The sequence below is a fragment of the Flavobacterium aquariorum genome, from assembly GCF_003254745.1.
GTDB lineage: Bacteria > Bacteroidota > Bacteroidia > Flavobacteriales > Flavobacteriaceae > Flavobacterium > Flavobacterium aquariorum.
Window position 1 is genome coordinate 173,015 of sequence record NZ_QKXH01000003.1, and the last position, 115,343, is coordinate 288,357.

The following is a 115,343-nucleotide window of genomic DNA, read 5'->3' on the forward strand; positions in this document are numbered from 1 at the left end:
AAATAGAAAAATCTTCAGTTTCTCTGAAAAGTGGCATTTTTTTTGATTTTCTATAAAAGTCGATTATTAAATTGTGTGCAATTCTCATTATCCAAGGTAAAAACTTACCTTCTTCGTTATATGACTGGGTTTTCAAGGTTTTAATAACTTTGATGAAAGTATCTTGAAAGATGTCATTTGAAATCTCTCTATCGGCTACTTTAGAATAGATAAATCCATAAATTTTAGATTCATGTCTTTTGATTAGTATAGCCAAAGCACTTTCGTCGCCAGCCATATAATCCTTTACTAATAAAGCATCTGATTTTTGTAAATTTGCCATAGCAATTCCTTTTTAGATTAGTTAGTTTTTGGGGAATCTTCTAAAAAGTAGTTCTTTACTATAGGCTTACAGAGGGTATTTAGGTTAATTATTTGTCAAATTTAACAAATAATTATCAGAAGTAGCAAGAAAAAAAACGATAAATGTTATTTTTTTCATCTTAAATCAATTCTTACAATACAATTGTAATCTAGATAACAAAAGAATAAACCCCTGTAATACATCGATATAACCAGCATATCTAACTTACATACTATAGTAAATGGCAACAATAGATCATTCGATTAATACCAATTAGCAGAAGATTATACCTACAATGTCAAACTCACCGCGTAGAATAGAATAATTATTTAAGCTAAAACATTAAAATTTATAACTCCTGTTTTTATGTTTTTATTGATAAACATCAATATAATCAACATAAAATTCTTGCGGAAATACTTTCTCATATACATTTAATTGGAAAGTATAAGCTAAATTTTCATCTATAAAAAACGAATTTTTGATTATAATTCTTTAAGCATTCTCACATCAAAATTGAGTACTTTTGTGGAAATTCATTTTTAGTATGTCAATTGATATTTCCAAACTCGACCCAAAGAAAAACATTATTATAAAAGGCGCACAGGTACATAATTTGAAAAATGTAGATGTGGCTATTCCTAGAAACAAACTTGTGGTTATCACGGGACTTTCGGGTTCGGGCAAATCTAGTTTAGCTTTCGATACTTTATATGCCGAAGGACAACGCCGCTATGTAGAAAGTCTATCTTCCTATGCCCGACAATTCTTGGGACGATTAGACAAACCAAAAGTAGAATACATCAAAGGAATTGCGCCAGCTATTGCCATTGAACAAAAGGTAAATACCACCAATGCCCGTTCAACCGTAGGAACTTCAACTGAAATATATGATTACATTAAGCTGTTGTATGCTCGAATTGGAAGGACTTATTCCCCAATTTCAGGACAAGAAGTCAAAAAAAACACTGTTACCGATGTTGTCAGTGAAGTCAAAAAATTTGAACTGGACAGCAAATGGTTACTCCTCGCCCCTATCCATCTTGAAGAAGGAAGACAATTGGAAGACAAACTAAAAGTCTTATTGCAACAAGGATTTGCCAGGATTTTAGTGAACAATGAAATGATTCGTTTGGATGATTTCACTCTGGCAGAGCAACATACCTTAGACCATAAAGACATTTTACTCATCATTGACAGAATTGTGGTCAAAGATGAAGAAGAATTTTATAATCGATTATCTGATGCAGTGCAAACAGCCTTTTTTGAAGGAAAAGGTATTTACTATCTACAGGAATTAAATTCAGATAAAAGATTTACTTTTTCCAATAATTTCGAATTAGATGGTATTACTTTTCTAGAACCCAATGTACATTTGTTCAGTTTCAACAATCCTTATGGTGCTTGTCCCGTTTGTGAAGGATATGGAAACATTATAGGAATTGATGCAGAATTAGTCGTTCCAAACACTTCTCTTTCGATATTTGAAAATGCAATATTTCCTTGGAGAGGCGAAAGTATGGGCTGGTTTCGGGACGAATTGGTAAACAATGCCTATAAATTCGATTTTCCTATTCATAAACCTTTCTTTCAACTTACAGAAGATCAAAAAGACTTGATTTGGACAGGAAACAAATATTTTCAAGGACTAAATGACTTTTTCAAGGAACTCGAAGAGAAAAATTATAAGATTCAAAACAGGGTAATGCTTTCCCGCTACAGAGGTAAAACCAAGTGTCATGTTTGTAAAGGGAAACGTTTGAGAATCGAAGCTTCGTATGTTAAAATCAATGGAAAAACCGTGTCCGATTTAGTAGATCTACCAATCAAACACCTCGTTGAATTTTTCAAGAGCATTGATTTGGATGCATATGAAAAACAAATTGCCAAACGATTATTAATTGAAATCAATAATCGACTGTCTTTTTTAACCGAAGTTGGTTTGAATTATTTGACTTTAAACCGAAATTCATCAACACTTTCCGGAGGGGAATCCCAACGCATCAATTTGGCGACTTCATTAGGCAGTAGCCTTGTAGGATCCATGTACATTCTGGATGAGCCAAGTATAGGTTTACACCCAAAAGACACTGAACGCTTAATTAAAGTTTTACTATCGTTACGTGACCTTGGCAACACAGTAATTGTAGTGGAGCATGATGAAGATATTATGAAAGCCGCGGATATGATTATCGACATAGGCCCTGAAGCTGGAACCTTGGGGGGAAATCTAGTGGCACAAGGAACTTATAACGAAATTCTGAAATCAAGTTCTTTAACAGCTAAATATCTGAATGGAGATCTTGAAATAACAGTGCCAAAAAAGCGACGTCCTTTTAAAAATTTCATTGAAATAAAAGGGGCAAGAGAAAACAATCTACAGAATATAGATGTCATTTTTCCACTTGATGTCCTAACAGTAATTACAGGAGTTTCGGGTAGTGGAAAAAGTACACTTGTCAAAAAAATTCTTTTTCCTGCCATGCAGAAAAAATTAGATAATGCTGGAGAAAAAGCGGGGCAATTTAGCGAGCTTTCTGGTTCTTTTTCACAAATAAAACACATTGAATACGTTGATCAAAATCCTATTGGTAGAAGTTCTCGTTCCAATCCGGTAACCTATATCAAAGCCTATGATGATATTAGGGAATTGTATGCCAAAGAAAAACTTTCCAAAGTAAGAGGCTATCAAGCCAAGCATTTCTCTTTTAATGTCGATGGTGGAAGATGTGAAACCTGCAAAGGCGAAGGATCGATAAATGTTGAAATGGTTTTCATGGCTGATGTGCAATTGCCTTGTGAAACCTGTAACGGAAAACGTTTCAAAAAAGAAGTTTTAGAAGTCACTTATGATGGCAAAAATATTCATGACATCTTGACGATGACCATTGATGATTCCATTAATTTCTTTGAAAAAAATAAACAAACAAAAATCACACAAAAACTGCAACCTCTGCAAGATGTGGGCTTAGGATATGTTCAATTAGGACAGTCCTCATCTACACTTTCTGGCGGAGAAGCTCAACGTATAAAACTCGCTTCCTTTTTAGTTAAAGGGACTATCAAGGAAAAAGCGCTGTTTGTTTTTGATGAACCCACAACAGGATTACATTTTCATGACATTAAAAAGCTAATGGATTCCTTTGATGCTCTAATCGAAAAAGGACATTCCATACTCGTGATAGAGCATAATCTCGACTTAATAAAATGTGCTGATTGGGTTATAGACCTTGGCCCTGAAGGAGGCGAAAATGGAGGTTTATTACTCGCAGTAGGTACTCCTGAAGAAATCGTAAAAAACAAAAAATCAATTACTGCAAAATATTTAAAAGAAAAACTATAAAAAGTATGTAATTACTTTTAGCCCATCAAAAAAGCCACACACAATTAATAATTTGTGGTGGCTTTTTATGCATTATCCCTTTATATATTTATTCCAGAAGAATTGTTCGCTATTTTTAATCAACTCTAAATCTACAAGCAACTTAATATATTGCCACAGATTTACAGATTTTTTACTAATCCAATCCTATATTTTTTAAAAACGAAGTACGTCCCAGTTAATCTGCGGCAATCAAATAGTAAATCTAAGTCAAAAAAGGGATCAACCTAAATAGCATTTTTCTTCAAAAATCTTACCGTCCTCATCAATTGCTATCAATACTTTCTTGTCTTTGGAAGTAACTTGTGTCATATACAACCAAGGCAAAGACCACATCCCAAGCGTCACACAACAAAATAAAAAATTCAGACTATGATTTATTTTTTTTCCTTCTTTATATAAAATTGTAAAAGGTAATTTATCATTACGCTCCACAACTACAAATCCATTTTGAATTTTTCCAGAAATAATTTTTGTAAAGAGATTTAATCTATCTTGATTAATAAAATGCTTTTTCATATTTTTCGTATTAATTTAACACGTCTGTACAAATATTTGTGAACAGCACAAATTTAGGTCACATATAAGAAGCATACAATACCCACTTTTGGTGATATTGAAAAAATAATATCATAAAACACTGCATAACAACTAATTACAAAATATAAAAAATTAAACAGGTAAAAATAATCGTTAGAACGAATCAATTTTAAAAAAAAACAGTAATTTTCTCTCAAATAAAATTTCTTTCAAAAATAATTTAATACGAAATAGTATATTAAGTTTTATTTTTCTGATTTTACTGTAAAAGATGGGACTCTATACTCTTTATCAAGATAATCATTTGGAATAGTCGTTTTATTTCCGTCACGAAGAGAATTGTAATGTGGAGACATTATTTCTAGACCTGCCTCATTAAAACAATCCTGTATATTTTGGTGCAAATTGGAATAAACTAAAGGCTGTTGATTGGGATGTTTGGTATATGCATTTATTTCATACTCTACATAAAAATCATCCAAACCGGTTTGCAATACAAAAGGAGCTGGAACTTTTTCAAGTAAATCGGTTCTCAAAGCAGCCTCAATAAGCGCTTTGTGAATATCTTTCCACGAGCTATCATAACCAATAGTAATTTTAGTGTGAATTAATAATCCTTTGCCATTCTCACCGATATTCGCCGAATAATTAATCGAGGAACTTGACAAAACGGTGGCATTGGGAATTGTAATATCTTCTTGTTTTGTTGTACGAACACGAGTTACCAAAGCCGTTTTTTCTACAACTGTACCACTTACATCACCTATTTTTATAAAATCACCTATTTTAAAAGGTCTCATATAGGTTATTACTAATCCCGCTATCATATTAGCAATTGCATTGGAAGAGCCTAATGAAAATAAAATTCCAACAAATACAGAAACGCCTTGAAATATTGGTGAATTGGACCCTGGCAAATATGGAAAAATAATGACTATCATAAAGGCATAAATCAAAACCTTTATTATGTTAAAAGTAGGTTTGGCCCAATCGCTGTAAAAGCCTTCAATTTTAATCTGACCTTTCTGAATCTCATCGACAAAAAACTTAATAACTTTCAAAACATAACGAAATAATAGTACAATTACAAGTATGGAGATTAGATTGGGCAAAAAATCGAGAAAGCCCAGCAATGCAGCTTTGGCTGGAGAAAAAATCCATTTTAAAAGAGTAGTTGCATAAGCTTCCGTTTCTGGAAAAACACTAAAAATAGCTGGTAACGAAATATAAAATGTAAAAATTAAAACGACTATCCGGACCAACGATACAATCCTTAAAACGAATTCTAAATGTCTTTCTGGCGAAAAAACATAAGATTCCTTTATTTTTAATCCAGAAAAATACTTTTCTTGTCTTTTGATAAGAAAAAAACGAAGCCATCTAAACAATTTATTGATTGCAAATACGATTATAATTATTAAACTAATCAATAATAGTACGAGTCCTATCCTTTTTAGCCAGCTTTCAACTGCATTATTTTCTTTTTGAAAAAGTACAGTCCTTTGTATAATAGAAAGATTTTTTTGAGCCAAAGCAAAGTTACTGCTTCCAATTGTTTTTCCGTCCAGATCCGTAACAGACATAACAACAAAATCACTATTATAAACAATATCAACACCAAAGTCAGATTTGATAAGCCGTAACGAATCTTTCTTAAAAAAAGGGTCTTTATAAAGTAATACAATTCTACTGGCAATAGCATTGGCTCTATTCTCAGCATTAAACGAACCTATTTTATTATAAACAAAAAATAAGGTATCTCTAAAAGGGGTTACAGGAAAGCCTTTTAAACTAGGAGCATTTGGGTGCAACACATCAATTGCTACTTTATTGCTGTCCAAATTGATGCTATTATACTTTTGTCGCTGGGAAAACGCCAATATTGAACATCCGAGAAATAAATACAGAAGAGTCGTCTTAAAATTCATCATAGTCTAGAAGTTTTCCATTAATTCAAAAAAAGTTTCTAGCATTATTACAACATTAGAAGCTATACTTACAAATATAAAGAAACTAAGCTACAAAATTTTAAATATATCAAACAGAGAAATTTATGAATTTAATCCCACAATTGTAACTATTTATTTTTTTTGATTTTCAACATAACTTTATCCAAAGTTTGATTAATTTCTGGAGAAACAACAAACTTGTAATTGATAAATACATAGACAATAGTTACCAAAATTGATTTTAAACCTATAGCGATAAGTGGATTTATTGGAAATTTCCAATAATAAAATAACAAAAACACCACAAAAGTTATTCCTATAGAATACAATGTTTGTTTAGTGAAGGGATACAAATGCATACGTTTTACAACAAAAAGTAATTTAGCTAAACTATAACAAGTGATAGACAACAAAGTAGCGAATGCAGAACCGATAATTCCAAATAATGGAATAAAAATCATGTTTAATACCACTGTCAAAACCACCAACCCAACTCCCAAAAACAATACGGCTCGATAATACTTTGAATTAAAAATAATCGCATTATTATTTCCCAATATCAAATCAAAATATTTAGATAAACCAATCATGAATACTACAGTAATTCCGCCACTGTAATCTTTTGGCACTAATTCGTATAACTGATTGATATTAACAAAAATACAAAGCATTACAAACCCACCCACAATTTGCAGATTGATGGAAGTTTTTTTATACAAATTATTCAACTCATCATGTTTGTTTTCATGCATCAGTTTTGCAGTAATGGGATATACAATTTGATGCATTGCACGACTCGGAACTGATATAACCAAAGCTATATATGTAGCAACTGAATAATAAGCAATGTTTTCAATCTTCATATATTGGTTCAGCATTATTTTGTCCCCATCCAACAATAAATTGGCCACACTACCCGACAGAATAATATAAAAAGTGTAAACCAAAATATCTTTTACATTTTCTGGAATAACAAATTGAAAAACGGGCCTTTTTATGTAAAAAGCATAAAACATGGTAACTATCAATGCTAATAAATAAATACCCGCAGTAACATAAACAAACTGCACTACAGTTATCCAATGATAATATACTCCAATTAAAGTAATCAATGAAAACAAACGCAAGCCCACTTCCTTTATGAAATTTCCAAAAACGGAATGCATATGGACTCTTGCCCACGCATAAAATATCTCGAAATAAGCCATGCACAAACCAGTGAATGGAATCAGTAAAATAAATGTTTTAACGACAGGGTTTTTCTTTGAAACAAAAGCTAAGATATCGTCAAAGAAAAAGAAACCTATTATGGCTAATGGAATACACATCAGCAACGGAAATAAAACCGTAAAAGACAAAAACTGGGAACGTTCCTTTTCAGTCTGATACTGAGCATAAAATTTTACCAACGTATTTTGCATCCCGATTGCAAACAAAGGCATAATCACGTTTGCAGCCGAAAGTATATAATTAGTTAAAGCATAGTAAGTGGCTCCCAGAAAAATTGGATATAAATACAATGTATTAATGGCTCCAATTCCAAAACCTATATAAGTTATTATCGTATTTTTTAATGACTGATTTAATACTATGCCCATTAATAGGAGTTTAAGGTTTAGAAGTTTAAAGTTGGATTACCTTAAATTTTCGAATTAATCAATTGCGCCAATTCCTTGGTCAAATTTTTTCTGAAATACTTTTGCAAACCTACACCATACGATTGTAATTTCCCTTCCAAAAACTGATTATAATAAGAGACGATCGTGTTTTTCAATTTTTCTTTTTCAGTATACTCAAAAAACACTCCTGTATTGGTGTCTGTTATTATCTCAGCAAAATCAGAATCTTTTGGACCAATAGCAATAATTGGTCTATTGGAAACCATATATTCGAATAGTTTGCCAGGAATAATACTTTTCGTTTCTTCTGAATTTATTTCGATAAGTAATAAAACCTGAGAATTTCTTTGATGTGACACTGCTTCAGAATGGAACACATATCCAAGATTATTTAGATACGAATTCAAATTAAACTGCGAAATGGTATCCAATACTTCCTGACTGACAGCCCCGATTAATTTAAGCTCCAAATGAGACTTAAAATCTGGGATTTCCTTTAATAACTCAGCCAAAGATTCCCATAATATGGCTGGATTTCTTTCCGAAAGAAAAGAACCGATATGAGCAAGACTAAATTTTGAATCCAAAATACTTTTTGTTACCGACTCTGTATCATAACCATTGGTAATAACCACAATTGGTTTATTGGTTATTGCTTCAAATTCGGTTTTGGTTGTCTTACTGGTAACGATAATAGTATCAGCTGTATTCAAAACTCGATATTCAAGCGCTTTGTGTTTTCTTTCTGCTCTAGTTGATAATCGCAATGATTTGTGATATCCAATAGTTGTCCAAGGATCACGAAAATCAGCAAACCAAGTAACTTTCATTTTTTGCTTTAAAACTAGTCCTATCAAATGCAAACTATGTGGTGGCCCCGAAGTAATTATAGTATCTATATTATTTTCGGCAATATATTTTTCTAAATACGTAACTGATGGCTTTACCCAAAAAACTCGTGCATCTGGAATAAACAAGTTTCCTCTAATCCACAATAATGTCTTGTCAAGAAAAGTTTGCTTCTTTTGGTTTGGAATAATACCCGAACTTATTTTTTTGGTTTTATTCTTAGAAAAAACAGATGCCATTTGATATGGTTCGAAAATTTTGTGCTTTAAAATTATTGCCTTCTCCGAAACTTCTTTTTCCAAATTCGTATCAACTATTGGATAGGTCGGATTCTCAGGAATGTAAACGATTGGCTGAATATCAAAATCAGGCAAATATTTTACAAACTTAAGCCAACGCTGAACGCCAGGCCCTCCTGCTGGCGGCCAATAATAAGTTATAATGAGGATTTTTTTTAATTCTGGTTTCAATTTTTTCTTTTGTTGATTAAAGTAGATATACATAGCAACGCATATCTACAATACTTCTCTACACTTCACCACTTTTCTTTTTCTCAAAGTACAACCCACCAACCAAAAGAAATAACATCCCAATACAACTAACAAGTGTTATTGCACTTCCTGTTTTCACCACTTGGGGTTCAAATTTAAATTCTATAGTGTGTTTTCCTGGTGGAACCACTATCGCTCTCAAAGTATAATCAGCTCTCATGATTGATGTCTCTCTACCATCGACAAAAGCTTTCCAACCTTTTTCATAATACATCTCAGAAAAAACGGCCAAACCTTCTTTGGCATTATTTGAAGTATATTTTAAATCATTTGGTTGATATGAATCCAAAGTTATTGTCGCCGAACTGTCTTTGGCGAAAGCCTTATTCTTAATATCTTTAAACTCATTTTCATTAATAACAGCTACTTCTTTCGAATTGAATTTATCCAAGGCTTTCATCTCTTGGTCTGAATTCTTAACTAGATTTACTTGACTTACAAACCAAGCGTTTCCATTGGCATCAGGATTGATAATTGGATGTTCCTTACCTTCTTTATCGGTTTGAATAACATACTTAACATTTAACATATTAAGTATTTCTAAATTATTTTTGGCAATTTGATAATCAAATAATTGTTGCATTCTTTTAGGTCTTACTGCACTATATCCACCAATCGCTTTATGAAAATACGATGTTCTTCCTTGCATCAAACCCTGAATATCAAACACACGGTAATTTGTTGGATCTTTTAAGATTTCTGTATCTGTTGGTGTTTCCTGAAATGGAACTTCCACTTCTCTAGCATTTATAAAATCTTTGTTGGATACATAATTTTTATCGACGAAGAACAAGTCGGAAACCATAAACAGACCAACCAAGATGATAGCTGTATTTTGTGCAATTTTATTTTTTATAAATAGCCACAACGTACCGGCCGAAATCAGAATAAAAAATCCAGAACGCAATAAGTCGGCACTGTATAATGATTTACGATCGGCTTTAAGAGCATCAACAAAACTCGGACCATAACTTTCGATTAAATAACTGTCGCTTGCCCCCGAAAAGCTGAATAAACTTTTAGACAAAAACAAAACTATAATAAGTCCTAAACCTATAGCTCCCGATTGCAATAAGGGTTTTAATTGCTTTTCTTTTTCCAATTTAAAAAAAGATTGCAAACCCATGATAGCCAAAACAGGAAAACACAATTCCAAAATAACTTGAATAGACGATACCGCTCTAAACTTATTGTACATAGGAATATAGTCGATGCAAAAATCCGTCAACGCGGGGAAATTTTTTCCCCAAGAAAGAATTAAGCTTAAGAATGCCCCGCTAAGGAATACATATTTAATTTTCCTATCATCAATGAACAAAGCCAAAATTCCCAAAAAGAAAACCACCGCTCCTATATATGCTGGTGCAGATACTATAGGCTGATCTCCCCAGTAGGTTGGCATCGCCGTTACAAAATCGGCAGCTTGTGCTTCTGGAACTCCTTGCGAAATCATAAACTCAAACATACTACTGTCTGTACCTACTTTTTCATTATTAGAACCTCCAAATAATCGAGGTGCAATCAAGTTAAAACTTTCGGCAATACCATAACTGTATTCCGTGATATAATCACGAGTCATAGCGCCATCAGTAGTGCTTTTTGAACCGTCAGGATTGAAGCTTAAATCACTTTTTCCTCGGATACTAAAATTAGCATATTCCACTGTTGCCAATAGATTAGTAGCATTGGCGCCAATGGCTATAATTCCAGCACCAATAAGTGTTCCTAGTGAATACAATAGAGATTTATACTCCTTTGATTTGATTCCTTCATAAATAAAATACCCGGAAAGAATCAACAACAATATCAATAAATAAAAGGTCATTTGAAAGTGATTGGCATTTACTTCCAAGGCTACTGCAAACATTGTGAGCAAACCACCCAAAATATATTTCCGTTGAAAAACCATTACAAAACCAGCCACAACCATTGGCATATAGGCAATCGCGTGTGCTTTGGCATTGTGCCCAACTCCTAAAATAATAATTAAGTAGGTCGAAAAACCAAAAGCTAATGCACCAAAAAAGGCTTTAAGTGGATCTGCTTTTAGTACCAACATCAAAATATAAAAACTAAGAAAATAGAGGAATAGATAATCTGCTGGACGTGGCAAAAAACGAAGTACATCATCGATAGCACCAACATAATCGTGAGGATATTTAGCTCCTAATTGATAAGTTGGCATTCCTCCAAAGGCAGAGTTTGTCCAATAAGGCTCTTCATGATACGTCGCTCTAAAATCGTTCTGTTCTTTGGCCATCCCCGTGTATTGGGCAATATCCGATTGGAAAATTTGTTTTCCCTGTAGAACCGGAAAAAAATAAAGTGTAGAAACGAGGACAAAACCAAGTATGGCCAGTGCGTGCGGAAAGAACTTTTGAAGTTGCTTCATTATAAAAATTTAGATTTTAGAATTCAGATTTTAGAGTCTAATATTACGACAAAAAAAATCTAAATACTCAATATGGTTTTGGGTTATTTATTTTTTAGTCCTTAAAATTTGCATTTCATAGAACTCAATAATACGAATTTGAACTTTCAGATTGGGACTTTTACTGTTTAATCAATCTCTTCATAATCGACATAATCCCCAACTTTTTTGGTTTCGCGAGGATTTTTACTATTGGCTGTATCGATTATAATTTCATCATTGTTTGGTGTTTTTTTCCAAGTTGTTTGTTGAGAACGCTGCTGCTGTTGCTGAAAATTTTGACCTGCCTTTTCCACTACCTTTTTTACTACTATAGGCAAAAACAACTTGGCCAAAAATTTAAAAATATAATAGAAAGCTATCATGTAGAATATCATTTCTATAAAACCCGAAAAAGAGGCTGTTTGCATAATCAAATATTTTTTGGCAAAATTAATAAATCAATATGGAAACTTCGGAGCAATTTGAAAATATCATTCTTAAAGAAATGATAAAATAAAGAGAAAACCACTCAAAATCGTATAAAAAGTATAGAAATCGACTTTCATATCCTCGGAGCAAAAAAAAGCATTAAACATAAAAACAGTTTTTTTACTCCTTTTTTTAACAAAAACACATGAATCATGACATAATTTCACAGTAAAAAAGCAAATCAAAAATTAAAAAAGCAAATTAAAAAACATAATAATCTGATTATCAAAAGCTAATAAAAACCTAATTCTTAAAATAGCATTAGTTTATATGGATTATAAACAGTAATTTTGCACCCTATTTTAAAAATATATATGAATAAATTTGAACAATTAGGATTGAGTGAATCGTTACTGAAGGCGATTTTAGATCTAGGATTTGAGAATCCGACCGAAGTACAGGAGAAAGCGATTCCCCTATTATTGGAAAAAGACACAGATTTAGTTGCGTTGGCTCAGACAGGGACAGGGAAAACGGCAGCATTTGGTTTTCCAGTTATTCAGAAAATTGATGCCAACAATAGAAATACGCAAGCATTGATTTTATCTCCTACACGTGAATTGTGTTTGCAGATTACCAACGAGCTTAAAAACTACTCTAAATACGAAAAAGGTATTAATGTAGTAGCAGTTTACGGTGGGGCTAGCATTACAGAACAAGCGAGAGACATTAAGAGAGGCGCACAAATTATAGTAGCGACTCCAGGTAGAATGCAAGATATGATTAATAGAGGATTAGTAAACATCTCTCAAATTAACTATTGCATTCTTGACGAAGCAGACGAAATGTTGAACATGGGATTCTACGAAGACATCGTAAACATCCTTTCTACTACGCCTGACGAAAAAAGCACATGGTTGTTTTCTGCAACTATGCCTGCTGAAGTGGCACGAATTGGAAAACAATTCATGACTGATCCTATTGAAATTACAGTAGGTACTAAAAACTCTGGTTCAGCTACCGTATCACACGAATTTTACCTAGTAAACGCGCGTGATCGTTACGAAGCTTTGAAACGTTTGGCTGATGCTAATCCAGACATTTTCTCAGTAGTTTTCTGTAGAACAAAACGTGACACACAAGCTGTTGCCGAGAAATTAATCGAAGACGGATACAGCGCTGCTGCATTGCACGGAGATTTATCTCAAGCACAACGTGACGGTGTAATGAAATCTTTTAGAGGAAGACAAATCCAAATGCTAGTTGCAACTGACGTTGCTGCTCGTGGAATTGACGTTGACAATGTAACTCACGTAGTAAACTATCAATTACCTGATGAAATCGAAACTTACAATCACCGTTCAGGTCGTACTGGTCGTGCTGGTAAATTAGGAACTTCTATCGTAATTGTTACAAAAAGTGAATTGCGTAAGATTTCATCTATCGAAAGAATCATCAAACAAAAATTCGAAGAAAAAACAATCCCTTCTGGAATTGAAATCTGCGAAATCCAATTGCTACACTTAGCCAATAAAATTAAGGATACTGAAGTTGATCACGAAATTGACAACTACTTACCAGCTATCAATAATGTATTGGAAGGTTTATCAAAAGAAGAATTAATCAAGAAAATGGTATCGGTAGAATTTAACCGTTTTATTGCTTACTACAAAAAGAATCGTGACATCTCTAGCCAATCTGGCGAAAGACGTGAGCGTGACGATAGAGATGGAGCTCCAAGAGAAAATAACAATGGTGGTGCTACAAGATACTTTGTAAACATCGGCTCAAGAGACAATTTCGATTGGATGTCATTAAAAGACTACTTAAAAGAAACATTAGACTTAGGACGCGATGACGTTTTCAAAGTAGATGTAAAAGAAGGTTTCTCTTTCTTCAACACAGATCCAGAACACACGGATAAAGTAATGGAAATATTGAACAACGTACAATTAGAAGGACGTCGTATCAATGTTGAAATCTCCAAAAATGATGGTGGCGGAAGACGTGATCACAACGGAAGAAGTTCTGGTGCTGGTTTTGGTGGCGGAAGAAGTTCTGCTCCAAGAAGAGAAGGAAGTTTTGCTCCAAGAAGAGAAGGATCAGGCGGATTTAGAAACGACAGAGGTTCTGCTCCTAGAGAAGGTGGTTTCAGATCTGAAAGAAGTTCAGCTGCTCCAAGAAGAGAAGGTGGTTTTTCATCTGACAGAGCTTCGAGAGAAGGTTCTTCAGAAAGAGCACCAAGACGCTCTGAAAGCTTTGGCGATTCTTCAAGACCAAGAAGACCAAGAAGAGACTAATACAATAAGCAATTCAAATATAAATCTCCCGAACATTCGGGAGATTTTTTTTTACCATACATTGGCATTAACGAAAACCTCATTAAAAAAAGGCCTATTAAGCTTAACAATATTTGCAGTTTGTTAATTTTCTTATAATTATAAGGGAACAACAAAATATTTAATCCCGTTTTACTACTTTTAAAGTTTTAAATCAGTTTATGAAATATTTTGTACTTTTTTTATTTTTAGTTACCTCCATAAGTTCAGTAGCACAAACCACTGAGATTCCAACAAAAATCTCCGGTACTATTATCACCGACAACACAGGTACCCCTTTAGCCGGCGTAAATATCATCAACATTAATCAGGTTACAGGAACCACTACAGACAACAAAGGATACTTTGAACTGGCAGTTACCCAAAGTGATACCTTACACATAACTCTTCTTGGCTACGAATCCTTACGTGTTCGCGTTACCAATGACTGGATAAAAAACAAAAAAACGACTATCCAACTAACCCAAAAAGCAATTCCGCTACACGAGGTTGTGATAAGTCCATATTACCTAACTGGTTATCTTGAAATCGACTCCAAATTAATCCCTATAAAAGAAGACTACCGTTATAGCATTTCCGGCTTAGGCCAAGGTTACGAAGCTGGACAATACGCACCCGAAGCATTTGGAAAAGTATTGGGTTCCATATTTAATCCCGCCGATATGCTTTACAATTTCTTCGGAAAAAGGCCCCAGCAACTCAAAAAACTTCGAGAAATGCGAAAGGACGACACCGTCAGAAACCTTCTGGAAACCAAATACGACAGAGAAACTATTTCATTACTTCTTGGCGTTTCCCAAGATGAAATTGCCGAAATATTAAGCAGATGCAGTTACTCCGAAGCTTTTATCAAATCCGCAAATGACCTTCAAATCATGGATGCCATAAGCGGTTGTTACGAACAGTACAAAATCCTGAAGAAAAAATAGCCAAGAATTATCTAATTTCTGATTATTTAGGCGTGCCACCATCAAGAAAAGGGACCTACTCATTGAACAACGGTGAGTCGGTCCCTTTCCTTTATGCTGTCGGGCTATCCGCGCTACTTTGGTAGCTTGCTTCAAATGAAATTCACTGAACTCCTATAAAAATAAATATATGGTGAAGTAATCCCTCACGCTCACGTAAACCAAGAACTTTAACAAAAAATATTTATTTATATGGTGCTGAAAACGTATTTAAAGACATTCAAATCAATCTTTTTTATGTTGTTGTTCTATTTGATTTTGACTACTATTAATCATCGTGTCTCCCTCACTTAACCCGTTCGACATCCCGACCATAAAAGCAGTAATAATCAGAATAAATTTTCTTTTTGCCCAAAGAATAGGCTGTTTAGATTTCTCCAAACGCGTTTTATTATTATGTTTATACATTTTGTAAATGATAAATGATTATACATTTGTTTTATCAACTTATGCATAGAATTGCATAAATGCATAGAAAATTAATGTCTAGGCTATGTATAAACTTTTATATGAGTTTCTCGAAGTAATCATCTCATTTATAAAGATGGATTGAGTTGTAATTGATCTTAACTCTTGATAAAGTAGTGTTCTTGTTTTTAAAAGAACTCGAATTTGAAAACTATAAATATCCTTAAATTCGAGACAAGCAAAAGGAATTGAAAAGGAAGTTTTTTTAGGTGAATTCACCTGACCGAATACATATAAATTGGAACCGTTATTAATCGATTCGCTTCTGAGAATTACATTCGAAAATTGATAATAATCTACTGAATTTGATTGTGAATATAAAGCACAATCATTAACCATCTGACCAAAAACCAGAAAAAGATAAATCAGATATTTAAAATATTTTTTCAATCTATTTAATTCAAATTATCGATTTTAGTAAAATTGGAAACTTTGCCGCTCAATATTTTTCCCTTCACAAAAACACAAATAAAACTGACAATTCCAGTCTTAAAATTTCAATAGCAATACTAAAACGCACTTCTAACTAAAATAGTTTTTTGAGTTTTGAAATTTGTAATTGCTATTGAAATTGAATTTCATTTTTTTGGATTTTCTTCATAATACCTCGCTTCAATCCTCTTAATATCCTTAATCGACTTTTTAGCCCAATCCAATCTCTTCCCCAAAATTTCTTCTTCAGTCATTTCCCAAGCGATATCTGAATTCCGCAACCTATTAGTCAGATTCTGAATAATAATCGATGCCGAAACAGAAATATTCAAACTCTCTGTAAAACCCACCATCGGAATTTTAAGAAAACCATCTGCATTTTGAAGAATCTCTTCCGATAATCCATCTCTTTCAGTTCCAAAAAACAAAGCACTGGGTTTGGAAATATCAAAATCCTCTAGCAAACAATCATTCTCATGTGGTGTAGTGGCAATAATTTGATATCCTTTATTTTTTAATGTGTCTATACAATTCTTAACACTGTCGTAAGTCGAAATATCTACCCATTTTTGGGCACCCATCGCAATTTCCTTATCGATTCGTTTACCATAACGTTCCTCAATGACATGCAATTCCTGAATCCCAAAAACCTCACAACTACGCATCACTGCACTAGCATTATGCATCTGAAAAACATCTTCCACAGCAATCGTAAAGTGTTTTGTCCTAGTTTTTAATACTCTCAAAAAATTTTCTTTCCTGTTATCAGTTAAAATATTCTCAAGAAAATCAAGATAATCCAAATCAATCATCGCTCATTATTTTTTTGGCAAAAATACTAAAAAAGAGTAGTTTTATAATCTAATGTTTTACAGATGAAAAAGAAATTAGTGGTTCTTACCGGAGCCGGAATTAGCGCCGAAAGCGGTATCAAAACATTTCGCGATAGTGATGGATTATGGGAAGGTCATAATGTAATGGATGTTGCCACTCCCGAAGGCTGGCGCAAAAATCCAGCATTGGTACTTGATTTTTATAACCAAAGACGCCAACAATTAAAAGACGTACAGCCCAATTTAGGTCATCAGATTTTAGCTGAATTGGAAAATGATTTTGACGTTTACATCATCACGCAAAATGTGGATGATTTACACGAACGAGCAGGAAGTACAAACATCACCCATTTGCATGGCCAATTATTAAAAGTGAGAAGTTCCAAAAATGAAAACTATATCTTGGATTGGCCAAACGATTTGAATTTTGGCGATGTGGACCAACAAGGAAATCAACTTCGTCCACATATTGTTTGGTTTGGCGAACAAGTCCCAGCACTGGAGGAAGCAATAGAAATCACAGAACAAGCCGACTATTTTGCAGTTATTGGCACTTCATTACAGGTTTATCCAGCAGCAGGTTTAATTGATTTTACTCCAAAAAAAACTCCTATTTATTATATCGACCCAAAACCCATAAAAATACCAAATCTTAGAAATCCTATTGAAGTAATTCCGAGTATCGCTTCAGAAGGCGTGCGAATTTTAAAAGAAAAACTGCAAACTAATCTATAACAACTTTATCAAACGAATTCAACAATCCCAAGTCCAGAACAGTACTTTGATGATTTTCACTTTGTGAATACATTGATTTAAATTTGGCTCCATAAACAACTTCTTCAAAAACATAAGAAGTCCGAGTTGCAACCGTAGTACTGAACATATCATCAAATGTTTTGATAATTACAATAATTTCACCTGAAATCGATTCATAATCTGAGGCAACCAATCCATACAAAGGACTTTCACTAGTAATTGGATGAACCAATGTCCAACTCAGTGCAAGTGAATTTATTTTTTGATATTCCAAATCCAAAGTGTAAAATTTATTCGTCATAACTCCATTCTCCTCAATTTTCATTCCAAGAGTTACATTGACTTCCGCATCAATGTAATTGGTGTTTTTATAAGGAGCGAGTCTAAACATTAATGCCTTACCATCATTAAAAGGAGCAATAATGGCGTGGTGGGAAAATTTCAAAAAAATAGAAGGTTTACTAAATCTTCCAAAAAACAAACCCGTGGCAATGGCAAAACTCAACAACCCCATCAAAGCTTCGGCAGAAGACAAGGCACTCGTATAAAAACCTGTTGGACTGATATGCCCATACCCTACTGTGGTAAACGTTTGGGCACTAAAAAAATAAGCCTGCCCAAATTGCACCCACACATCATCGTTCGTTTGAATACCATTAAGATGCTCAATACCAATACCAAAATAAAGCAATGCAAATACAAAATTTATCGTAATATAAAACAACAAGAGAATCGAAAGAAACTTCCAGGAAGACATATCCAGCATGGTGTGGTACCAACTGATTCTGTCCAAAAATCCTATACCTTTTTTAACTGTATTTGCAGAGCCATCCTTATTAATAAAACGACCACCATAACTAGATGCGCTGGCACCAAATCCAGTATTGACTAGAGATTTTGCTTTTAAATTCAATCGATTAAATAATGCCATATTTCAATTCCTTATTAACTGCAAATTAGGCAATAAATTCTACTTAACAATAACATAAATTCTTACCTGATTCTGATAAAAAACTAAAGAAATGGATTCAAAATTTAATACTCAAAAAGGTTCAAAATAATTTCAAGAAAGAATCAGAAATCAAAGTCATTCCAGATTTACTTATTTCTGAAAGCAATGGTGTAGACGAATCCATGAGTAGATTATTAGGCCTAAACTTATGGAAATGATGAATACTGATAAAAGTAAAGAAAACACTAAAAAGGGAGAATAAATCTCAATCCCTTTTCACAAAAAATCTGCCGTAACTGGCAGATTTTTTTTATTTAAAGAGGACTTGTCTTCTAAATAACCTCTCTTAAATTTTCCTAATAAGACAGCTAAAATTGTAAAAAAACACCTTTTAACGAAAAATAAAAATAATTTTTACCTAAAAAGTTAAAAAAATGAAAAAAAAGTTATATTTGTCTTTCCTAAACTAATCCAAAATTTAACCAAACACCACAAAATCATGAACTTAAAATTATCCTTAATCATTGTTCTTCTAACATTTTCCGAAAGTTTTTTTGCACAAGAATCCAAAAATGAAGCTGTAAGTGCAGAAAGTTCTTCTACAATTGCTGCTAAAACAGAAACTGCACCAATTGATTTTAAAAAACAAATGCAAGATTTAAAAGATCAAGAAAAAGCTTATTTAGCAAAAATAGAAGCAGAAAAAAAGGCAGCCACTGATGCCAAAGTAGCCGAAGAAAAAGCTGCTAAAGCAAAAGCCGAAGCCGACAAAAAAGCAGCAGAACAAGCCAAAATAGCAGCAGCAAAAGAGGCCGCTATAGCTGCCAAAGTAAAAGCTGAAGCTGAAGCTAAAGGCGCAGCTGAAGCTAAAGAAGCTGCAAAAATAGCAGCTATCGAAGCAAAAGCGAAAGCAGAAGCTGACGCAAAAGTTGCCAAAGAAGAAGCTATCGCCGCTAAAGCAAAAGCTGAAGCTGATGCAAAAGCAGCCAAAGAAGCGGAAAAATTATCTAATGAAAAAATAGCCGCGTACCAAAAAGAAGCAGAAAAAGCCAAAGATGCTCAAGAAAAGTTATATAAAGATGTTGAAAAGCTAAAAAAAGAAAAAGAAGAAGCTGATCAAAAATTAGCAGAGTCTGCAAAATTAGCATTGCAGAAATCTACTCTATTAGAAGAACAAATTGCAAAAGCAGAAGCTGAAGCTGCTAAAAAAGCAGCAGCCGATGCTAAAATAGCGGCAGAAAAAGAGGCCAAATAAAATTAACACCAAAAATAAACCAAACCAAATCAAAACTAACTTTTATCCAATTTTAAATAAAAAAATCCGTTTTATAAGCGGATTTTTTTTATTTAAACACACTACAACAAGACCATTTAAAACCAACAGTCTCCTTTTTAAAAATGTTTATCTTTGCTCAAAAATAAATACCATGCAACATATAATTGATCGTTTTGTAAGCTATGTAACCATAGACACCGAGTCAGACGCAAGCTCAAACACTACACCCAGCACAGCCAAACAATGGGATTTAGCCAATAAATTGGTTGAAGAATTAAAAACCATTGGACTCCAAGATGTCTCCATTGACGACAAAGCCTATATCATGGCAACATTACCTAGCAATGTAGATCATGAAGTACCTACAATTGGATTCATTTCACACTTTGATACTACCCCTGATTTCACTGGTGCAAATGTAAAACCACAAATTGTTCCCAATTATGACGGTAAAGACATTGTGTTGAATGCCGAAAAAAATATCATCCTCTCCCCTTTTTATTTCAAAGATTTATTGCAATATAAAGGGCAAACACTTATCACGACAGATGGAACAACCCTACTTGGTGCCGATGACAAAGCAGGAATTACCGAAATTGTAACCGCAATGGAATTCCTGATTAACAATCCTGAAATCAAACACGGAAAAATCAGAATTGCATTTACACCCGATGAAGAAATAGGTCGCGGCGCTCATCATTTCGATGTTCAAAAATTTGGAGCTGAATGGGCTTATACGATGGACGGAAGCCAAGTTGGCGAATTGGAATATGAAAATTTCAATGCTGCAGGTGCCAAAATAATTTTCAAGGGAAAAAGCGTTCACCCTGGTTATGCCAAAGGAAAAATGATCAATTCCATGCTAATAGCCAATGATTTCATCAATGAACTACCTAAAGACGAAACTCCTCAAGAAACTAAAGGTTACGAAGGTTTTTTTCATGTTCATCATTTATCGGGAAGTATTGAAGAGACAATATTAGAACTAATTATTCGCGATCATAACAAATTTAAATTTGAAAAACGCAAAGACTTAATTACCAAAATCACTAAAAAATTCAACAAGCGATTTGCCAAAAAATTTGGAGAAGACATTGTTATTGCAGAAGTTAAAGATCAATATTACAATATGAAAGAAAAGGTGCTCCCTGTAAAACATATTGTCTTTATTGCCGAAAAAGCAATGAGAGAACTTGGTATTAAACCACTCATAAAACCGATTCGAGGAGGAACCGACGGATGCCAATTGTCTTATAAAGGATTGCCTTGCCCAAATATCTTTGCTGGCGGACATAATTTTCATGGAAAATACGAATACGTTCCGGTGGAAAGTATGCAAAAAGCTGTAAATGTCATCGTACGAATTGCCGAATTGACCGCCAAAGGCGACTATTTAAAAAAAGAAACCGTGTCCAAAAAACGCTAAAACCTTTCTTTTTCTATGACTCAAAACGATCAATGGGAAACCGAAATAGATCTTTTAAAAACAATTATATCCAAAACTGAATTGGTTGAAACCAACAAATGGGGCGGTTGCGTGTACGTATACAACAACAAAAATGTAATTGGAGTTGGAGGATTCAAAAATTTTTTTACACTTTGGTTTTTCAACGGTGCATTTTTAAAAGATGAAAAGAAAAATCTGATTAATGCTAACGAAGGAGTTACCAAATCATTGAGACAATGGCGTTTTACATCCAAGGAAGAAATTAACGAAATAGAGATTTTAGACTATATTCAGGAAGCTATAGAAAATGAAAAAGAGGGAAAAATAATCAAGCCTGAAAAAACAAAAACTGAAACTAAAATACCAACACTATTGCAAAACGAATTAGATTCTGATAGCGATTTAAAAGAAGCTTTCCTGAAATTCAGTCCTTATAAACAAAAGGAATTTGTGGAGTATATAGAAACAGCAAAACGCGAAGAAACTAAACTTTCCAGAATTGAAAAGATAAAACTAATGATTTTAAACAATATTGGTTTAAATGATAAATACAGATAGTTAAGTAAAATTCCAATACAGAAATCTCAAATTCCATCGCATCGGAATTTGGGATTTTTTTGTTCAAAGCGCTAATTTTTTCGCCTCTATAAACTAAATCTAACCATTTAAAAATCAGCAAAATATTAACATTACAACTTCCAAATATTCATTATATTTGTTAATACAAAACCGACAATTAATTAATGCCAAATGATTTAGAAGAACACAACTCCACGTCTTGAATACAAATAAAGTAATTAATAACCCATCAATAGTACTATTATGATAGAAAAAAAAGACGAAAAAGCAATTCCAGAAAAAGTAGTCAGTCCCGATAAGGCAAAAGAAGAAAAACCAGAAATTAGTAAACCTGCCGTTGTAAAACCGAGAACAACAAGATCAACCGTTGCCAGAGCAACAACCACAAAGCCCACAACTGTAAAAACAGTGGTACCTAAGACAACAACAACTGTTGCAAGTGCCAAAACAAAACCGACAGTTGTAAAATCAACTGCTACACGAAGCACAACAAGGTCCAGCAGAGCCAAAGTCACTGCCCCTGCAACTGGAATTGTAAAAAGCGACATTAAAGTCCCTACTGCTGGAAAAACGGAAACAGAAGCAGCATCTGTAATAACTCAAGAGGAAGATAAAAAGAAAAAGAAAAAAAAATCAAAAATGAAGGAAAAAGAAAAAGAGAAAGCAAAAAAAGCCAAGGCTAAAGAAAAAGCCAAGAAAAAAGCAAAAAAAGCTAAGAAATTAAAAAAAGAGAAAGCAAAAAAAGCCAAGCTAAAAGCTAAAATCAAAGAGAAAAAAGCTAAAGCTAAAGCTAAAAAAGCCAAAAAGAGTAAGAAAAAATAATACTGAATTCCAAATAAAAAAATCCCAAATTCCAATTAGAAAATCGGAATTTGGGATTTTAAATTTTATAGTTTCTTGACTACTCTTTTTTATTCAAAGTTGCACTTAATTCCATAGAAATTGAAGAACGCTCCATTTTCAATTTTCCAGCCATTGTTTCAATAACTACAGTAGAATCAGCAATTTCTGATATCTTCCCGTGAATACCACTTTTGGTAATTATTTTATCCCCTACTTTCAAAGCGCTTTCAAATTCTCTTTCGTTTTTTGCACGTTTTTGTTGCGGTCTGATCATAAAGAAATAAATAACCACAAACATTAATAGAAATGGTAAAAACTGTTGTAATTGTCCCATAATTTAAAATTTAGTTTTTGTTAATTGTTTTTATTTTATTGTAAAATTTAGAATTTAATTTTTACATCAAACCTCTTCCGATTTTCACAATTCTTTTATTTGCTTCAAGCTCTTTTACCAAATTATCTAATATTCCATTGATAAAAATACTACTCTTTGGTGTTGAATACTCTTTGGCCAATTCCAGATACTCATTCAAAGTTACTTTCACTGGGATAGAAGGGAATTTCAAGAACTCACATATAGCCATTTTAAGGATAATAGTATCAATTTCGGCAATACGTTCACTGTCCCAATTTGGTGTTTTGTCAACATATTCTTTGGCCAGTTCGGTTTCGTTTAAAACTGTTTTTCTAAACAAATCTTTTACATAAGCCTTATCTTCATTGTCCTTGTATAATTTCGGAACTCTGAAGTTATCGTCTTCGCCTTGTTTAATTGCCTTTAACTGTTTGATGATATGAGTGTTTACCAAAGGAATATCGTCAATCCAAGTCAATTTATCATCTTCCAGATATTCATATAATTTTTCGTTAGGAACAATAACATCCGTAAATATATCAACGATAAAATCTTTGTCTTCTTCAAAAGTGTTTACCTCGTTACTCATGTATTTAGCATACAAGTCACTTTCTTTTATAGCATTCAAAAGAAGAATAATATAATCATCATTTAAAGTCCAATTGTTAATCGAACGATTTTCTAGAGCTATGCTAAGGGAATTATTTTCGGCAAGAATTTGAAAAATACTGTTTTTAATGAATTTTTCATTTGGATTACGCTCTTCTTTAGTAGCCAAATGTTTTTGGCTCGACAGATGTAAAAAAACAGTTTCCTTTTTACATATTTCTATCAGCGAAGAAAGCATGATAAGGTATAAATCTTGAATGGCGTCAATACTATAAAAAAGAAATTTTTCTTCTTTTTCCAGATTATCAGAACCGTTTTGATGCATCGCATAAATGGATTGCATGACTTTAACGCGGATGTGTCTTCTATTTACCACCTTGTAAGAACTTTTTAAATTAGTTTGCAAAACTAAGAATTTCATCGCTCAAATGAAAATTTATAGCTGCTTTATTTGATATAGTTTTCAGTCGCAGTCGCAGTTTTCAATTGAACATAAAATTAAAGTCCCAATTTTCAATCCAAAATTAGGATCTCAAACTGGGACTATAAACTGTAAACTGTAAATTATTTTTTACTGTTTTCTATCTTTCTTAAATCGATACGATTCTGTGCAATAGTCAAAGCAGCTTGATGAGTCGTTATACCATTTGCAACAGCGTAATCAAAAATTTCCAATGTCGTATTGTAGATATTTTCAGTTTTACGCATAATCTCTGCTTTGTCGTAGTGAGCTAACTCAGCATAAACATTGATAATTCCACCAGCATTAATCAAGAAATCTGGAGCATAAAGAATACCTCTTTCTTGCAAAATCAATCCGTGTGTATTTTCGTTAGCCAATTGATTATTGGCAGCACCAGCAATCACTTTTGCCTTAATTTTATTTACGGTAGCATCGTTAATTGTTGCTCCCATGGCACAAGGCGCATAAATATCAACATCGGCGCTATATAAATCGTCACCAGTAAATATTTGAGCCCCATACTTTGTTGCTACTTCATACAATTTTTCTTCATTGATATCAGCAATAATAACTTGAGCTCCTTCTTTAGTCAAATACTCAACCAAAGTTTCACCTACATGTCCAATACCTTGAACCAATATTTTTTTTCCTTCTAATTTTTCAGAACCAAATTGTTGTTTTGCAGCCGCTTTCATTCCCATGTAAACCCCAAAAGCTGTAACTGGAGAAGGATTACCTGCCCCACCTCTTTCTTCTGAAATCCCTGTCACATAAGGTGTAACATCTCTTACCAAATCCATGTCTGAAGTTTCCATTCCAACATCTTCAGCAGTAATATATCTTCCACTTAGAGAATGTACAAATTCTCCAAATTTACGCATCAATTCTGGAGTTTTTTGAGTTTTGGCATCACCCATAATAACTGCTTTTCCTCCACCAATATTCAATCCTGTAATTGCAGCTTTATAAGTCATCCCTCTAGATAGACGCAAAACATCATTTAAAGCTTCCCATTCATTAGCATAATTAAACATACGGGTTCCTCCTAATGCAGGCCCCATAACCGAATTATGAATACCAATAATTGCTTTTAATCCTGTATCTTTGTCGTTACAAAAAACAATTTGCTCGTGATCATTAAAAGACAATTGTCCAAAAACTGGATCCATTTTTTGAAGTTCTTTTCCAGTGGTAACAGTAGCATCCATAGTACTATTTTTTTTTAGTTAAAAATTACGAATTTATCAAAAAGACAAACCAAACATACGTAAAAAATAAACATACAGCATTAAATTTATTTAAAAATAAATATCTGTCAATAATTTAGAACAAATTATTTTTTAACCCAATTGTTAAAATTCAGACATTAAATAAAAAACAAAAACAATTCAATAGCGAATCTCTTATAACATGAAAGAATTACGATATTTAAACAAATATTTCATTAAGTATAAATACAGCTTTTCACTTGGTATTATTATCACCATAATCGCACAAATATTTTCCTTATTTACTCCAAAATTAATCAGTAAGTCCTTTAATCAAATTGAGGCTTTTGCCAAAAGTAAATCAGTAGACACCAGTGTTATAAGCCAAGAATTAATTTCGAATATCTTATTAATTATTGCAACGACCATCATAGCTGGTTTCCTTACCTTCCTGATGCGACAAACTTTGATTGTAATGTCCCGTCATATCGAATTCGATTTAAAAAATGAAGTTTTTCGTCAATATGAAAATCTATCTCAAAATTTTTACAAACAAAACCGAACAGGTGATTTAATGAATCGCATAAGCGAAGACGTTTCCAAAGTAAGAATGTATGTTGGCCCTGCTGTTATGTATACCATAAATACCTTTATCCGTTTTGCCATCGTAATTGGATATATGTACAATGTGTCGCCAAGATTGACTTTATATACTATTTTACCATTACCTATATTATCCTATTGCATCTTCAAATTAAGCTCTGAAATCAATAAAAGATCTACAACTTTTCAACAATATTTATCCAAAGTTTCCAGTTATACCCAAGAAGTTTTTTCGGGAATACGAGTTATAAAAGCCTATTCATTAGAAGATCAGCATCAGTCCAACATTAACGATTTGGCCAATGAAAGCAAAAGCAAAAGCTTAAGTTTAGCAAAAGTCCAATCTCTTTTCGGCCCTTTAATGATTGCCCTGATTGGTGTCAGTAACTTAATTGTAATTTATTTTGGCGGTTTGATGTACATTCACGGCACCATCAAAAGTATCGGTACTATTGCAGAATTTATTTTATATGTAAATATGCTAACCTGGCCAGTAGCTTCCTTGGGATGGGTCTCCTCCATGGTTCAAGAAGCAGAAGCTTCACAAAAAAGACTGAATGAATTTTTGAAAATAGAACCAGAAATACAGAATAAAAATACTCATAGATCAAAAATAGAAGGCAGTATCACATTTGACAATGTGAGTTACACCTACGAAGACACTCAAATAAAGGCTCTTCAGAATGTAAGTTTTACTGTTCATAAAGGAGAAACTCTGGCAATTTTAGGAAAAACAGGTTCTGGAAAATCAACCGTTTTGGCCTTGTTATCCCGATTATATGATGTAACCAGTGGCCAAATTTTGATAGACAATCATGAAATTAGTCAACTCAACTTGTTTGATTTGCGCAACAGTATTGGGGTGGTTCCCCAAGATGCCTTTTTATTTTCAGACACCATCAAAAACAACATCAAGTTTGGAAAAGAAGATGCTACCGATCAAGAAGTCGAAGCAGTGGCAAAAAGCGCTGTTGTTCATGACAACATTATCGGTTTTAACAAAGGATACGACACCATATTGGGAGAAAGAGGAATTACACTTTCCGGTGGGCAAAAACAACGCGTCTCTATCGCCAGGGCGATTATAAAGAATCCAGAAATTTTACTTTTTGACGATTGCCTATCTGCTGTTGATACCGAAACCGAAGAGGCCATTTTGAATAATTTATATCAAATATGCAAGAACAAAACTACCATAATAGTAAGTCATAGGGTTTCTTCTGCAAAAAATGCAGATAAAATTATCATTCTTGAAGATGGAAAGATAATTGAACAAGGCACTCATAATCAATTAATAAACCAAGACGGATATTATGCAGCGCTTTATTTAAAGCAACTTTCGGAAAAAGAATTGCTTTAATTGTTGGATAATACATATATTTTTAAGATTTTTGATTGCTATTAAATAAAAAAATGACGATAAGATTATGAGAGAAAATGATATGTTAGAAAAAGAAGAAATATTTTCAAAAGTTTTAAGAGCTGGCAGAAGAACCTATTTCTTTGACGTAAGAGCTACTAAAGCCGACGATTATTATATTACGATTACCGAAAGCAAAAAATTCACGGAAGAAGACGGTTCTTTTCATTTCAAAAAACATAAAATCTATTTATACAAAGAAGATTTTACCGCTTTTTCAGAAATTCTAGAAGACATGACATCTTACGTTTTGAACCACAAAGGCGAAGAAGTAATTTCAGAAAGACACCAAAAAGATTTCAAAAAAGAATATGCTTTAGATAAAACAGACGAAGACATTGTTCCAAATACTTCTAGCTTTACTGATATCGAATTTGACGATATTTAATTAGAGAAAAACTTATTAATAAAAGTCCAAGAATCACTTGATTTTTGGACTTTTTTTTATGCTTTAAAACAATCAAAAAAAAAATCCCTATAGGAATTAAAAGCTCCATTTTGACTTTTCAAATTAAAAAACAAGAAAATACTCTAATTAAAATTTAAATAAAATATGTTGATTATCAGTTGTTTATGCATGTTTTTAATATACTTATTTTGTACCTTTAGAAGTATTAACTTTAAATCCAGTCACAATGAAAATGTTAATTAATGTTATCTTTCCTATTGAGCCTTTCAACTCAATGGTTAGAAATGGTACAGCTGGCGAAATCATTGGTCGCGTTATTGATGATATCAAACCAGAAAGCATTTATTTTTCTGAACAAGAAGGAAATAGAGGTGCGGTTATGATTGTTGATATTCCAGATTCCTCAGCAATTCCTGCTATTTGCGAACCTTGGTTTTTAAATTTTGAAGCACATTGCGAAATTAGAATTGCAATGACACCCGATGATTTGATGAAAGCTAATCTCAACAAACTAGCTGAAAAATGGAGTGATGTTCATGCCATCTAAATAAAGGTGCGGCATATTAAACTTAAAAACCTCTTCATATAAATTGAATGAAGAGGTTTCTTTTTTAAAAAAAAATGATTTTATTTACAATGATTTCCTAAACGTTTTTCTACGGCAATGCACCACTGGATTAAAATTTTTCCAAATCAATTGAATGGCTATATTATCCGACAACTCAGGAGTTCTATAACAGTACTCTATACCTTTCTCAGAAAATGTTTTATAGTATTCATTAAAAATCACTGCGGTTACTCCTTTATTTTGATAGTCCGGATGTACACCGATAAGATAAAAAACAACTTCCTTACTATTTCGTCTAGCATTCAGTAGATGCAAAAAGCCGAAAGGGAATAATTTACCATTGGCTTTCTGAAGCGCTTTAGAAAAGCTAGGCATCACAATTGCAAAAGCTACAAGATTTCCATCCTTGTCCTCCACATATTTTATGTATTCGGGATTAATGAAACTGATGTATTTTTTCTTGAAATACTCTTTTTGAACATCCGATATAGCTACAAACGAAGATAAACTAGCGTAGGATTCATTAAACAAATCAAACATTTTGTCCACATATGGCATTACGTCTTTAGTAGATTTGAAATTGATTGGTTTTAGTTGGTATCTTTTTTTAACCAACTCATTTATTTTTTCAAAAAACTCTGGTTTGGCGTTCGCAAAAGGAAATTTATTTTCAACATATTCTTTTTCGGTCACATAACCCAATTGTTCAAAATGGGTTGCGTAATAGGGATGATTGTACCAAGTGATCATTGTTCCCAATTCGTCAAAGCCTTCTGTTAAAACACCAACTTTGTCCAAATTCGAAAACCCCATCGGACCTTCGACATATTCCAGATTGTTCTTTTGTCCCAGTTCATATACTTTTTCAAGCAAAGCCTTGGTAACCGCAATATCGTCAATAACATCAAACCAGCCAAAACGAACTTTGCTTTTTTGCTGATGATTAACCTCATCCCAGTTAATGATCGTAGCAATTCTGCCTACTATCCGATTGTTTTTGTATGCAACATAAAAATTGGCTTCGGCGCTATTAAAAGCTGGATTTTTGGTTTTATCAAATGTTTCCAATTCATCGGCAATTATAGGCGGAACCCAATATGGATTGTCTTTGTATAAGGAAAAAGGAAATTTTATAAACTCGATTAACTCGTTTTTAGTTTTGGCTTCTTGAATGGTAATCATTTTTATTTATGGGGAATTACTTTTATTTTTTTGTTTTTTTAAACCCCTTTTGGGTTTTGGTCTTTTTGGCCATTTTTTCGGCAGCTTCTTCTTCTTTTGTTAAAAGACGAACTTCCTTGTATCGTCCATCATAACGCCATGATATTCCAACACCTCCGTAAAGAACCGAAGGAGTATCTTTAAAATTGGTGCTTATCGAAGCATCCACCTGCATATTTCTATTGATCAAATAGGCAGCTCCACCTCGAACGATGGCATCACTATAAAAATCACTTTTTATTCCTTGATTTTCTACAAAAGCAGACCACTTTTTATTAATTCCCTTAGTCAAAGTCAAGATATAACTTAAACTAGGATAATCTGTAGTCATATAATTGGAAATGATATTGGTTACAAAAACCCAGGAGCCATCACCCAAATGATTTTGCAAAATGATAGCTACTTTTGGAGAGATCGCTGATTCTGGGGAAAAATAAAACGGATTATCGGCACCTGTAAAATTAGCTCCGGCAAAAACAGCAACTGCTGGTATTACTTGATGCCAGTTGAATTTATGATTTGCTTTCCAGCTATACAGATTTACTTCTTTTTTATATCCCTTATTCGGATCATAAATCAAATATTTAGCTCCCAAAACGGATTGTTTAAAATCGGCTCTATCATCAACCTGCATAGGATAGGTAAAGCTTTCATATACATATTGAATGTCTGCAATAAACTCTAAATTCTCCAAAAATGCACCATATCGCACTTCCATATCAAATCCAATACCATTGGCATCATACTTAGACAAACTATGACTTTCTTGAATGCCAAACACTCCTGTTTCTACTTGAAGAACCGTTTTCCCAACTGCAAAAGCCGACATGGATTCACCTGGCCTATTTGAATTAATTTCATCTGTGTGTTGCCCGTAATGAATTGTTGGAATTAAAAAAAGGGAAGCAAAAAATAATGTTTTGATATTGAACATACTGAATTATTTGAGTGAAAAGCTATAACGCATTTCAAATGTACTATATTTTATTGTAACTATCATTTGGTTAAAAATTTCTTAGAATATTAAAAAAAGTGTAGGCTGCTTTATTTAATATTCCAATAAAATTTTACTGTGGATTCTGATCTAAAAAGGCAATTAACTCTTTAGTAGCTTTTCCTCTGTGACTTATAGTATTCTTAGTTTCTAATGAAAGTTGAGCAAACGTTTCCTGATAGCCTTCAGGTCTAAAAATCGGGTCGTAACCAAAGCCTTGATTTCCTTTTTTTTCTAAAGTGATTTCACCTTTGGCAATTCCAGTAAAAAGATATTGCTTTCCTTTTAGGTTTAAAGTAATTACGGTTTTAAATTGGGCATTCCTATTTGCTGAATTTTCTAAATTTACAAGTAATTTATCCATATTATCTTCTGCCGATTTTTGCTCTCCAGCATAACGTGCAGAATAAACTCCAGGTTCACCACTCAACGCCTCTACCTCAAGTCCAGTATCATCGGCAAAGCAATCATAACCATATTTCTCGGTTATGTAATTTGCTTTCATAATAGCATTTCCTTCAATTGTATCAGCCGTTTCCGGAATTTCTTCATAACAACCTATACTTTCCAGGCCAATAATTTCAATACTTTCAGGAAGCATATTTTGTATTTCGTGAATTTTATTGGCATTGTTGGTAGCAAAAACTATTTTCATTTGTTGGCATTTAGTATTATTCAAGAATACAAATATATAAGTTTATTGCGCTCAAGGAAACAGCGGATTTATCAATGGTAGTCTAATTTTAATTCTAAAAATAAAAAACCAGCCATTTGACCGACAAAAAACGCTATGTTAAAAACACAGTTAAAAACCTATTTTAGAATACTTTAAACATAAAAATATCGTAACTTTGAATATGGTTCTGATTAATTACTTGAGCATATAATATCACAAATATAAAATATTAGAAAAAGTATCTCAATAGTCAGCTATACCGAATTTAAGTATAAGTTTGATAATGATAAATCAGAACTTAAAAAATTAAGAGGGCAATGAAAAGCCCTCTTTTTTTTTGTATTATTTAAGTATAACGCAATCTAACATACACATGTTTAATTCCTTTTTTATCAGAATCCCTTTCGTCTATTTCGAGAATATCGGTTAGGGATTTGAGCATGGGAGTCAATTTAGAGAAACCATAGCTTCTAGGGTCAAACTCTGGCTTTTTCTTCACAATGAGATTTCCCACATCGCCTAAGAAAGCCCAACCATCATCATCACCTATAGCATCGATCGTATCTTCTATCAATTCTATGGTTTTATTATCAATTTTTACAGCAACTTCTTTTTCAACAACTTTTTTGGTGTCTTTGGTGTCTTTGGCATCTTTAATATCTGCGGCAGGAGCTGTTGTTGCTGTTTTTGGTTTTTTCTTTTTGATGGCTCCTTCCAAAACCTCAATAAAAATGAATCGATCGCAAGAAACAATAAAGGGATTTGGTGTTTTTTTCTCGCCCATACCAATAACTTTCATTCCAGATTCTCGCAATCGAATAGCCAATCTGGTAAAATCGCTGTCACTGGAAACAATACAAAAACCGTCCACCTTATCAGAATATAGCAAATCCATCGCATCGATTATTAGGGCCGAATCTGAAGAATTTTTTCCAACTGTATAGCTATATTGTTGAATAGGTGTAATGGCGTGTTCCAACAAAACCGATTTCCAGCCATTAGCATTTGGTTTGGTCCAATCGGCATAAATGCGTTTGGTGGTTGGAGTTCCGTATTTGGCTATTTCCTCCATCATTCCTTTTACATTGCTGTATGGAACATTGTCGGCATCAATAAGTATGGCGAGTTTTAGTTCTTTTGTATTTTGAGACATTTTTTATATTTTAGATTGTAGATTCTAAATTTTTAGATTGAAATTATTATTCTTATTGTCATATTAATCGAACCTGATTCAAATATACGTGTTTTTACTGAAAAAAAAATATCGTCTCACGCATTAGCCCTGATGAAATTGGAAAGCTGGCGATTCCGAAAATTCATTTTCAAATGAAATCGAAAGCCCGTAAATCCTTAAATTTACAGGCTTTTTTGTTATCATATATTTTGAAAAACAGAAGTAGATTTACTTAAAGTTATTCCTATTTTAGTTAGCCATATCACAATGAAACGTTTTTAATTATTTTTAATTATGTCTATACTCATCGAAAACAAGCATAAAAGAACTTGGGCAAATGAGTTCTCATAATTGACATAAAGAAATAAACTAATTAACAATGACAGAGACCCCATATAAGGGATTCGTCAGGCATCCATAAAATAAATACTATCCAACTTCAAAAAGTTTAGCCTTTTGTTACTTTTTGTTAAAAATATTTTTTTTGGCTGGGTTAATATAGCGTTACCGACTATTTCTCCCCCATTTGCATCCATCATTTCATTTTTCCAGATTTTGTATACTTATCAAATTATGAAGCCAAAATACAGTTCAATCTTTCAAAATTCTCAATCTGGATAATTCGTCAAAACTGGAACTCTCTTTTTATTAACAAATCAACAACAAACGATATTCCCCTTCATTTTCTATTGGTGCTCTGTGAATACAAGGTTGCACTTGTTGTTTAGGATGATCCACCGCCAGACGCCAAAGATGTCCCAATCCTAAATTAATAGGTACTACATGGGATTTCGCCTGATAATGCAAATCAAAATAATTTTCCTCCAAAAAGTTTTCAAATTCCTCCGATGGGCCGTTATGCAAGTCTTTAAGCTTTTTCCGAATTTCAGGAATTAGAATTTTTTGCTCCGCTTGTTCATTAGCAATAATATCACTTGGTACTCCGTGATAAGTACATAAAAAAGTATCCGTTGCAATGGGCGAACGATCAACATGATACGAATACACATCAGTGGATATGAAATCAAATTCGTCATCTCGCTCATAACATTTAAGTAAATTAAGAGACGGGGAAGCTCCGAAATCTGTTAGTAATCGTAAATCATTTATGATAATTTTCCTTGCTATAATCCCCTTTTCTGATAGTTGGAGTGCCAATAAATCTTTAGGGTAAATTTCCGTTATGTTTCCTTTTATTTGCAGTTTATCTACAATTTCTTTAAAATCGCCTTCCAAATTTCTGTACCAGCATAATGCATTCATTTCTCCCTTAAAATCAGTATCTACAAGTTCAGAAAAAGTGGATACCACTCCAATTTGGCTGCTGTCAGAAAATGTATTGCTCATAGTATAATGCAAGAAGCTAGTTACTTCATTTACTACAAAAATAAGGAATTGCGCGCAGCTGCGGCATTTTTATTGTTATATACTTTAGTGTTTTACCAGAAGCCCAAAATGGCTGCATGCCCTAAATAAAACCGCCATAGCTGTCATAACTAGAATTTCTGATTTTGAATTTAATTGTTTTAGTGTACGAATTCAATATTATTTTCAATTGAGTCAAAGGGCAACCCGACAACTCGGATTTGCATATGAACGAAATGAATTGACGAAGTAATCCGTGCCCAAAAAGTATAGTCCCAAAATTTTAACTAATCGCCCTGCATGTCACATAATTAATATTCTCTTCCATAACGATGGTTTTTATGTATCGTTATTTCGGGAAGGGACATTAAAGTTTTATTGATAACTTTGCTTCTAAATACACTTAGTAAGTCCAAGATTCTCAAAAACAAATAGTAAGTTACGAAATAACCAAAATGGAAAACATTCCAATAAGGCATATTCCTGAAAGCCCAAAAGAACCAAACTTGTCGGGAAGCTTTAGCGTAAGAGATATTCAAGACCTGTTGCTGGAGAAAGATATGGTTCAGGAGCTGCATAGACATGATTTTTACTACATACTGGTTCTAAAAAAAGGAAGTGGTTATCATGAAATAGATTTTAAACAATATGAAGTTCGCAATCGTACAATATTTCTGATGCGCCCAGGACAAGTGCATCAACTTACTTTGAAAGCAGGAAGTTCAGGGTATTTACTTCAATTTAAAACAGATTTTTTTAACTCTCAAAACAAATTAGCTCAGGAGCTTTTACGTAAAGTTAGTCACATCAACTTTTGTAGCCTTGATAATGATGGATTTAATAAGCTGGAGACTATTTTGTCCTATATTTTAAAAGAGTACAATGAAAAACAAGAAGGCTATCAAGAGGTTATTAAATCAAACTTTAGTATTTTCTTTATTGAATTGGTGAGACATCGCCAAAATAAGGAAATTGCCTCCAAAGAAAACAATCCCTATTTACTGGAACAACTAGAGAAATTCCTGGAACTTTTAGAAACAAATATTACCAAAAGCAAACAAGTATCACAATATGCCGATATGTTGAATATCTCTACCTATCAATTGAATGCTATTACGAAGACATCACTAAATAAAACACCTTCTGAACTTATTAATGAACACATTGTTTTAGAATCAAAAAGACAACTTCTTGCAACATCCAATCAAGTTAACCAAATAGCCGATCAGCTTGGTTATGATGATATATCCTATTTCATACGGTTTTTTAAAAAACATACTAAATATTCCCCAGAAGCATTCCGACACAATTTCAAATAAGTCCTATTCAATTTCATTTTTGTCCTATCCTGCAGCTTGAAACTGCTAATACCTTTGCTGAATAAATACTATAAATATTCAAAAAAGCAATCGGTATGAAAACAAAAATGAAATTAATGGCTGCCTTAAAAATATGGGTCGTAATTTACCCGTCTATTACACTATTTCTTTATCTATTAGGTAAATCATCGCTAGAATTCCCTTTGTATCTAAAAACTTTATTTCTTACTCTTATATTAGTCCCGTGGGTCGTTTTTATTGGTGTTCCTTTTGTGGATTTTATAATGCGTCAACTTTTAATTGAAATTGATAAAAAATAATCCAGCATGAAAGCTAGCAAGAAAAATGAGCACTCATCTTCTAGAAGAAAATTCATTAAACAAAGTGGGCTCGCAACAGTAGCACTTGCATTACCATTTCCTATAATAAAAATTTCAAGAGACACTAAAATGAAAAATAATAAAAAATTCGATGTAATAATAGTCGGAGGCAGTTATTCAGGTCTTGCAGCCGGTATGGCTTTAGGCAGAGCTTTGAAACAAGTTTTGATTATTGATAGCGGTCAACCTTGTAATGCACAAACACCTCATTCCCATAACTTCCTTACACAAGATGGAAAAACACCCAAAGAAATAACAACTCTCGCCAAACAACAAGTAGAAATGTATGATACCATAACCTTTTTTAATGGTTTGGCATCCAATGGAAGCAAAACGGATAAAGGTTTTGAAATTCAGGTAGCATCAGGCGAAACATTCCAAGCAGGTAAATTAATTTTTGCAACAGGCATAAAAGATGAAATGCCAAACATTGATGGGTTTGCAGATTGTTGGGGCATTTCGATGTTACATTGTCCTTATTGCCACGGATACGAAGTACGAAATAAAAAAACTGGCATACTGGGCAATGGGGAATATGGTAATGAATTAGTTAAGTTGATTTCTAATTGGACAAATGATTTAACCTTGTATACCAACGGAAAATCATCATTAAATGTTGAACAAACAGTGCAATTGGAAAAACGTCAAATAAAAATAGTTGAAAAAGAAATTAAAAGGCTGGAACACAATAATGGGTATCTTAAAAATATCATTTTCAATGACGGAACAAAATCGGAAGTAAAGGCTATGTATTCCCGCAACTCATTTGAACAGCATTGCAAAATTCCAGAATCTTTAGGCTGCGAATTAAATGAAGAAGGCTATATCAAGGTGAATTCCTTTCAAGAAACTAGCGTTGATGGCGTTTTTGCCTGTGGCGATAATACAACACGAATACGTTCTGTAGCAAATTCCGTAGCAATGGGAACAGCAGCTGGTATGATGGCAAGCAAAAAAATGATTCTGGAACAATTTTAAAAAATACAATTATGAATAAATCTTGGGATAATACATATAAAGAAATGTGGGACGAGCGATACAAAGAAAACGAATTTGTTTACGGCAAAGAACCTAATCTTTTTTTCAAAGAATGGTTACAAAAATTTGACCCCGGCACTATATTAATGCCCGCCGATGGCGAAGGACGTAATGGTGTTTTTGCAGCAGAATTAGGCTGGAAAGTAACTTCAACTGATTTAAGCGAAGAAGGAAAATTAAAGACATTAGCTTTAGCAAAAGAAAAGAATGTGTCACTAAAATATATTGTCGGTGATTTGGATCAGCTCCACTTTGATGCTGCATCATTTGATGCTATTGGATTAATCTATGCCCACTTTTCAGCCGAAAAGAAATCATTTTTGCACAAAAAATTAAATGATTGTGTAAAACCAGGAGGTATTATTATTTTCGAGGCTTTCAGCAAATTGCATTTGCTTTACAATGGACGTGACCCAAAAGTGGGAGGCCCAAAAGATATTGATATGTTGTTTTCTGCTGCCGAAATAGTGACTGACTTTGAAAATTACGAAATACTACTATTAGAGGAAAAAGAAATCACATTGGAAGAGGGGAAATATCATATTGGGAAAGGTTCTGTGATTCGATTTGTTGGAAGAAAAAAATAGTTTATCAAAATTGTAAAGCACATTAGGCTAAGTAGCCCCAAAACTTAATAAATTTTGGGGCTTTTATCTTTACTGATAGCTATAGTAATTCTAAATTAAACTGCTTATTTTTCTAAAAAATGACACCAAATATTTTTTTTCAATTATTCAAACACTATTTAAAATAAGTCCTATTCAACTTCATTTTTGTCCTATCCTGCTGCTTACCCTTTGAAATATCTTTGTTGAATAAATAATCAATTAAAATTGAATCAAATGAAAATTATCATCGTAGGGGCAACAGGCACCATGGGAACGCACTTATCTAGTGCATTTGAAAATGAACATAAAATCATAAGAGTGGCTTCTCAGGGAGGCGATTTTCAAGTGGACATTACTTCGCCTGAAGAAATTGAAAATTTTTTTCAAGCAGTTGGTCCATTTGACGCACTTATTTCAACAGCAGGACCCACTTTTGTCGGTCCATGGAAAAAATTAAACGACGCAACATTCAGAAAAGGTGTTGAAGGAAAAATGATGGGACAAATTAATTTAGTGCTTATCGGCCAACACTATATAAATCCTAAAGGGTGTTTTACTTTAATTACTGGCGCTTTGACGGAAGAACCACAAATTAACTTCGCCAATGCATCGGCTGCCAATGGAGCGGTTGAGGGATTTGTTCGAGCAGCAGCAATTGAACTTGAAAATGGTATTCGTATTAATGCGGTAAGTCCAACGGTAATCGAAAATTCTCCTCAATATTTTCCTTATTTCCCAGGAGAAATTCCAACTACCATGAAACAGCTTGAGTTTATGTTCCGCAAAAGTGTTTTCGGAGCCAACACAGGACATGTAATTAGATCATAATTTTTGTATCCGTGGGTCATTATTTTGCAATGGTAATGGCCCATAATGTATTATTGGCTTCAATAATCAGTCATAGATTTTAAAGACTAATAAGGCTTTTATTTCATTCCAATATTTCTGTTCAATGAATCAAATTTAATAATCACTCCTTTTTAATGATTCTTGAAAAATGTTCCCGATACGTAATTCCAATGGGTATGCGGGTTTTATTAATTATTACCATCGCTTTTTCGATAACTTCAATATGTTTTAAAGAAATAATGTAGGATCTATGTACTCTTACAAATACAGTCGAAGGCAATATTTTTAATAGTTCTGCCATGGGTTGCAAGGTCATTATTTTTCCTTTCAGCGTATAAAACGTCATATAATTTCCAGCGCCCTCAATATAAAAAATAGAATTTATATCTATTTTGAATGTTTTTGAGCCACTTTTTATAAGAATTGATGCATCCTGTTGTTCGGTATTCCTCAAAAGTGGAATATCTTCTTTTTTGAGAATGGGGTTTTCAATTGCCTTGTTTACCGCTTTAAGAAAACGATCATATTTTACAGGTTTTAATAGATAATCAATGGCATTGTACTCATAACTTTCTGCTCCATACTCAGCATAAGCAGTAATAAATATTATTTTGGGCAAAACAGGTAATGACTTTAGTAATTCGATACCAGATAATTCGGGCATATTAATATCGATAAATACCAAATCTATTGGAGTATTTAACAAAAAAGTCATCGCTTTAAAAGGATTGGTAAATCCTTCAACAAACTCTAAAAATGGTGTTTTTTGAATATATCCAGAGATAAGTTCAAGCGCCATAGGTTCATCGTCAATTACTATGCATTTCATATATTACCGGGCTTAAGTTGCAATTCTAATCGAACTTTAAAAAATAAATCGTCCTGATGGATATCCAATTTATGCAGATTTGGATAAAGCAATGCGAGTCGTTCTCTAACATTTTTCATTCCAATTCCAGAATTTGTATGGTTCGATTGTGCATTTTGGATATTTATTATATTTTTTGTTTCAAGTACCAATGTTTCCGAATTTAGATAAAGTACAATTGCTATTTCAGGCTTCTTGCTCAGTATCACCCCATGTTTGAATACATTTTCAATAAAAGGAATAAGAATCATTGGGGCTATTTTATTATTGTAAAAGTTCCCTTTGACTTCATAATGAACATGATCCGCAATTTCTGACGACAATCTTTGCAATTGAAGATTGATATAAGTATCAATATAATTAATCTCTTTTTCAAGAAGTACTTTGTCTTCATTGCTTTCGTATAAAACATAACGCATAAGTCCAGAAATTTTTTCAATAATATCAGCTGTTGCATCGTCATTGTTTTTGATTGCACTTGAATAGGCGGTATTTAAAGTATTGAAAAGAAAATGAGGATTGATTTGTGCTTTTAGATATTTAAGTTCTGTAACTAATTTATCTCTAATTAATTGTTGTTGCAATTTATTGGTGATTATCCAATTTTTGGTGAGTCCATATCCTAATGACAAAGACAAAATAAATGTTTTAGTTTGAAAGTTAAGTAACAAATCAGAATAAAAAACTTCTTTTTCACTCGAAAATAGCGATATAATATAAAAGTGATCAAAAAGAGTATTTAATAGAACTATTGAAAGATATAGTGTGATAAGTGAGAAGAGAAAAGCTTTGTAACGTTGTTGCGAAAAAAAGCGTGGAATAAAATACAAAGCATTGGTGTAAAATAATATCAGGTTTAATGCAAAACTCCAAATAATAGGTGGATAAATACTTTCATCCTGCTTGCGAAAGGAACCCAAAGTCCTAACTTGAAACCACACAAATAAAAAAAGTGACACCCAAATAAGAAAATGAACAATGGGTTCAATGCTGTCTTTTAATCTAAATTCTTTGAACATTATTGCAAATTTAAGTGGTAAAGATACTTACTAATGATTGAAAAAACGGGAGATAAAAATCATAATTATTTGAATGGCAGCTATTTCTATTCGTATCGCATTCGTCCATTAAATGAAGGCAATCCTATTGTTTTTTGATACTTTCAAATATTAGTTTTTTTTAGGTAAAATAAAATAGGGTAGTTTGTCAAAAATAACAATAAACAACTTTATGATGAAAGCAAAAACTTATGTTTCAATTATCCTTTTATGTATCGGAATGGTAATGAATGGACAAAATAAAAATCCAAAACCGCTCGAAGGTTCCTGGATGGGTAAAATTAGTGCCAAAGACTTTTCCTTGCAAGCGCTTTTGCGTTTTGAATTCAAAAAAAACACAATCAAAGGTTTCTTGGATTTACCCGAAAAAAGAATAAAAGACATCGCTATGGACAAAGTATGGATGATAAAAGACAGTGTTTTTGTCGACGCAAAAAATGCATTTGGATGGGGACCAGACGCTCCCCTTCTTTTTAAAGGAAAAATAATTCCCGGAGATTCCATTTTAGATGGTGTATGGGGAAAGCAGTTTCCTATAAAATTGAGTAAAACAAATTATGTGTTTACTCTTAAAACGAATTCTATTCCACAAAGGACGGGTTATAAAATTACAAAATTAATTGAAAGCACTCCCTTTAAAGACCAACAAGCCACTGGTGATTGTTGGAGTTTTGCTACCACTTCTTTTATAGAAACAGAAGCCATAAGGCTTGGCAAAAAGCCTGTTGTGCTTTCTCCAATGTTTTTTGTCAGACCTACCTACATAAATAAAGGCGAAAATTACATACGAAGAAATGGAAGCAGTTTTTTTGGCGAAGGCGACTTAACTTTTAGTGTTTTAAAAGCCTATAAAGAATTTGGAGCCATTCCAGAAAGCGTCTATTCCGGAAAATTGGATACTGTTGCAAAACACGATCATTCTGATATGAATAATGCATTACTGGAGAAGGCTAAATTCTATAAAAACTCACATGGAGATCTGACACCCGAGATTTACAGAAAAGACATGGATGAAATACTGACACAAACTTTGGGCAAAGTTCCTGAAGCATTTGTTTACAACGGAAAACAATTTACACCAAAGTCGTTTGCTGATGAAATGATTGGAATCAATCCCGATGATTATGTTGAAATTACATCTTATACCCATCACCCTTTTTATTCAAAATTTGCATTAGAGATTGAGGCCAACTGGAATAACAATTACTACTTAAATTTACCAATCGATGATTTCAGTACTGTAATTGATGATGCCCTGACGCATAATTATTCCGTTTGCTGGGATGGGGATATATATGAAGGTTTTAACGATGGTTTCGCAGTTCTGGGAGAAACCAAAACTATTACGCAGCAGATTAGACAGACAGCATTTGATAATCGTACTGCGGAAGATGTACATAATATGCACATTATTGGTATTGCAGAGAATGAAAAAGGCAATAAATTCTATATCATTAAAAATTCTTCTGATTCGAAAGATTGCGGAGGATATCTTTATATGTCCAAAGAATATTTGCTCTTAAAAACGATTTCGGTGATGGTCAACAAAAATGCCATTCCAAAGACAATCATGAAGAAAGTAGGCAAAAATAGTTAAATTTTTAAATTGTCATTTGATACAATAACATCGTTTGAAAATGTATCACTGATTTTTGTACTGGACATATGTCCTAATATGACGCTTTGTTGTCGTTTAAGTGGTTTATAAGTCGACCTATCTTTGCCTCAACAAAAAACAAATCTGTATTAAAAACAAATTAAATTTAATTATCATGAACGGGAAACAAGTATTAATGATGCTCTTAGCAATCTTTATTTTGCAAATAACAAATGCTAAGGCACAAATCAAACTAACTGGATCAGACAAAATCATGGGAGTTTTTTGGTCTCCAAAGAAAGATGCAAAAATTGAAATTTATAAAAAAGAAGCTTTTTATTATGGTAAATCCATTTGGGTAGCATCGCCAAGAAAGGATAGTGAAAATCCTAATGAAGCTTTACAAAAAAGAGATATACTAGGGATTGAATTACTTACAAATTTCAAATTTAATGATGGGGAATATTCTGGCGGTCGAATTTATGACCCAGAAAGTGGCAAGACTTACGACTGTAAAATGAGTTTAATTGGAAATAAACTGAAAGTAAGAGGTTTTATTGGTATATCCCTTTTCGGACGAACGGAGATTTTTGAACGTGTCGCCACTAAATAACAAAAACGATTAATAGTAAAAAAAATGACTGCAACACTTATAGGAATTTCAGTAGGACTATTGCAAATAGTCACATTTGAACTTTTAAAAAAATTTGAAAAAGATAAAATCTATGCACTGACACTATCCGCCATTGGTTTTTTGTATGTTGGCTTTACCTGGACTGATACATCAACATTTATTATAACATCAGTTCAGGCAATTATTTTTGTTCTTATTGCCTACTACGGAATTACCAAAAGCTTATACATTTTAGCGACAGGATATTTTCTACATGGATTTTGGGATATCGCTTATGGATTTTGGCAAAATGTAGCTTTAATTCCACCACATTATGATTGGTTCTGCTCATCCCTTGATTTTACAGTTGGAATTTATCTTGTCATAATGATTAAGAATAAACGAATTAGGTTAAGTCATAGTTAATTTGAAAAAGATGATAGAAATATTTAAAACGAATGTTCAATTTCAAAAGGAGGCGCGGTTAATAGTCGACCAACTTCAATCGAAATTAGTAACGGCTAAAATAAATTTTGACTTAGAGGACTGTGACAAAATACTAAGAATAGAAGGAACTAAGAAAATTAACAACCAGTATATCATAATCTATTTAAAGCAGCTAGGGTACAATTGTGAAATTCTTGATTAAAGTCAGGATTTCTTTTATAAATTTAACACACTGTAAATGAAGCTACAAGAAAGAAAAATGAATTGATTTCCGCAAAAAACAGTCCTATCATTTTGTCAGTTTCTGACGCAAAAATGTCCTGCAGAGAAACAATTGACCAACTACTTTTACCCTATAATTTGAAACGAATATTTTATGAAAAAAATAGTATTTATAATTCCTCCGGCCGTTGAAATTTTAGATCTGGCAGGACCTCTTCAAGTATTTACCGAAGCTAAGTTTTATGATTTTGAAATTGAGCTTGAATTTTATTCCTACACCCCTGAAACCATTTGTAATTCTGGTTTAGCCTTTGGAAATGTGGCACATTATACGGAATGTACTATAAAGGAAGGAGATTACATCTTTATGCCGGGAATGAGTTTTGAATATGTAGATTCTATAGCCTTTAGAGCAGAAAGAGATTTCTTCAATTGGCTAAAAGAACAGTCTGGCAAAAAAGCATTGGTATGTTCCGTTTGTAATGGAGCATTTGCTTTAGGTTACGCTGGCTTATTAAATGATACAGAATGTACTACACACTGGAGAAGAATTGAAGAATTGCAATTGAAGTTTCCCAAAGCAAAAGTATTAACAGATGTTCTTTTTAAAAAGAGTAACAACATTTATACTAGTGCAGGAATTAGTTCGGGCATTGATTTAGCATTATCTATTCTTGAAGAATTAAAAGGGCCTTTCTTTACCCATAAAGTAGCTAGAGGGTTAGTGGTCTATTACAGACGAAACGACGATCATACTCAAAAAAGCATTTATCTGGATTATAGAAATCACATCAATCCAAAAATACATGAAGTCCAAGATTATATGATCAATAATCTATCTTCAGATAATAGTGTGGAGGAACTTGCTGAACTTGTTGCCATGAGTCCCAGAAATCTAAGCCGCGTTTTTAAAGAAAAAACGGGGACAACGATAGTCGAATATCTAACACTTCTAAGAATAGAATTTGCAAAAACATTAGTTAACAATCCAGAATATACCATTGAATATGTTGCCTCACAATGCGGTTTTAAATCGGCAAGGCAACTACAACGCATTTTAAAAAAATAAATATGCCCTATTCACTTGATGAGGCTAAAGAAATAAATAAAAAACAATAATTTAAAAATATTAAAAATGATAGACTTCCTAAACACAATGAGCATGCGAAATATGGGTTTCATATTAATTTTACTCTCTTTAACATTCTCATGGGTACTTGTAATTTACAGATATATTCTTAGAGTAGATGAAACAAAAGTAAACACTGAATATATCTTAAAAGGTCATATTGACTACTTATTAATGGCTTTTTTACTCTTAATATTGTCATTTTTGGGCGGCAAACCCAACCCAATTTTGATACTGTTTACCTGTATGGGTACGCTGGCAAATCCAACAATGTTTATAGTATTGGCATTTAAACCAAGTCTAACGAAATCACCTAAAAGCTTATTTGGCATGGTCTCAACAATAAGCTATGTTTTCACAACAGTTGGTGTAGGTGGAATATGTATCTATCATCTATAGGTGAATTGTATTGCTAAACGAATCAAATTCGAGTATCCCAATGTATAAATAGAGGCATAATATTGTAATTGCCCCGATTGTAAATTTGGTTCAGATTGTACCTATGCATCATACTTCCAGTTAAATTTTATTCGCACAAAAAAACAAAGACCTTACAGAATTCACTTTGACATAAATTTCGCTTAAATGCCTTGCAGACTTAAAATTACAGTTTGCAGAGATCTTCATGTACTTCGCATAATAAAATTGTAGCCCCAGTCCTATTCCATGACTTTTGTATAAAATAGCAACAATTTTTATACACAAGGAGCCGTCATGGAAAAGCTTATTTACGCCTATTTCTTACTTTCTGTTTTATCTGTACTGGCGCATCACCTCAACTTGACCTTTATAAATAGAAATGTAAAAAACAAAACTGCCGCCCCAATTTCTTTATTTGCAATCAAAGTTAATTTAATATAAATCCTATTCAACTTCATTATTGTCCTATCCTGCAGCTTACTTCCAAAAGTACTTTTGCGCTATACATAACTACAAATCAATTGAATTAAAATCAACACAGTAAATAACAAGATCAAGATTACTATTAAAGCAATCTTATATAAAAACTAAAAGCATGAATACAAAAATAATTTATCTACTAACTCTAACGCTACTGCTTTTTTTTAGTAGTATGTATTCGCAAGACACGAGCGGTAGTGAACTGGCGAAGCAAAAATTCACTTTAAGCGGAACCGTTTCTGATGCCAAAAGCAATGAAAGTATAATTGGTGTTACTATATATATCCCTGAATTAAAAACAGGGACAACTACTAACGAATATGGATTTTATTCTATAACAATCCCTCAGGGCAACTATGAAGTTCAAGTGAGTTACGTAAGTTTTCAAACTGTTATCGAAAATATCAATTTGGATAAAAACACTAAAAACAATTTCAAACTTTCAAGCATTGGAGAGCAATTGCAAGAAGTGGTTATTACAACCGATAAAAAAGCCACCAACATTAGAAAAGCAGAAATGAGTATTAATAAACTTTCTATTGCTACAATAAAAAAAATGCCTGTAGTATTGGGTGAAGTTGATGTCCTAAAATCTATTTTACTATTGCCGGGAGTCACCAATGCTGGCGAAGGAGCTTCAGGTTTTAATGTTAGGGGCGGTGGGGCAGATCAGAATTTGATTCTATTGGATGAAGCCACTATATTTAATTCTTCGCATGTTTTTGGATTCTTTTCGGTATTTAACCCTGATGCAATTAAGGATTTAAAACTTTACAAAGGCGGAATACCTGCAAGATATGGAGGAAGAGCTTCTTCGGTTTTGGATATTTATCAGAAAGACGGAAGCAGCACTGGTTTTCACATGAATGGTGGAATTGGATTAATTTCCAGTAGATTACTGGCAGAAGGACCAATAGTGAAAGACAAAGGCTCTTTTCTTATTGGCGGTCGTGCCTCTTATGCGCATCTATTTTTAAAACTCTCTGAAGAACAAAAAAACAATGCTGCCTATTTCTATGATTTGAATACTAAATTATCTTATAAACTAAATTCAAACAATAATTTATTTCTATCGGGGTATTTTGGTCGGGACGTCTTTAGTTTAGACAAAAGTTTTACAAACACCTATGGAAATTCAATTTTAAACTTGCGTTGGAATCACTTATTTAATGACAAATTATTTTCAAATTTATCTGTGATATTTAGTGATTATTACTTTGGCTTAGACTTGGATTTAGCTGGTTTCAAATGGGATTCCGGAATTAAAAATTACAATATAAAATATGATTTCAAGAATTATATTTCGGATAAATTCAAATTAAATTTTGGTGTAAATAGCATTTATTATGATTTCAATCCTGGAACAGTAAATCCAACAAATCCAAATTCAGGAATAAATTTTAATCAATTAGATAAAAAATATGCTTTTGAACCTGCAATATATATTGAAGCCGAGCAAGAACTTTCTACAAAAATTTCCCTTTATTATGGCTTACGATACAGCCTGTTTTATAGGCTAGGTAAATCAACTACAAATATTTATGCCAATAATGAACCTGTAACTTTTAACCAAGAGCTACAGATCTATGAAAAAGCAACTCCTATTGGCACTAAATTTTACGATAAAAACAAAATAATTCAGAACTATAATTATTTAGAACCTCGGTTTTCTATCGCTTATGGAATAGATAAAAATCAGTCTCTAAAAGCAAGTTATAATAGAATGGTTCAGTATTTACAATTGGTTTCCAATACTTCATCACCAACTCCTCTTGATATTTGGATGCCTAGTGACAATTTTATCAAACCACAAATTGCAGACCAAGTGGCTTTGGGCTATTTCAGGAACTTCAACGAGGAAATGTATTCTTTTGAAGCGGAAGCTTTTTACAAAAAAATCCAAAACAGAATGGATTACATAGATGGTGCTGATTTGATTGCAAACGAAGCCATTGAACAAGTAATCCTTAATGGGCAAATGCGTTCTTATGGTCTAGAACTGATGTTCCGCAAAAACGAAGGCAGATTTACAGGTTGGATTTCCTATACCTTATCAAAATCAGAGCAGCAAACCCCTGGAAGAAACAGTTCAGAAATCGGAATCAATAATGGTAAATGGTATAGTTCAGCTTACGATAAATTGCACAACCTCGCGGTTACAAGCAGTTATAATTTAAATAAAAAATGGAGTTTTGGAGCCAATTTTATTCTTCAATCGGGACAGCCCGTAACCTATCCAAACGGCCAATACACCTATCAGGACATTTTAGTGCCCAGCTATGGCTTAAGAAACGAAAACAGATTACCAATTTATAACCATTTGGACCTTTCGGCAACACTAACACCTCATAAAAATAACAACCGAAAGTGGAATTCAGAATGGGTCTTCAGTATTTATAATGTGTACAACCGTAAAAACGCCGCTTCAATAAGCTTTCAGCAAAATGCCGACACTGGAAACAATGAAGCACTAAGAACCTCAATTTTTGGGATCGTTCCAGCCGTTAGCTATAACTTCAAATTTTAAAAATAAGCAAAAATGAAAAATACTATCTATTTCATAATCGGAACACTAATTACCATCTTTTTCAGCAGCTGTCAGGATGTGGTTGACATTCCTCTAAATACGGACAAGCCAAGATTAGTAATTGATGCCAACATTAATTGGATAAAAGGGACACTCGGAAATAACCAAACCATAAAACTGTCAACAACAACCGATTTTTATACAAACGTGATACCTGTGGTTTCCGGCGCAACAGTTTTTATAAAAAACAGTTCAAATGTCGTTTTTAATTTTATTGAAACACCCAATACTGGAATTTATCTTTGTTCCAATTTTGTTCCAGTTATTGATGAAACCTACACTTTGACAGTTCTCAATAACGGACAGACTTATACCGCCACGGAAACCTTAAAATCAGTTGCGGCAATAACTTTGGTGACACAAGAAGCTCAAACAGGATTGGGCAACGACATTCTAAAAATAAAAACTTTTTTTGATGATCCTGCCCAAGCAGATAATTATTATCTGTATAAATACAAATTCTCAAAAAACCTAAAACCGGAATACTCAGTAGATGATGATCTCTTTTTTCAGGGAAATACATTCTATAGTTTGGTACTCGAAGAGGATACTAAACCTGGTGAAAAGGTTGAAATTACTCATTATGGCATTTCAAAGGCCTATTTCAATTACATGACTATACTATTGAGCGTGTCAGGAAGTTCAGGAGGCGGGCCATTTCAAACCCCACCAGCTACAGTGAAAGGAAATATAAAAAACGAAACAAATTTTGACGACTATCCATTGGGTTATTTCAGGTTAAGCGAAGCCGATGTAACGAATTATACCATTCAATAGTTGTGGAGCAAACGGCTATTAGGTTTTATTTACTCAACGATGTTTAAACTGTTTTACATTCCTAGCAGAAAAAAAGCATCAAAATATTTAGAATATATTTATTAAAATATAGAATAAATCACTTATTTAAAAAAACTTAAATTTATGAAAGAAAGAAGATATGACTTAGATTGGCTTAGAGTTATTGCGATTTTGCTGCTCCATTTATTTCATTGCGCTATGCCTTTTGTTGCCGAGGAAGATTGGCATATAAAAAACAAAGAATTAAGTAATCTATTACTGGAATTCAATTTTTTTATTTCTAGATGGAGGATGCCTTTATTATTTTTAATTTCCGGTATAAGCACAACTTTTATTATTAAAAGTGCATCCACGAGGCAATATGCGATGCAACGGTCTAAAAGATTGCTAATACCATTAGTAATAGGTGTGTTACTAATAGTTCCACCGCAAATCTATTTTGAAAGACTCTTCCAAGGGGTAAAGTACGATTCCTATTTAACTTTTTATCCTAGTATTTTTTCAACTGGCTTTTACCCTAAAGGAAATTTCTTTTGGCATCATCTATGGTTTATAGCTTATCTTTTTGTTTATTCAATAATAGCATTACCCTTCCTTCTGTTCATTAAATCCGAAAAAGGGAAAAAACTTGTATCAAAATTTGCGTATATAACACAAATGATAGGGATGTACTGGTGTATAATTCCACTTTATTTAGCCTTTTTACTTTATTTTTGGTATCCTAATGATACACATGCTTTGATTGGTGATTGGGGTATGTTTACAAGATATTTCACATACTTTATTTTAGGTTCTTTTATTGGTATTAACCAAATATTTTGGAATGATATCGTGAAGAAAAGAAGACAGTATTTAAAAATTGCTTTTCTGTGTACTATCCTTATAAATTATTTTCGTTGGAATGATTTAGAACCTGAATGGGGTTTCAATTTACCAAACTTTATATATATAGCTTTAGGAATTCTGAATGTCTGGACATGGTTGCTAGCTATTTTCGGATATGGGAAAAAACATTTAAATTTTAACAACAAAATTTTAGAATATGCAAACGAAGGTATTTATCCGTTTTATATTTTACACCAAACTTTTATAATCATAATTGGGTATTATGTAATTCAGGTGAATGAAAGTATTATTAATAAATATCTCTTTTTAACATTTGTATCCTTTTTACTTTCAATTGGTGTATATGATCTTTTTATAAGACCATATAATCCTATTCGAATTTTATTTGGAATGAAAAATAAATAAAAAATTACCATAAAATAACTAATGAAAACAATTACCACCAAACAACGAATTTTAAATGCACCAATAACCAGAATCCTATTTGGGCTTTTAGTCTGTTTTATAGCTTTTATTCTTGCACAGCGATTGACTGGGAAATTACTTGATTTAACCTCATTAAATAAAAATTCCAGAAACCTAATAAAAGGCATAATTGCTGCGTCAACCGTAATTTTTACTTATATCTATTTTTATAAAAAATACGAAAAACGGGAAATAACAGAATTTTCAAATAAAGGAATAGCCAAATATATCATCATTGGAACTCTGATAGGGATATCATTACAATGCTTGACAATATTGGTTATTATTTTTAATGGTGGTTTTGAAATAGTTTCTATTAATCCTATTTCAAATATAATAATTCCCTTCACAGTAGCTTTTACAGTAGCCATTTTTGAAGAAATTTTAATTAGAGGTATTATTTTTCGAATAATAGAAGAAAAATTAGGCAGTTACATCTCCCTACTAATTACAGCAATAATTTTTGGAGCATTACATTTAGCCAACCCAAATAGTACGGTACTATCCGGATTGTGTGTCGGTATCGAAGCTGGATTCTTAATGGGTGCTGCTTATATTTATGCCAGGAATCTATGGTTCCCTATTGCCATACATTTTGCTTGGAATTTTATGCAATCTGGAGTTTTTGGAGCTATTACCTCCGGTAATGAAAAAACATCTAGTTTATTAACTACTAAAATCACAGGAAGCGAATTAATTACAGGGGGAGAATTTGGTCCGGAAGGAACAATACAGGCAATTATTTTTTGTTTACTAGCAGCAATCATTTTAATGCAATTAAGTAAAAAGAAAATTATCGACTCTTAATACTTTCCTTCACTTCAGAAATCTCACGCTTCAATTCTAAGAACATTTTTTCTACACTTACAGGTTCCTCAATTTTTGCCTTCATATCGCTTCGACCAATATTACATTCGTATTCCCATATCTCCAATATATCAGAAGCTTTAACTTCATAATTAGGATAAAACCGATTATCGGATTCCAAAACAAGTGCATTCTTTTTATTTTTATTGAGGCGTTTGTAAACCATACCCTCATTTTTAGTAATGAATATATAGGTCTTGCCATCAAGCACCTCGCCCAGTGATTCTACGTAACGGCCAATAATGATGGATCCATTCTCATGGGGAGGCATTGAATCTCCCTCCACGGGAAACCCCCTGTGTTTACCTGGGCCTAAAAAAGGCAAAGAAATTTGCTGGAGGCTTTCAATATATTCCGGATCGGCATAACCGTTTAAATAACCGGCTTTTACTTTTTGGGTCACAACTTCAATGAAATTTTCTCCCTCCCTATCCACCATAATGGGAAGCACCAATCGATTATTTTCCAATTTTAGTAAATCTTCCGTGTCAATTTTACGCACATCTACCGACAACAATAAATCGATACTGATATGATAATAATGCGCTATTTTCTTCAAAATGTCATAGGGAGCCTCCGATGTGCCATCTTCATACTTCACATACCTTCCCCTTGTAATGCAAAGGTTCTCGGCAAGTTTTTCCTGCGATATCTTATGCTTTACCCGAAGGGTTCTAATGTTGTCTGAAAATAAGGACATAACAATTTTGTTACAATTTATAACAGCAAATATATTAAAAAATGTTACAACCTGTACTAATTTTGTTGTCTACAAAAACAAAGGAAAATGATACGGGCAATTGTACACATGGATTTGGATACCTTTTTTGTATCCTGTGAAAGATTGGGGAACTCTCAATTAGAAGGAATTCCACTAATTATTGGTGGTGGTGATCGTGGTGTAGTAGCTTCCTGTTCCTATGAGGCACGTCATTTTGGAGTGCGTTCGGCTATGCCCATCAACATGGCGATGCGGCTTTGCCCACAGGCCAAGATTGTCAAAGGGGATATGGAATTGTATTCCAAATTATCTCATGATGTAACCCAAGTGATTCAGGAAAAAGCTCCCATAATGGAAAAAGCCAGCATTGATGAGTTCTATCTTGACATCACGGGTATGGATCGATTTCATGGCAGTTATAAATGGACTAACGAACTTGCACAATCCGTGATTAAAGAAACAGGATTACCCATTAGTTTTGCATTGTCCATCAATAAAACGGTTTCCAAAATAGCCACTGGTGAAGGGAAACCAAGAGGAAATTTGGAAATTCCCGAGAATAATGTACAAGCCTTTTTAAATCCGCTGTCCATCCAAAAGATACCCATGGTGGGCAATGTGACTTTTCAGCTTTTATCCCGAATTGGCATTCGCACCATACAAACACTCTCCGAAATGCCCGCTGAAGTACTCCAACGCATGATTGGCAAAAACGGTCTAGAGATATGGAAAAAAGCCAATGGCATTGACAATACCCCTGTTGAACCTTATACTGAGCGAAAATCCATTTCCACCGAGCATACTTTTTCCCAGGATACCATTGATATTGCAAAACTCAAATCGGTGCTGATGGGTATGGTCGAAAAACTGGCTTTTCAACTCCGTTCCGAGCAGTGGCTAACCTCGACAATAGTGGTTAAAATACGCTATGCCAATTTTGATACCGAAACCAAACAATGCAAAATTGCCTATACCTCAGCAGATCATATCCTAACCAGGAATGTAACCGATCTCTTTGATAAACTTTACCAACGTCGAATGCGGTTGAGATTAATAGGCATCCGTTTTAGCGGACTCGTCAGGGGAACCTACCAAATCAATCTCTTTGAAGACACCCAGGAGATGTTATCCCTTTATGCCGCCATGGACAAAATGAAGAGTCGTTATGGTTTTGATGCCGTAATGCGTTGTGCCGGCGCTTCCTTCAAACCCAATACCAAAGATGAAATTTTAAAACGCCACCCTAAACCTCTAAACCTCTAAACCTCTAAACCTCTAAACCTCTAAACCTCTAAACCTCTAAACCTCTAAACAACAAACAACCCCATGTACCTCAACTGCCACTCCTTCCACTCTCTCCGCTATGGCACCATTCCCCTTGAAGACCTCATTGGGCAGGCAGTCACCTGCGGGGTAAAAACAATGGCACTTACCGATATCAATACCGTAACGGGAATTTATGATTTTATAAAAGGATGTGCTACTGTGGGCATCAAACCAATTGTCGGTATAGAGTTTCGTTGCGGGCATCAATTGCGGTATGTTGGTCTGGCCAAGAACGCCAATGGACTCGCCGAGATGAACCGTTTTTTAACTGCCCACAATTTCAGTGGGGAGTCCTTGCCTATTATTGCTCCTAAGTTCAATGACGTATATATAGTGTATTCCTTGGAACAGGCTCCATCCACCCTTCGGGAGAACGAATATATTGGAATTCGTCCGGAAGAACTATCCAAACTATTTCTGCCGGAATGGAAAAGTAAAATTTCGAAAATGGTAATTCTCCAGCCCGTAACCTTCAGAACCAAAAGAGAGTTCAACCTCCATAAGATCCTGCGTGCCATAGATACCAACAATATTCTGTCTAAACTTACCGTATCGGATTACTGTAAAACCTCTGAAGTAATGCTGCCCTTGGAATCCCTTTTATTGTCCTATGTGGAGTATCCAAAAATTATTTCCAATACACAAAAAGTAATGGATTTATGCGAATTTAAATTTGAATTTAATACCCCGAGAAATAAAAAGTTCTACACCACCAATCAGGAAAGTGATCTTTCCTTGTTGACCGCTCTGGCCTATCAGGGATTTTTGTGGCGCTACGGCAAAGACAATACTTTGGCGAAGGCTCGTGTGGAAAAAGAACTCAAAGTGATCGACCAGCTACAATTCAGCGGTTATTTTTTGATCACTTGGGACATTGTTCGTTATAGCAACAGTCAAGGTTTTATGCACATTGGTCGTGGTAGCGGGGCCAACAGTATCATTGCCTACTGTTTGGGGATTACGGATATTTGTCCGCTGGAACTTGACTTGTATTTTGAACGCTTTTTGAATCTGAATCGCAAGAGCCCACCCGATTTCGACATCGATTGGAGTTGGAAAGAACGGGATGTAATTTTAGAATACATTTTTAACCGTTACGGAGCCGACCATGTTGCCTTTTGTGGTACCAATGTGGAATTCAAATACCGCTCCATTTTTCGGGAAGTGGGTAAAGTCTTTGGACTACCCAAAGAAGAACTCGACAGACTCGCTAAAAATCCCATGAAGTTGCATGACACCAACAGCATAGTAAAATTGGTACAGGAATATGGTATGCTACTAGAGAAGTATCCAAACCAGCGCAGTATGCATTCCTGCGGAATTATAATCTCTGAAGACCCCATCACCAATTACACACCATTGGAAATGCCTCCCAAGGGATTCCCAATTGTGCTTTTTGATATGCATATTGCCGAAGACATCGGTTTCGAAAAATTTGACATCCTAAGCCAACGCGGTATTGGACATATTGATGACAGCGTGAAACTCATTGAGAAAAACAGGGGAATCCGAGTGGATATTCGAAACACTTCACTCTCTAAAGATGAAGCTTTAGCTAATAGCTATTTGGCGCAAGGCAAAACCATAGGTTGTTTTTATATCGAAAGCCCAGCCATGCGGGGATTGTTGCGCCGTCTGAAATGTGATAATTATAAAACACTGGTCGCTGCTTCATCGATTATTCGTCCGGGTGTGGCACAGTCCGGTATGATGAAAGAGTATATCTTTCGTCACAATCATCCAGACAGGTTCGAATACTTTCACGAAGTGTTTAAAGAACAGCTTGGGGAAACCTATGGCATTATGGTCTATCAGGAAGATGTCATTAAAATTGCCCTCTACTACGGCGGACTTCCCGCAGCCGATGGCGACATTCTGCGTCGCGCCATGAGTGGTAAAGGACGCTCCAAAAAAGCATTGCAAAAAGTAAAGGACAATTTCTTCGCCTCCTGTGCCCAAAAAGGGCATCCCTTAAAGCTGAGCGAAGAAATATACAGACAAATTGAATCCTTTGCGGGGTATTCATTTTGCAAAGCGCATTCTGCTTCCTATGCCGTGGAGAGCTATCAAAGCTTGTATCTTAAGGTTCATTATCCTATTGAGTTTATGGTAGCTGTCATCAACAATCAGGGCGGATTTTACAGAACCGAAGTCTATGTGCACGAAGCGCGTATGGCTGGCGCCACCATCCATAATCCTTGTGTAAACAAAAGTGAATACGAAACCACACTTTATGGAACTGATGTCTATTTGGGATTTATGCACCTGCAAAGTTTGGAATCCAAAATGGCATACTTCATAGTATCAGATCGCAATAAAAATGGTAATTTCCAATCGCTGGAAGATTTCATCAATCGCATCCCAATGGGTATTGAAGGAATTAAAATCTTAATTTTTATTGGCGCTTTTCGCTTTACCGGCAAAACCAAAAATCAGTTGCTCGTCATTGCCAGTTTGCTATTAAACAATTACAAACCCGAAAACAAAAACTTACTCTTGATACAGGAACCCGTTAAGGAATACAAACTCCCAACTTTAGAACGATCGTTGTTTGAAGACGCTTTTGACGAAATTGAACTGCTGAGTTTCCCCGTATCCTGCACCCCTTTTGATCTTTTGCAGACAAAGAACCGCGGAGATATTATGGCCAAAGACCTACTCAACTGCCATAAAAAACAAGTGCGGATGCTGGCCTATCTCATCTCCCGAAAACAGGTACCAACCAAAAGAGGAACCATGTATTTTGGAACTTGGATTGACCATGAAGGTTCTTATTTTGATACAGCCCACTTTCCCGACAGTCTTACTCAGTATCCTTTTCTGGGAGGTGGATGCTATCTGCTCTTGGGCACTGTAGAGGTAGATTATCATTTCCCTACTATTACCATAACCAAAATGGCCAAGATGCCTTTTATCCCCGATCCCAGATATATGGATTCCAAAGACCAGTTCAAAACACAAAATCAAATCAAGGAAGATGTCAGTAGTACCCATCGCACGCCTTATCCGCAGGAACATGAAATCAATCTTCCGAGACATAAAATGAACTGAGCGAAAAAAGAGATAAGCAGTTCTTTTTAGGATTGGAAACAGGGGCGCTTTGGACAACCTTTTATGCAGGAACAACAATACAATTCACGTTATATATTAAATAAAAAAACAGTTGTATAGTAAGTTTAGCATTAAAAATTATAGTTATATAACTAATTAGGATTTATTTAATAATCTGTATAGTGTGATTTTCAGGACGTGATACCTTGCGACACATGAAAAAAGGTTTACTACAAACAGTTTGCAATGAATGGCAGAACACGAGCGAAGCGAACTGATGAAGTAAGTAGCTCCTCATCCCGACTTAACTCAAAATGACAGCATTAGTTATAATAATGGTTTGAATTTGGAAAAATAAATATACTTTCAAGGCGCTAATACATTATAAATAATTATTTTTGCCACTTCTTAAAATTAATAGTAGTACATATTATATATTATGGTAAAAGATTTATTCGAAAGAATTCAAAACAATAAAGGACCATTAGGAAAATGGGCATCGCAAGCAGAAGGTTATTTTGTATTCCCAAAATTAGAAGGAGACTTAGGACCGAGAATGAAATTTCAAGGAAAAGAGGTTTTGAACTGGAGTTTGAATGACTATTTAGGTCTTGCAAACCATCCTGAAGTTCGTAAAGCAGATGCAGATGCAGCGATAGAATATGGTGCTGCTGCCCCAATGGGAGCTCGTATGATGAGTGGTCACACTAAATATCACGAACAATTAGAGAATGAATTGGCTGCTTTCGTAATGAAAGAATCAGCTTACTTATTAAATTTTGGTTACCAAGGAATGGTGTCTATCATTGATGCTTTGGTGACTAGAAATGACGTGATCGTGTATGATGTAGATGCGCACGCTTGTATCATTGACGGTGTTCGTTTGCATAGCGGAAAACGTTTTACGTACAAGCACAACGACATCGAAAGTATGGAGAAAAACTTGGATCGTGCTACAAAACTAGCCGAAACAACTGGAGGTGGTATCTTATTTATTACCGAAGGTGTTTTTGGAATGCGCGGACAACAAGGAAAGTTAAAAGAGATTGTAGCGATGAAAGAAAAATACAATTTCCGTTTGCTTGTAGATGATGCACATGGTTTTGGTACACTTGGTGAAACAGGTGCCGGAGCTGGTGAAGAGCAAAATTGCCAAGACGGAATTGATGTATATTTCTCCACATTTGCAAAATCAATGGCAAATATTGGTGCTTTTGTTGCTGCCGATAAAGACATTATCGATTACCTAAAATACAACTTACGTTCTCAAATGTTTGCCAAAGCCTTACCAATGATTCAAACCATTGGTTCGTTGAAACGTTTGCAATTGTTGCGTGACAACCCAGGATTGAAAAACAAATTATGGGAAAACGTAAATACGTTGCAAAATGGTTTGAGAAGCAAAGGATTTAATATTGGTGACACCAATACTTGTGTTACACCAGTTTATTTGGAAGGAAGTGTACCAGAAGCAATGGTAATGGTAAATGACTTAAGAGAAAACTACGGCATTTTCCTTTCGATAGTAATTTATCCAGTTATACCAAAAGGAATGATTTTATTACGTGTTATTCCTACCGCCTCTCACACATTGGAAGATATTGCTGAAACACTAACTGCTTTCGAAGCGATCCGTGAGAAATTAGTAAACGGAACGTACAAAGAAATTGCAAGCAGAACTACAGTAGATTTGGACGCTTAATTTTCAGCAGTTCATTTGAATATAGAAAATCCATCAGCCTCGAGTTGATGGATTTTTTTTTGGAGCAAATCACTGATATATCTCATCATGTTCGGTCCCGCTGTCCTTCCAATCTTTTATCTCGTTTGAGAACGAGACAAAAGGATTTTCCCTCCCATCGGGGCTATACCACAACTTTATATTTTTATAAGAACCAACACAAAGAAGACAAAATTCTGTATTTTTATGATTTCAAAATAAAACCAAAAAATGAAAAAAATATTTCTTTCGTTACTATTATTACTTTCTGTAACATTAGTTTCAGCCCAAAAAACGGAATACACCACCATTAACAATATTCCTTATTACAATGAGGCTACCGCCAATGCCGATGCGTATATCAAGGAGCGCTGTGTTCTCGATGTCTATTACCCAAAAAACACCAAAGGATTTACAACCGTAATTTGGTTTCACGGTGGTGGCTTAACCTCAGGTAGCAAAGAACTTCCTGAAGGACTCAAAGACAAAGGATTTTGCGTGGTTTCGGTAAACTATCGATTGTCCCCCAAAGTAAAAGCACAAAAATGTATTGAAGATGCAGCAGCAGCCGTAGCTTGGACATTCAAGAATATTGCCACTTACGGCGGAGATGATTCGTTAATTATAGTTTCAGGACATTCAGCTGGAGCATATTTGTCATTAATGTTGGGATTGGACAAAAAATGGTTGAAAGCAGACGGAGTTGATGCCAACTCCATTGCGGGATTGATTCCGTTGAGCGCTCAAACCATCACCCATTTTGAAATCCGAAAAGAAAGAGGCATTCCAGACACACAGCCCATAGTCGATGAGTTTGCCCCTTTGTACCACGTTCGCGCCGATGCTCCGCCTTTATTGCTAATTACAGGTGACAGGGAAAAGGAAATGTTGGGACGCTATGAAGAAAACGCCTATATGATGCGAATGATGAAAATTGCCGGCCACAAACAAACGACTTTATATGAATTACAAGGTTTTGGACACAACATGACCGAGCCTGCTTTTCCTTTGGTTGTCAAAGAAATTCAAAGAATTACAGCTTTAAAAAAGAAATAAAAATGACCCCGCACTTATTAATCATTCCAGGACTTGGTGATTCTGGCGAAAAGCATTGGCAAAGCTTTTGGCTACAAAAATTTTCTAATTCAACCAAAGTCATACAAGACAATTGGAACGAACCTCAACTGAACGAATGGCTGGACCGACTTGACAAAACTATCCAAAAAACAGAAGAACCAACTATTTTGGTGGCTCATAGTCTAGCAGTTTCGCTAGTGATGCATTGGATCTCCCAAAACAGCAATCCAAATATTGTGGGTGCCATGCTTGTCGCTCCCGCTGATGTGGATTCTCCTGAACATACTCCTGATTTCCTAAGACACTTTTCCCCCATTCCAACCCAACCGGTTCCGTTTCCGACGCTAGTTGTAGGAACTGAAAATGACACCTATATGTCACTCGAAAGAGCAGCAGAATTAGCCAATTATTGGGGAAGTGACTTTATAAACATTGGTCAAAAAGGACAGATCAACTCCGATTCCAATCTCGAATATTGGGAAGAAGGACAAAACTATTTACAACAACTAATATCAAAAATTAAGCTCTAAAATGACAAATCCTATAGTTTCCGCAGCTTGGTTACAAGAACATTTAAACGATTCAAATCTAATCATCCTTGAGGCGAGATTAGACCAAAATCAATCTAATCTAGAGAACCAAAATCCCGATTTACAAATAAAAGGCGCCCGTTTATTTGATATCAAAAACAATTTTAGCGATACCAGCAATCCATTACCAAACACCTTCCCTTCGAAAGAAAAGTTCACTATCGAATGTCAAAAATTAGGTATCAACACAAATAGCACGATTGTGGTTTATGATACTTTGGGGATCTATTCCAGTCCTAGAGCTTGGTGGATGTTCAAAGCAATGGGGCATTCAAATGTTTTTGTCTTAGACGGTGGACTTCCAGAATGGATTAAAGAAGGATATCCAACAGAAAAACAACAGCAGACAGTTTATAAAAAAGGGAATTTTGAGGCAAAATTTAATTCCGAATTAATCAAAAACAAAGAGCAGATTCTGGAGAATATCTCAAGTAAAAAAGCCGTGCTTATGGATGCCAGATCTGCAGATCGATTCCACGCCACTCTCGAAGAACCAAGAGCCGGATTGAGAAGCGGACACATTCCCGGTTCCATTAATGTTCCCTACACGGAACTGCAGCAAAACGGAAAATTCAAATCAAAAGAAGAATTAAAGCAAATCCTAAAACTCAACGACCAGCCTTTGTATTTCACTTGCGGTTCCGGAATTACCGCCTGCATTGTTTTATTGGCAACCGAATTGATTTCAGACAATCCAAAAGCCGTTTATGATGGCTCCTGGACCGAATGGGGTTCCACTGATTTGCCTATTGAGAAGTAAAAAACAATCAATAATTTTTATAAAAAGGGTGTTTTTTTATAAAGCCACCCTTTTTTTAATCCGCTTTCCATATCCGCTTTTCATTTTTGAATCGTAAAAGCAGAAAACAATCGCCTCTGCTTACGTGTCTGCAACCACTATATCATCTTTTTCTTTTCTTTAAAACAAAAAAAAACAATTAATACGTTAAAAAACAGATACCTATGCATTAAAAACCAATTGAAATTGAGTAAAAATGATTAACTTTATACATAAGTTTATGTCGTTTTAATTCTCTCTAATTAAAAAAAGACAATCATGGAAAATATGAAATGGGAGATAGATTCCACACATTCAGAAGTACTTTTCAAAATTAAGCATCTTGAGATTGCTACTATTACAGGTAGATTTAATGAAATATCCGGAACTGCCGAAGCAGAAGAAGATTTTGAAAATGCAGTATTTTCTTTTACCGCAAATGTTGATTCCATAGATACCAATGATCAAAAAAGAGATGCTCACTTAAAAAGTGCTGATTTCTTCGATGCCGAAAAGTTTCCAAAAATCACTTTCCATTCCACTAAATTTAAAAGAATTGGCAATGCTACTTTTGAAATAATAGGTAAACTGACTATCAAAGAAATTACAAAGCCAACCATTTTAGAAATAAAATATGGTGGCACCAATATTGATCCTTGGGGAAATACTAAAGTGGGGCTAAAGCTAAGAGGAAAAATAAATCGCAAAGATTATGGCTTGGTATGGAATACCGCAATAGAAACTGGCGGTTTTTTGGTTAGTGAAGAAGTTAAGATAATTGCCAATATTGAATTACTAAAGAAATAATACACAATGCAAAATCCTACCAACAGTTCATAATGTTAACCTATTCGCAATCCATTTTCTATTTTGAAATCGAGTGCCAATAAAATCACATCACCTTCCTCGCCTACTGCTCCAAGCACCAAACATTCACTCATAAACTTTCCGATTTGCTTCTTAGGAAAATTGACTACAGCTACGATTTGTCTTCCAATCAAAACTTCTTTGGTATATCTTTTGGTGATTTGCGCTGAGGTTTTTCGGATTCCGATTACACTTCCAAAATCAATAGTAAGTTGAAAAGCTGGCTTTCTAGCTTCGGGAAAATCATTAACTTCGAGTATAGTACCCACTCGCATTTCTACCCTTTCAAACTCTGACCAGGTTAAATTCATAGATTCCATTTTTAAGTTGCTAAGCCACTAAGATACTGAGGTTCTAAGTTAACAACAAAAAAAATCCCAAAACTTTCGTTTTGGGACTCCTGTTTATTTCAATAATCACTGAATACTATTTAACATCCATCAATTCTACGTCGAAAATCAAGGTAGCATTTGGTGGGATAACACCACCTGCTCCTGCTGGTCCATAACCTAAATCTGACGGGATCACGAAACGAGCTTTATCACCAACTTGTAACAAAGCAATACCTTCGTCCCAACCTTCAATTACTTGACCTTGACCCAATCTGAATTCTATTGGTTTTTTTCTTGGGTAAGATGAATCAAAAACTTTACCATTTTCTAATGAACCTTCATAGTGAACAGCAACTGTTTTTCCGCTTTCTGCTTTTTTCCCAGAACCTCTTTGGATGAATTGGTAACGCAAACCGCTTTCTGTTTTTTCAAAACCGGCAGCCAATGTTTCCATTTTCGCTTCTGATTCTGCTTTCAAAGCTGCTTGTTTTTTCAAACGAGCTCCTTTTAAACCTACAAAAGCTTCAATAGCATTCCATTTTTGGGCTTCTTCGCCAACTCTGATGATTTCTACAGATTCTAAAGCATCTCCTTGAGCAATAGCATCTACAACATCTTGTCCTTCTACTACATTTCCAAAAACAGTATGTTTGTTATCTAACCAAGGTGTAGCAACGTGTGTGATAAAAAACTGAGAACCATTAGAACCTGGTCCTGAATTTGCCATAGATAAAACACCTGGCGCATCGTGACGTAAGTCTGGATGGAATTCATCATCAAACTTGTAACCCGGATCTCCTGTTCCTGTTCCTAGAGGACAACCTCCTTGGATCATAAAATCAGGAATTACTCTATGAAATTTTAAACCATCATAGAATTTTTGTCCTTGTGGTTTTATTTTATTTTCCATGTTCCCTTCGGCAAGAGCCACAAAGTTCCCAACAGTTCCTGGTGTTAAATCGTGTGTTAATTTTACCAAAATCGCCCCTTTAGCGGTGTTAAATTTAGCGTATATTCCGTTTTCCATTGTGTTTGTTTTTTATTGAGGTGCAAATTTACGAATAAATTTATAGAATCAGAAAAATTGCGGATTTGATTACAAGCAAATGTGTTTTGCTCTGCCATTACTAAATTTATTGATTAAACTAAGTCTGATTTTAAAAGCGAATACAAATTCAAGTCAATAAATGTATCATAAAGTAATTCGCCTTGTCGAATCACTCCTTCTTTTGTGAAATTTAATTTCTCCGGAATAGTCTTGCTTTTGAAATTTTCGGTTCCGCATTTGATTTCGATTCTGTTTAATTGTAAATCTGAAAAGCAAAAATCGATGATGGCTTTACAAGACTTTATAACAATTCCTTTTCCCTGTAATCCTTCGATAATCCAATAACCAATTTCTCCAATTTTGTTTTGATTATCTATCTTATAAACACCAATTCTACCAATAATATTTTCATTTTCAATAATGACAAAAGCATATTCGTTTCTGTCATTGTTACGTTGCATGGTTTCCTTTACAAAATTTTGAGCAAATTCTACAGTCTGCATTCGGTCTACAAATGGCAACCAAGGTCTTAAATGAGCTCTGTTAGCATCAACCATTTCAAAAATGGATTGAGCATGATTTTCGGCAATCAATTCCAGTTTAAGAGTGCTATCAATAATGATTGTCATGAGTTATTACATTTTATATTTTATCTTATGTTCTTTTAAAATTTTTCGGCTTTTAGCTTTTATACTTTCGGGCAGTTCTTTCCAATTAGTGTCATACTCTATATTGTAAACATCATCCTCATTTCCAGCTGGGTAAAAAGAGGTAGCTTTGGATTTAACATAATTCTTATTATTTGGTTTTTCAGAAAATGCATATATAATTTGTTTAAATGGTTTAGCATCCAATCCATCACTTTCCCCCATATATGACAAATAGAATTCCGGTTTTCCATCATGGTTTTCATCACTTATGAAACAATTTGAATAATCGAATTCTGGCCAATATACAACATTCCCAAAATCCTGAAATTTTAATTTCTCTAATATTCCTCCGTGATCGTGAACTAATACAAAAGCATATAAATTATGTTCACTATAAACTACTGTATTTAGTGGCTTTGCTCTACTGCCCTTGTAATCATTAGTTCCTTCTTCATGCTCCCAATGTTTCGTTTTAAAATTAAAAATTTCACTTACCGCTCCATCTTTGTATTCCACTATGCGGCTTAGTTTATTAATTTTCTTTTTAAAGACAAATTCAAAATAACCAAATCGACTTTCACAATGGATTATCATTGTCGTTTTTCCGTACAATTCACCTTCGTAATTATAATCCAATTCACCATCGTCTTTCTCAAACTTCAATGAATCTTTAGGATAATAATAAACCACTTTTAATGCATTGGTTTGTGCCAAAATCACATTTGCCAATAGCGTTACTATCAGCGACAAAATCATATTTCTTTTTATAATCATTTTATTATGTTGTTACAAACTCAATTATTCGTCAATTAAATTCATTAAGCTTTTTTTGGGCTTCTTATAATTTTGCCATTTTAAAAATTATCAATGGCTTATTTTACTTAGCACCTAAACCCTTAGTGAGCCACGAAACCCTCTAACGGCATAGTAAGAAGATGCCCCGTTATGATAGATGAATACCGTGTTATAGCGGAAATCAGCAAAAATGGCGCCACCGAGTTTTCTAATATTGGAAGGTGTAATTACCCAGCTCGATGTTTTCGTGTCAAACTTCCCTAATTGTTGTAATTCTCGGTATTCTTCCTCCGTTAAGATTTCGATTCCCATCTCAGCGGCCATATCAATAGCACTATTTTCTGGTTTAAATTCTTTTCTCGAATCCAGTGCTTCACGGTCATAACAAAGACTTCTACGTCCTTTTGGGCTTTCTGCTACACAATCATAAAAAATGTATTCGCCCGTTTTTTCATCATGGCCTACAACATCCGGTTCACCGCCAGTTCTCTCCATTTCGTTGAGAGACCATAGTTTCTCGGGATTAGCTTCCAGTTTAGCCTGCACATTGCCCCAATCAAGACCGATGTGGCGACTTCTATTTTTCTCAAAACGGGTTTTTAATATTCCGAGTAATGCTGAATGTTGTTCTGGTGACAACTCTTTTTTATTTTCCATTGCCGTTATGTGTTATTTTGATTTACTAAAATATTCCAAATGTAAAACCAACTTCCCATTAAGCCAATTACCCAAATCCGTTGTAGTAAGAGTTAGAGGTTTGACTTTTGTTCTTAATATGTTTTGCTTTCTGGTTGTCAATGTTATTGTGCCAAAGTAAAAATATTTAAGTTAGGATTTTCTTTGTCCGTTTCTAATGATTTCACAAAATTGAATTTTAACAGAAGATTGGTTGAATCCTGATTCTCATAATGTGTAAAAGCGAGTATTTTTTCAACTTTTAAAGTCTGAAACACGTAGTCAATTACTACTTGAGCCGCTTCTTTCATTATTCCTTGTCCTTGAAATTTGGTCATAAGTTCATATCCGATTTCACAACTATTTTTTTCGTTTGAAAAGTCAAAAAGACAAATTGTTCCAACAAATGTTTTTGTCCTTGTCAAGCTAATTACCCAATAAATTGAGTTATTATTTTTAACGTTATAATTAATTTTTTTAATAAAATTTATTGCATCATCAATTGTCTTGCATGGTTCTCTGTCAAGATATTTGTTTATTTCTGCGTCTGAACGCAAAGCAAAAATATTTTGCGTGTCATCAATTGATAATTGTCTAAGAGTTAACCTTTCAGTTGTCAAAATTGGAAAAGGCGTGAAATTTATGTCGACCATTCTCTCGTATTTATTTTATCTAAGTTAGTGGTGGCATGCCCTGACCACAAACTATTGTTTTTTTGTAATGACTTCTCCATTCCTACTCCGTAAATATATTAAAATTTCCCTTACACTATTTCTAAAACAAGAATTGTGTTTAGAGCCACTTGTTATGAAATGAAAATGCTATTTAGAATACTTAATTCCACTAAAGCCTAGCCCAGATAGAAGCAGTATCCCACGCTTTTTTTGCGTGGATACAAGCGGATAGCTGGAAATTGCTCCTAATAATTACTCTCTTTATTCTTTTTGGTAATACTGTTTTGATAGTATAATTGGTTGCAAAGGATTATATTTGTTTATCACTTTAAACCAATAAAGTATGGGTTCAATATATGACAAAGCCGATAATGAGGATATAATTGCCAGGATCAATTCTCTTACGCCTGACAGTAAAGCACTGTGGGGCAAGATGACAGTGGACCAAATGTGCAAGCATTGCAACGCTGCGATTCAGGTTGCGTTTGGCACAAAAGAGATGAAGAAGTATTTCCTGCTGCGTATTTTAGGCCGTTTAATAAAAAACAAAGCTTTTAATAATGACTTTGGAAAAAACAGTCCTACGGCTAAAGAGCTAAAATTTGAAGGTTCCTATGATTTTGAATCCAGCAGAAAAGAATTTGCAGAAAATTTTAGCCAATTTACAAAAGGCACTCAAGTGATCAAGCTTATGGATCATCCTTTTTGGGGCAAAATGACTTACGAAGATTGGGATAAATTGATGTGGAGGCATACGGATCATCATTTGAGGCAGTTTGGAGTTTAACAAAATAATATTCGTTTATGAGTATCATCAGACATAAACACTTCTTTCTGTCATATTCTGAGGAACATGAACAAGCGGAGTGGGCTGCCTATTATTTGACGGCGGAGTCCCAACAACAACATCATTTTGAAAGACCTTATTTCAAGCAAGATCCGTTGGTCGATACCGAATCGGCACATTGGAAAAACTACAAAGATACTGGCTACGACAAAGGACATCTGGTTCCCGCCGCCGATATGAAATTTTCCAATGAAGCCTACAATGAAACTTTTTACACCTCGAATGTATCACCTCAAAATAGAGCTTTCAACGCTGGGATATGGAACCGACTGGAACAAAAAATTCGTTATTGGGCTGATAAATACACGGCTCTTTTTATCGTAACTGGAAGTATTTTGCACGATAATTTAGTTACTATTGGCGACGAAGAAGTTTCGGTGCCCGATTATTTTTTCAAAATAGTGGTTCGGGTACAGGACAATGCTTTGGTTATGATTCCGTTTTTGGTTCCCAATGAAAAATCGGATGCTCCTCTTTATACTTTTGCAACAACCATTGATGCAATTGAAAAAATTACCGGTATCGATTTTAACCAAAAACTTTCTGAAAAAATAGAAGAAAAAATAGAAAAAGAGTTGAGCTATAAGGAATGGAGTTTTAGTTAGGCTTCATATTCTAAAAAAATCAACCATATAAGTAATATAAGTCCATTTGAGTTTTCTAACGTGGGCTTACACTTTTTATAAGCTGGATTTACAAGAAATGACGTTTTAGCAAGACTACATATTCTAAAAAAATCAACCATATAAGTAATATAAGTCCATTTAAATTTTTCTTATATGACCTTATATTACTTATATGGTTAAAAAATCGCTCTCCAAGAATTTATAAATTCCATATGTTTGAGTTGAAGTTACAAATGGCTCTTGTTAATTTATTTGTACCTTTGCCGTTCCTAAAAAAGCAACATGAGAATTGATATTATAACCGTATTACCTGAATTATTGAGAAGCCCCTTTGAAGCTTCAATTATGAAACGCGCCATAGACAAAGGGCTCGTAGAGGTTCATATTCATAATTTAAGAGATTATACAACCAACAAACAAAAGAGTGTGGACGATTACCCTTTTGGCGGTGGTGCCGGAATGGTCATGACCGTTCAACCCATAGATGCCTGCATCACCCACCTTAAAAGCGAAAGAACCTACGACGAAATAATATACATGTCTCCTGATGGCGAAACACTGAACCAGAAAATGGCCAACACCATGTCGATGTATGAAAACATTATCATTTTGTGTGGGCATTATAAAGGTGTCGATCAACGCGTTCGTGATCATTTTATTACTAAGGAGATTTCGATAGGCGATTATGTTTTATCGGGAGGAGAATTAGGGGCTTTGGTTTTGTCCGATGCCTTAATTCGATTGATCCCAGGGGTTTTGAGTGACGAAACCTCGGCATTGACTGACAGTTTTCAGGATGGTTTACTCTCGGGCCCAATTTACACCCGTCCTGCCGATTACAAAGGCTGGAAAGTTCCAGATGTGTTACTGAGTGGGCATTTTGCCAAGATTGACAAATGGAGAGAAGACACTGCGTATGAGCACACGAAAAACAGGAGACCTGACCTGTTAAACGATTAATTTTCATATATTTATACTTTATAATAAGAATTAGTTTGCTTCTTAATAACTTTTAAAAGTATAAAACCATGAAAGGATTAATCTCCAAAGTAATTTTAATTGTTACTTTTTTCATTTCAGCTGTTTCCTTTGCACAAGGAATAAATAGAACATCCTTATTGAATGAACTCAATAAAACTTACGGTATCGCGCTAAGTGACGATGAAAAAACCTATTTCGGAAATGCGAACAGCACATTAGTACTGGAATTGTTTGGTCTGGACGAAAAGAATTTATCAAAAGAAAATCGTAATAAAGAAATTGATAAATTATTTGATAAAAGAGACAAAACGTTGACTTCATCGTTGGGCATAAACAAATACAGCGATATTAAAGCAAGAACAGACGATAAAATTGTAGAAATCATAAAAAAAGTGAAACAATCAAAAATGGTTCCTTAATTTATTCTAACAATCAAATCACAAAAAGAGCTTCTAATAAAAGCTCTTTTTTTTCGGTTTCCTCCAAATAGCTAGCCAATTAAAAAAATCATGATTCATAATTCACAATTCATATTTATTTTTTACATTTGCACCCAAATTTAAATCAACCTCTGGCGAAGTCCGCGAATGTTGGTTTGATTAAACCATAATTAAAAAAATTATCATGGCAGATTTAATGAAATTCGTTCAAGACGAATTCGTAACAAGAAAAGATTTCCCTGTATTCGGAGCTGGAGACACAATCACAGTTTACTACGAAATTAAAGAGGGTGAAAAAACAAGAACACAGTTTTTTAAAGGTGTTGTAATTCAAAGAAGAGGTTCTGCTAACACAGAAACTTTTACAATTCGTAAAATGTCAGGAGCAATTGGAGTTGAGCGTATCTTCCCGGTAAACTTGCCAGCTTTGCAAAAAATTGAAATCAACAAGAAAGGTGCTGTACGTAGAGCTAGAATTTTCTACTTCAGAGAACTTACTGGTAAAAAAGCTAAGATTAGAGACAAAAGAAGATAGTTTACGCTATTTCTTTAATGATAAAAAAGTCCCAACCGATGAAAATCGCGATTGGGACTTTTTTTTTGATAAATTTGTGGTGTTAAAAATCATAATTCAAAAATCAAACGGCACTAAAAATATCAAATTCTAAATATCACAGAATATCTCTTTAAATTTATTTTTTTATATACAAATAAAATCTCTATTACAACTGCATTTCTTATCTTTGCCCGCCTTATCTCAAACGATGTAATTTTTAATAAGGCCTTAAATTAATTGTGATTTAGATTATAAAAATAAAAAAAATGACACCAAAAGCTAAAATTTTTTACACACTTACAGATGAGGCTCCTTTACTGGCAACCTATTCTTTTTTACCAATTGTTCAGGCATTCACTGCTACTTCTGATATCGAAATAGAGACAAGAGACATTTCTCTTGCGGGAAGAATCATCTCGAACTTTTCGGAATTTTTAAAAGAAGACCAAAAAACAAAAAATGCATTATTGGAATTAGGTCAATTAGCCACCACTCCTGAAGCAAACATCATAAAATTACCAAATGTGTCAGCCTCAATTCCACAATTGAAAGCAGCCATTGCGGAATTACAATCACATGGTTATGCTTTACCTGACTTCCCGGAAGATCCACAAACAGAAGAAGAAAAAGCAATCAAAGCTAAATATTCTAAAATTTTAGGATCCGCAGTAAATCCAGTTTTACGTGAAGGAAATTCAGACCGTAGAGCCCCAAAAGCGGTTAAAAATTACGCAAAAGCAAATCCACACTCTATGGGCGCCTGGTCTGCTGATTCAAAAACTCACGTAGCTTCTATGGAAAGCGGTGACTTTTACGGAAGTGAAAAATCATTGACTTTGGCTGATGCTACTGATGTAAAAATCGAATTTGTTGCCAAAGACGGTACAACAACTGTATTAAAACCAAGCACTCCTTTGAAATCAGGAGAAATCATTGACAGTTCTGTTTTACATTTGAATGCTTTGAAATCTTTTGTAGCCAAAACAATAAAAGAAGCCAAAGAACAAAACATTTTGCTTTCAGTTCACTTAAAAGCAACAATGATGAAAGTTTCTGATCCAATTATATTTGGCGCTATTGTTGAAGTATATTTTGCGGATGTATTCAAAAAATATGCCAGTTTATTTGCAGAATTGAACATCAACACAAACAACGGTTTAGGTGATGTATATGCAAAAATTGCAGGACATCCTCAACAAGCCGAAGTAGAAGCTGCAATTGCACAGGCAATAGAGAACGGACCAGCTTTGGCGATGGTAAATTCAGACAAAGGGATCACTAATCTTCATGTGCCTTCGGATGTGATTGTAGATGCGTCTATGCCAGCCATGATCCGTACTTCCGGACAGATGTTCAATAAAGACGGAAAACAACAAGACACTGTAGCCATCATCCCGGACAGATGTTATGCTGGTGTTTATACTGCGACGATTGATTTTTGTAAAAAACACGGTGCTTTTGTACCAACCACAATGGGAAGTGTTCCAAACGTAGGTTTGATGGCGCAACAAGCCGAAGAATATGGTTCTCACGATAAAACATTCCAAATGAAAGCAGACGGAGTTGTTCGCGTTGTCGATACAAACGGAACTGTTTTAATGGAACAAAATGTAGAAGCAAACGATATTTTTAGAATGTGTCAGGCGAAAGACGCTCCAATTCAAGACTGGGTAAAACTAGCCGTGAACAGAGCCCGTCTATCTAATACACCTGCCGTTTTCTGGTTGGACAGCAACAGAGCCCACGACAGACAATTAATTCAAAAAGTTGAAAAATACCTAAAAGACCACGACACAACTGGTTTAGACATCAGAATCTTAAATCCTATTGAGGCGACCAATTTTACTTTGGATCGTATCGTTAAAGGATTGGATACTATATCGGTAACAGGAAATGTATTGCGTGATTACCTAACCGATTTATTCCCAATTCTGGAAGTAGGAACTTCAGCAAAAATGCTTTCTATCGTTCCGTTAATGAACGGTGGTGGTTTATTTGAAACTGGCGCAGGAGGATCGGCACCAAAACACGTTGAGCAATTTATCCAAGAAGGATACTTGCGTTGGGATTCACTTGGAGAGTTTTTGGCCTTAGGAGCATCATTAGAGCATTTAGGACAAACTTTACGCAATCCAAAAGCAATTATCTTAGCTGAAACACTTGATACTGCAACCGAAAAATTCTTGGCAACGGACAAATCCCCTTCACGTAAAGTGGGTGGAATTGACAACCGCGGTTCTCACTTTTATTTAGCAATGTATTGGGCAGAAGCTTTGGCAGCCCAAGACAAAGATGCCGAATTAAAAGCAATATTCACTCCTATCGCTGCTGAGTTTATTGCAAATGAATCTAAAATAAATTCCGAATTAATTGGTTCTCAAGGCAAAGCCCAAAATATTGGCGGTTATTACCAACCAAATCCAGCCTTGACAGCCAAAGCAATGCGTCCAAGCGAAACTTTCAACGGTATTTTAGCTAAAATAGCATAAGCCAAATAGTTAATTCTATTTTATATATTCAAAAGACAACTGGAAACGGTTGTCTTTTTTTTTGGAGATAGGCCATAGATAACACGGATTGAGCATCTCATTTTTTTATACACTTGTTTAGTATCTTTGAAATTGGTTCAGAACAAAAAAATTAAACCGAATGCCTAACAACGATATTGAATACAAAATAATCGAAGCAGAAGAATCTATTTCCGATTTTGTGGAAAGGTTTTGGATGCTTACCAATCATTCGGATACCGAAAAAGAAATTGTAATTATCCCCGATGGGAGAATAGATATTTTCTTTTCTTATTCAGACACTGAATCTTTCCATACTACTTTAATGGGATTAGAAAGTGAGCCAACAGAAACAATGCTTCCCCCTAAAACCGTTATTTTTGCAGTCAATTTAAAACTTTTGGCCATTGAATACCTACTAAACATCAGTATTTCAGACATATTAAACGGAGTACATCATTTACCGGCAGACTTTTGGGAAGTTACACAGCAAGACTTAACCGATTTTAATTCGCTTTGCATCAAAGTCTCCGACAAAATAAAAACGCTTATACCGCAAAAAGTGGACGATAGGAAACGAAAACTTTTCAATCTCATCTATTCTTCAAGCGGTTCACAATCTGTTTCCGAATTATCCGAAAAAGTACTTTGGAGCAGTCGGCAAATCAATCGCTATTTCAATCAAATGTTCGGACTTTCCTTAAAAGCCTATTGCAATATTCTGCGATTTAGGGCTTCGGTACAACATATAAAACAAGGAATACTATTCCCTGAACAAAACTTTACGGATCAGGCCCACTTCATCAAAGAAGTCAAAAAACTTTCGGGTGTTACACCAAAAGAATTATTCAAAAACAAAAATGACCGATTTTTACAATTTTCGACTTTGCCAAACAAGTAGTTTTGCCTTATAATTTTAAACTTATAAAGCAATGTTATTACAAAACAAAAAAATAGCAATCATTGGCGGAGGTCCTGGTGGACTTACATTAGCTAGACTTCTACAACTTAAAGGAGCAAATGTAAAAGTATATGAACGAGATTTCAATAGAGATGGAAGGGTACAGGGCGCAACACTTGATCTACATCATGAATCGGGATTAAAAGCACTTGAAGAAGCAGGTTTGCTGGATGCATTCAAAACAAATTACAGACCTAATGCTGACCGGCTTCGCATTGTTGATGAAAATACAAAAATTTTCTTCGACGACCATAATGATGAATCTAGCGGCAATTTTGGAGATGAATCGTTCAGACCAGAAATTGACCGTGGACCATTAAGAACTATTTTAGTGGATTCATTAAAGCCTAATACCATAGTTTGGGACAGTCATATTGTTTCTCTTGAAAGCATTAACGATACCTGGAAAATAGTTTTTGAAAACGGTAAAACTGCTATTGCCGACATTATAATAGGTGCGGACGGAGCTAAATCCAAAATTCGTCCGTTCGTTACCTCAATACAGCCTTTCTATTCCGGCATCACAGTATTAGAAGGTAATATTCCTGATTCTGAAAAAAATGCCCCATCAATTCACAACTTATTACAAGGTGGAAAAATTATGGCCTTGGGAGATTCAAAAACCGTGTCAGTAAGTGCAAAAGGCGATGGGAGTTTGAATTTCTATGCCGGCTGGAAAACAAATGCAGAATGGGTTACACAAAGTGGTATTGACTATAAAAACACTAAACAAGTTTTAGAGTGGTTCAAAAAAGAGTACTTCAATTGGGATACCGTTTGGTTCGAATTATTTGCATATGAAAACACGACATTCACCCCAAGGACTCTCTATTGTATGCCTTTAGATCAAAAATGGGAGGCCCAGACAAACATCACACTTATAGGCGATGCGGCTCATTGGATGCCTCCATATGCCGGCGAAGGAGTAAATATGGCAATGCTTGACGCTTTACAATTGAGCGAAAGTTTGACTAGCGAAAAAATTGTTGACCTAAAATCTGCAATTGCATATTACGAACAACAGATGTTTACACGATTTGTTGAAAGAGGAAAGGAAACCATGCACAATACTGAATTAATGCACTCTCCAGAGGGGCTTAAAAAACTATTGGAAATGTTTAACCAATTCTCAAACTAAAAATATCATTGCTTCCTATCTTAAATATTTGCTATTTGCAAAAAAGATATCCTGCAAGATTGAATAAAAAATTGCAGGATTGAAAAACTATAAAATTCAAAGCTCTATTAATCAAACTTGGTTTCATAAAATATTTTTTATTATAAATAAGCGAACATTCATTTATATTTAATATTTTTGTTTTTCCAAAAACAAAAAAAATGCGAACAAGAGACACACACAAAGAAGAAATCGTTAAACAGAAAGCCATTGAAATGCTGGTAAAACTGGGCATTGAAGGCTTTGGAATGAATCGCTTGGCAAAAGAAAGCGGTGTTTCGGTGGCGACTTTATACATCTATTACACGGACAAAGAAGATCTGATAAAAAAAATCGGAATCCAAATTGGACAAGATTTCTTTAATGAAATGGTCAAAGATTTCTCCCCTACTATGCCTTTTAAGGATGGCTTACGCAAACAATGGGAAAACAGGGCACGATTTACGATAAAATATCCTTTGAATGTGGCTTGTTGGGAACTTTTGAGCCATTCCAGTTACAGAGATTGCATTTTGGAAAAAAGCCTTTTGGACTTCAAAACAATAATGGGTGATTTTTTAAAAAATGCGATTGACAAAAAAGAATTAGTTTGTATGCCCAAAGAGGTATTTTGGAGTATTGCCTATGGGCCTTTATACACTTTACTTCGTTTTCACAACGAAGGAAAAAGCATGGCAGGAACTCCATTCACCCTTACCAAAGAAGTCACTGACGAAGCATTTGAATTAGTGATAAAAGCATTGACACCATAAAAAAGTTAAACTATGGAAAACCAAATAGACAATATATTGGTATTTGCAACCAATATTAAAACCGAAAACGATAAACAAAAAATAATCGAGATATTGGATGCAAATTCAGAAATACACCAATGGACAATTGACCAGGAAGATATAGATTGTGTTTTGCGTATTGTAAGCGATACTTTATCAGAAGAGCAGATAATAGAACTTTTAAACGATCAAAACTTCAAATGCTCCATATTGGAATAAACAAATCAAAATGAAAGAACAAAAACCAAAAGTAATCCCATTTACACCTTATCAAAAATTTGCTGTTTTCATACTAGCCATCACTCAATTTACAGTAATACTGGATTTTATGGTAATGTCACCTTTGGGAGATATTCTAATGAAATCCTTAAGTTTAAAACCAACTCATTTTGGTTTAGTTGTTTCAGCTTATGCTTTTAGTGCAGGTATTTCAGGGCTTCTTACAGCGGGTTTTGCCGATAAATTTGACCGTAAAAAGCTATTGCTGTTCTTCTATATAGGTTTTATTGCAGGAACCATTTTATGTGGAATCGTAAACTCGTATTTATGGCTCGTAACGGCCAGAATTATCACCGGATTGTTTGGAGGAGTTATTGGTTCTATTTCTATGGCCATTATAGCTGATTTATTTACCCTCCAGCAACGCGGGCGAGTAATGGGTTTTATCCAAATGGGATTTGGAGCTAGCCAAATTTTGGGAATTCCTATTGGTTTGTACCTTTCAAATACTTGGGGTTGGCATGCTCCTTTTCTATGGGTGGCAGGAATGGCAGGAATTGTGGCATTATTTATAGCCGCTAAATTAAAACCTATCACCAAACATCTTGCGGTTCAACACGATAAATCACCTTTTGAGCACTTAAAACACACTATCGCAAAAAAGGACTATCGAATTGGTTTTACGGCCACAGCATTGCTTTCGGTTGGAGGCTTTATGATGATGCCTTTTGGAAGTGCTTTTGCAATCAACAATCTTCACATTACACAGCATCAATTGCCAATGATATTCATGATAGCTGGTTTATCTACATTACTGGTAATGCCTTTGGTTGGAAAATTGAGCGACACTATAGACAAATACAAAATATTCATTGTCGCCTCATTATGGACTATCATAATGGTTGCCATCTACACCAACCTTGGCATTACTGCCTTTGGACTCGTTGCTGTTGCAAACGTGCTTATGATGATGGGTGTGATGGGACGAATGGTACCTTCAACGGCTTTGGTAACATCTATTCCAGAAATTCAAGACAGAGGTGCCTTTATGAGCATAAACTCATCGTTACAACAAATTGCCGGAGGTGTTGCCGCTGCTTTTGCAGGAACAATTGTTGTACAAAAAGACAAATTGAGTCCACTGGAACATTATGATACATTGGGAATTATAATTATCTGTATATCACTCCTAACTATTATACTTATGTATCGCGTCAATAAAATGGTAAAAAGAAAAAACAAAGAGCAAAGGGAAAATCTGCCTATCTCTATTGAAGTTTAAATTCAGTTTTTAAATGTCATAAAATATTAATATTCAAAATATTAATATTTTTTTTTGATAAACGAATATTTATTCGAAAAATTAAACATGCAGGCTCTTTGGCCCTTATGAAGACGGTATCCCAACTTGTCTCGTCTTTAGGGACGAGACAAGTTGGGATATAGAGGACAGCATAAATTTTGTTTCCAGATAAAGCCTATTCATTCACTCATTTAGTTTTTTATTTCGAACAATACAAAACCAAAACAACCAAGCGTTATTAACGATACATTAACATATGTTATGTACGAATTGACCTCTGATTTAATGACATTTGCAATTCAAAACCAAAACAATGATTTCAAAGAAAATTATTTACTTATTCCTTTTACTGCTTACTTCTTTTTACACTTTTTCTCAGGATAAGAGCAATAACGAATCGGCTAAACAGAAGTTTACCCTTAGCGGAACCATCTCCGACAACAATAGCAATGAAACATTAATTGGAGTTAACGTTTCGATTCCTGAATTAAAAACAGGAGTTATTACAAATGAATATGGCTTTTATTCCATCACATTGCCAAAAGGTATTTATAAAATTCAAATCACCTCGATAGGATTTCAGACTACCGAAGGGACGGTAAATTTGGATAAAAACACCAAAATGAATTTCAAATTGACTGGTAGCGAAAACGTTTTGAAAGAGGTCATTATCAATAGCAACGATAGCCAAACCGAAAACCGAAAACCCGAAATGGGCGTAAACAAACTTTCGGTTGCAACGATCAAAAAAATGCCGGTTGTGCTAGGTGAAGTTGACATTATCAAATCTATTTTATTGCTTCCAGGTGTTACCAATGCTGGTGAAGCAGCCTCCGGATTTAACGTGCGCGGAGGTGGCGCCGACCAAAATTTAATTTTGATGGATGAAGCCAGTATTTTTAACTCTTCGCACGTTTTTGGATTCTTTTCTATTTTTAATCCAGACGCCGTCAAGGATATCAAACTATACAAAGGAGGAATACCAGCTCGATATGGAGGGAGAGCATCTTCGGTTTTGGACATTTATCAAAAAGACGGAAACAGTAACGATTTCCACATGAGTGGTGGAATTGGATTGATTACGAGCCGCCTTTTGGCCGAAGGTCCCATAGTAAAAAACAAAGGTTCTTTTCTTATTGCTGGCCGAGCTTCCTATGCACATTTATTCCTAAAACTATCCGAAGATCAAAAAGACAACGCTGCCTATTTTTATGATTTAAATGCAAAATTAAGTTATAAATTAACTCCAAATAATAATTTATACATGTCGGGCTATTTTGGCCGGGATGTATTTGCAATAAACAAAAGCTTTACGAATATATACGGAAACACCACTTTCAATACCCGTTGGAATCATTTATTTTCTGAGAAACTCTTCTCGAATCTATCCGCAATTTTTAGTGATTATTACTATGGTTTAGATCTTGATTTTGTTGGTTTCGAATGGAGATCGGGGATTAAGAATTTTAACATTAAATACGATTTTAGAAGTTATGTTTCAGACAAATTAAAATTGAATTTCGGTGTAAATGGTATTTATTACGAATTCAATCCGGGAACCATAAAGCCTTCAAGTCCTGACTCGGGAATTAATCCTGACCAATTAGAAAAAAAATATGCATATGAACCCGCAATTTATATCAATGCCGAGCAAAAAATAACCGACCGAATTGATATCAATTATGGATTACGTTACAGTTTGTTTTACAATGTAGGTTCTTCAACGGTGAATTTATATGAGAATGATAATCCTGTACTGTTCAATTCACAGTTTCAAATCTATGAAAAAGCAACTCCTATTGGGACAAAACAGTACAGCAAAAATGAAGTAATTAAAAGCTTCGACTATTTGGAACCTCGATTAAGCGTCAATTATCAGCTCAACGAAAACCAGTCTTTCCAGGCGAGTTACAACCGAATGGTTCAGTATTTACAGTTAATTTCCAACACCTCCTCTCCCACTCCTTTGGACGTTTGGACTCCGAGTGGCACCTATATCAAACCTCAAATTGCTGATCAAGTAGCCTTAGGTTATTTTAGAAAATTCAAGGAAGGAGCCTATTCCACCGAAGTTAGTGGTTTTTATAAAGAAGTACAAAACAGATTGGATTATATTGATGGAGCCAACTTAATTGCCAATAAAGCAATAGAGCAAGTTTTATTGAATGGCCAATTGCGCTCTTATGGTCTCGAATTGATGCTAAAAAAGAACGAAGGAAAACTAACGGGTTGGATATCCTATACCCTTTCCAAATCGGAACAACAAACTCCAGGACGTACGCCCGAAGAAACTGGAATAAACAATGGTCAATGGTATAATACTGCTTATGATAAAGTCAACAATCTAGCCGTTACCGGTTCTTATTATCTAAATCCAAAATGGGCTTTCGGCGCCAACTTTATTTATCAAACGGGACAGCCTACCACTTATCCAAACGGACAATACGAATATCTGGGAATGACCATCCCAATTTATGGATTACGAAATAAGGAACGATTGCCTTCTTTTAATCATTTGGACATTTCAGCTACATTAACTCCAAAACCAAATTACAATAAAAATTGGAGAAGCGAATGGGTTTTTAGCATTTACAACGTTTACAATAGAAAAAATGCTGCTTCAATTGCCTTTAGAGAAAATCTGGACACAGGTACAAACGAAGCCGTGAAAACATCTATTTTTGGTATCGTGCCAGCGGTAAGTTATAATTTCAAATTTTAAAAATATTCTCATTAGACGAGAACTAAAACATAGAACTGATGAAAAAATTAATCGCAACCCTACTAATAATCTTTACTTTTGTATGCATAAGCTGTGAAGATGTTATAAAAGTCGACGTAGATACTGCAGCTCCCAGATTGGCTGTTGAAGCGACAATCAATTGGCAAAAAGGCACAGAAGGCAGTGTCCAATACATAAAACTAACCACGACAACAGGATATTTCGAGAACGTAATTCCTGTGGTCTCTGGCGCAGTTGTGACTGTGACAAATAGTTCCAATAAGGTTTTTAATTTTATTGAAAACCCAAAAACGGGAATGTATGTTTGTTCTGATTTTGAACCTAAACTAAATGAAACCTACACCCTGACCATTAAAACAAATGGAGAAACATACACTGCCACTGAAAAAATGTATCCAGTAGCGGCCATTACAAAGTTTTCACAAAATGATAATGGCGGATTTAGCGGAAAAGACATTGAGGTAAAAGCCTATTTTAATGACCCTGCCGACGAAGTCAATTTCTATTTATACCGTTATAATTATAAAAATCAAAAAACAACAAATCTATATACGGACGATGACACCTTTTTTAACGGAAATGAATTTTTTAGTATCTCCCAAAATGATTCTTTAAAAGTGGGTGAAAAAGTCAATGTTACCCATTTGGGCATTTCCAAAAGCTATTACAATTACATGAGTGTTATTATCAGTCTTGCAGGACAAAACGGTGGTGGCCCATTTCAGTCTCCTCCATCAACTATCAGGGGCAACGTAATCAATATCACTAATCCGAACAATTATCCTTTGGGCTATTTTTCGGTAAGTGAAAGCGATTCGAAAGAATACACAATTGAGTAAAACAAGAAGCTATTCCTGCTTTCCACTACAAGTCCTCGCCCCAAAAAACAATTTTTCTACACCCTTAAAGGAGCTTCCTCCGGTCGCTCTTTTAGGGCAGGAAAAAATAAGTTTTTGGAGCTCCGGGCTTTCTGTTTTAATCAGGGCTATTTCTTAAGATTTCAGAAGGCAGAATTAAGATTTTAGAATTTAGATTTTTCATACTTTTACAAAAAATCTGAAATTCTCTGTTCTAACTTCTATTTTATGAAATCTAGAATCTAAGCTTTGCATTCTGAAATCTAAAATCTGCCTTCTAAAATCTTAAGTAAAATGTCTTCACATCATATCGTTCGCGACGACCAAGAACCCGCTTTAATAATTGCAAACGGAGCAGCATGTCATCCAGAGTTATTGGGACAACTACTGGAATGGTCACCACTGGTAATTGTACTGGACTCGGCTATTGAACGTGTAATGGAACTGGATGTAAAAGTTGATGTACTTTTGGGTGATTTCGACCGAGGTTTTGACGTCGAAAAATATCAAACTTCCCAATATCCATTGGAAATTGTTCATACACCTGATCAAAATAAAACTGATTTAGAAAAAGCATTGGATTATTTAATTGCAAGAAAAATTCCTGCCGTAAATGTAGTTTGGGCCACAGGAAGAAGGGCCGACCACACGATTACCAATCTCACGAATATAGTTCGCTATCGAAATTTAATTAAAATCGTCATTCTGGACGATCACTCCAAAATATTTTTGCTTCCCAATAAATTTGAAAAATGGTACACCGCAGGAACGCCTATTTCATTAATTCCCATTGGAGTTGTCAACGGAATCTATTCCAAAAATTTAGTATATCCCTTGCAAAATGACACCTTAACCATGGGATACAGAACTGGGAGCAGCAACGAAGTTGCCCATGACGGAATTGTAACCATCAATCACAATGATGGCGATTTGTTATTAATGGAATGCATAGATTAGTAAAATTCTAGTTTTCAAAGGACTAAAAACTAGATGGTTTTTTCTCAGATTTTAAAAATACACTTTACTAAAAAGTATATTCCCAACCTAAAAGTTTCCCTTCTTTTTAAGATAAAAAACCATAATTAACTAAAAACCAAACACTTCGGCCTAATTATTGTAATAAAGGTAAACAAAAACAGCCACAAATAGTCACTATATCAATAACAAGAAAGGATTGACTATCTTTGCACCGAAATTTAGAAAATGAAATCTACAAAGAATACCGAAAAGACAACTTTACATCCGAGAAATCTTCATCGATTTGGATATAACTTTGAACTATTAATACTAAATCATCCCGATTTGGCAAAATTTGTTTTTGTCAATGAACACGGCATAGAAACAATTGATTTTAGTAATCCAGAAGCAGTAAAAGCGCTTAATAAGGCTCTATTAATCACCAATTATGACATTCAAAACTGGGATATTCCAGCTAATTTTTTGTGCCCTCCAATACCTGGCAGAACCGACTATATTCATTACCTCGCAGATTTATTGGCCACAACAAATAATGGTATAATTCCACAAGGAGAAACTATTATGGGTCTCGACATTGGTATTGGAGCCAATTGTATTTATCCGATATTAGGAAATGCTATTTATGGCTGGTCATTTGTAGGAACCGATATCGATGAAAATGCAATTCAAAACTGCAAAAAGATCATCGAACAAAACCCAAAATTGGCAGAAGCAATAAGTCTGCAATTACAGGTAAACTCTCGTTTTATTTTCAAAAACATTATAGCTCCCGAGGATCGATTCACGTTTACCATCTGCAATCCTCCTTTTCATTCTTCCTCCGAAGAAGCGACAAAAAGCAGTCTTCGAAAAGTTAATAATCTGACTCCAAATGCTCCAAAAGCAGCAAAACCCGTACTTAATTTTGGAGGACAAAATGCTGAATTGTGGTGTGAAGGCGGTGAATTAGGCTTTATCAAACAAATGATTTATGAAAGCGCCAAATATCCTATGCAATGTCTTTGGTTTACTACATTAGTATCCAAACAATCCAATTTGAATACGATATACAAAACCTTAAACAATGTGGCAGCTATTCATAAAACAATAGAAATGGCTCAAGGTCAAAAAACAAGCCGAATTGTTGCTTGGACTTTTATGAGTGAAGCACAACAAAAAGCTTGGAAACTTTAACATTTATAAAAACTGATTTTCAATTTTAAGTATGGATCACTTTTAAAGCAGTAAGCCAAGTTAAAAACCATTTGCTTTCACTACATTTCAAAGAAATTCAACTTAATCCTTATGTATAAATTAGTCTCCAAAATTATTGTGTTTGCACTACTTATAAGCTGTAGTGTATCCAAAGAGAAGAAAATTGACGAATACGTTTTTAAAAGAAAAAAAGAAAAAACACAATACATTAACTCTTACAATAAGTCATTACAGCTTTGGAAAGTTCCCTATAAAGAAGAATACGTCGCAACTAGTTTTGGTAAGGCCCATATCATTATTAGCGGCCCTAAGGATGCCAAACCATTGCTTTTACTTCATGGTATGGATGCTAGTTCTACTATGTGGTTCCCCAACAGTGCAGCACTGTCAAAAAATCATCGGGTATACGCGATTGACTTTTTGATGGAAGCTGGAAAGTCCGAATTTAAAGGAAATTCACTTAGCGCTGATGAAATCGTAAATTGGTATACTCAAATTTTCAACTATTATAAATTCAAAAATGTTGACATAATAGGAGCCTCACGAGGAGGTTGGATTGCTACGCTATTGACAATTCAAAAAAATAGCAAAATTGACAAACTTGTATTACTAAGTCCCGCACAAACTTTTGACGGTGTGGATCAAAAAGGAAAAGCATCATCGGCATTATTTTTAAAATTCTTTCCAAACAAAAATAAATTTAAAAAAACACTAGTCGCTTTCTCCTATTATCCAGATAAAATTAATTCCACTTATAAAAAACAATTTTATTTGGCAAATAAATATTCTAAATCCAATGCCAGTTTTTTACAAATGACACCTTTCTCTGATGACGAATTAAAAAGAATATCGATACCCGTTTTAGTACTTATTGGAGATCATGATGTCATCAATTCAGAAAAAAGTCTTTTGCGTGCCAATGATTTTTTAAGTAACGACAAAACAGAAACTATTAAAAATGCAGGTCATTTTTTAAGCATGGATCAAGCCAATAAGGTGAATGAAATTATTGTTGATTTTTTAAAGTAAATTATAAGATCAAACTTAAAACGGTACTTACCAAACTTCTTTTTTATCCATTTTTATCTAATTGAACGCATTCAATAGAATTATAATCTTTGAATTTTACTTTGTAACTTTACAAAACCAATTCAACTCCAAATTAGATAAATGAATTTCCAAGTCATATCCGAATACCAACCCAAAGGGGACCAACCGCAAGCCATTGAAAAATTGTCAGAAGGCTTGTTGAATGGTGAGCAATTCCAAACTTTACTTGGGGTTACAGGTTCCGGAAAAACATTTACGGTGGCCAATGTCATTCAGGAAATACAACGTCCCACATTGGTATTGGCACACAACAAAACCTTGGCTGCTCAATTGTATTCGGAGTTCAAACAATTTTTTCCTAACAATGCTGTAGAATATTTCGTATCCTATTACGATTATTATCAACCTGAAGCTTTTATGCCCGTAACTGGCGTTTTTATTGAAAAGGATTTATCCATCAATGCAGAACTCGAAAAAATGCGTTTAAGCACTACCTCTTCTCTTCTTTCTGGTCGAAGGGACATAATAGTTGTAGCTTCTGTATCCTGCATTTATGGTATTGGAAATCCCGTTGAATTTCAGAAGAACGTAATTGCGGTAGAGAAAAATCAAATGATTTCCAGAACCAAATTATTAAAAAATTTGGTTCAAAGCCTGTATTCCAGAACGGAAGCCGATTTTACCCCCGGAAATTTTCGCATAAAAGGCGATACAGTTGAAGTATATCCAAGTTATGCAGATGACGCATTCAGAATTCACTTTTTTGGAGATGAAATAGAAGAAATAGAAAGCTTCGATGTAAAAACATCCAAAGTCATTGAACGGTACGAAAAACTTACTATCTACCCCGCCAATATGTTTGTGACCTCTCCCGATGTACTGCAAAATGCAATCTGGGAAATCCAGCAGGATTTGGTCAAACAAGTTGATTATTTCAAGGAAATAGGAAAACATCTTGAAGCCAAAAGACTCGAAGAACGCACCAATTTTGATTTGGAGATGATTCGGGAATTGGGATATTGTTCCGGAATCGAAAACTATTCACGCTATTTGGACGGAAGAGAAGCAGGATCGAGACCTTTCTGTTTATTGGACTATTTCCCAAAAGATTATTTGATGGTCGTTGACGAAAGCCACGTAACGATATCACAAGTTCAGGCGATGTATGGAGGAGACAGAAGCCGTAAAGAAAATTTAGTTGAATATGGATTTCGACTGCCGGCTGCAATGGACAACCGCCCATTAAAATTTGATGAGTTTGAGGCGATGCAAAACCAAGTCATTTATGTTTCTGCCACTCCTGCCGACTATGAATTGCAAAAATGTGGTGGCGTATATGTAGAACAAGTGATTCGTCCAACAGGTTTATTGGATCCAATAATTGAAATTCGCCCAAGTCTGAATCAAATCGACGATTTGATTGAAGAAATTCAGCAGCGCTGTGAATTGGATGAAAGGGTCTTAGTGACAACTTTGACGAAAAGAATGGCCGAAGAACTAGCCAAATACCTTACTAAAGTGTCCATTCGCTGCCGCTACATCCACTCTGATGTTGATACATTAGAACGCATCGAAATTATGCAAGATTTACGAAAAGGATTATTTGATGTTTTAATTGGAGTAAACTTATTGAGAGAAGGATTGGATTTACCAGAAGTTTCATTGGTTGCCATACTCGATGCAGACAAGGAAGGCTTCTTAAGAAGCCATCGCTCGCTAACACAAACCATAGGCCGCGCAGCAAGGAACTTAAACGGAAAAGCCATAATGTATGCTGATAAAATTACCAATAGTATGCAAAAAACTATTGATGAAACAAATTACAGAAGAACAAAGCAAATTAATTTTAACCTAGAAAATAATGTAGTTCCTCAAGCTTTAAATAAAAAAATAGAGAGCGCTTTTACAAACAATAAATTGGTAGAGTATGAATTGGGACACATTATGAACGTTGCCGCCGAACCAGAAACTGCCTACATGTCCAAACCAGATTTGGAAAAACTCATTCGCGAAAAACGAAAAGCAATGGAAAAATCAGCAAAAGATTTGGACTTTATGCAAGCTGCAAAACTACGTGATGAGATTAAAGCTTTACAAGCAAAAAACCATTAATTATGTTGTTCCTGAAAATGACCCAATAATACTTCTGGAGGAATTATAGCATTGGGAGATGCTTTCATTAATTTTAGAATACGATTAGTCGCACTTGGATTTAATCCCATATTGATGGCGATTTGGCGAATGGCCTCTTCTTCTTTCTCATGCAAAATACCATCAATATGCATTAATAATGCTAAACGATAAAATTGCTGTATCCTTTCAAACTCAGATTTTATAACGCCCGTTGGCAATTCTTGATGGAATAACTCATTGAAATCTTTTTTACTGATACCTAATTCTTGCGCAACAATCCAAACAAATTGATATTCGCGCTCATGCAATCGACCATCAACAACTGAAAATGCAATCATCTCAGACAATAAATTGATTTTTTCTACGTGTGTGTCCATCTAATTATTAATTTTAGCTAAAATATTCTTTTTTTCTAAATCTAAAAATTAAATTGTCTTGAAATTAATTTACTTAATTCCCTTATTTCTATTTCTCAGTAAAGCCACTGCACAAGAGAGTACCGCTTCCAAACAAGTCTCCAGTTTTAATATGGAAGCCCCTCAACTAAAAACAAACAGAAAAATCTGGCTGTACCTCCCAAAAAATTACGAAACATCAGCAAAAAAATATCCTGTCATTTATATGCATGATGCACAAAATTTGTTTGATGCAAAGACTTCTTTTGCCGGAGAATGGAATGTAGATGAAAAACTGGATAGCTTGAGTGCGCAAGTAATTGTTGTAGGAATTGAAAACGGTGGCGAAAAACGTTTAGAAGAATTGACTCCATATAAAAACGAAAAATATGGTGGTGGAAATGCGGATAAATATCTTGAATTTATCGTAAACACTTTAAAACCTGAAATTGATAAAAAATACAGAACAAAAACTAACGCCAAAAACACTACTATTATGGGAAGTTCATTGGGTGGTTTGACTTCATTTTATGCTGTTATAAAATATCCTAAAGTTTTTGGTAAAGCTGGTGTGTTTTCTCCTGCTTTTTGGATCAATCGAAAGGATATAAATGATTATATGACAAATAGTAAAAACCTTAAGGCTAAAATTTACTTTCTCTGTGGTGATTCGGAAGGAGATGATGACAGTATGGTAACCGACCTGAATTACATGGAAACTCTACTAAACACAAACCGTTGCTATTGTCTACATTTAAACAAAAAAGTAGTTGTAAAAGGAGGACATCACAATGAGAAGCTATGGAGAGATGGTTTTACAGATGCTTTTCTTTGGTTAGGATATTGATAAATGATTGTAGATTAACGATTTTAGTTTTTAGATGCATGTCCAAAAAATATTAATCCTAAAATCGTTACCCGAGCCCGAAAGACGAACGGGCGAAGCAATCATAATTCTTAAATCTAAAATCTTTATTTTTTAGAGTACTCTTTTTCCATTTGGGTAATGATGCTTTTTATGGCTTCAGAACCAATACCTTTAGCTTTGATTACTTTGTTTTTATCCAGAATATAAATTACAGGTGTTGTCACGACATCATATTTATCCTTAAGATTATTGATATGAACTCCGTCGTAGACATTAATAAAATCGACTTTGTTGTCAATGATGTATTTCTTGTATTTATCGAATTCATTTTGGGTATAGACCCCAAAAATTTTGACATCTTTGTTTTCTTTCAACAAATCGTGATATAGTTCCAGAATTTTAGGCACTTCTTTTTGACAATGACCACAGTCCACATCCCAAAAAAGAAGGACTAAATAATCGGCTTTTATACTCGATAAAGTCACGTAGGATTGTTCAATTTCGGATTTATTATCATAATAGATTTTGGTGATTTCCTCGCTCGTTTTGGCGGTGTCAAAACCCATTTTCGCAATTTTATCATGACCCGGAATGTCTATCATATAGAGTTCCGGTGCCTTTTTCCCGAGTTGCAGTGGAGCTAGAACATTCCCTCTGTTTATGATAAGTTTGATTACACTGTCATCATAAACCCCATTCGCTTTACCTGTTTTAAAATAATTATCTACCATATAGACGAAAACTTTGTCCATGCCCATTATTTTTGGTATTTCATATGTCGAGGTAAAATAGGCCAATAAAAGCATATTCATCTTGGTTCCTTGCTTTGTTTTTAGCATCATACGATCAATCTCCACACAAATTGAATCGGGATGTTGCACCACAACGGTATTGAAATATTGCTTTATTTTATTGGCAAAAAACGGGTTGCGCAACATGGCATCATCCTGAAAATTGACACCATCCCAAAAATGATTTTTGTAATAGTGATATGAAAAAATACTATCTGGTCTGCCATTACTGGCTTTTGGAATGTCCTTGGCTATTTTTTCTGTTTTTAAATTAATTATTTCAGAAAGGTAATTTCCTTTGTTTTGAGTGATCGTATTCAAATCATTTTCCTGAATAGCATCATTCAAAACTTTGAATTCTTTGGTCAAAAGAGCTGTAGAATCAGCTTTTTTCTGTTCTTTTAATGTTTTTTTATAACCATCAAATTCTTTGTTTTTGGCTGTGACAAAACGAATATAATTGAAGAAATTCTCATTTTGTTTGGAATTAATTGCTTTTAAATTATCGAGCAAATCGGTTTTATCTGAATTGATTTGTTGTTTTTGGGTTTGCTCGTCTATAATGAAATCAAAATAATTTCCCTTTTCCTGACTGAGTAAAAAATAAACGCCTTTGTCCAAATTTTTCTTCCCTTTGAAAACAATATTCCCGTTCACCACTTTTTTACAGGTATCAGAAATGTACAATTTATCAAATTGGTAAAAGGCTAAGTAAGCGACGGTATCTTTACAATTCTTTAAATTAATCTTGATTTCATGACCGGACTGGGCTTGAGCGAACATAAAACAAAAAAAGAGAACGAAACTTATTAAAATTTTCTTCATAATTCACAATAATCTTTGATACAATTTTATAATAGATAGTTAAACAGTTTTAGAAAATAATTCTAATTATTATCACCAAAAATAATTGAATTTAAATCTAATTTCAAATAATTGACAAAGTGTTTTTACAGTCAAGAAAACAATATCAGGAAATTCATTTTGTAAATGCTTACCTTTGCCTTTAAATAGTTAAAAAATGACAAATAACGATATATTCAAAAAACTTCGAGTAGCCTTGATGTTACGCGATGATCAAATAGTGGAAATTTTGGAATTGGTAGATTTTAGAATTACAAAATCAGAGTTGGGTGCTTTTTTCCGTGATGAAAAACACGAAAATTATATGGAATGCGGTGATCAGGTTTTACGTAATTTCCTAAACGGATTGGTAATTCACTTGAGAGGAACTAAAGAAAATCCTAAAAACCCGAATGATGTTTTGGCCAAACACAAAGCTCAAATTCCAGCAAAAGAAAGCGATTCAAAAAGAGCTGAATTTAAACCAAAAGCAAAAGATGAAGAAAGAGCAAGAGGTGATCAAGCTCCTGGAAAATCTAGTACGGTAAAAAAACCTGCAAAAAAACAATATCCAAAAGGGAATTCAAAAACACCAGTTGTAGAGAAAGTAAAATACAATTTTGGAAAAAACAAAAAATCGTAATCCATTTTGAAAACAGCTTTAATAATAGGTAGCACTGGCCTTATCGGTTCACAATTACTACAACTTCTTTTGAAAAGTGATCAGTATTCAAAGATTATCACTTTCGTAAAAAGAGATACAGGTATTCAACACCCTAAATTAAAGCAACACATTATTGATTTTGACAAACCCGAAAATTATCACGATTTGGTTGAAGGTGATGATTTCTTTTGCACCATTGGAACAACCATAAACAAAGCTGGAAACAAAGAAGCTTTTCGAAGAGTGGATTATGAGTATCCAATGCAGTTTGCAAAAATTGCTACAGAGAAAAAAATAAAACAGTTCCTGATTATATCTTCACTTGGAGCGGACGCAACTTCATCTAATTTTTATTTGAAAACGAAAGGTGAAATTGAGAATTTCCTTAAAGCTTCAACACTCGAAAAAGTGAGCATTCTAAGACCCTCACTACTTTTAGGCAATCGCGCAGAATTCAGATTGGGCGAAAAAGTAGGCGCTTTTTTCATGAAAGCATTCTCTTTTATGTTTGTTGGAAATATGAAAAAATACAAACCTATAGAAAGTGCCAAAGTTGCGAAGGCTCTTTTTACAATAGCTCAACAAGACAACAAAGGATTAACAATTTACGAATCGGACTCGATTCAAGAGATGGGAAAATGATAAAAAAGAAGCCTGAACGAAAGTTCAGGTTTTTTTATGTCTAAGATTTATAAAAATTTACTCTCAGCATAATAAACTGTTTTTCAGACGCAGTTGCCAAAAAATTAATATTTTTTTGTTAAATTTGACATACAACCATCTATAAATCTTCAATTTAAATAATACGAAAAACAAGTATTATGAATACTATTTCAATTATTCTGTTGATTTAAAAGATGAATTAATATTGAGCTCTTTTTTTAATTCCTACAAATACGTTTCTAAAACACTAATTCTTTAAACAATTACTGTAAAAAAAACATACTATAGCCCATGTTAAAATTTACGTTTCAACATACAACTCCTCTCAAAAATAATAACAGCAAAAGTTTGAAATCTATTTACGTTTTTTTTTCTCTGCTCTTTTTCTTTGCTGCTACTGCACAAAACCCTAAAAAAGAAATGGATTCCATCGTTAAAGAAATTGGAATCAAAAATAAAATAAACCAGCTTATGCTTGAAGGAAAAGCAGAAAGTGAGAAGAAAGCGAGACAGGAAAAATACATTAACTACCAAAAAGTTCAGAAACAAAACAAAATTTTCAATTTAATTGAATTAGAGGTTCAAAATGCAAAGTTCTTATTGAATAGAGGATTTGATTATAAAGACATTACCGAAGAAATTCATCAATTGAAAGAATGGGAAGAATTTTCTGTTAGGGGAATTGTAGGCACTAAATTTAGAATCTTAACTGATCGAAATCTTAGCTCAACTTCTATACTGCTTGATGAATTATTAAAACGTACCAGTAACCGCTTAAATAAAATAAGCATTGAAAATCAACAGCTAAGTAGAACACAAGAAAAAATAGATTCCTTAGTAGCAGAAAAAAATCTCTATTATGTTCCTACCGATTCCGTCGCCAGAGAAATCTACCGTCTACAATCGTTGAAGATGAGCACTGATATCGATCTAGTATCCGAAAGATTAAAAAATGCTGTGGACAGTATTCAAGCATTGGAAATTATGGGAGATCAATTGAAATTCAAAATTGATACGGATATAATTGAAAATGATAGACTCAGAAAAACAGAAGTTAACCAGTTATTTACAAAAAAAGTACCCGTTTTCGGGAATCTAGACATTAAAAAATTAATGGTTGAAGATCCTCTTACTTTTTCACTAAAAACAAACTATCTAGTCGTCTATTTTTATCTGATAAACAATAGAAATTCCATTATCATGATGCTGATTCTAATACTTGGAACAGCAATCTATTTCAAATTGCAGAAGAGAAAATTCCTTGATTTTGGATATAAAGAAGATATGTTAATTAATATTAATATGTTAAATAGTCCTATAGCCTCCGCAATCTTGGTAATCTTGAATTTATATCAATTCATTCTGCCTATGCCACCACTTATTTTTTCAATTATGATGTGGACAATATCAACTATTACGCTGACTATAATAATGTGGAGATCAATCAATACATTTATCTGGAAAATCTGGGTAGCAATATTTATTTTGAATTTGATAGCCTTTTTTGATATTATAATTTTGATTCACTTTGTTGGGGAGTCTTTTTTAATTTTGGCAATAAATTGTTTAGGTATTGCAATTGGTATATATGCTTTCATAAATAGATCTAAAATTCAAAGAAAAGTGTATTTTTGGTATATTATCGTTGCGGCCATCTTTCAATTCTTTTCATTCTACTATCTGGTAAACGGTCATTACAATTTGAGTAAATTTTTAATGACAAAGGCCGTTTATATTATCATAGTGGTATTTTCTCTGTATAGCACCTTTACTATAGTTAAGGAAATCAATATGATATCCAAAACTTTAGCAAAAATTGATGAAGACAAACGGAAGAAAACAATATTGGGCATCCCTCATCGATTTACTCTTGGTTTTTATCTCATTCTTTTTCTCAGCTGTTTTTTGTTGATGATAAGAAACACTTATACTTTCCAAAGCATCATTGATCCCTTCAGAAACACGATATCCGAACCACGAAACATTGGCAACATCACTTTTACATTTGAAAATATCTTGATATTTATTCTTGTAATTCTACTGTCCAGTTTTGTCTCAAAAGTGGTTTCCTTTTTGGCTTCCGATAATCAAATTATCAAAGACAAAAACAAAAACAAAAATTTTGGAAGTTGGCTGTTTTTATCACGAATTGCAATAGTGACTTTAGGTATTCTAGTTGCCTTTGCATCGGCGGGAATTCCTTTGGACAGAATAACATTAATAATAAGTGCACTGGGAGTTGGTATTGGTTTTGGTATGCAAAGCTTAGTTAATAATCTAATAAGTGGATTAATAATAGCCTTTGAAAAACCGGTGAGTTTGGATGACATTATTGAAGTTGGCACACAATCAGGAAAAATGAAATCAATTGGCATTAGAAGCAGTGTTGTCACAACATTTGACGGAGCCGATGTAGTTATTCCGAATGGAGAATTATTAAATCAAAATTTAACCAATTGGACTCTTGGAAGCAGCAGTCGCAGATCGGAAATCCGATTTGGAGTGGCCTACGGAACCGACTTGGAATTAACCAAAAAATTACTTTTTGAAATCCTTGAAAAAAACAAAAATGTACTCATGAAACCGATGCCGGCAATTTGGTTTACCAAATTTGGTGACAGTTCGATTGATTTAGTTCTGAAATACTGGATTAGCCACTTTGATTTTGATAATGACACTAGGAGCGAATTGATAATTGCCATTGACAAAGCATTAAAAGAAAATAATATTGTTATTCCATTTTCTCAACAGGATGTACACATTATAAGCAAAGAAATTGAACCTAAGCCCGATTCAGAAACTGAAATTTAACACAAAAAAACATTTAAGAACTGCAGCTTAACATGGAACAACCTACTTTATCTCTGGCCCAATCAGGTCTTTTTGCAAACCATTTTTGACTCTCTAGTTGTTCATCATAAGGCTTTTTAAGCAATTCAAACAGTTCATTCAGCAAAGAATAATCTCCTTTATCCGCAGCATCAATACTCAACTGCGCCATATAATTTCGCAATACATATTTGGGATTTACCAAATTCATAAAGAGTTTTCTTTCATCGTCGGTAAGCGTTTCTTGATTGATTCGCTTAATATATTGTTGTAACCAAGTATGCCATTTATTCAGAATAGATTCGTTGAGATCTTTTTCATTATAAAAAGCTTCTTTGATTTTATCCAAAGTAGCTTCGATTGAATCCTCTTTTTGAACACTACCAAGATTTCTAAAGAAAATCGTCATATCGGTTTCAACCACCTGAAGAAGCTCCGTCAAACCTTCAATTAAAACGGCATCCTCGTCCTTGCTTATTTTGAGACCAAGCTTATTGCGCATCATATTCAAATATTCTCTTTGATAGCCACTACCAAAGCCATTCAAAATAGCTTCAAGCGGTTTGGCTTCATTAATTAAGGGATATAAAGCATTAGCTAATTGGTATAAATTCCACAAAGCAATATCGGGTTGATTGCCAAATCGGTATCTTTTATATTCTCTATCGGTTGTATTGGGAGTCCAATTCGGGTTGTAATCTTCCAACCATCCATACGGTCCATAATCAATCGTAATGCCGTGAATCGACATATTATCGGTATTCATAACACCATGAACAAAACCTACTCGCTGCCATTGCACAATCATATCAAGAGTAGTCTGAGTTACCATTTTAAAAAAGTCTAAATATTTTTCGACACCTTCACTTTTAATTTCCGAAAAATGGTGTTTGATGCTATAATCTGCTAATAATTGAAGTGTAGCGTGATCTTTTCTTGAAGCAAATAATTCAAAATTTCCAAAACGAATAAACGAAGGCGCCACTCTACAAACTATGGCTCCTTTTTCGTATGCAGGATTTCCATTATACAATACATCCCTTAAAACCTGGTCTCCAGAAAGCACTAGCGAAAGCGAGCGTGTTGTTGGAACTCCAAGATAATGCATGGCTTCGGCACACAAATGCTCTCTAATAGAAGAACGCAATACTGCAAATCCATCAGCTGTTCGCGAATATGGTGTAGGGCCTGCTCCTTTTAATTGCACGGTATACAATTTATCATCATGCAGTACTTCGGTTAGATTAATCGCACGGCCATCTCCCAACTGTCCTGCCCAATTCCCAAACTGATGCCCAGCATAAGCTAAAGCGTATGGTTTTGTTTTTGGATAAATGGCATTCCCAGAAAAAGTATTTAGAAAATCATCTGAAAGAATATCTTCTTGAGACAATCCTAAAGAATTGGCCACCTCAACCGAAGCATGGACCAAAGACGGATTTGAAGGCTTTTTTGGTTCTACATAAGAAAAACAAGCTTGTTCAACCTGTCTCGGGATATTGATTTCACTTGGATCGGCAGGCAATTCGGAAGTGAAATTATTTTGTGTATGAAGTTTCATTTGGCAACAGATATATAAACTAGCATAATTACAACTAGTACTGTAAAGGTATTCGATAATTTGCACTTAATTATTCGGTAATGATAATTTTATTTTATAACCAAAATCATTTTGGTTATAAATCTATAAAACAAAAAAACCTGAGCTTTGACGCTCAGGTTTTATTATAAATATATAAAAAATCTCTACTAATTAAGAAAGCGCCGCTTTAACTTGGTCTGCAGCCTCTTGGAATTCAACAGCGGATAAAATTGGCATTCCAGAATTGTCAATTAATTCTTTTGCAATAGCAGCATTTGTACCTTGCAAACGAACAATAATTGGCACTTTTATTGCATCACCCATGTTTTTATAAGCATCAACAACTCCTTGTGCCACACGGTCACAACGAACGATTCCACCAAAAATATTAATCAAAATTGCTTTTACGTTTACATCTTTCAAGATAATACGGAAAGCAGTTTCAACACGTTTTGCATCAGCAGTTCCACCTACATCAAGGAAATTTGCAGGCTCAAAACCAGCGTACTTAATTAAATCCATGGTTGCCATTGCAAGACCAGCACCGTTTACCATGCATCCAACTGTACCGTCAAGATCTACATAGTTCAATCCCACTTCTTTCGCTTCAACCTCGATTGGATTTTCCTCACGAACGTCACGCATATCAGCATATTTCTTTTGTCTGTATAAAGCATTATCATCGATATTTACTTTAGCATCTACAGCTAAAATTTTATCATCCGAAGTTTTTAATACTGGGTTAATTTCAAACATAGAAGCATCAGAACCAATGTAAGCATTGTACAATGAATCGATGAATTTAACCATTTCTTTGAATGCATTTCCAGAAAGACCTAAGTTAAAAGCAATTCTTCTTGCTTGAAAACCTTGCAATCCAACAGCAGGATCAATTTCTTCTGTGAAAATTAAGTGTGGAGTATGTTCTGCCACTTCTTCGATATCCATTCCACCTTCAGTAGAATACATGATCATATTACGTCCTGTAGCTCTATTCAAAAGAACAGAAACATAAAACTCAGAAGTTTCACTTTCACCTGGATAATAAACATCCTCAGCGATTAAAACTTTGTGCACTTTTTTTCCTTCAGCAGAAGTTTGAGGTGTGATTAATTGCATTCCGATTATTTCTTCTGCAATTCCTTCTACTTTGTCAATTCCTTTGGCAAGCTTTACTCCACCACCTTTTCCACGACCACCTGCGTGTATTTGGGCTTTTACAACATACCAACTTGTACCAGTTTCGGTAGTTAATTGTTTTGCGGCAGCTACAGCTTCTACTGGACTATTGGCTACAATTCCGCGTTGAATGCGAACTCCATAGCTAGCTAAAATTTCTTTTCCTTGATATTCGTGTATGTTCATAATATAGAATTTGTCTGGATTCTGAATCTATTTCAGAATAAAAGTGGCACAAAAATAGCAAAATTTAATTTAATTGAAATTTTTTTTAATTATAATAACATATAAATATAAAAAATAGCGAATCTTTTATCTCAATCGTTATAGTGTAAAAAATTTAAATATTCTCAGCATTTTTGTTAAAATAATTATCCACAAAAAGTATAATCCTATATTTATTACAAAAATCAAGAGTTTTTAAAATTTATAAAAATATTTTTTGATGATATATCAATTCAGAAAGCAAAATTCAGCATTATTATCAAATATTCATACCTTTTTTAATTTTATAACAAAAATAGAACCTAAACACTGTATTCACTAGTTATATGTTATGAAATCTTTAATTTTGTAAAAAAAAATATCAAGCATGAGAGTTAAAGAACAAGGCCTTTATTTACCCGAATTTGAACACGACAACTGTGGCGCAGGATTTATATGTAATTTGAACGGAATTAAGTCTAATGATATTATTCATAAAGCGCTAGATATCCTTATAAAGTTAGAACATCGTGGAGCTGTAAGCTCTGATGGAAGAACTGGAGATGGTGCTGGAATCTTATTTGATATCCCACACGCATTCTTTAAGAAAGTTTGTGATTTTGAAATCCCGGAAGTTAGAGAATATGCAGTAGGGATGGTTTTCATGCCTAAAAGCCCAAACCAAGTGGCATTTTGTAAAACCACTTTCGAAGACGCTATAAAAGATCAAAATCTATCTATATTAGGATGGAGAGATGTTCCTGTTGATGTTTCCAATTTAGGACAGATTGCCGCAGAAAAAGAACCAACCGTTAAACAAGTATTTGTTGGTAAAAACGGTCTAGATATCACAGAACAACAATTCAACGCCAAATTATTTTTGGCCAGAAAAATTGCTGAACACACAATACGTAATTCAAGAACTTCGGAAAGTCACATGTTTTACTTTTCAAGTTGTTCTACTACTACTATTATATATAAAGGTTTATTGATGCCGGAAGACATCAGCAGATACTACACTGACTTATTAGATAGCGACTTAGTGACCCGTTTAGCTTTGGTTCACCAACGTTTCTCTACAAACACTTTCCCTTCTTGGGATTTGGCACAACCATTTAGATACATGTGTCACAATGGAGAAATCAATACTTTGAGAGGAAACGTAAGCAGAATGCGTGCTCGTGAAGAATTGATGAAAAGTGATGTTTTTGGAGAAGATCTAAAAAAATTATTCCCAATAATCTTGGAAGGAAAATCAGATTCAGCTTCGATGGATATGGTTGTTGAGTTGTTATTAATGACTGGACGTTCTTTACCGGAAGTTATGATGATGGTCGTTCCTGAAGCATGGGAAAAACACAAAACCATGTCGGATGAAAAGAAAGCATTCTACGAATACAATGCTTGTATCATGGAGCCATGGGATGGTCCAGCGTCTATTCCATTTACAGACGGAAACGTAATTGGAGCGTTATTGGATAGAAATGGATTGCGTCCTTCTCGTTATACATTAACAAAAAGTGGATTTGTAATCATGTCATCAGAGATTGGTGTTCTTGACATAAAACCAGAAGATGTGGTACAACACGGAAGATTGGAACCAGGAAAAATGTTCCTTGTTGACATGAACGAAGGTCGTATTATAGAGGACGAAGAAATCAAGCATTCAGTAGTGACTAAACGTCCTTATAGAGAATGGTTAGATAAAAATTTATTGCAATTGGCTAAAATTCCTTATACGAACAATCCAATTCCAACTGAAAAAATAGATTTTGAAACAAGACAACGTCTTTTTGGTTACACAATTGAGGATTTAAAAACGATTATTAATCCAATGGGTGCCCAAGGTAATGAAGCATTGAGTTCTATGGGTAATGACACCCCTCTTGCAGTATTATCAGATCAACCTCAATTATTATACAACTATTTCAAGCAATTATTTGCACAAGTAACCAATCCTCCGCTGGATGGTATTCGTGAAGAAATAATTACTGACACAAGTTTGGCAATTGGTGGGGATTACAACATCTTTGACATTACCGATATTCACTGTAAAAAAATTAAAATTCAAAATCCTGTGATCTCTAATGAGGATTTGGATAAAATAAGAAGCATTGACCATTCCGATTTCAAATCAGTTACCATTTCTACTTTATACAAAATAGAAAAAGGAGTAAATGGTATGGAGCGTGCTTTAGAAAAATGTGTACAAGCTACTTTCAAAGCGGTTTCCGAAGGATGCAATATTGTTATCTTATCTGACAGAGGCGTAAGCAAAGAATTAGCACCAATTCCAATGTTATTGGCTACTTCTTATATTCACCACTCTCTGAACATTCTAAAAGTTCGTTCTAAGTTTGGTATTATAATCGAATCTGCTGAACCACGTGAACCACATCATTTTGCTTTATTATTTGGATACGGTGCCAGCGCCATCAATCCTTATATGGTAAATGAAATTCTTCATGACCAAGTAAACCAAGGATTTATTACAGGAGTAAAAGCAGATTATGCAATTACAAACTATAATAAAGCGATTGCAAAAGGTATTTTAAAAATCATGAATAAAATTGGTATCTCTACTTTACATTCCTATAGAGCTGCTCAAATTTTTGAAATTTTAGGTTTAAACAAAACATTCACTTCTAAATATTTTCCTTACACTCCTTCCAGAATTGAAGGTATTGGACTTATGGAAATTGAAAGAGAAGTTAAGAAAAGATACCAAAATGCATTTCCAAAAGCAGAAATTGCAAATCTGCTGCCATTAGAAATCGGAGGTATTTACAGATGGAGAAGAAACGGTGAAAAACACATGTTTAATCCAACTACTATTTCTAAACTACAACAAGCTGTTCGATTGAATAGCCCAGAAAGTTATAAAGAATACTCTAAGATGGTAAATGATCAAAGTGAAAACTTGATGACCATAAGAGGTTTATTTGAATTCAACAATCTTGATCCTATCTCTATTGACGAAGTAGAACCTTGGACTGAAATTGTAAAAAAATTCAAAACTGGTGCAATGTCTTATGGATCCATTAGCCAAGAAGCGCATGAGAATCTAGCGATTGCCATGAACAGAATTGGTGGAAAAAGTAATTCAGGTGAAGGTGGAGAAAATGCCAAACGTTTCCAAAAAGAAATGAATGGAGACTCTAAAAACAGTGCCATCAAACAAGTTGCTTCTGGAAGATTTGGAGTTTCGATAAATTATTTGACAAATGCTCAAGAGATTCAAATCAAAATGGCTCAAGGTGCAAAACCTGGGGAAGGTGGACAATTACCAGGTGAAAAAGTAGTGCCTTGGATTGCCGAAACAAGAAACTCTACTCCTTATGTAGGTCTTATTTCTCCTCCTCCACACCACGATATTTATTCTATTGAAGATTTATCTCAATTGATATTTGATTTAAAAAATGCCAATCGTGAAGCGAGAGTAAACGTTAAGTTGGTTGCTGAAGTTGGGGTTGGAACAATCGCTGCAGGTGTTGCCAAAGCAAAAGCCGATGTTATCTTGATTTCAGGATATGACGGAGGAACTGGTGCTGCTCCATTGACATCATTGCAACACACAGGTATTCCATGGGAACTTGGTCTTGCCGAAGCGCAACAAACTTTAATCTTGAATGATTTAAGAAGCCGTGTGGTTTTAGAATGTGATGGTCAATTAAAAACAGGACGTGACGTTGCTATCGCAGCTTTACTTGGAGCAGAAGAATTTGGATTTGCAACTGCCCCTCTTGTAGCCTCTGGTTGTATAATGATGAGAGCTTGTCACTTGAATACTTGCCCTGTAGGTATTGCAACACAAGATCCAGAATTGAGAAAAAATTTCAAAGGAACACCTGAGCACGTTATTAACTTCATGTATTTTATTGCCGAAGAGTTAAGAGAAATCATGGCTCAACTTGGTTTTAGAACATTGAAAGAAATGGTTGGACAATCTCAAAAATTGAATGTCAATAAAGCTATTAAGCATTATAAAGCAAATGGATTGGATTTATCTACCATTCTTTATAAACCAGAAAAAGCAAAAACAGTTCCAAACCATAATACTACTACACAAGATCACGCATTAGAAAATGTTCTTGACTTTGATATCATTAAAGCAGCAATTCCTTCAATCTATAGAAAAGAAAGAACCAGAGTTACGTTTGACATCAAAAATACTGACCGTTCAGTAGGTGCGATTTTAAGTAATGAAATTTCAAAAATATATGGTGCTCAAGGATTGCCGGAAGATACTATTCTTGTTGACTTTACAGGTTCTGCTGGACAAAGTTTTGGAGCATTTGCCACTAATGGTTTATCATTCAAAATACACGGAAACTGTAATGATTATTTAGGAAAAGGTCTATCTGGAGGAAAATTAATTATAAAAGTCCCTCCTACAGCTACTTTCAAACCTGAAGACAACATCATAATTGGTAACGTGGCACTTTATGGTGCAATTACTGGAGAAGCCTATATTAATGGTATGGCTGGAGAACGTTTTGCCGTTCGAAATTCTGGAGCAACGGCAGTTGTTGAAGGAATTGGAGATCATGGTTGTGAATACATGACTGGTGGAACAGTAGTTGTCCTTGGAAAAACAGGTAGAAACTTCGCTGCAGGTATGAGCGGTGGTGTTGCTTATGTTTATGATGACAAAAAGAAATTTGAAAATGGATTGTGCAATATGGAAATGGTTGCCTTAGAAACATTAGAAGAAGAAGATTTAGCCAAATTAAGACGCCTAATCAGAAATCATTCGATGTATACCAATAGCCCTTTAGCGAAACGTCTTTTAGGAGATTGGGAAAACGAAAGCAAACATTTCATTAAAGTGATGCCAACAGATTACAAAAAAGCATTACAAAGATTGGCAGAAGAAAAGCAAATTCAAGAATTAATAGCACAATAGTCATGGGTAAAATAGGAGGATTTAAAGAATATAATAGAGCCGACGAAAGTAACGTTGCTGTTCAAGAAAGAGTAACAAATTATAATGAGTTTACAATTCCGTTAACAAAAGAAAAAATCAAAGAGCAAGGTTCCAGATGCATGGATTGTGGAATTCCTTTTTGTCACAGCTCCTGTCCATTAGGGAATTTAATTCCTGATTTTAATGACATGGTTCACCAAGAAGAATGGGAGAGTGCATTGCAGATTCTACAATCTACGAATAACTTCCCCGAATTCACAGGCCGTTTATGTCCTGCTCCATGCGAAAAATCATGTGTACTAGGAATTATACAAGAACCGGTTGCGATCGAAAATATTGAAAAAAATATAATCGAAAGAGGTTTTGCCGAAGGTTGGATCAAACCACAAACACCAGAAAAAAGAACTGGAAAAACTGTTGCAGTCGTTGGATCTGGCCCAGCTGGATTGGCTGCTGCGCAACAATTGAATCGTGCAGGTCATACCGTTACCGTTTTCGAAAGAGACAATGCAATAGGCGGTTTATTACGTTACGGAATTCCAAATTTCAAATTAGAAAAAGGAATTATCGATAGACGTGTAAAAGTATTGGAAGCTGAAGGAATTGTTTTCAAAACAAATGTAAATGTAGGTGTAAACTTTAGTGTAGAAGAATTAGAAGCTTTTGATTCAATCGTATTATGCGGTGGAGCGACCGAAAGAAGAGGTTTACCTACTAAAGGTGCCGATAGCAAAGGTGTTGTTCAAGCCATGGATTTCTTGACTCAACAAACCAAAGTATTGTACGGAGAAAAAATTGAAGACCAAGTATTAGCTACCGGAAAAGATGTAATCGTTATCGGTGGTGGAGATACAGGATCAGATTGTGTTGGAACTTCAAATAGACACGGTGCAAAATCGGTGACAAATTTTGAAATCATGCCAAAACCTCCAGTAGGAAGAAGCGAAACTACACCATGGCCATTTTGGCCGTTGCAATTAAAAACATCTTCATCTCATGAAGAAGGATGCAACAGAAACTGGTTGATTAATACTAAAGAATTCCTTGCTAACGAAAAAGGTGAATTAGTTGGATTGAAAACCGTTGAAGTGGCTTGGAAAATGGTCCCGGGACAAAGACCTGAATTAATAGAAAAAGAAGGTTCCGAGAAAATTTGGCCTTGCGATTTGGCTTTGTTAGCCCTTGGATTTACAGGTCCGGAAAAAACATTAGCTGAACAATTAGGTATAGAAGTCGATATTAGAACTAACTATAAAGCAACCAACTATCGAACTAATGTGCCACATATTTTCACAGCTGGTGATATGAGAAGAGGTCAGTCTTTAATTGTATGGGCCATCTCTGAAGGTCGTGAAGCAGCTAGAGAAGTTGATTTGTACTTAATGGGCTTTACCAATTTGCCAACAAAAGGTAATGGCGATTTACCCGCTTTATAAGATTTGAAATAAAAATTAAAAATCCCTTGATATCATTTTTGTCAAGGGATTTATTTTTTTAAGATGACCAGAATTCAAACTTCGTTAAAAATTTAATTATTCAACAAAACAAACGTTAACTGAATACTGTTTTATCAATATAAAAACACATTTAATAAACTTCCGAAATAAATTTAGAATTTTAGAATAAAGTTAAAAAAATTCACAAACAAGAACTAATTGTTATAATTTAAACAATTTGTTATAATTTGTTAAATAACCACAAATTGTTTGGTCGTAATACCAAAGAATAATAAATTTGTCAAAAAATAATAAGCAAGATCAAGATGCAAGCAAACGATTTACTACACTTAGCAGAACAATTTGGAAGTCCACTTTATGTGTATGATGCCGAAAAAATACAATCCCAGTATAATCGATTAACGAAGGCTTTTTCTAAAGTTCCTAATTTACGCATCAATTACGCAATGAAAGCATTGTCTAATGTTGCCATACTCCAATTATTGAGAGATATGGGATCTGGATTAGATACTGTTTCTATACAAGAAGTACTGTTAGGTTTACATGCTGGTTATGCACCAGAAAAAATATTTTACACTCCAAATGGTGTATCTCTTGAAGAAATTGAAGAAGTACATGCACTAGGAGTTCAAATCAACATTGACAACTTATCTATATTAGAGCAATTTGGTGCAAAACATCCACACGTTCCGGTTTGTATTCGTATCAACCCACACGTAATGGCAGGCGGAAATGCCAATATTTCGGTAGGACATATTGATAGTAAATTTGGGATATCTGTTCATCAATTGCCTCATTTGGTTCGTATCGTTGAAAATACAAATATGAACATAGTAGGTATTCACATGCATACCGGTTCAGACATATTGGATATTGAAGTATTTTTATATGCTGCCGAAATTTTATTTGACGCCGCCAAAAACTTCAAAAATCTAGAATTTTTAGATTTCGGAAGTGGATTTAAAGTCCCTTATAAAAAAGATGATATTGCTACTGACATTGACGAATTAGGTAAAAAATTATCAAAAAGATTCAACGCCTTCTGTACTGAATATGGTAAAGATTTGACTCTAATATTTGAGCCAGGTAAATTTTTAGTAAGTGAAGCCGGATTCTTTTTGGCTAAAGTAAATGTTGTTAAACAAACAACTTCAACTGTATTTGCAGGTATTGACAGTGGTTTCAATCATTTAATTAGACCAATGCTTTATGGTTCACAACATTTTATAGAAAACATATCGAATCCTAAAGGAAAAGAGCGCTTTTACTCGGTTGTAGGATACATTTGTGAAACAGATACATTTGCAACCAACAGAAGAATTTCTGAAATTAAAGAAGGAGATATTTTATGTTTCCGCAATGCTGGAGCGTATTGCTTCTCAATGTCTTCCAACTACAATTCAAGATACAAACCTGCAGAGGTTTTATGGATGAATGGACAAGGGTATTTAATTAGAGCTCATGAAAAATTCGAAGACTTACTTCAAAATCAAATTCCGTTGCCTGTAGCTGCTACTGCTGCAACAGTTTAAAATAAAAAATCCCGTCTCGTCCTAAAAAGGCGAGACGGGATTTTTTTTAAAACACATCGCTAAAGATTAGTAAACTTCTCAACACTATTTTGTATTGGTTTTATCGTTTTCAAATAGGCATAAATTGCTTTTAAATCTTTTTCCTTCATCCCACCATACATTGTCCAAGGCATAACAGTATTAAAATTCCCTTTCGAAACTTTAGTGGATACATAAGTACTATCCGCATATGATTTAAAGCGTTTTACAAAGTCAGTTTCAGACCATTTCCCAATTCCAGTAGCTTTATCTTGAGTAATATTGGCCGAACGTGCGATACCACCAGTAATCATTGGAAACTCAAAACCACCTGCCAATTCCATGCCTTCAATAGGTTTTCCTTTTTCTTGTTTCGTATGGCATTCTGAGCAAGAAGCAGCATTGAATAAATAACCACCGTAAGCAACAGTGTCACTTTCATTTGGTTTATTGGAAAAATGAGGCTCCTTTGGAAGGGTGTTAATTACAAAATTCATTGGAAAATCGGCCTTTGATTCGGGAACTACATTTTCAATAGGTTTCAAGGATCTCAAATACACGATAATAGATTCCAAATCATCTTTATCCATTCGCCCAAAATGAGGATGTGGCATTATTGGAAACAAAGCTTCACCATTTTTTGAAACACCATTAGCAATTGCTCTCAAAACTTCTCCATCTGTCCAATCACCAATACCAGAAGGCGTAATGTTTTTTGCATAAAAACTGCCCGGAAAACCAAATCTTTGATCGAAAACTTCACCTCCTTTTCCTATAGTCCCATCTACCAATGGTCCCGAAAATTCATTCCAATTACGAGTGGAATGACAATCAATACAAACGCAAACATGGGTTGCAAGATACTTTCCTCGTTCCAATCGACTTGCCGTTGGTTTAACATTCAGATATTCTATTTTCCCAACATTAGGCAAAGCAAATTTTACATACAATAAAATAGCCATCACCGATAAGACAAGCAGCAACAAAACTCTTTTAATAATTTTCTTCATAATTCTTATCTATATCAACAAAAAAATTAAAATTTAACAGTTTTACATAGTAATATTATTTCAAAAATAAGAAAAAAAGTTATAAAACTAAAAATCCCATTCGTGGAAACGAATGGGATTTAAAATACCGAAAATAATCAATTATTTTTTAACAAACAATTCTTCTAACACTTGAGATTCTGAACCATTTGGGGTAGTAATCTTTAACATTTTAGAAAGCGTAGGTGCTATTTCTGTTATGTATTCTTTTTTATTTGACTCTCCTTGCGGAACATGCCATCCGTAAAAAAGTAAAGGCACATTAGTATCATAACTATTAGGAGTTCCGTGCGTAGTACCCGTTTCTATACTTTCCAAATACCCTGCACCTTCAACAATAACAAGATCTCCATTTTGTTTAGGATCAAATCCTTTAAAAATAAAATTCAAGTAATAATCTTGTCCTGTAGCAGCCAAAATCTCTTCCTCTGTATAAACTCTTTTTACATACACTTGCGTCATTAAAAAATCTTTGAAACTTTGTTTAACTTTAGTTAATTCCAAACCTTTTTCCTTAATAACCTCCCTGTTTAAATAAACATTAAAATTTGAATAATTCAACACTAAATTAACGCCAAAAGTATCCATCGAAAACTTATTCAATGAAGCAAAAATATCCTTCGACGAAATATTAGTCACATTGTATTTATGATCCTTCAAATAAATCGGATTTTCGGCAACCGCATGATCCGCAGTTAAGAAAACTAAGTAATTATCCTTACCGACCGTTTTATCCAAATAATCCAAAAATGCAGCAATGGTAATATCCAAACGCAAATAAGTATCTTGAATCTCCATAGATCTTGGACCAAAAGTATGCCCAACATAATCAGTTGAAGAAAAACTTACTGTCAAGAAATCTGTAATATTGTCTTTCCCCAATTCTTCTTTATCAATGGCTCTCATGGCTAATTCAGCCAAAAAATCATTTCCAAATGGAGTGCTCTTCAAGATTTCCATTCCAGTCTCTTTATAAATCTTATTCAAATCATAAGGAAATACCGGAGGCAACGATTTGTCTAATCTTCCTTCATATGGATTATTATCAGGCAAACTTTCGTTGTACGTATCAATCGGCTTCAACAAACTCCATCCTTTCTGAATATATTTCATATAATTCTTTTCACTGTTGAACTGAGTAACCCAATCTGGCATTTTATCCCCATAAAAACTACTTGAAATAAACGCTCCCGATTTAGTACACCAAAATGCCCAATTCGCAAAATGGCCCGCTGGCAAAATAGCTCCACGATCTTTAATACTCAAACCAATCACTTTCCCATTAAAGTTAGTTGCCATTCGCAATTCATCAGTAATTGTAGTACTCAAAAGGTTTTTTGGAGACATCGCCCCTTCTTTTTCAGTACCTTCAACTAGCGTTTTAACGCTGGCATCATCCGTGCAATACATGTTTTTTCCCGCAGAACGAATGTACCAATCGTTGCCAATGATTCCATGCACAGCAGGTGTCGTACCTGTGTAGATGGAAGCATGTCCAGGAGCAGTAAACGTAGGTACATAATTATAATTCATATTATAAAAAGTAAACCCTTTGTCCATCAGTCTTTTAAAACCATTATTTGAAAAATCATCCGAAAAACGATACAAATACTCCATTTTCATTTGATCTACAACGATTCCAACAACCAATTTAGGGCGCTGTTGTGCTTGACTACTAATAGAAAAAACACATACTAAAAACAAAACAATTTTTCTCATAATAAATTTTTAATAGTACACAAAAATACACTTTATCTTGTAAAAAAAGTCTAAAACAAAATAACTAATACAATAAATTAACCCATTAATAACCAAAAATTAGTAAATCATCAAAATAATCTGGGCGTGACACCACTAGGGAAAGAGGCCAACTCAACTTTGCGGGTATTCGGCCTCTTTCCCTAATGTTGTCGGGCTATTCGCGCTACTTCGGTAGCTAGCTTCTATCCCTCACGCACTGCAATCGAGAACTTTTGGAGAAATTAAGAACTTTCATTTTCATAAGCTAAAACAAAAAATAAATATTAAATTTGAATATAAAACCACTGACTATGAACATGTACGACAACGAAAATACCGTTCAAAAATCATTTGATGACACTTATTTATCCGAAGATCTATTACAAGCCCAATGGGCCGAATTTACGGAACTCAAAAAAGTTATATCCGAAGTATATTTAAAAAAAGGAAGTCCACTTACCCTTTTGGACATTGGAATAGGAAGTGCAAGAATAGCACGTCATTTAAGTGCCATTCCCGAAATGTGGAAGATGATTGAAAACTACGAAGGTACAGATAATGCCGAAGCCTGTATAAAACTTTCACAGGCAACAGCCGAAGAACTGCACATTGAAGACAAACTAAAAGTACATCTACTCGATGCTGTCAATTTAAATCAGCTGCAGAAAAAATATGATTTAATCATTTGTACTTGGTTTACTCCTGGCAATTTTTATCCCGATAATTTCCCTTTCAATGAGTATAATGATTCTCATAAAAGATTGGATTTATCAAAGAATGAAAAATTTACAACTATTTTTTCAAATGCTTATTCTTTACTACAACCAAATGGAGAAATAATTCTTGGCGCCTGCTACATTGACAATGACAACACCCGAAAAAAACAGGAGCAATCCTATCAAAAAATGGGAATGAAAATAATCACAAATACCAGCGATAGCTTTACTGCTACCAAAGAACAATTTTGGTCGCAAAGATTTACCCAAGAAAAAATTAAAAACTATTTACCGTTTGTAAAACCTGAAAATATAATTTTCACGCCTCTTGACCCTTATGATTATGCGATGCAAATCAGGATTAAAAAAGAGTAGTCAACTTTTTTTTATTCAAAATTAACAATATTGTAAGCGAATACCCTATCTTCATATTTAACATATAACTGTTTCCTGTTATCTTGTTTTTTTCGGGTAATAAAGGAAAGAGTACAATCTTCTCCATTATTATCTTTACAAACAAATGGATAAACAAGATCAGTTGCGCTTTCTTCGGCAGGAAGAGATTCTATAATTTCAAACAACTGAATTACTTCCGAATAAATCACAATTCTATTTTTGTTGGTATCCAAATTTACCAATATACTCACTGGTTTTAATTCGCTCCAATCACCAAATTTGCTTTTCCCCTCTTTTACTGAAACACTTAACCCCGTTGTTTTGAATTTATAGGATTGACTAAATCCATAATTCAATCCAAAAAAAAGGAACAATAATATAGACCCTATTTTTAACTTACTCATTATCTTAAAATTTGCATGAAAACAAATGTAATAATTTTAAAAACCAAATGAAACTACTTCTCGCTTTGCTTGTTCAAATTCGGCAATCATCTCATTTACTATATCTTTTGCCGGCAATATTTCTTTGATTAGCCCCGCTATTTGACCAATTTCCAATTCACCTTCAATCAAATCCCCTTCAAACATTCCTCTTTTTGCTCTAGCCCTTCCTAGTAGACTAGCCAATTCTTCTTTAGTCGGACATTTTTCATACAATTTCTGTACATCTTGATAAAATTTATTTTTAATCAACCGCACTGGCGCAAGTTCTTTCAGAGTCAACTGCGTATCACCTTCGTGAACCCCAATAATGGTTTCCTTAAATTTTTGATGTGAAGAAGACTCCAATGAAGCAGCAAATCTACTTCCCACTTGCACTCCATCTGCCCCAAGAACCATTGCGGCAAGCATTCCACGACCTGTGGCTATCCCCCCCGCAGCAATTAGCGGAATAGAAATTTTATCTTTTACCATCGGAATCAAAGTAAAGGTCGTCGTTTCCTCGCGTCCATTGTGTCCACCAGCCTCAAATCCCTCGGCAACCACAGCATCAACCCCTGCATCTTGAGCTTTCAAGGCAAAAACAGAACTACTCACTACATGCACAACTGTTATTCCATTTGCTTTCAAAAAAGGAGTCCAGGTTTTAGGATTCCCTGCTGATGTAAAAACGATTTTAACTCCTTCATCGACAATAATTTTCATTATTTCTTCAATATTTGGATACAACATGGGAACATTGACACCAAATGGTTTATCAGTTGCTTTTTTACATTTTTGGATATGCTCTCTTAATATTTCTGGATACATAGAACCGGCACCAATCAAGCCCAATCCTCCTGCATTACTAACGGCGCTGGCTAATTTATAACCACTGTTCCAAATCATTCCTGCCTGGATAATAGGATATTTAATATTGAAAAGACTTGTAATTTTGTTCATATGTAAAAGTTACTTATTGTTTGATTAGTTTTCCGGTAGTCACATTGCCATTACAATCTATTTCATAAATATAGATTCCAGCTTGCAATGCTTTTAATGAAATAGTTGGCGAAGATTTAGTGATTATCTGTTCCCTTATTTTCTGACCTAATAATGAATAAACACGCAGAATACCTGTGTCAAAACTTTGGTAAAAAGAAACCGTACTTATATCAGTCGTTGGATTGGGATACAGAAAAACATCTTTTATAGAAAAATCATTAATTCCTAAGCCATTGGACAAAGCCATGCTGAAATCAGGAATTCCGTACCCATACTGATTATTCGGCGAAGTATATCTATCGGCTGATTTCACAATTAAATCTTTAATTTCTTTATTGGTTTTATTTGGAAACGCTTGCCACAAGCAGGCCACCATTCCTGCCGTAATTGGACTCGAAAAAGAAGTCCCATTTGCCGTTACAATGTTCCCAGAGGAATCAGACAAAACCACTGCCTGACCTTGCGCCATAACATCTGGTTTTACTCTTCCGTCAAATGAAGGACCGATGGAACTAAAACTGGTTACCGTTTTGGCTGCATTTACCGCTCCCACAGTAAGTACAGAAATACCATCAGCAGGAACTGCAATATGAGGATTTACAGTAGCCCCTTCATTCCCTGCGGAAACCACTACTATCATTCCTCGAGAAAAAGCAATTTCGGCACCACGTGTCATGAAGGCAGTTTTGCCATCCATATCATTATACGTATGATTGTAAGCCGTATTGTCAAATTCAAAATAGCCCAATGAGGTATTAATAACATCCACTCCCAAACTATCTGCTTTCTCCGCTGCCTCCACCCAATAGGATTCTTCAACAGGGTTCTCGGTTGCAGCATCTTCTGTTCGAAACAAATAATAAGAAGCGTCTGGAGCAGTCCCAACAAGTGCACTATCCTTATATCCTCCCATAGAAGAGAGAACCATCGTACCATGTGAATCTCCTGTGTAAAAATTAGCATTTCTGCTTACAAAATCATAACCTCCTAAAATTTGATTGTTAGCTTGTAGTTTTTGGAATGGTTGAGCAGCATTAACTCCTGGAAAACCTGCATCCATGACCGCAATTAACATTCCCGAGCCCGTATAATTTTTCTGGTGTAATACATCACCATGAAGCATTTGAATTTGGTTGGCAGAACCACCGTAAGCAAAATCTGTTTTTATTTCCAGCTTTTTATTAACTGCTTTCATTTTATATAAAGCCGCTTTTTTTCCTGTCGTATTGAGTGATTTATTTGCAAAATCAATTTTATCCACAAATGAGAAAGATTTCAGAGAATTGATAACTGTTTGTGCCCCGCGAATATGCAAAGCATTTAGCCACTTAGATTTGGCCATAACAGTAATTCCGGAAACCCCTTTTATTTGATTAATAAAACTTGGATCAACAGGAATATCTTTCGAATCAAAAGGAATATTTTGCTTAGTTCTTCGATCTATGGCTCTTTGCGAAAACATCAACAAAGGATTGTCATAATAACTTTGAGAATTATTTTTGGCATTAAAATATACCCAAGCATCTTCTTGGGAAAATCCCACAAAACAGGAAAAGAACAAAATAACAACCACTATTTTTTTCATGTTTTGCAACTAATTAAGTATCTAGCTTATGAAATAACTCCAGAACCAACTAACTCATCCTCCAAATACCAAGCAGCAAATTGCCCTTCTGTAATCGCAGATTGTGGCTCTTCAAAAGACACATACATACCATTTTCAAACTGATGTAAAGTGGCTTTTTGCAAAGGCTGTCTGTATCGAATTCGTGCCATGACTTCCTTTGATTCACCATTGGCCAAAGCCAAATCTTCACGAATCCAATGTACTTCTGATTTTTCTATAAACAAAGCTTTTTTAAATAATCCTGGATGCATGCTAGACAAACCCGTATAAATAGTATTGGTCTCCACATCTGTAGCGATGACAAACAAAGGATCAGTTGTTCCACCTACGTTCAAACCCTTTCTCTGACCAACCGTAAAATAATGAGCTCCTTGATGTCTCCCCATAACCTTTCCCATTTTTGGTGTATAAGTTACTTTTCTGGAAGCAAAAAGCAATTGATCTTCAACTGATAAATCGTTCTGCATTTCATAAGAATACACTGGATCGTTTTTATCAATTTGAATAATTGCACCTTCCTTTGGTTGCAATTTTTGTTGTAAAAACTCTGGTAAACGCACTTTTCCAATAAAGCACAGTCCTTGGGAATCTTTCTTTTCTGCAGTTACCAATTCCATTTGTGCAGCTATTTCACGTACTTCTGGTTTGGTCAATTCCCCAATTGGAAATAATGCTTTAGATAATTGTTCCTGTGATAATTGACATAAAAAATAAGATTGGTCTTTATTGTTATCAACACCTGCAAGGAGTTGGTATACTTTTTCACCATTAACTTCGATTTCTCCTTTTCGGCAATAATGCCCTGTAGCCACATAATCGGCACCAAGGCTCAAAGCGATTTTCATAAAGACGTCAAATTTAATTTCGCGGTTACAAAGTACGTCAGGGTTTGGAGTTCTCCCTTTTTCGTACTCACTAAACATATAATCAACTATTTTTTCTTGATACTGTTCGCTTAAATCAACCGTTTGAAAAGGAATACCTAATTTTTCGGCAACCAATAAAGCATCGTTACTATCTTCCAACCAAGGACATTCATTTGAAATTGTCACTGAATCATCGTGCCAATTCTTCATAAAAAGACCTATTACCTCATATCCTTGTTGTTGCAACAAGTATGCCGCTACGCTTGAATCTACACCACCAGAAAGACCTACAACTACACGTTTCATCATTGATAATTTAATTTAATCTTTTGCAAAAGTACAAATATTATACCTAGTAACAATTACACCAAGATTAATGAAAACAATACAATTATAACTCGAACTGATATTAGAATCTATTAGTCTGTAGATTCGAAATCTTAATCTATTTTTACTCTGTCCTTTTTAAGTTGTGGTTTTTTAGGCTTATCCATATTTTCCTCACTTTCCAATTTTCCATTTATAAAAAACTGCCACTTCCCTACTTTTTTTCCATTTTTAAACTTTCCTTTCGCAATAACAAGATCATTCGGATCTTTATAAATAGCCTCACCTTCGTATTCGCCATTTTTAAAAAAGCTATTTTCCAAAACAATTCCTTTCTCCGAATATTTTCTGTAAATCCCTTCCTTTAATCCATTCTTGTAAATCGTTTCATCCACAATTTTACCGCTTGGGTAGTATACCGTTCGGACACCTTCGAGTTTCCCGTTTTTATAATTTTCCAAAGTCATAACTGCTTTTGAAGCCTTATGATAATATTTCCATTGACCTTCTCGAAGTTTATTTATCTCTTTCCCTTCACTCACAACATTTTTATTCTGGTCATAAAAAACGGTATAACAAGAGTTGTCCTTAGCATTAAAAGTTCTTGTCGCTATAATTGATTTTGCTTTTGTATCGTCAAAAAAATTAAAGACACCAACTTCCTTGCCATGTTCAAAAGTCCCTTCATAACGCTGTCTTCCCGATTCTTCATAAAATCCTTTCCAAACACCGTGCTTTTTTCCATTCTCATCTACTGGATTGGAACCTGTTTGTGAAAAAACAACTTGGCAACACAAAAAAAGAGTCAAAATTCTAAAAATATAAAACATACAATTCTAATTAAATTATCTAAAAGTCAATAGTATAACTTTAAAAATCAACTATTATTACGAGGTAACATTATTTTATAAAAGTACATAAAACTTAATAACGGAAAATTATAAAAAGCCTTAATAAATTGGTTGTATTATATAATTGTATACTATAAAAAAGGAACAAGAAAAAAATTATATTTTGTTCAACATTTTTAAATAAATATGAATCAAAAAAAAGGAATGCAAAAAATAAAAAAACTCGCAAACATCTATAATTCTGACTATTAGCAAACAAATTAGAAACAAGAATAAAGTATTAAACAAATTATAAAAAAAGCATAAATTTTCATTTTTTGTTTAATTATTTTACAATAATAATAAACAAAATAAATAATTATAATTAGTTTTGTTAAGCAATAAACATTTAACAATCAACACTTAAACAATTAATATTATGAAAAATCTATTGAAATTCAAAAAAGTAATAACTTTAGCTCTTTTAATAATCATTGGCACATCATGCAACAATGATGACAACACAACTCCGACGCCAGCTGCAGATAATACTATTACAGGAATTGCTTCAAGTAATCCAGATTTCTCAATTTTAGTTGAAGCATTATCAAAAGCTGATTTAGCAACAACCCTAAAAGGAGCTGGACCTTATACTGTGTTTGCACCGACAAATGCTGCATTTACCGCCTTTCTAAAAACCACACCTTACGCGACAATCAAAGATGTACCAACAGCAGCGCTAACTCAAATACTGTTAAATCACGTAGTAAGTGGTGCAGTAAAATCCACCGATCTAACAACGGGTTACATAAAAACTCTTGCTAAAGGGGGAGCATCAACAACTAACACGCTAAGTATGTTTGTTAATACTTCTTCTGGAGTAAAATTGAACGGAGTTTCCAAAGTCATTACAGCAGATATTATGGCTACAAATGGAGTAATACATGTTGTCGATGCTGTAATAGGACTTCCCACAATTGTAGACCATGCGATTGCCAATCCAAACTTTACCACATTAGTATCTGCATTAACTTATAATCCAGCTTCAGGATTTGCAGGAATATTATCTGGAACAGCAAGTTCACCTTTCACTGTTTTTGCTCCAACAAATGATGCATTTGGAGCTTTCTTAACAGAAACCGGTTACTCTGGATTATCTGCAATTCCGGCCAATGTACTAGAAAAAACATTAAAATATCACGTAGTTGCCGGTGCTAATGTAGAATCAAAACAACTGACAAATGATCAAGTTGTAACTACTTTTTCTGGTCAAAACGTTACCGTAAAATTTACTCCTACACGGTTATTGGATGTAAGCGGAAGAAATTGCAATATCATTGCAGTCGATGTTCAATGTTCTAATGGAATCATACACGTACTAGACAAAGTTCTTCTACCCACGTTTTAATAAATATAATTAATTGGTTGTTAATCTACTTGTTAAAACAAAAAAGCTCCTGACAAACAGGAGCTTTTTTACTTATATTCAATTTATATTTATTTCTTTTTTGCTTTTTGAGCCTCGGCCTGTTCCATGGCTTCTTGTAATTTTTGCTGAAATTTACCTGGTTTTTTAGGCTCTTTCAATTTATTTTCTTGAATTTTGGCATGTATTTTATCAGAATCAACGATATAATTTTTAATTACAAACATAATTCCAATAGTAATCAAGTTGGATATAAAGTTATACAAACTCAATCCCGCTCCATAACTATTAAAGAAAATCAACATCATGATTGGCGAAATGTAAATCATGTATTTCATCATCTTAGCCATATCCGGCATTCCTTCTTGCTGAGGAGCCGCCATTTGTTGATCGCCGGAGGTCATTTTCATATAAAAGAAAATAGCAATTGCGGCCAAAATTGGAAACAAACTAATATGGTCACCATATAATGGAATATGGAAAGGCAATTTATAAACAGAGTCAAATGAAGACAAATCATCCGCCCAAAGGAATCCTTTTTGTCTTAATTCAAAAGCAGATGGAAAAAACTGAAACGACGCATACATAAATGGAATCTGAATCAAGGCTGGAATACATCCCGCCATAGGATTAACGCCAGCTTTAGAATACAGCTTCATCGTTTCCTGCTGTTTTTTCATTGGATCTTTCTTGTATTTTTCTCCCAATTCAGTAATATCAGGCCTTAATACTTTCATCTTGGCTTGAGACAAGAACGATTTATAAGTAATAGGAGACATTGCAATTTTAATGATAATTGTAAAAATGATAATTGCTATACCATAAGAAATTTTACCACTTAAAAAACCAAATAATGGAATAAAAATAAATTTATTGATCCAACCAAAAATACCCCAGCCTAATGGAATTATTTTTTCTAAATGCTTATCATAAGATTTTAAAGTTTGATAATCAGAAGGCCCAAAATACCAGTTCATTTTATAATCCAGCTCACCATTAGTGAAAGCTAAAGGCATATTAGCATTAAATTGTTTAACAAAAATTGTATCTACCTTTTCGTCAACAGCTAATTTATTTGATTTAAGAACTGCTTTTGCAAAGGGAGTATCTGTCAATAAAATAGTGGAGAAGAAATGCTGTTTGTAAGCAACGAATTTAACTTTCTCAAGAGATTCCTCTTTATTGGCACCATCATTAACATTACTAAATTTCTCATCACCATATTCGTAATTCAAAAGAGTATAGCGATTTTCGTATGCGATACTTTTCTCTGTCCTAAACGTTTTCATATTCCACTGCAAATCCATTGGTTTTGCAGTATTCAATACTTTGTTTAAACCTTGGGAACGAATATCAAAACCAACCATATAATCGTTTGGTTTCAAAATGTATTTATATTCTAAGAATTCATTGGCACCTGATTTCAATTTCATCGAAAGAATTTGATCAGCACCAACTTTAGTCAATGTAGGTTCAAAATACAAGTCTTTTGTATTCAAAACTCTATTATCACTTGTTTGCAATTGAACATTTAAATCGGCGTTGTTGTCTTTAATCAAAGAAACCAACTGACCCGAATTCTTCTTGAATTTTTCAAAATTTTTCAAAGTAGCTTCTACAATGTAACCTCCTTTGTTAGCAATTTTTAATAACACAAAATCATTTTCGATTGTTGTAACATCATTTTTTGCTGAAGGCAAAGTCGCAGAATAAGCAAAACCACCTAATGTTTTTTGCAACTGAGCCAATTGAGTAGAATCACCTGCAACGGCAGCCGTTGGAGTTTCAACTGATTTTATGGCTGCAGCCTTAGCTTGTGCTTCTTTTGCAACCAATTCTTTTTTAGCCTTTTCTGCAGCAAGAGTTGCCTCTGAAGGTTTGTTCTGGTACATCATCCAAAGAAAAATACCAATAATTAACACAATCCCTATAACCGAGTTAAGGTCTAATTTTTTTTCTTCCATTTTATTTTTTGTTGTTTTTCGTTTTCCTAATTTTAACTAAATTAGAAATTGATTCCATTAGTCATCAAAACACCTTGTTGTTACACATTTTGACAACTATTATGCCAAATAATTTAATTCTAGTCTTTTATTTCTTTTTTGCCTTAACAGCGGCTGCCACAAAACTCACAAAAATAGGATGTGGATTAGCTACAGTACTCTTATATTCTGGATGGTATTGCACCCCAATAAAGAAAGGATGATCTGCTAACTCAACAATCTCTACTAGACCAGTATCCGGATTTACACCAGAAGAAATCAATCCCGCTTTTTGCAATTGATCCACATATTGACTGTTGTATTCATAACGGTGACGGTGACGTTCCGATATTGAGGTCTTTCCGTAAATCCTGAATGCCAATGAATCTGGTGTTATATCACATTTCCATGCTCCAAGGCGCATTGTACCTCCTTTGTCAGTTACATTTTTTTGATCTTCCATCAAATTCACTACTGGATTTGAAGTTTTATCATTCATTTCCGTAGAATTAGCATCTGCCAATCCTAATACATTTCTAGAATATTCAATAATCGCCATTTGCATACCCAAACAAATTCCAAAAAATGGCACTTTATTTTCACGAGCATAACGAATAGCTTCAATTTTACCTTCAATTCCTCTTTCCCCAAAACCTGGAGCCACTAGAATAGCATCCAAACTGGACAATTTATCTTTAATATTATCTGCGTCTATAAATTCAGAATGGATTG

The 115,343-nt window shown here is 34.2% G+C and carries 98 protein-coding genes (2 of these 98 running past the window's edge); 57 read left to right on the top strand and 41 right to left on the bottom strand.

Annotation, left to right across the window (positions count from 1 at the left end; genetic code table 11):
- On the bottom strand, positions 1 to 322 hold the 5' portion of the coding sequence (locus tag DOS84_RS06110; protein ID WP_111409233.1) for an RNA polymerase sigma factor. Its footprint begins 263 nt before the window's first position; the window shows 322 of its 585 coding nt (coding positions 1-322); its start codon is at positions 320 to 322; its stop codon lies beyond the left edge, outside the window.
- Between the two features lie 568 nt (positions 323 to 890).
- Here DOS84_RS06110 and uvrA point away from each other — a divergent pair.
- Positions 891 to 3,686, top strand: a complete 2,796-nt coding sequence (gene uvrA, locus DOS84_RS06115; RefSeq protein WP_111409234.1) for an excinuclease ABC subunit UvrA — start codon at positions 891 to 893, stop codon at positions 3,684 to 3,686.
- Between the two features lie 261 nt (positions 3,687 to 3,947).
- Here uvrA and DOS84_RS06120 read toward each other — a convergent pair whose 3' ends face one another.
- From DOS84_RS06120 to DOS84_RS06145, 6 genes are all read right to left on the bottom strand, one after another.
- Positions 3,948 to 4,244: a hypothetical protein gene (locus DOS84_RS06120; RefSeq protein WP_111409235.1), complete on the bottom strand. Its 297-nt coding sequence runs from the start codon at positions 4,242 to 4,244 to the stop codon at positions 3,948 to 3,950.
- Positions 4,245 to 4,510: 266 nt separating this feature from the next.
- Complete coding sequence (locus DOS84_RS06125) at positions 4,511 to 6,196, bottom strand: mechanosensitive ion channel family protein (RefSeq protein ID WP_243636327.1); 1,686 nt, start codon at positions 6,194 to 6,196, stop codon at positions 4,511 to 4,513.
- A gap of 146 nt (positions 6,197 to 6,342) precedes the next feature.
- Positions 6,343 to 7,812, bottom strand: coding sequence for an oligosaccharide flippase family protein (locus DOS84_RS06130; protein ID WP_111409236.1), 1,470 nt, complete (start codon positions 7,810 to 7,812; stop codon positions 6,343 to 6,345).
- 41 nt (positions 7,813 to 7,853) lie between these two features.
- Positions 7,854 to 9,152 carry a glycosyltransferase family 4 protein gene (locus DOS84_RS06135; protein WP_243636328.1) on the bottom strand — a complete coding sequence of 433 codons (1,299 nt, stop codon included), beginning with the start codon at positions 9,150 to 9,152 and terminating at the stop codon, positions 7,854 to 7,856.
- A 58-nt stretch (positions 9,153 to 9,210) separates the two neighbouring features.
- Entirely contained in the window at positions 9,211 to 11,625 is a 2,415-nt protein-coding gene (locus DOS84_RS06140) for a YfhO family protein (protein ID WP_111409238.1), read from the bottom strand.
- A 167-nt stretch (positions 11,626 to 11,792) separates the two neighbouring features.
- The gene (locus DOS84_RS06145) at positions 11,793 to 12,074 is read right to left on the bottom strand and encodes a DUF4834 family protein (RefSeq protein WP_111409239.1); all 282 of its coding nucleotides are present in this window, start codon (positions 12,072 to 12,074) and stop codon (positions 11,793 to 11,795) included.
- Positions 12,075 to 12,449: 375 nt separating this feature from the next.
- Between DOS84_RS06145 and DOS84_RS06150 the strand changes: the two genes are divergently transcribed.
- Positions 12,450 to 14,375, top strand: coding sequence for a DEAD/DEAH box helicase (locus DOS84_RS06150; protein WP_111409240.1), 1,926 nt, complete (start codon positions 12,450 to 12,452; stop codon positions 14,373 to 14,375).
- 200 nt (positions 14,376 to 14,575) lie between these two features.
- Complete coding sequence (locus tag DOS84_RS06155) at positions 14,576 to 15,343, top strand: carboxypeptidase-like regulatory domain-containing protein (RefSeq protein WP_111409241.1); 768 nt, start codon at positions 14,576 to 14,578, stop codon at positions 15,341 to 15,343.
- 264 nt (positions 15,344 to 15,607) lie between these two features.
- Here DOS84_RS06155 and DOS84_RS06160 read toward each other — a convergent pair whose 3' ends face one another.
- Both DOS84_RS06160 and DOS84_RS06170 read right to left on the bottom strand, forming a co-directional pair.
- Positions 15,608 to 15,790, bottom strand: coding sequence for a hypothetical protein (locus DOS84_RS06160; RefSeq protein ID WP_111409242.1), 183 nt, complete (start codon positions 15,788 to 15,790; stop codon positions 15,608 to 15,610).
- 638 nt (positions 15,791 to 16,428) lie between these two features.
- The gene (locus DOS84_RS06170) at positions 16,429 to 17,094 is read right to left on the bottom strand and encodes a TrmH family RNA methyltransferase (protein ID WP_111409244.1); all 666 of its coding nucleotides are present in this window, start codon (positions 17,092 to 17,094) and stop codon (positions 16,429 to 16,431) included.
- Between the two features lie 63 nt (positions 17,095 to 17,157).
- On the opposite strand from DOS84_RS06170, the gene DOS84_RS06175 reads away from it, so the two are divergent.
- On the top strand, positions 17,158 to 17,850 hold the full coding sequence (locus DOS84_RS06175; protein WP_111409245.1) for an SIR2 family NAD-dependent protein deacylase: 693 nt from the start codon (positions 17,158 to 17,160) through the stop codon (positions 17,848 to 17,850).
- Here DOS84_RS06175 and DOS84_RS06180 read toward each other — a convergent pair.
- The gene (locus DOS84_RS06180) at positions 17,840 to 18,802 is read right to left on the bottom strand and encodes an ion channel (protein ID WP_111409246.1); all 963 of its coding nucleotides are present in this window, start codon (positions 18,800 to 18,802) and stop codon (positions 17,840 to 17,842) included. The genes DOS84_RS06175 and DOS84_RS06180 overlap by 11 nt on opposite strands.
- Positions 18,803 to 19,322: 520 nt before the next feature.
- On the opposite strand from DOS84_RS06180, the gene DOS84_RS06185 reads away from it, so the two are divergent.
- The 4 genes from DOS84_RS06185 (at position 19,323) to DOS84_RS06200 (ending at position 22,947) form a co-directional block, all read left to right on the top strand.
- A complete protein-coding gene (locus DOS84_RS06185; protein ID WP_111409247.1) occupies positions 19,323 to 20,078 on the top strand; it encodes a hypothetical protein in 756 nt (251 codons plus the stop codon).
- A gap of 172 nt (positions 20,079 to 20,250) precedes the next feature.
- Entirely contained in the window at positions 20,251 to 21,525 is a 1,275-nt protein-coding gene (gene pepT / locus DOS84_RS06190; RefSeq protein WP_111409248.1) for a peptidase T, read from the top strand.
- 15 nt (positions 21,526 to 21,540) lie between these two features.
- On the top strand, positions 21,541 to 22,104 hold the full coding sequence (locus DOS84_RS06195; protein ID WP_111409249.1) for a YdeI/OmpD-associated family protein: 564 nt from the start codon (positions 21,541 to 21,543) through the stop codon (positions 22,102 to 22,104).
- Between the two features lie 264 nt (positions 22,105 to 22,368).
- Positions 22,369 to 22,947: a hypothetical protein gene (locus DOS84_RS06200; RefSeq protein ID WP_111409250.1), complete on the top strand. Its 579-nt coding sequence runs from the start codon at positions 22,369 to 22,371 to the stop codon at positions 22,945 to 22,947.
- A 79-nt stretch (positions 22,948 to 23,026) separates the two neighbouring features.
- On the opposite strand, the gene yajC is transcribed toward DOS84_RS06200, so the two are convergent.
- The 3 genes from yajC to DOS84_RS06215 form a co-directional block, all read right to left on the bottom strand.
- A complete protein-coding gene (yajC, locus tag DOS84_RS06205) occupies positions 23,027 to 23,302 on the bottom strand; it encodes a preprotein translocase subunit YajC (protein WP_111409251.1) in 276 nt (91 codons plus the stop codon).
- 61 nt (positions 23,303 to 23,363) lie between these two features.
- Positions 23,364 to 24,275: a transcription antitermination factor NusB gene (nusB, locus tag DOS84_RS06210; protein ID WP_111409488.1), complete on the bottom strand. Its 912-nt coding sequence runs from the start codon at positions 24,273 to 24,275 to the stop codon at positions 23,364 to 23,366.
- 221 nt (positions 24,276 to 24,496) lie between these two features.
- Complete coding sequence (locus DOS84_RS06215; RefSeq protein ID WP_111409252.1) at positions 24,497 to 25,603, bottom strand: Glu/Leu/Phe/Val family dehydrogenase; 1,107 nt, start codon at positions 25,601 to 25,603, stop codon at positions 24,497 to 24,499.
- A gap of 202 nt (positions 25,604 to 25,805) precedes the next feature.
- Between DOS84_RS06215 and DOS84_RS06220 the strand changes: the two genes are divergently transcribed.
- The 3 genes from DOS84_RS06220 to DOS84_RS06230 all read left to right on the top strand — a co-directional run bounded on the left by DOS84_RS06220 (position 25,806) and on the right by DOS84_RS06230 (position 28,582).
- Positions 25,806 to 27,566: an ABC transporter ATP-binding protein gene (locus DOS84_RS06220; protein WP_111409253.1), complete on the top strand. Its 1,761-nt coding sequence runs from the start codon at positions 25,806 to 25,808 to the stop codon at positions 27,564 to 27,566.
- Between the two features lie 67 nt (positions 27,567 to 27,633).
- A complete protein-coding gene (locus tag DOS84_RS06225; protein ID WP_111409254.1) occupies positions 27,634 to 28,014 on the top strand; it encodes a PUR family DNA/RNA-binding protein in 381 nt (126 codons plus the stop codon).
- Positions 28,015 to 28,261: 247 nt separating this feature from the next.
- Positions 28,262 to 28,582 (top strand): panthothenate synthetase, encoded by a 321-nt coding sequence (locus DOS84_RS06230; protein WP_111409255.1) that lies wholly within the window; start codon positions 28,262 to 28,264, stop codon positions 28,580 to 28,582.
- Between the two features lie 84 nt (positions 28,583 to 28,666).
- Here DOS84_RS06230 and DOS84_RS06235 read toward each other — a convergent pair whose 3' ends face one another.
- From DOS84_RS06235 to DOS84_RS06255, 5 genes are all read right to left on the bottom strand, one after another.
- Positions 28,667 to 29,785 (bottom strand): GTP cyclohydrolase, encoded by a 1,119-nt coding sequence (locus tag DOS84_RS06235; RefSeq protein ID WP_111409256.1) that lies wholly within the window; start codon positions 29,783 to 29,785, stop codon positions 28,667 to 28,669.
- 22 nt (positions 29,786 to 29,807) lie between these two features.
- Positions 29,808 to 30,758, bottom strand: coding sequence for a transporter (locus DOS84_RS06240; RefSeq protein ID WP_111409257.1), 951 nt, complete (start codon positions 30,756 to 30,758; stop codon positions 29,808 to 29,810).
- 133 nt (positions 30,759 to 30,891) lie between these two features.
- A complete protein-coding gene (locus tag DOS84_RS06245; RefSeq protein ID WP_111409258.1) occupies positions 30,892 to 31,473 on the bottom strand; it encodes a non-canonical purine NTP diphosphatase in 582 nt (193 codons plus the stop codon).
- A gap of 367 nt (positions 31,474 to 31,840) precedes the next feature.
- Complete coding sequence (locus DOS84_RS06250; protein ID WP_111409259.1) at positions 31,841 to 32,647, bottom strand: NYN domain-containing protein; 807 nt, start codon at positions 32,645 to 32,647, stop codon at positions 31,841 to 31,843.
- A gap of 669 nt (positions 32,648 to 33,316) precedes the next feature.
- Positions 33,317 to 34,015 (bottom strand): DUF1826 domain-containing protein, encoded by a 699-nt coding sequence (locus DOS84_RS06255; RefSeq protein WP_111409260.1) that lies wholly within the window; start codon positions 34,013 to 34,015, stop codon positions 33,317 to 33,319.
- A gap of 473 nt (positions 34,016 to 34,488) precedes the next feature.
- On the opposite strand from DOS84_RS06255, the gene DOS84_RS06260 reads away from it, so the two are divergent.
- From DOS84_RS06260 to DOS84_RS06280, 5 genes are all read left to right on the top strand, one after another.
- Positions 34,489 to 35,352 (top strand): helix-turn-helix domain-containing protein, encoded by an 864-nt coding sequence (locus DOS84_RS06260; RefSeq protein WP_111409261.1) that lies wholly within the window; start codon positions 34,489 to 34,491, stop codon positions 35,350 to 35,352.
- Positions 35,353 to 35,447: 95 nt separating this feature from the next.
- Positions 35,448 to 35,672 (top strand): putative antibiotic biosynthesis monooxygenase, encoded by a 225-nt coding sequence (locus DOS84_RS06265; protein ID WP_111409262.1) that lies wholly within the window; start codon positions 35,448 to 35,450, stop codon positions 35,670 to 35,672.
- A 6-nt stretch (positions 35,673 to 35,678) separates the two neighbouring features.
- Positions 35,679 to 36,710, top strand: coding sequence for an NAD(P)/FAD-dependent oxidoreductase (locus tag DOS84_RS06270; protein WP_111409263.1), 1,032 nt, complete (start codon positions 35,679 to 35,681; stop codon positions 36,708 to 36,710).
- Between the two features lie 11 nt (positions 36,711 to 36,721).
- Entirely contained in the window at positions 36,722 to 37,357 is a 636-nt protein-coding gene (locus DOS84_RS06275) for a class I SAM-dependent methyltransferase (RefSeq protein ID WP_111409264.1), read from the top strand.
- 255 nt (positions 37,358 to 37,612) lie between these two features.
- On the top strand, positions 37,613 to 38,206 hold the full coding sequence (locus DOS84_RS06280; protein WP_111409265.1) for a short chain dehydrogenase: 594 nt from the start codon (positions 37,613 to 37,615) through the stop codon (positions 38,204 to 38,206).
- A 142-nt stretch (positions 38,207 to 38,348) separates the two neighbouring features.
- On the opposite strand, the gene DOS84_RS06285 is transcribed toward DOS84_RS06280, so the two are convergent.
- Together DOS84_RS06285 and DOS84_RS06290 are read right to left on the bottom strand one after the other, a co-directional pair.
- Entirely contained in the window at positions 38,349 to 39,056 is a 708-nt protein-coding gene (locus DOS84_RS06285) for a LytR/AlgR family response regulator transcription factor (protein WP_111409266.1), read from the bottom strand.
- Complete coding sequence (locus DOS84_RS06290; protein WP_111409267.1) at positions 39,053 to 40,114, bottom strand: sensor histidine kinase; 1,062 nt, start codon at positions 40,112 to 40,114, stop codon at positions 39,053 to 39,055. The genes DOS84_RS06285 and DOS84_RS06290 overlap by 4 nt, the downstream gene beginning before the upstream one ends.
- A gap of 211 nt (positions 40,115 to 40,325) precedes the next feature.
- Here DOS84_RS06290 and DOS84_RS06295 point away from each other — a divergent pair, with 211 nt between their 5' ends.
- The 4 genes from DOS84_RS06295 (at position 40,326) to DOS84_RS06315 (ending at position 44,101) form a co-directional block, all read left to right on the top strand.
- Positions 40,326 to 41,750 carry a C1 family peptidase gene (locus DOS84_RS06295; RefSeq protein ID WP_111409268.1) on the top strand — a complete coding sequence of 475 codons (1,425 nt, stop codon included), beginning with the start codon at positions 40,326 to 40,328 and terminating at the stop codon, positions 41,748 to 41,750.
- A gap of 175 nt (positions 41,751 to 41,925) precedes the next feature.
- Entirely contained in the window at positions 41,926 to 42,363 is a 438-nt protein-coding gene (locus DOS84_RS06300; RefSeq protein WP_207802025.1) for a DUF2147 domain-containing protein, read from the top strand.
- Positions 42,364 to 42,387: 24 nt separating this feature from the next.
- Positions 42,388 to 42,789, top strand: a complete 402-nt coding sequence (locus DOS84_RS06305) for a DUF6010 family protein (RefSeq protein ID WP_111409269.1) — start codon at positions 42,388 to 42,390, stop codon at positions 42,787 to 42,789.
- A gap of 397 nt (positions 42,790 to 43,186) precedes the next feature.
- Complete coding sequence (locus DOS84_RS06315) at positions 43,187 to 44,101, top strand: GlxA family transcriptional regulator (protein WP_111409271.1); 915 nt, start codon at positions 43,187 to 43,189, stop codon at positions 44,099 to 44,101.
- Positions 44,102 to 44,325: 224 nt separating this feature from the next.
- Here DOS84_RS06315 and DOS84_RS19070 read toward each other — a convergent pair whose 3' ends face one another.
- Entirely contained in the window at positions 44,326 to 44,493 is a 168-nt protein-coding gene (locus DOS84_RS19070; RefSeq protein ID WP_165830400.1) for a hypothetical protein, read from the bottom strand.
- A 683-nt stretch (positions 44,494 to 45,176) separates the two neighbouring features.
- Between DOS84_RS19070 and DOS84_RS06320 the strand changes: the two genes are divergently transcribed.
- The 4 genes from DOS84_RS06320 to DOS84_RS06335 all read left to right on the top strand — a co-directional run bounded on the left by DOS84_RS06320 (position 45,177) and on the right by DOS84_RS06335 (position 50,564).
- On the top strand, positions 45,177 to 47,588 hold the full coding sequence (locus DOS84_RS06320; protein ID WP_111409272.1) for a TonB-dependent receptor: 2,412 nt from the start codon (positions 45,177 to 45,179) through the stop codon (positions 47,586 to 47,588).
- A gap of 12 nt (positions 47,589 to 47,600) precedes the next feature.
- Positions 47,601 to 48,425 (top strand): DUF4249 family protein, encoded by an 825-nt coding sequence (locus DOS84_RS06325; RefSeq protein ID WP_111409273.1) that lies wholly within the window; start codon positions 47,601 to 47,603, stop codon positions 48,423 to 48,425.
- A 144-nt stretch (positions 48,426 to 48,569) separates the two neighbouring features.
- On the top strand, positions 48,570 to 49,697 hold the full coding sequence (locus tag DOS84_RS06330; protein WP_111409274.1) for an acyltransferase family protein: 1,128 nt from the start codon (positions 48,570 to 48,572) through the stop codon (positions 49,695 to 49,697).
- A 21-nt stretch (positions 49,698 to 49,718) separates the two neighbouring features.
- The gene (locus DOS84_RS06335; RefSeq protein ID WP_111409275.1) at positions 49,719 to 50,564 is read left to right on the top strand and encodes a CPBP family intramembrane glutamic endopeptidase; all 846 of its coding nucleotides are present in this window, start codon (positions 49,719 to 49,721) and stop codon (positions 50,562 to 50,564) included.
- Here DOS84_RS06335 and DOS84_RS06340 read toward each other — a convergent pair.
- Positions 50,551 to 51,324 carry an XRE family transcriptional regulator gene (locus DOS84_RS06340; RefSeq protein WP_111409276.1) on the bottom strand — a complete coding sequence of 258 codons (774 nt, stop codon included), beginning with the start codon at positions 51,322 to 51,324 and terminating at the stop codon, positions 50,551 to 50,553. The two genes, DOS84_RS06335 and DOS84_RS06340, sit on opposite strands and share 14 nt — an antisense overlap.
- Positions 51,325 to 51,411: 87 nt before the next feature.
- Here DOS84_RS06340 and dinB point away from each other — a divergent pair, with 87 nt between their 5' ends.
- The 7 genes from dinB (at position 51,412) to DOS84_RS06375 (ending at position 60,694) form a co-directional block, all read left to right on the top strand.
- Positions 51,412 to 52,608, top strand: a complete 1,197-nt coding sequence (gene dinB, locus DOS84_RS06345) for a DNA polymerase IV (protein WP_111409277.1) — start codon at positions 51,412 to 51,414, stop codon at positions 52,606 to 52,608.
- A 63-nt stretch (positions 52,609 to 52,671) separates the two neighbouring features.
- Entirely contained in the window at positions 52,672 to 55,722 is a 3,051-nt protein-coding gene (locus DOS84_RS06350; RefSeq protein WP_111409278.1) for a DNA polymerase III subunit alpha, read from the top strand.
- 439 nt (positions 55,723 to 56,161) lie between these two features.
- Positions 56,162 to 57,424: a cysteate-C-fatty acyltransferase gene (gene capB / locus DOS84_RS06355; RefSeq protein WP_111409279.1), complete on the top strand. Its 1,263-nt coding sequence runs from the start codon at positions 56,162 to 56,164 to the stop codon at positions 57,422 to 57,424.
- Positions 57,425 to 57,673: 249 nt separating this feature from the next.
- Positions 57,674 to 58,498 (top strand): alpha/beta hydrolase, encoded by an 825-nt coding sequence (locus tag DOS84_RS06360; protein WP_111409280.1) that lies wholly within the window; start codon positions 57,674 to 57,676, stop codon positions 58,496 to 58,498.
- 2 nt (positions 58,499 to 58,500) lie between these two features.
- Entirely contained in the window at positions 58,501 to 59,049 is a 549-nt protein-coding gene (locus DOS84_RS06365; RefSeq protein WP_111409281.1) for an RBBP9/YdeN family alpha/beta hydrolase, read from the top strand.
- Between the two features lies 1 nt (position 59,050).
- A complete protein-coding gene (sseA, locus tag DOS84_RS06370) occupies positions 59,051 to 59,869 on the top strand; it encodes a 3-mercaptopyruvate sulfurtransferase (protein WP_111409282.1) in 819 nt (272 codons plus the stop codon).
- 297 nt (positions 59,870 to 60,166) lie between these two features.
- A complete protein-coding gene (locus DOS84_RS06375) occupies positions 60,167 to 60,694 on the top strand; it encodes a YceI family protein (protein ID WP_111409283.1) in 528 nt (175 codons plus the stop codon).
- A gap of 35 nt (positions 60,695 to 60,729) precedes the next feature.
- Here the strand turns inward: DOS84_RS06375 and DOS84_RS06380 are convergent, their stop codons facing one another.
- The 6 genes from DOS84_RS06380 to DOS84_RS06405 all read right to left on the bottom strand — a co-directional run bounded on the left by DOS84_RS06380 (position 60,730) and on the right by DOS84_RS06405 (position 64,907).
- Positions 60,730 to 61,065 (bottom strand): tRNA-binding protein, encoded by a 336-nt coding sequence (locus DOS84_RS06380; protein ID WP_111409284.1) that lies wholly within the window; start codon positions 61,063 to 61,065, stop codon positions 60,730 to 60,732.
- 115 nt (positions 61,066 to 61,180) lie between these two features.
- On the bottom strand, positions 61,181 to 62,113 hold the full coding sequence (locus DOS84_RS06385; RefSeq protein WP_111409285.1) for a peptidylprolyl isomerase: 933 nt from the start codon (positions 62,111 to 62,113) through the stop codon (positions 61,181 to 61,183).
- Positions 62,114 to 62,226: 113 nt separating this feature from the next.
- Positions 62,227 to 62,763: a GNAT family N-acetyltransferase gene (locus tag DOS84_RS06390; protein ID WP_111409286.1), complete on the bottom strand. Its 537-nt coding sequence runs from the start codon at positions 62,761 to 62,763 to the stop codon at positions 62,227 to 62,229.
- A gap of 6 nt (positions 62,764 to 62,769) precedes the next feature.
- Complete coding sequence (locus DOS84_RS06395) at positions 62,770 to 63,558, bottom strand: hypothetical protein (protein WP_111409287.1); 789 nt, start codon at positions 63,556 to 63,558, stop codon at positions 62,770 to 62,772.
- A gap of 114 nt (positions 63,559 to 63,672) precedes the next feature.
- Positions 63,673 to 64,236, bottom strand: coding sequence for a DUF4256 domain-containing protein (locus DOS84_RS06400; RefSeq protein ID WP_111409288.1), 564 nt, complete (start codon positions 64,234 to 64,236; stop codon positions 63,673 to 63,675).
- A 143-nt stretch (positions 64,237 to 64,379) separates the two neighbouring features.
- The gene (locus DOS84_RS06405) at positions 64,380 to 64,907 is read right to left on the bottom strand and encodes a GNAT family N-acetyltransferase (protein WP_111409289.1); all 528 of its coding nucleotides are present in this window, start codon (positions 64,905 to 64,907) and stop codon (positions 64,380 to 64,382) included.
- 364 nt (positions 64,908 to 65,271) lie between these two features.
- On the opposite strand from DOS84_RS06405, the gene DOS84_RS06410 reads away from it, so the two are divergent.
- The 17 genes from DOS84_RS06410 (at position 65,272) to uvrB (ending at position 84,252) form a co-directional block, all read left to right on the top strand.
- Positions 65,272 to 65,715, top strand: coding sequence for a DUF1569 domain-containing protein (locus DOS84_RS06410; protein ID WP_111409290.1), 444 nt, complete (start codon positions 65,272 to 65,274; stop codon positions 65,713 to 65,715).
- A 17-nt stretch (positions 65,716 to 65,732) separates the two neighbouring features.
- Positions 65,733 to 66,380: a DNA/RNA non-specific endonuclease gene (locus DOS84_RS06415; RefSeq protein ID WP_111409291.1), complete on the top strand. Its 648-nt coding sequence runs from the start codon at positions 65,733 to 65,735 to the stop codon at positions 66,378 to 66,380.
- 303 nt (positions 66,381 to 66,683) lie between these two features.
- Positions 66,684 to 67,361: a tRNA (guanosine(37)-N1)-methyltransferase TrmD gene (gene trmD / locus DOS84_RS06420; protein ID WP_111409292.1), complete on the top strand. Its 678-nt coding sequence runs from the start codon at positions 66,684 to 66,686 to the stop codon at positions 67,359 to 67,361.
- Positions 67,362 to 67,429: 68 nt separating this feature from the next.
- Positions 67,430 to 67,801, top strand: a complete 372-nt coding sequence (locus tag DOS84_RS06425) for a hypothetical protein (protein WP_111409293.1) — start codon at positions 67,430 to 67,432, stop codon at positions 67,799 to 67,801.
- A gap of 205 nt (positions 67,802 to 68,006) precedes the next feature.
- Entirely contained in the window at positions 68,007 to 68,357 is a 351-nt protein-coding gene (gene rplS / locus DOS84_RS06430; protein ID WP_111409294.1) for a 50S ribosomal protein L19, read from the top strand.
- A gap of 287 nt (positions 68,358 to 68,644) precedes the next feature.
- The gene (locus tag DOS84_RS06435) at positions 68,645 to 70,867 is read left to right on the top strand and encodes an NADP-dependent isocitrate dehydrogenase (RefSeq protein WP_111409295.1); all 2,223 of its coding nucleotides are present in this window, start codon (positions 68,645 to 68,647) and stop codon (positions 70,865 to 70,867) included.
- A gap of 160 nt (positions 70,868 to 71,027) precedes the next feature.
- Entirely contained in the window at positions 71,028 to 71,786 is a 759-nt protein-coding gene (locus tag DOS84_RS06440; RefSeq protein WP_111409296.1) for a helix-turn-helix domain-containing protein, read from the top strand.
- Positions 71,787 to 71,817: 31 nt separating this feature from the next.
- Entirely contained in the window at positions 71,818 to 72,984 is a 1,167-nt protein-coding gene (locus DOS84_RS06445; RefSeq protein WP_111409297.1) for an FAD-dependent oxidoreductase, read from the top strand.
- Positions 72,985 to 73,184: 200 nt separating this feature from the next.
- The gene (locus tag DOS84_RS06450) at positions 73,185 to 73,775 is read left to right on the top strand and encodes a TetR/AcrR family transcriptional regulator (protein WP_111409298.1); all 591 of its coding nucleotides are present in this window, start codon (positions 73,185 to 73,187) and stop codon (positions 73,773 to 73,775) included.
- A gap of 12 nt (positions 73,776 to 73,787) precedes the next feature.
- A complete protein-coding gene (locus DOS84_RS06455; RefSeq protein ID WP_111409299.1) occupies positions 73,788 to 74,015 on the top strand; it encodes a hypothetical protein in 228 nt (75 codons plus the stop codon).
- 10 nt (positions 74,016 to 74,025) lie between these two features.
- A complete protein-coding gene (locus DOS84_RS06460) occupies positions 74,026 to 75,297 on the top strand; it encodes an MFS transporter (RefSeq protein ID WP_111409300.1) in 1,272 nt (423 codons plus the stop codon).
- Between the two features lie 334 nt (positions 75,298 to 75,631).
- A complete protein-coding gene (locus tag DOS84_RS06465) occupies positions 75,632 to 78,040 on the top strand; it encodes a TonB-dependent receptor (RefSeq protein ID WP_111409301.1) in 2,409 nt (802 codons plus the stop codon).
- Between the two features lie 38 nt (positions 78,041 to 78,078).
- Positions 78,079 to 78,900: a DUF4249 domain-containing protein gene (locus DOS84_RS06470; protein WP_111409302.1), complete on the top strand. Its 822-nt coding sequence runs from the start codon at positions 78,079 to 78,081 to the stop codon at positions 78,898 to 78,900.
- 312 nt (positions 78,901 to 79,212) lie between these two features.
- Complete coding sequence (locus DOS84_RS06475; RefSeq protein ID WP_111409303.1) at positions 79,213 to 79,875, top strand: thiamine diphosphokinase; 663 nt, start codon at positions 79,213 to 79,215, stop codon at positions 79,873 to 79,875.
- 246 nt (positions 79,876 to 80,121) lie between these two features.
- Positions 80,122 to 81,069, top strand: coding sequence for a 23S rRNA (adenine(1618)-N(6))-methyltransferase RlmF (gene rlmF / locus DOS84_RS06480; protein WP_111409304.1), 948 nt, complete (start codon positions 80,122 to 80,124; stop codon positions 81,067 to 81,069).
- Between the two features lie 111 nt (positions 81,070 to 81,180).
- Positions 81,181 to 82,119: an alpha/beta fold hydrolase gene (locus DOS84_RS06485; RefSeq protein ID WP_111409305.1), complete on the top strand. Its 939-nt coding sequence runs from the start codon at positions 81,181 to 81,183 to the stop codon at positions 82,117 to 82,119.
- Positions 82,120 to 82,260: 141 nt separating this feature from the next.
- Complete coding sequence (gene uvrB, locus DOS84_RS06490) at positions 82,261 to 84,252, top strand: excinuclease ABC subunit UvrB (protein WP_111409306.1); 1,992 nt, start codon at positions 82,261 to 82,263, stop codon at positions 84,250 to 84,252.
- Here the strand turns inward: uvrB and DOS84_RS06495 are convergent.
- A complete protein-coding gene (locus tag DOS84_RS06495; RefSeq protein ID WP_111409307.1) occupies positions 84,249 to 84,650 on the bottom strand; it encodes a TerB family tellurite resistance protein in 402 nt (133 codons plus the stop codon). The genes uvrB and DOS84_RS06495 overlap by 4 nt on opposite strands.
- 58 nt (positions 84,651 to 84,708) lie before the next feature.
- Here DOS84_RS06495 and DOS84_RS06500 point away from each other — a divergent pair, with 58 nt between their 5' ends.
- Positions 84,709 to 85,515, top strand: a complete 807-nt coding sequence (locus DOS84_RS06500; protein ID WP_111409308.1) for an alpha/beta hydrolase — start codon at positions 84,709 to 84,711, stop codon at positions 85,513 to 85,515.
- 125 nt (positions 85,516 to 85,640) lie between these two features.
- Here the strand turns inward: DOS84_RS06500 and DOS84_RS06505 are convergent, their stop codons facing one another.
- Positions 85,641 to 87,152, bottom strand: coding sequence for a redoxin domain-containing protein (locus DOS84_RS06505; RefSeq protein ID WP_111409309.1), 1,512 nt, complete (start codon positions 87,150 to 87,152; stop codon positions 85,641 to 85,643).
- Positions 87,153 to 87,348: 196 nt separating this feature from the next.
- On the opposite strand from DOS84_RS06505, the gene DOS84_RS06510 reads away from it, so the two are divergent.
- From DOS84_RS06510 to DOS84_RS06520, 3 genes are all read left to right on the top strand, one after another.
- On the top strand, positions 87,349 to 87,813 hold the full coding sequence (locus DOS84_RS06510; RefSeq protein WP_111409310.1) for a DUF1456 family protein: 465 nt from the start codon (positions 87,349 to 87,351) through the stop codon (positions 87,811 to 87,813).
- A 6-nt stretch (positions 87,814 to 87,819) separates the two neighbouring features.
- Positions 87,820 to 88,476 carry an NAD(P)H-binding protein gene (locus DOS84_RS06515; protein ID WP_207802026.1) on the top strand — a complete coding sequence of 219 codons (657 nt, stop codon included), beginning with the start codon at positions 87,820 to 87,822 and terminating at the stop codon, positions 88,474 to 88,476.
- A gap of 441 nt (positions 88,477 to 88,917) precedes the next feature.
- Positions 88,918 to 91,308, top strand: coding sequence for a mechanosensitive ion channel family protein (locus DOS84_RS06520; RefSeq protein ID WP_165830401.1), 2,391 nt, complete (start codon positions 88,918 to 88,920; stop codon positions 91,306 to 91,308).
- Between the two features lie 13 nt (positions 91,309 to 91,321).
- Here the strand turns inward: DOS84_RS06520 and DOS84_RS06525 are convergent, their stop codons facing one another.
- Positions 91,322 to 92,887, bottom strand: coding sequence for a protein adenylyltransferase SelO (locus DOS84_RS06525; RefSeq protein WP_111409313.1), 1,566 nt, complete (start codon positions 92,885 to 92,887; stop codon positions 91,322 to 91,324).
- Between the two features lie 192 nt (positions 92,888 to 93,079).
- Positions 93,080 to 94,273: an ADP-forming succinate--CoA ligase subunit beta gene (gene sucC, locus DOS84_RS06530; RefSeq protein ID WP_111409314.1), complete on the bottom strand. Its 1,194-nt coding sequence runs from the start codon at positions 94,271 to 94,273 to the stop codon at positions 93,080 to 93,082.
- Between the two features lie 406 nt (positions 94,274 to 94,679).
- Here sucC and gltB point away from each other — a divergent pair, with 406 nt between their 5' ends.
- The 3 genes from gltB (at position 94,680) to lysA (ending at position 102,207) form a co-directional block, all read left to right on the top strand.
- Positions 94,680 to 99,197, top strand: a complete 4,518-nt coding sequence (gene gltB, locus DOS84_RS06535) for a glutamate synthase large subunit (protein WP_111409315.1) — start codon at positions 94,680 to 94,682, stop codon at positions 99,195 to 99,197.
- Positions 99,198 to 99,199: 2 nt separating this feature from the next.
- Positions 99,200 to 100,654, top strand: coding sequence for a glutamate synthase subunit beta (locus DOS84_RS06540; protein WP_111409316.1), 1,455 nt, complete (start codon positions 99,200 to 99,202; stop codon positions 100,652 to 100,654).
- Between the two features lie 326 nt (positions 100,655 to 100,980).
- Positions 100,981 to 102,207 carry a diaminopimelate decarboxylase gene (gene lysA / locus DOS84_RS06545; protein ID WP_111409317.1) on the top strand — a complete coding sequence of 409 codons (1,227 nt, stop codon included), beginning with the start codon at positions 100,981 to 100,983 and terminating at the stop codon, positions 102,205 to 102,207.
- A 59-nt stretch (positions 102,208 to 102,266) separates the two neighbouring features.
- On the opposite strand, the gene DOS84_RS06550 is transcribed toward lysA, so the two are convergent.
- Positions 102,267 to 103,235 carry a c-type cytochrome gene (locus tag DOS84_RS06550; protein ID WP_111409318.1) on the bottom strand — a complete coding sequence of 323 codons (969 nt, stop codon included), beginning with the start codon at positions 103,233 to 103,235 and terminating at the stop codon, positions 102,267 to 102,269.
- A 141-nt stretch (positions 103,236 to 103,376) separates the two neighbouring features.
- Positions 103,377 to 104,993, bottom strand: coding sequence for an alkaline phosphatase PafA (gene pafA / locus DOS84_RS06555; protein WP_111409319.1), 1,617 nt, complete (start codon positions 104,991 to 104,993; stop codon positions 103,377 to 103,379).
- Positions 104,994 to 105,325: 332 nt separating this feature from the next.
- On the opposite strand from pafA, the gene DOS84_RS06560 reads away from it, so the two are divergent.
- Positions 105,326 to 106,105 (top strand): class I SAM-dependent methyltransferase, encoded by a 780-nt coding sequence (locus DOS84_RS06560; protein ID WP_111409320.1) that lies wholly within the window; start codon positions 105,326 to 105,328, stop codon positions 106,103 to 106,105.
- A gap of 11 nt (positions 106,106 to 106,116) precedes the next feature.
- On the opposite strand, the gene DOS84_RS06565 is transcribed toward DOS84_RS06560, so the two are convergent.
- The 5 genes from DOS84_RS06565 to DOS84_RS06585 all read right to left on the bottom strand — a co-directional run bounded on the left by DOS84_RS06565 (position 106,117) and on the right by DOS84_RS06585 (position 111,203).
- The gene (locus DOS84_RS06565; RefSeq protein WP_111409321.1) at positions 106,117 to 106,530 is read right to left on the bottom strand and encodes a hypothetical protein; all 414 of its coding nucleotides are present in this window, start codon (positions 106,528 to 106,530) and stop codon (positions 106,117 to 106,119) included.
- A gap of 36 nt (positions 106,531 to 106,566) precedes the next feature.
- Positions 106,567 to 107,511, bottom strand: coding sequence for an NAD(P)H-dependent flavin oxidoreductase (locus DOS84_RS06570; protein ID WP_111409322.1), 945 nt, complete (start codon positions 107,509 to 107,511; stop codon positions 106,567 to 106,569).
- A 13-nt stretch (positions 107,512 to 107,524) separates the two neighbouring features.
- Positions 107,525 to 109,138, bottom strand: a complete 1,614-nt coding sequence (locus tag DOS84_RS06575; RefSeq protein WP_111409323.1) for a S8 family serine peptidase — start codon at positions 109,136 to 109,138, stop codon at positions 107,525 to 107,527.
- 26 nt (positions 109,139 to 109,164) lie between these two features.
- Entirely contained in the window at positions 109,165 to 110,352 is a 1,188-nt protein-coding gene (mnmA, locus tag DOS84_RS06580; protein WP_111409490.1) for a tRNA 2-thiouridine(34) synthase MnmA, read from the bottom strand.
- A gap of 134 nt (positions 110,353 to 110,486) precedes the next feature.
- The gene (locus DOS84_RS06585; RefSeq protein WP_111409324.1) at positions 110,487 to 111,203 is read right to left on the bottom strand and encodes a toxin-antitoxin system YwqK family antitoxin; all 717 of its coding nucleotides are present in this window, start codon (positions 111,201 to 111,203) and stop codon (positions 110,487 to 110,489) included.
- Between the two features lie 439 nt (positions 111,204 to 111,642).
- On the opposite strand from DOS84_RS06585, the gene DOS84_RS06590 reads away from it, so the two are divergent.
- Positions 111,643 to 112,611, top strand: coding sequence for a fasciclin domain-containing protein (locus DOS84_RS06590; RefSeq protein WP_111409325.1), 969 nt, complete (start codon positions 111,643 to 111,645; stop codon positions 112,609 to 112,611).
- Between the two features lie 89 nt (positions 112,612 to 112,700).
- Here the strand turns inward: DOS84_RS06590 and yidC are convergent, their stop codons facing one another.
- Positions 112,701 to 114,593 carry a membrane protein insertase YidC gene (gene yidC, locus DOS84_RS06595; protein ID WP_111409326.1) on the bottom strand — a complete coding sequence of 631 codons (1,893 nt, stop codon included), beginning with the start codon at positions 114,591 to 114,593 and terminating at the stop codon, positions 112,701 to 112,703.
- A 127-nt stretch (positions 114,594 to 114,720) separates the two neighbouring features.
- Positions 114,721 to 115,343: the 3' portion of a CTP synthase gene (locus DOS84_RS06600; protein ID WP_111409327.1), read on the bottom strand. The gene runs 991 nt beyond the window's last position; 623 of the gene's 1,614 nt are visible here — the last part of the coding sequence; its start codon lies off the right edge, out of view — the gene reads right to left on this strand; its stop codon occupies positions 114,721 to 114,723.

Coding starts and splice junctions, on each gene's coding strand:
- uvrA (WP_111409234.1), top strand. CDS start 891: ATGTCAATTGATATTTCCAAACTCGACCCAAAGAAAAACATTATTATA.
- DOS84_RS06120 (WP_111409235.1), bottom strand. CDS start 4,244: ATGAAAAAGCATTTTATTAATCAAGATAGATTAAATCTCTTTACAAAA.
- DOS84_RS06125 (WP_243636327.1), bottom strand. CDS start 6,196: ATGATGAATTTTAAGACGACTCTTCTGTATTTATTTCTCGGATGTTCA.
- DOS84_RS06130 (WP_111409236.1), bottom strand. CDS start 7,812: ATGGGCATAGTATTAAATCAGTCATTAAAAAATACGATAATAACTTAT.
- DOS84_RS06140 (WP_111409238.1), bottom strand. CDS start 11,625: ATGAAGCAACTTCAAAAGTTCTTTCCGCACGCACTGGCCATACTTGGT.
- DOS84_RS06145 (WP_111409239.1), bottom strand. CDS start 12,074: ATGCAAACAGCCTCTTTTTCGGGTTTTATAGAAATGATATTCTACATG.
- DOS84_RS06150 (WP_111409240.1), top strand. CDS start 12,450: ATGAATAAATTTGAACAATTAGGATTGAGTGAATCGTTACTGAAGGCG.
- DOS84_RS06155 (WP_111409241.1), top strand. CDS start 14,576: ATGAAATATTTTGTACTTTTTTTATTTTTAGTTACCTCCATAAGTTCA.
- DOS84_RS06160 (WP_111409242.1), bottom strand. CDS start 15,790: ATGTATAAACATAATAATAAAACGCGTTTGGAGAAATCTAAACAGCCT.
- DOS84_RS06170 (WP_111409244.1), bottom strand. CDS start 17,094: ATGATTGATTTGGATTATCTTGATTTTCTTGAGAATATTTTAACTGAT.
- DOS84_RS06175 (WP_111409245.1), top strand. CDS start 17,158: ATGAAAAAGAAATTAGTGGTTCTTACCGGAGCCGGAATTAGCGCCGAA.
- DOS84_RS06180 (WP_111409246.1), bottom strand. CDS start 18,802: ATGGCATTATTTAATCGATTGAATTTAAAAGCAAAATCTCTAGTCAAT.
- DOS84_RS06185 (WP_111409247.1), top strand. CDS start 19,323: ATGAACTTAAAATTATCCTTAATCATTGTTCTTCTAACATTTTCCGAA.
- pepT (WP_111409248.1), top strand. CDS start 20,251: ATGCAACATATAATTGATCGTTTTGTAAGCTATGTAACCATAGACACC.
- DOS84_RS06195 (WP_111409249.1), top strand. CDS start 21,541: ATGACTCAAAACGATCAATGGGAAACCGAAATAGATCTTTTAAAAACA.
- DOS84_RS06200 (WP_111409250.1), top strand. CDS start 22,369: ATGATAGAAAAAAAAGACGAAAAAGCAATTCCAGAAAAAGTAGTCAGT.
- yajC (WP_111409251.1), bottom strand. CDS start 23,302: ATGGGACAATTACAACAGTTTTTACCATTTCTATTAATGTTTGTGGTT.
- nusB (WP_111409488.1), bottom strand. CDS start 24,275: ATGCAATCCATTTATGCGATGCATCAAAACGGTTCTGATAATCTGGAA.
- DOS84_RS06215 (WP_111409252.1), bottom strand. CDS start 25,603: ATGGATGCTACTGTTACCACTGGAAAAGAACTTCAAAAAATGGATCCA.
- DOS84_RS06220 (WP_111409253.1), top strand. CDS start 25,806: ATGAAAGAATTACGATATTTAAACAAATATTTCATTAAGTATAAATAC.
- DOS84_RS06225 (WP_111409254.1), top strand. CDS start 27,634: ATGAGAGAAAATGATATGTTAGAAAAAGAAGAAATATTTTCAAAAGTT.
- DOS84_RS06230 (WP_111409255.1), top strand. CDS start 28,262: ATGAAAATGTTAATTAATGTTATCTTTCCTATTGAGCCTTTCAACTCA.
- DOS84_RS06235 (WP_111409256.1), bottom strand. CDS start 29,785: ATGATTACCATTCAAGAAGCCAAAACTAAAAACGAGTTAATCGAGTTT.
- DOS84_RS06240 (WP_111409257.1), bottom strand. CDS start 30,758: ATGTTCAATATCAAAACATTATTTTTTGCTTCCCTTTTTTTAATTCCA.
- DOS84_RS06245 (WP_111409258.1), bottom strand. CDS start 31,473: ATGAAAATAGTTTTTGCTACCAACAATGCCAATAAAATTCACGAAATA.
- DOS84_RS06250 (WP_111409259.1), bottom strand. CDS start 32,647: ATGTCTCAAAATACAAAAGAACTAAAACTCGCCATACTTATTGATGCC.
- DOS84_RS06255 (WP_111409260.1), bottom strand. CDS start 34,015: ATGAGCAATACATTTTCTGACAGCAGCCAAATTGGAGTGGTATCCACT.
- DOS84_RS06260 (WP_111409261.1), top strand. CDS start 34,489: ATGGAAAACATTCCAATAAGGCATATTCCTGAAAGCCCAAAAGAACCA.
- DOS84_RS06265 (WP_111409262.1), top strand. CDS start 35,448: ATGAAAACAAAAATGAAATTAATGGCTGCCTTAAAAATATGGGTCGTA.
- DOS84_RS06270 (WP_111409263.1), top strand. CDS start 35,679: ATGAAAGCTAGCAAGAAAAATGAGCACTCATCTTCTAGAAGAAAATTC.
- DOS84_RS06275 (WP_111409264.1), top strand. CDS start 36,722: ATGAATAAATCTTGGGATAATACATATAAAGAAATGTGGGACGAGCGA.
- DOS84_RS06280 (WP_111409265.1), top strand. CDS start 37,613: ATGAAAATTATCATCGTAGGGGCAACAGGCACCATGGGAACGCACTTA.
- DOS84_RS06285 (WP_111409266.1), bottom strand. CDS start 39,056: ATGAAATGCATAGTAATTGACGATGAACCTATGGCGCTTGAACTTATC.
- DOS84_RS06290 (WP_111409267.1), bottom strand. CDS start 40,114: ATGTTCAAAGAATTTAGATTAAAAGACAGCATTGAACCCATTGTTCAT.
- DOS84_RS06295 (WP_111409268.1), top strand. CDS start 40,326: ATGATGAAAGCAAAAACTTATGTTTCAATTATCCTTTTATGTATCGGA.
- DOS84_RS06300 (WP_207802025.1), top strand. CDS start 41,926: ATGAACGGGAAACAAGTATTAATGATGCTCTTAGCAATCTTTATTTTG.
- DOS84_RS06305 (WP_111409269.1), top strand. CDS start 42,388: ATGACTGCAACACTTATAGGAATTTCAGTAGGACTATTGCAAATAGTC.
- DOS84_RS06315 (WP_111409271.1), top strand. CDS start 43,187: ATGAAAAAAATAGTATTTATAATTCCTCCGGCCGTTGAAATTTTAGAT.
- DOS84_RS19070 (WP_165830400.1), bottom strand. CDS start 44,493: ATGCCAAATAAGCTTTTAGGTGATTTCGTTAGACTTGGTTTAAATGCC.
- DOS84_RS06320 (WP_111409272.1), top strand. CDS start 45,177: ATGAATACAAAAATAATTTATCTACTAACTCTAACGCTACTGCTTTTT.
- DOS84_RS06325 (WP_111409273.1), top strand. CDS start 47,601: ATGAAAAATACTATCTATTTCATAATCGGAACACTAATTACCATCTTT.
- DOS84_RS06330 (WP_111409274.1), top strand. CDS start 48,570: ATGAAAGAAAGAAGATATGACTTAGATTGGCTTAGAGTTATTGCGATT.
- DOS84_RS06335 (WP_111409275.1), top strand. CDS start 49,719: ATGAAAACAATTACCACCAAACAACGAATTTTAAATGCACCAATAACC.
- DOS84_RS06340 (WP_111409276.1), bottom strand. CDS start 51,324: ATGTCCTTATTTTCAGACAACATTAGAACCCTTCGGGTAAAGCATAAG.
- dinB (WP_111409277.1), top strand. CDS start 51,412: ATGATACGGGCAATTGTACACATGGATTTGGATACCTTTTTTGTATCC.
- DOS84_RS06350 (WP_111409278.1), top strand. CDS start 52,672: ATGTACCTCAACTGCCACTCCTTCCACTCTCTCCGCTATGGCACCATT.
- capB (WP_111409279.1), top strand. CDS start 56,162: ATGGTAAAAGATTTATTCGAAAGAATTCAAAACAATAAAGGACCATTA.
- DOS84_RS06360 (WP_111409280.1), top strand. CDS start 57,674: ATGAAAAAAATATTTCTTTCGTTACTATTATTACTTTCTGTAACATTA.
- DOS84_RS06365 (WP_111409281.1), top strand. CDS start 58,501: ATGACCCCGCACTTATTAATCATTCCAGGACTTGGTGATTCTGGCGAA.
- sseA (WP_111409282.1), top strand. CDS start 59,051: ATGACAAATCCTATAGTTTCCGCAGCTTGGTTACAAGAACATTTAAAC.
- DOS84_RS06375 (WP_111409283.1), top strand. CDS start 60,167: ATGGAAAATATGAAATGGGAGATAGATTCCACACATTCAGAAGTACTT.
- DOS84_RS06380 (WP_111409284.1), bottom strand. CDS start 61,065: ATGAATTTAACCTGGTCAGAGTTTGAAAGGGTAGAAATGCGAGTGGGT.
- DOS84_RS06385 (WP_111409285.1), bottom strand. CDS start 62,113: ATGGAAAACGGAATATACGCTAAATTTAACACCGCTAAAGGGGCGATT.
- DOS84_RS06390 (WP_111409286.1), bottom strand. CDS start 62,763: ATGACAATCATTATTGATAGCACTCTTAAACTGGAATTGATTGCCGAA.
- DOS84_RS06395 (WP_111409287.1), bottom strand. CDS start 63,558: ATGATTATAAAAAGAAATATGATTTTGTCGCTGATAGTAACGCTATTG.
- DOS84_RS06400 (WP_111409288.1), bottom strand. CDS start 64,236: ATGGAAAATAAAAAAGAGTTGTCACCAGAACAACATTCAGCATTACTC.
- DOS84_RS06405 (WP_111409289.1), bottom strand. CDS start 64,907: ATGGTCGACATAAATTTCACGCCTTTTCCAATTTTGACAACTGAAAGG.
- DOS84_RS06410 (WP_111409290.1), top strand. CDS start 65,272: ATGGGTTCAATATATGACAAAGCCGATAATGAGGATATAATTGCCAGG.
- DOS84_RS06415 (WP_111409291.1), top strand. CDS start 65,733: ATGAGTATCATCAGACATAAACACTTCTTTCTGTCATATTCTGAGGAA.
- trmD (WP_111409292.1), top strand. CDS start 66,684: ATGAGAATTGATATTATAACCGTATTACCTGAATTATTGAGAAGCCCC.
- DOS84_RS06425 (WP_111409293.1), top strand. CDS start 67,430: ATGAAAGGATTAATCTCCAAAGTAATTTTAATTGTTACTTTTTTCATT.
- rplS (WP_111409294.1), top strand. CDS start 68,007: ATGGCAGATTTAATGAAATTCGTTCAAGACGAATTCGTAACAAGAAAA.
- DOS84_RS06435 (WP_111409295.1), top strand. CDS start 68,645: ATGACACCAAAAGCTAAAATTTTTTACACACTTACAGATGAGGCTCCT.
- DOS84_RS06440 (WP_111409296.1), top strand. CDS start 71,028: ATGCCTAACAACGATATTGAATACAAAATAATCGAAGCAGAAGAATCT.
- DOS84_RS06445 (WP_111409297.1), top strand. CDS start 71,818: ATGTTATTACAAAACAAAAAAATAGCAATCATTGGCGGAGGTCCTGGT.
- DOS84_RS06450 (WP_111409298.1), top strand. CDS start 73,185: ATGCGAACAAGAGACACACACAAAGAAGAAATCGTTAAACAGAAAGCC.
- DOS84_RS06455 (WP_111409299.1), top strand. CDS start 73,788: ATGGAAAACCAAATAGACAATATATTGGTATTTGCAACCAATATTAAA.
- DOS84_RS06460 (WP_111409300.1), top strand. CDS start 74,026: ATGAAAGAACAAAAACCAAAAGTAATCCCATTTACACCTTATCAAAAA.
- DOS84_RS06465 (WP_111409301.1), top strand. CDS start 75,632: ATGATTTCAAAGAAAATTATTTACTTATTCCTTTTACTGCTTACTTCT.
- DOS84_RS06470 (WP_111409302.1), top strand. CDS start 78,079: ATGAAAAAATTAATCGCAACCCTACTAATAATCTTTACTTTTGTATGC.
- DOS84_RS06475 (WP_111409303.1), top strand. CDS start 79,213: ATGTCTTCACATCATATCGTTCGCGACGACCAAGAACCCGCTTTAATA.
- rlmF (WP_111409304.1), top strand. CDS start 80,122: ATGAAATCTACAAAGAATACCGAAAAGACAACTTTACATCCGAGAAAT.
- DOS84_RS06485 (WP_111409305.1), top strand. CDS start 81,181: ATGTATAAATTAGTCTCCAAAATTATTGTGTTTGCACTACTTATAAGC.
- uvrB (WP_111409306.1), top strand. CDS start 82,261: ATGAATTTCCAAGTCATATCCGAATACCAACCCAAAGGGGACCAACCG.
- DOS84_RS06495 (WP_111409307.1), bottom strand. CDS start 84,650: ATGGACACACACGTAGAAAAAATCAATTTATTGTCTGAGATGATTGCA.
- DOS84_RS06505 (WP_111409309.1), bottom strand. CDS start 87,152: ATGAAGAAAATTTTAATAAGTTTCGTTCTCTTTTTTTGTTTTATGTTC.
- DOS84_RS06510 (WP_111409310.1), top strand. CDS start 87,349: ATGACAAATAACGATATATTCAAAAAACTTCGAGTAGCCTTGATGTTA.
- DOS84_RS06520 (WP_165830401.1), top strand. CDS start 88,918: ATGGATTCCATCGTTAAAGAAATTGGAATCAAAAATAAAATAAACCAG.
- DOS84_RS06525 (WP_111409313.1), bottom strand. CDS start 92,887: ATGAAACTTCATACACAAAATAATTTCACTTCCGAATTGCCTGCCGAT.
- sucC (WP_111409314.1), bottom strand. CDS start 94,273: ATGAACATACACGAATATCAAGGAAAAGAAATTTTAGCTAGCTATGGA.
- gltB (WP_111409315.1), top strand. CDS start 94,680: ATGAGAGTTAAAGAACAAGGCCTTTATTTACCCGAATTTGAACACGAC.
- DOS84_RS06540 (WP_111409316.1), top strand. CDS start 99,200: ATGGGTAAAATAGGAGGATTTAAAGAATATAATAGAGCCGACGAAAGT.
- lysA (WP_111409317.1), top strand. CDS start 100,981: ATGCAAGCAAACGATTTACTACACTTAGCAGAACAATTTGGAAGTCCA.
- DOS84_RS06550 (WP_111409318.1), bottom strand. CDS start 103,235: ATGAAGAAAATTATTAAAAGAGTTTTGTTGCTGCTTGTCTTATCGGTG.
- pafA (WP_111409319.1), bottom strand. CDS start 104,993: ATGAGAAAAATTGTTTTGTTTTTAGTATGTGTTTTTTCTATTAGTAGT.
- DOS84_RS06560 (WP_111409320.1), top strand. CDS start 105,326: ATGAACATGTACGACAACGAAAATACCGTTCAAAAATCATTTGATGAC.
- DOS84_RS06565 (WP_111409321.1), bottom strand. CDS start 106,530: ATGAGTAAGTTAAAAATAGGGTCTATATTATTGTTCCTTTTTTTTGGA.
- DOS84_RS06570 (WP_111409322.1), bottom strand. CDS start 107,511: ATGAACAAAATTACAAGTCTTTTCAATATTAAATATCCTATTATCCAG.
- DOS84_RS06575 (WP_111409323.1), bottom strand. CDS start 109,138: ATGAAAAAAATAGTGGTTGTTATTTTGTTCTTTTCCTGTTTTGTGGGA.
- mnmA (WP_111409490.1), bottom strand. CDS start 110,352: ATGAAACGTGTAGTTGTAGGTCTTTCTGGTGGTGTAGATTCAAGCGTA.
- DOS84_RS06585 (WP_111409324.1), bottom strand. CDS start 111,203: ATGTTTTATATTTTTAGAATTTTGACTCTTTTTTTGTGTTGCCAAGTT.
- DOS84_RS06590 (WP_111409325.1), top strand. CDS start 111,643: ATGAAAAATCTATTGAAATTCAAAAAAGTAATAACTTTAGCTCTTTTA.
- yidC (WP_111409326.1), bottom strand. CDS start 114,593: ATGGAAGAAAAAAAATTAGACCTTAACTCGGTTATAGGGATTGTGTTA.